We start from the raw sequence: 112849 nt of genomic DNA on the forward strand, positions 1-112849 counted from the left end.
CCACGTGCGGCTGGGCCGGGAAGCCGACCTGGTGATCGTGGCACCGGCGACGGCGGACCTGCTCGCCCGGGCCGCCACCGGGCGTGCCGATGACCTGCTCACCGCGACCTTGCTGACCGTGCACTGTCCGGTGCTGATCGCCCCAGCCATGCACACCGAGATGTGGCACCACCCCGCGACCCGGGACAACGTGGCCACCCTGCGCCGCCACGGCGCGCATGTGCTGGACCCGGACAGCGGGCGCCTCACCGGTGCCGACACCGGCCCCGGGCGGCTGCCCGAACCCGCCGTCATCGTGGCCGCGGCCCTTGCGCTGGTGCACCGGGACGAAACCCCCGGCGCCGCCGATCCACAGGCCGTGGCGCCGTCGGCGCCCCTGGCCGGGTGCACCGTGGCGATCAGCGCAGGCGGCACCCGCGAGCCCCTGGACCCGGTCCGCTTCCTGGGAAACCGGTCATCGGGCCGGCAGGGCCTGGCCCTGGCACGGCTCGCCGCGGACCGGGGTGCCACGGTTCACCTGGCCGCGGCGAATGTCGAGGCCGCCCTGCTGGCGGACCTGCCACCGCAGGTCCGGATCGAGCAGGTGGAGACCACCGCGGAGCTCCAGGCGGCGATGACCACCGCCGCAGCGAACGCCCACGCGGTCATCATGGCCGCCGCCGTGGCCGACTTCCGGCCGGCCAGCACCGTCGAGGCCAAGATCAAGACCCACGACGCCGAGGGTAACCGGCGGCAGACCCCGGCGATCGAGTTGGTCGCCAATCCGGACATCCTTGCTGCCCTGGTGGCCTCCCGGCCGCCCGGGCAGGTCGTGGTCGGCTTCGCCGCGGAGACCGGCGCCGATTCCGCCGAGGTGCTGGAGCACGGCCGCGCAAAGGCACGCCGCAAAGGGGCGGACTTGCTCGCCGTCAACCGGGTGGGTGCGGGCGCCGGATTCGGGGATGTCCCGAACGAGGTGGTCATCCTGGACTCCGACGGCGGCGAGATCGGCCGCGCCGGGGGCACCAAGACCGAGGTGGCGGCCGGAATCCTGGACGCGATCGCAGCCCGCCTGGGCTCGGCCGCGCACTCCTGAGCCAACGTCGCCAACGGCAAGGGCTGGAAGGGGTTGCACGGAACGCGGGCGTGCCCCGGTCCCGACGGGCTCGTGTGGGCGCGAACCACTAGGCTCGCGTCGTGAGTATTCGACTGTTTACCTCCGAGTCCGTCACCGAGGGGCATCCGGACAAGATCTGCGACCTGATCTCCGACTCCATCCTGGACGCCATGTTGAAGCAGGACCCGGCCTCCCGGGTCGCCGTGGAGACGATGGTCACCACGGGGCTGGTGCACGTAGCCGGTGAGGTCACCACCGACTCCTACGTGGAGATCCCGCAGCTGGTTCGTGATGTCATCACCGAGATCGGCTACACCTCTTCCGACATCGGCTTCGACGGTCGCTCGTGCGGCGTGTCGATCTCCATCGACCAGCAGTCCGCCGAGATCGCCGCCGGGGTGGACACCTCCCTGGAGACGCGCCAGGGCACCGCTGTCGACGACCAGGACCTGCAGGGCGCGGGGGACCAGGGCCTGATGTTCGGTTACGCCTGCTCCGACACCCCCGAGTTGATGCCGCTGCCGATCCTGATGTCGCATCGGATCACCCAGCGTCTGGCCGAGGTCCGCAAGCAGGGCATCGCAGCCGGCCTGCGACCCGATGCCAAGACACAGGTCACCATCGGCTACGAGGGCGAACGCCCGGTGACGGTGGACACCGTGGTGCTGTCCACGCAGCACGAGGCGCACCTGGACCCCGAACGCGACCTACCGCCGCTGCTGCGCGAACACGTGATCGACCACGTGCTGCGCGGGTTCGCCGCGGGCATGGACCTGGACGTCTCCGACGTCACCACGCTGATCAATCCCTCCGGTGCGTTCGTGCTGGGCGGGCCGATGGGCGATGCCGGGCTGACCGGCCGCAAGATCATCGTCGACACCTACGGCGGGATGGCCCGGCACGGAGGCGGGGCGTTCTCCGGAAAGGATCCCTCTAAAGTTGACCGTTCGGCCTCCTACGCGATGCGCTGGGTGGCCAAGAACGTGGTTGCCGCCGGTCTGGCCAGCCGTTGTGAGGTCCAGGTCTCCTACGCGATCGGTCGGGCCCACCCGGTGGCGGTGTACGTCGAGACGTTCGGGACCGAGACCGTTCCGGCGCAGTCGATCCAGAACGCCATCACCGAGGTGTTCGACCTACGTCCGCTGGCGATCATCGACCACCTCGACCTGATCCGGCCCATCTACGCCGCCACCAGCAACTACGGCCACTTCGGCCGGGAGGTACCCGAGTTCACCTGGGAGCGCACCGACAAGGTGGCGGACCTGCGAGCAGCCGCCGGCTGAGCACCGCCGCACCCGGACCGGCACCGCGGCGGGTTTCCCGCTGTGGGCGCTTCATGGTGGGATCGGAGCATGAGCACCCACCAACCCGCCCTGCTTCAGGTGGATGCTCCCGGCCCCGAATCCGACACTGGGCCCGGGCTCGTGGCCCAGGTGCTGGTGGTGACCCCGCTGGCGCACCTGGACCGCCCCTTCGACTACGCCGTGCCACCGGAGATGTCGGCCGCAGTGCGTCCCGGGGTCCGGGTCAAGGTCCGGTTCGCCGGTACCGAACGCGATGGCTTCGTCATCTCCCTCGGCCCACCGGCCACTGCCGGGCGTGCCCTGTCGCCGCTACGGCGGGTGGTCTCGGACCTGCCGGTGCTGACCGAGGAGGTGTTGGCCCTGTGCCGGGCGGTGGCCCGGCGGTACGCCGGCACCGTCACCGACGTGCTGCGCCTGGCCGTCCCGCCCCGGCACGCCGGCGCCGAGAAGGCGGCCCTGCAGCGCATCCTCGCCGCGAGCGGGCAGGGCCAATCGGACGCCGACGACGACGCCCCCGCCCAGCAGGCCACGTCCGGTGGCGACGGGGTCGGCCCGGGCTCGACCCGGGAGGTCCGCTGGGCCAAGGTCACGGCAGTCGCGGATGAGCAGGCGTGGTCGCCGTATCCCGGGGGTTCTGCGTTCCTGCGCCGGCTGGCGGCGGGGGAGTCGCCCCGCGCGGTCTGGTCGGCGCTTCCGCGCGCCATCCAGGGAGCCCACTGGGCCGAGGCGATCAGTCACGCCGTGCTGGCCACCTGCACCTCCGGGCGATCCGCCGTCGTGGTGCTGCCGGACACCACGGACGTGCACACCCTTGGCGCCGCCCTGACCCGCGCCGGCGTGGCGCACGAGGTCCTCGCCGCCGATCAGGGCCGCTCGGCCCGGTACCGCCGGTTCGTCCTCGCCCTGACCGGACAGGTGCAGGTGGTGATCGGGACCCGGTCGGCCGCCTTCGCGCCGGTGCCTGACCTGGGCCTGGTGGTGTGTTGGGACGACGGTGACGACTCCCTCGCGGAGATGCGCGCCCCGTACCCGCACGCCCGCACGGTGCTGGTCCAGCGTGCCACCGGTGCCGGCGCCGGTGCGCTGATCGGGGGGTACGTCCGCACGCCGGCGGCCCAGTTGCTGGTGCAGCAGGGCTGGGCCCGGTCACTGCACGCGACCGACCGGACCACCGTGCGTGCCGCGGCACCCCGGGTACAGGCGCCCGGCGAGGTGGAACTGGAAGCGGAGGGCCCGGCCGGGCGGGCTCGCATCCCCGGGGTGGCGTGGCGGTTGCTACGGAGCGGCTTGCAGTCCGGCCCGGTTCTGGTGCAGGTGCCGCGCAGGGGGTACGTGCCCGCGATCTCGTGCGCGGGCTGTCGCACCCCGGCCCGGTGCCGGGCGTGTCACGGCCGACTGCGCCTACCGGCCCGGGGCGCCACACCCGGGTGCGGGTGGTGCGGGCGAATCGCGACCGGCTGGCGGTGCGCTGAGTGCGGGCGCGCCGAACTGCGGTCCGCCCGCGTGGGTAGCGACCGAACAGCGGAGGAACTGGGCCGCGCCTTTCCCGGTGTGCCGGTGCTCGTCTCCGGCCGGGACGGGGGAGTGGTGCCCGGTGTCGATGACCGGCCCCGGCTGGTGGTGGCCACCCCCGGGGCCGAGCCGGTGGCCGAGGGCGGCTACTACGCCGCCGCGCTGCTCGATGCGGCGGTGACCACCGAACGTCCCGAACTGGACGCCGGGGTGGAGGCATTGCGGCGGTGGTTGCGGGCGGCGGCGCTGGTGCGATCGGCCGCGGACGGGGGCGGGGTGATCCTGCTCGGTCACGGTGCACCGGTGCCGTCTCAGGCCCTGGTGCGGTGGGACCCCATCGGGCTGGCGCAGCGCGAACTCGATGAGCGGGCCGAGCTGGGCTTCCCCCCGCAGGCCCACATGGCCGCGCTGTCCGGCCCGGCTTCCGCGGTGCGCTCCTTCCTGCGTGCCCTCCAACTGCCCCCCGGTGCGGAGGTGCTCGGGCCGGTCGACCTGCCCGGCGACCCGCACGCCGAGGGCCCCGGCTCCGGGCCGCAGGGGGAGGAGACGATGGTGCGCGCCCTGGTGCGCGGGCCCCTGGGCCAGCGCGAGCCGATCAACATCGCACTGCTGCACACCCAGGCCCACCGCAGTGCGCGCAAGGAGCGGTACCGTCCGCGTCCAGGTGGACCCGGTGCAATTGTGGTGAGGGCCAGCACCTAGACTCGGGAGGCCGCCACCGGGTGCGGTCGTGGACGAGGGAGAGGCGAGATCGATGCGCGTGCTGTTCTGCGGGACTCCCGTCGTGGCGGTGCCGACGCTGCGTGCCCTGCTGGACAGCGACCACGACGTGGTCGGCGTCCTGACCCGCCCTCCCGCGCCGGTGGGGCGGCGACGCCGGTTGACCCCCAGCCCGGTACACCAGGCAGCATCGGAGCACGGTCTACCGGTCGTCACCACCGACCGGCCCCACGGCGAGGATGAACTCGCACAGATCACCGCCCTGGAACCCCAGGTCAGTGCCGTGGTCGCCTACGGCGCGCTGCTGCGCGAGCCCGCCCTGTCCGCGCTGCCCCACGGATGGGTCAACCTGCACTTCTCCCTGCTGCCGGCCTGGCGCGGTGCTGCTCCCGTCCAGCACGCGATCCGGGCCGGGGACACCCGGACCGGAGTGAGCACCTTCCGGATCGAGGCCGGGCTGGACACCGGCCCGGTGTATCTCACCCAGGACCACCCGATCCGCCCCTGGGACACGGCGGGAGACCTGCTGACCGAACTGGCCGATGTGGGTGCGCCGGTGCTGGTGCGCACCCTGGATGAGATCGAAGCCGGCACCATTTCGCCGGTTCCGCAGGCGGAGACCGGGGTCAGTCACGCCCCACGACTCAGTGCCGCCGACGGTCACGTCAACTGGCGCGCGCCGGCACAGGTGGTGGACCGGCAGATCCGGGCCGCCACACCGGCACCCGGGGCCTGGACGACCTATGATGGCCGCCGGATGAAGATCGGGCCGGTCCGTCCCGATGCGGAGGCCGCTGCCCTGGCGCCCGGGGTGCTCGAGGCCGGTGCGCAGGCCGTGCTGGTGGGCACCGGCTCCACCCCGGTGCGCCTGACCGATCTGGCGCCGGCCGGTAAGGGATGGATGGATGCCACCGACTGGGCCCGCCCGCGGAGCCAGGTTGCCCAGCGACGCCCGGTTCGAGGGGACCGATGATGACTGAGGAGCACCGCGGGCGCCGGGGCGCCGGCCGGCCCGGGTCCCGAAGAGGGCCGGACGGCGCGCGAGGTGGACCCAGGCGTGCGGACCGGCGGCAGACCTCGGGCCGGCCCAGCCGCGGGGACGCGTCCGGTACGCCCGGGGCCCGCACGGGCACCAGGAGCCCGCGCGCCCAGGCTTCCCCCGCACGTGTGGTGGCACTGGAGGTGCTCACCGCGGTCGCCGAGTCCGACGCCTACGCCAACCTGGTGCTGCCACCGTTACTACGCGAACGCGGGATCAGCGGGCGTGATGCGGCGTTCGCCACCGAACTCACCTACGGCACCTTGCGACTGCAGGGCCGTTATGACGCCATCATCGGCCTGGTCTCGGACCGGGCGGCCAGGGACCTGGACCCGGCGGTGGCCCGGGTGCTGCGGCTGGGCGCCCATCAGATCCTGGCGATGCGCGTGCCCGACCACGCCGCCGTCTCGGAGTCCGTCGCCCTGGCACGAGGCACCATCGGGGCCGGCCCGGGCAACTTCGTCAACGCGATCCTGCGCCGGATCAGCGAACATGCACTGGAGCACTGGCTCACACAACTGCCCAGGCCGGTCACCGACACCGGACTGGACGTGGACGCCGCCGCCATGGTCCACTCCCACCCGGCATGGGTGGTCCGGGCAATCCGGGCCGCACTGGGACCGGAGGCCGGCGCGGACCAGGTCGAGGCGGCGCTGGCGGCCAACAACACCGCGCCGGCGGTTTCGTTGTGCCTGCGTCCCGGCCTGGCCGTTCCCGGGGACCTGCCCGCCGACACCGCCACACCGGGCCGGTGGGCGCCGACGGCGCAGATGCTGACCTCCGGGGACCCCGGCGCCTTGGCCGCCGTGCGCGCCGGCACCGTCGGCGTACAGGACGAGGGGAGCCAACTGGTCACCCTGGCTCTGGCGGACACCGATCTGGAGGGCACCGCTCCACCTGGCTGGACCTGTGCGCCGGCCCGGGCGGCAAATCCGCACTCCTGGGCGCCCTGCTCGCCGAACGCGCGCCCGAAGGCGTGCTCACCGCGAACGAACTGGCCCCGCACCGGGCGGCGCTGGTGGCCGACTCGGTGCGGGCGGTGCGAGGCGTACTGCCGGGACTGGAGGTGCGCACCGGTGATGGTCGCGACGTGGGCACCGCCGAGCCGGGTCGGTACGACCGCGTCCTGGTCGATGCGCCGTGCACCGGCCTGGGGGCGCTGCGCCGTCGGCCCGAATCCCGGTGGCGTCGCACCCTGCAGGACCTGGCCGCACTGACCACCCTGCAGCGGGAACTGCTCACCTCGGCCCTGCGCGCCGTCCGTCCCGGGGGAGTGGTGGCCTACGTCACCTGCTCCCCGCACATGGCCGAGACCAGTGTGGTGGTCACCGACGTGCTGCGAGACTTCCCCGGCGCCACGCTGCTGGGCGCCGCTGCCGCGCTCGGCCGGGTCTCGGTCACCCCGCCCGATGACCTCACCGGGCCGATGGCGCAACTGTGGCCGCACCGGCACGGCACCGACGCGATGTTCCTGGCACTGATCCGGCGGTGACGGCCGCGGCCATGAGGTGCCGGTCGAGGAAGTAGGCTGGCGAGCCATGGCGATCCTCATCTCACCGAGTGTGCTGAACGCGGACCTGTCCCGGCTCACCGAGGAGGTCGAACGGATCAGCGACGCCGACTTCGTGCATCTGGACGTGATGGACAGCCACTTCGTCCCGAACCTGACGTTCGGGTTACCGGTGGTACGGGCACTGTTGGAGCACGTCTCCACCCCGGCCGATGTTCATCTGATGATTGAGGACCCGGACACCTGGGCGCCGCAGTTCGCCGAGGCGGGTGCGGCCTCGGTCACCTTCCATGCCGAGGCGTCCGTCGCCCCGATCCGGCTGGCCCGGCGGCTGCGTGAAGCAGGTGCGCGCGCCGGGATCGCGCTGAAACCCGACACCCCGGTGGAGCCCTACCTGGACCTGCTCGGCGAGTTCGACATGGTCCTGGTGATGACGGTGGAACCGGGGTTCGGCGGCCAGCCGTTCCTGACCTCAATGCTGCCGAAGATCACCCGGGCCCGACGCGCGATCGAGCAAGCCGGCCTGGACGTGTGGGTGCAGGTGGACGGCGGGGTCTCCCGTGACACGATCGCCCAGGCCGCCGGCGCCGGTGCGAACATGTTCGTCGCCGGATCCGCGGTGTACCGGGCCGCGGACCCGAACGCGGAAATCGCCGCCCTGCGCGACCTCGCCACCGCCGCCTACCCGGCCTGACGGGCCTCCCGGGGAAAGGGCCGTGCGGGCACGACCGGACCCGGATGTGGCACAATAAGGTCAGCAAGAGACGTGCTCCGGGGTCGGTGAAAGTCCGAACCGGCGGTGATAGTCCGCGACCCGGCCTACGCATTCGTGCGGCGGGCGGTTGACCTGGTGGAATTCCGGGACCGACGGTGAAAGTCCGGATGGGGGAGGATGCACGCGGCGCCGATACGTATCGGCGCCGGCCGAGGTTGCGCCGCGCAACCCAGGCGGACCCCGGGTCACGCCTGGGAAGGAGAGGCCGCCGTGGCCCGCAGCACCGTCACCTTGGTGGCGCCCCGAGCAGGACCCGCGCTGAGCGTCCTGGCCCCGGTGGTGGCCGGCATCTCGGTGCTGCTGGGCTGGGAACTCCTCGCGTGGTCGTTGGACTCCCGTTCCCTGCCAGCGCCCAGCGCCCTGGGCCCGCGGCTGCTCACCGAGTGGCGTGAGGGTGGCCTGGCCGGATACGCCACCACCACCATGGCCGAGGCACTGCTGGGCTGTCTCATCGGGTTCATGGTCGCGGTGCCGCTGGGTTACCTGATCGCCCGCTCGGCGGCTGTCTCCGCCGCCCTGGGACCCTACGTGGCCGCGACCCAGGCGATCCCCGCCGTGGCGCTGGCGCCGTTGCTGGTGCTGTGGATCGGGTACGGCCTGGTGCCGATCGCGCTGTTATGTGCCCTGCTGGTCTTCTTCCCGATCCTGATCAACACGACCCTCGGCCTGACCACGCTGGACCCCGATGTCATCGATGCGGCCCGGGTGGACGGAGCCGGCCGGGGCCGGTTGCTCTGGCACATCGAGGCACCGCTGGCGCTGCCGTCCCTGCTCGCCGGGGTACGTAACGGCTTCGTCCTGTCCGTCACCGGCGCTGTGGTCGGGGAGTTCGTGATGGGCGGTCAGGGCCTGGGGATGCTGCTCACGGTTTACCGGGACCGGCAGGACACCGCCGGCCTGTTCGCCGTCCTCATCGCACTGTCGGTGTTGGCGATGACCTTCTTCTTCGCGATCCGCTACCTGGAACGACGACTGCGTTGGTAAGGAGAACCATGAACGCACCCGCCGCCCTCCGCCGCTCCCGCCCCCGCATCCGCGGCCACCGGGGCCGACGGCGTACCACCCGCGCCCGGGGGACGATCGCTGCGGCCGCACTCGCCGTCGTGCTGGCGGGCTGCGCCGGACAGTCCGGGCCGGGGGACGAGGAGGGAGCCGGCGCCGGGCAGCAACCCGACGCCGCGGAGTCGACCGAGGTGACCATCGGCCTGACCTACATCCCCGACGTGCAGTTCGCGCCGTTCTACCTGGCGCAGGACGCCGGATACTTCGAGGCCGAGGGTCTGGAGGTGGACCTGCGCCACCACGGCGCCTCGGAGTCGCTGTTCGGCGCTCTGGAAGCGGGGGAGGAGGACGTGGTGATCGCCGGGAACGATGAGATCCTGCAGGCGGTCAGCCACGGCACCGACGTGGTGTCGCTGGCCACCATCTACCAGGACTACCCCGTGCAGATCTTCGTGCCGGCCGACTCCGAACTGACCGAGGTCGCTGATCTGGCCGGGCGCAACCTCGGGGTTCCCGGGCCCTTCGGACAGAGTTGGTTCGGGCTCCTGGGCTACCTGGACCGCGCCGGTCTGAGCGAGGATGAGGTGAACATCGAGCACGTGGGTTTCACACCTTGTTCAACGCGCTGTCCGAGGGTCACGTGGACGCCGTGGTCGGCTTCGTCACCGCCGACGCCGCTGCCTTTGCCACCGCCGACTTCCCGGTGCGCACGATCGCTGATCCCGACGTGCTCCCTCTGGTGAGCGTCGGACTGGGTGCCTCGCAGGAGTGGCTCAACGACCACTCCGAGGCCGTACCCGGTCTGATCCGGGCTGTGGAACGAGCGGTGGATGACATCCGCGCCGATCCGCAGGTCGCCGTGGACGCTGCCAGCGCGCACATCCCCGGGACCATGACCGACCAGGATGAGGCAGCGGCGCTGCTCACCGCGGAGGCGATGGTCGAGCTCTACGGCACCGGAGAGTTCGGCGCGCAGGACCCGGAGGCGTGGGAGGAGATGGCCGAGTTCATGGACCAGGTGGGACTGCTCGACGAGCCCGTCCCAGCAGATGAGGCCTACACCACGCAGTGGCGCTGAGCGCAGTAGGCTGGGCTTCCGTGAAGACGTTCGAGGAGCTGTTCGATCAACTGCAGCAACGTGCTACCGACCGCCCGGCAGGTTCGGGCACGGTGGCGGCCCTGGATGCCGGTGTGCATTCGATCGGGAAGAAGGTCATCGAGGAGGCTGCCGAGGCCTGGATGGCGGCCGAGCACGAGAGTGCCGAACGCACCGCGGAGGAGATCTCCCAGTTGCTCTACCACCTTCAGGTGCTGATGCTCGCCCGCGGGCTGACCCTGTCCGACATCTACCGCCATCTGTGACCACCCGGCGCTGACCAAGGAGAGACGCGTGCTGCGAATCGCCCTCCCGAACAAGGGATCTCTCGCCGAGCCCGCGAGCCACATGCTGCGTGAGGCCGGCTACCGCCAGCGTCGCGACGGACGCGAACTGGTGCTGCCCGACCCCGACAACAACGTGGAGTTCTACTTCCTCCGGCCCCGCGACATCGCGGTTTACGTAGGGGCCGGAACCGTGGACGCGGGCATCACGGGCCGGGACCTGCTGCTGGACTCCGGGGTGGACGCGGTGGAACATCGTGCGCTGGGCTTCGCCGGCTCCACGTTCCGGTTCGCCGCCCCGGCCGACCAGATCGCAACCGTGGCCGACCTCGCCGGTAAGCGCGTCGCCACCTCCTACGCAACCCTGGTCGATGACCACCTGAGAGCCCGGGGCATCGAGGCCGAGGTGGTCCGGCTGGACGGGGCGATCGAGTCGACGGTGCGCCTCGGGGTGGCCGATGCGGTGGCCGATGTGGTCGAGACCGGGGCCACGCTCCGAGCCGCGGGACTGGAGGTCTTCGGCGAGCCGATCCTGCAGTCCGAGGCGGTTCTGATCCGCCCGGCCGGGCCGGAGGCTCCCGGGCTGGTGGTCCTGGATCGCCGCGTGCACGGGGTGCAGGTGGCCCAGCGGTACGTCCTGATGGACTATGACTGCCCGGTCAGCGTGGTCGAGCGTGCGGTCTCGGTGACACCCGGTTTCGAATCACCCACGGTTTCGCCGCTGCACGACAAGGGGTGGGTGGCGGTCCGGGCGATGGTGGAGCGGGACCGCACCAACCAGATCATGGATCAGCTCTACGAGGTGGGCGCCCGGGCCATCATCGTGACCTCCATCCACGCCAGCAGGATCTAGCGGCGCCACCCCGCCCGGGCTGCGCACGAGCAGGTGGCCGCTGCGGATGCGTCCCAGCAGCCACGGATGCACGATGGAGCAGGAGGTCTCACCGCACCATGTCCCGCCAGGACGATCCGTACCGGCCCTTCCGGCCCCGCGCCACGCGCGTGATCATCCCCATCCTGTTGGTGGCCTGCATCGCCGGATCCGCAGCAATCATCGTGCGTCTGGTGCAGTTCTCCAGTGACTACTCCGCCCAGATCCTCTCGGTCGTCCTGGTGCTGGCCCTGGTGGTGAGTTTCCTGCTCCGGGTGCTGGCGATCCGCGCCGTCCCCGACACCGAGGGGCTGCGGGTGTACAACATCGTGCTGCGCCACCACCTGCCCTGGCAGCGGATCGTCTCGGTGCACTTCGGGGACCGGTCCTGGGTCCAACTGGACATCGCTGACGGCACCACGTTGTCGGTGATGGCGGTCCAGCGCGCCGATGGGACCTACGCCCGCCAGGAGGCCGCCCGGTTATCGGCCCTGGTCACCGCCGCTGAGGGTGTGGGCGAGGACCCCGGCCACCGCCGCGGTCAGGAATGAGGCCGGGTCCTGGTCCAACCCACGTCCCATGGTGGACAGCGGTACCGGGCTCTGCGCCAGCGCCTCGGTGAGCCCGTCGGTGCCGACCGAACACAGGCGGTGCCCCGCCGCGGTCAGCGCACCGGACTGCTCCTGGATTCGATCGGCCACCTCGGCCAACGCGGCCGGCAGTACCGGAACCGGGATGTCCACCGGACGCAGGGCCACCTTGGTCAGCGCGGTCAGGGAGTGGTGCGAGATGCCGTAGTGACGGGTGCGCCGGTCGGCGCCGGAGACCCGCAATACCGCCACCGGGGCACCACCGAGAGCCGCGGCGGCGTTCAGGGCCTCGCCCACGGCCACGCCGGAGAAGCCCCAGGCGGTCCCGGTACCCACGTTCCCGGGACCCTGGGCCACGACCACCAGATCTGCGCCCAGCACGTGCCGGGCCACCAGGAGGCCGGTGTGGACGTTCACCGCTTCGTGGTCTCCGCCGAAGGCCTGCCCCACCGAGATGGTCCCGATCAGCCAGTCTGCCTCGCGCAAACCTGCCACGGCGCGGGAGAACCACACCGGCAGCGCGGCGTCGTCGGTCATCAGATAGGCGACCCTGGGCCTGGCTGCACCGGCCTGTCCGGCCGCCCACCGGGCGCCGGCCAGCACCGCCGGGAGCGCCGAGTGCAGGTCCGCCACCACCACCGGCAGACCGTCCAGGTCAGCCGCGTCGGCCAATTGGGAATGGAACGGGGACTCCTGCTCATCGGCCGCCAGCACCATGGTCTGCAGCGGGGTGTAGCGGGACTTGATGATGTGGCCGGGTCCGGGCGGTGGATCCGGGGGCAACCGATCCGGGAGCGCCACCACGAAGGCGTATCCGCCGGTACCCAGGCCGCGGGCCAGGGCGGTGGTGTTCAGCAGCACCCGGTCGCCCGGGCGCGGATGTCCCACCAGATCGGGATAGGCGAGGGCGCGCATCGTCTCATCGCCCACGCTCACCTGCACCTCGATCGACCCGGTCCAGGCCCGACCGAGTTCGGTCACCACACCCTCGCGCCACGTGATCACCTGGGCAACCTACCCGCTTCCTGGCGCTCCCGGGCTGCGATGACCGGCGGAGCGGCGCCTCACGGCCCCGGTCTCGAGCCAGGGCTGCGGTGCTCCACCGGGAGGTTCGGCATTAGCCTGGGGGTATGAGTGCACGCCTGGACGCCGCCGAACGGCTGCTGGCGCTGGTGATTGCGCTGTCCCACACCACCCACCGGATGACGAAGGGGCAGATCCGTGCGGGCGTGGCCGGGTACGCCGATGCCCGCTCGGATGAGTCGTTCGAGCGCATGTTCGAGCGGGACAAGGACACCCTGCGCAGCCTGGGCGTGCCCCTGGTCACGCTGACGGACCCGACCCACGAGGATGATGTCGGCTATCGCATCGACACCACCGCCTACGCACTGCCGGCGGTCGACTTCACCCCGGCGGAAGTGGGGGTGCTCTCGCTCGCGGCCCGGGTGTGGCAGGACTCGCGACTATCGGCCCAGGCCCAGCGCGGCCTGACGAAACTGCGGGCCACCAGCGCCAGCGCCCAGGCACTGGAGCCCGCCCTGGCGCTCCGGGTACGGGGCCCCGATGCTGCCTTCGACGAACTTCTGGAGGCGATCATGGCCCGCCAGGCCGTGCAGTTCGACTACCGGGCGGCCAACACCGGGACCGTGGCCCGGCGCACCGTGGAGCCGTGGCGACTGTTCGCCAAGGACCGGGGTTGGTACCTGGTCGGATTCGACCGGGACCGGGACGCCCAGCGCCGTTTCCGGCTCTCCCGTATTGCCGGGGCGCGTGCACCGGGAAGGGCCGGCCGGTGTCGTCGTCATCCCCGGCCCGGAGGCTGGTGGGGACCAGACCCCGCGCACCCGGGTCCGGGTGGCGGTACTGCCCGAGCGAGCCGCGGCGCTGCGGGTCAGGGCCACCGCCCCCGCGCAGCCGGACCCGGAGGGGAGTCGTGAGGTGCTGGAGGTCGAGGCTGCCGACCCCGAACTGATCGCGGAGGAGCTCGCCGGGTACGGCGAGGCCGTGGTGGTGCTGGATCCGCCGCAGGTGCGCGAGGCGGTGTTGCGACGGCTCCGGGCGATCGCGCACGTCCACCCCGGCCAGGACGGAGGACCCCGTGCGGGCTGAGAACTCCGCGGATCGGGTGGTGCGCCTGCTGGCTCTGGTGAGCTATCTGGACGATCACCCCGGGGTGAGGGTGGCCCAGGTCGCCGAGCACTTCGGCGTCAGCGAGGCCCAGGTGCTCAAGGATGTGGACACGTTGTGGGTCTCCGGTACTCCGGGGTATCAGCACAACGACCTGATCGACTTCGCCGCCGATGATCATGAGCGCAACATCCTCACCCTGATCGAGCCCCAGGGGATGGAGACCCCGTTGCGACTCGGTGCCGTCGAGGCGGTTTCGCTGCTGGTGGCGTTGCGCTCCCTGGCCGAGACCGCGGGGGCGGGGGAGCAGGAGGTGGTCGCCTCGGCGCTTGAGAAGCTCACCGCCGCTGCCGGGAGCGCCGCGCACGCGGCCAGGTCTATCGATGTAGGCACGGGTCGGTCCGGAACCGACGGGATCGATGATCGGCTGGACCAGGTGCGTACCGCGATCGAACAGGGCCGCCAGCTTCACCTGCGATATGTCTCGGCTGCCGACGTGGTCTCGCATCGCACGGTGGACCCCTTGCGCTTGCTGACCGACTCCCAGCGCTACTTCCTGCACGCGTGGTGCCACCGCGCACAGGACCTGCGCCAGTTCCGGGTGGACCGCATCCTGGACCTGGAGGTCCTGGAGGTATCGGCTCGGCTGCCGACCACTCCGACCTGCACACCGCCGACACACCCGATCCGGAACTGGCCAGCGCGCGCTGGCGGGTCCGCCTGGAACTGGCGTCCCGGGCCCGGTGGGTAACCGAACAGTTCGAGGTGGCCGGGGTGACCGAACTCGGCGAGGGCCGCTTCGCCGTACAGATCGATGTGGTGGACCCGTCCTGGTTGCGCAACCTGGTAGTTTCCCTCGGCCCCGACGTCTTGGCGGTGAGCCCGCCCGAGGTCGCCGCGGAACTGTCCGACTTCGCTCGCCAGGCGCTCAGAGCCTACGACGAGGACGCGGCAGCCACCGGTCAGTAGCGGGGGGACCCGCGCGAGGCCGGGGGCGCCTAGACTGTGGGGTATGTGGTTCGCGATCTGGACGCTGCTCATCCTGGGCGCGCTGGCCTTCCTCGCCTACCTGGGATGGCGGTTGTGGCGGGGCTCGATCCAGCCGCTACTGGTCGAGTTCGGCCGGGCCGCAGAGGTCACCGGTCGCCTGGCGGAGCAGGTGGCGCAGTTGCAGCAGGCCCACCCGGACCCGGTGTTCACCCCGGACGTGTTCGCCGATGCCGCCCAGCGCGAGGGATTCGCGCGGCTGCGTCATGAGGTCAGGCAGATCCGGCGAGATCGCAAGGCCGAGCGCAGAGCCCGCACCTACGCCCGATGGCGGGAACTGGGTCAGCCGTTCTGAGGCCGGCGTTGCCGGTGCGGTCCGGGTAGGGGCGGATCCGGGGTGTTCACGACGTGTTCGTTCAGCGAACCTGACGGCACCGGTCAACGGGGGATACACTCGGCAGGTAGACTGGGTGGAAATGCGCCTCGTCGTGGAGGGATCTTTTATGTTGCGCAATCCGGCCTTCTGGGTCGTCCTGTTCCTGGTCATCGTGCTGCTCTTCGGGGCGAACAAGCTCCCAGCCCTGGCCGGCAGCGTGGGCAAGTCGCTGAAGATCTTCAAGAAGGAGGTCAACGAACTCCAGGAAGATGGTGAGGCCAAGTCCGAGCAAGACTCCGGTACCGCCACCATCTCCTACGACCAGCCCACGGCGAGCACGCACCAGCCACCGCAGGCGACCCGGCACACCGGTTCACCCGCTGAGCCTCCGAAGTAGGAGTGCCGCAGCGCAACACCCGGCGCCGCGACCCTGAGGGACGGATGTCCCTGTCCGCCCACCTGAGGGAGTTGCGGCGGCGGTTCATTCTGGGTGCAGTGGGCGTCCTCGTCGGCGCCATCGCGGGCTGGTTCCTGTCCGATCAGGTGCTGGTAATCATGCAGGAGCCGATCGAGCGGCTCCAGGCCGAGGGCCTGAGCGCGCAACTGAACTTCCAGGACGTCACCTCCGCACTGGATGTGAAGGTGCGGGTCTCCTTGACGCTTGGCCTGATCCTGTCCAGCCCGTGGTGGATGTACCAGGTCTGGGCCTTCATCAACCCGGGCCTGACCACCAAGGAGAAGCGCTACACGGTCGGCTTCGTGGGCGCCGGTGTCCCGCTGTTCGTCGGCGGGGTGGCGATGGCGTGGATCGCCCTACCCAACACGGTCCGGCTGCTCACCCAGTTCACCCCTTCGGGCGATACCGCCTCGAACTTCATCAACGCCACCGTCTACCTGAAGTTCGTCATGCAGTTCGTGCTGATCTTCGGGTTCGCCTTCCTGCTGCCGCTGATCATGGTGGCACTGACGTTCCTCGGTGTGGTGCGTGGCGTCACGTGGCTGCGGGGGTGGCGCTGGGCAGTCATCCTGATCTTCGTCATCGCCGCACTGGCCACCCCCACGGCTGACCCGGTCACCTTCATCCTGATGGCTATCCCGGTGATCATCCTGTACTTCATCGCGGTGGGCGTGTGCGTGCTGCGCGACCGCAGCAGGGACAAGAAGGCCGCCGCGGACGACGACGACTCAGCGGCCGAGGGGCCGGGGGACGAGGGACCAGCACAAGGCGGAACAGGCGACGACGACGGCGCACCAGGCGGCGGCGGCACCGTGGGTGAGGGGTCGGTCGAACCGGCCGGCCAGATCGCCGGGGGCGGTGCAGCAGAGACCGCCCCGGACGACCCGGTTGAGGAACTTCCGCGCGGGACCGGCTCGGGCACCGCCCCGGCGTGAGCCGTCCCCAGCCCAGTGGGCCCGTTCCCGGCTGCAGGGCACCCGTGTGACCACCGTCGGTGTGGTCATCAACCCGACCGCCGGGAACGGGCGAGCGCAGGGACGGGGCCTTGAGGTGATGGCGGCGCTGCGCGCCAACGGCGTCCGCACGGTGGACCTGAGCGGACAGGACGCCGAGCACGCCCTGGCCCTGGCCCGCGCCGCCCTGGACACCCTCGACGCACTGGTGGTGGTCGGTGGTGATGGGATGGCGCACCTGGGCGTGAACGCGATCGCCGGCACCGGTGTCGCGCTCGGACTGGTGCCGGCCGGTTCGGGCAACGACCTGGCCCGCGCGCTGGGCGTCCCGGTCGGTGACGTACCCGGCGCAGTGCGGATGATCCTGCAGGCCGTGGCCGAGGGGCCCCGGTACATCGACGCGATCGCGACCAACTCCACCGTCGCTCCGGCCCGGGTTCCGCGCTGGACGGCCTGTGTGCTCTCCGCGGGCCTGGATGCGGCCGTGAACGCCCGGGCGAACACCTACCGCTGGCCCGGTGGTGCGGCGCGGTACCTGCGCGGAGTGGTGGCGGAACTGGCGACCTTCACGCCGTACCACTACCGGATCACCATCGATGGACAGGTGCGCACCCAGTCCGCCACCTTGGTGGCACTGGCCAACGGGCCCACCTTCGGTGGCGGCCTGAAGATCGCCCCGAACGCCGAGTTCGACGACGGCTTGATGGAGGTGGTCATCGCCGACGCGCTGAACCGGCGCCAGATCCTTCGGATCTTCCCGCGGCTGTACAACGGTACGCACCTGTCTCACCCGGCCGTACACGTGATGCGGGCGCGGGAGGTGACCCTCGAGCCCGGGGGAGAGGTCCCCCCGCCACGAGCATTCGGCGACGGAGAGGACCTGTTCGCATTGCCGCTGACGGCGAAGGTGCTGCCTCGGGCGGTTCCGTTGCTGGCACCCAGCCCGGAATCGTCGCCACGGCGCCCGGCACACCGGCGTTGAAGCCGCTCGGGCGCTGCGGGCACGGCAGCGGGGTGCCACGGCACTTAGGGTGGTGAGTATGGCCAGTCCTGCCGAACGATATGCCGCCGCACGGGCGAGGGCCCGGATCGAACGTAGCCAGTTCGGAACCTTCGAGGCTCGGATGGAGTTCGAACTGGATGACTTCCAGCGCGAGGCGTGCCTGGCGGTCCAGGACGGACACGGAGTCCTGGTGGCTGCCCCCACCGGGGCGGGCAAGACGGTGGTGGGGGAGTTCGCGGTCGACCTGGCACTGGCCACCGGTCGCAAGGCCTTCTACACCACCCCCATCAAAGCGCTGTCGAACCAGAAGTACCTGGATCTGGCCCGCGAGTACGGCACCGAACGGGTCGGACTTCTCACCGGGGACACCTCGATCAACTCCGAGGCACCGGTGGTGGTGATGACCACCGAGGTGCTGCGGAACATGCTCTACGGTTCCTCACCCACCCTGGCCGGCCTGGGGTTCGTGGTGATGGACGAGGTGCACTATCTCGCGGACAAGTTCCGCGGCCCGGTCTGGGAGGAGGTGATCCTGCACCTGGCCGGCGACGTGCAAGTGGTCTCGCTGTCCGCGACGGTCTCCAACGCCGAGGAGTTCGGCGAGTGGCTCACCGCTGTGCGGGGCGATACCGCCGTTATCGTGGCCGAGCGTCGTCCGGTCCCCTTGTGGCAGCACGTCATGGTCGGCTCACGCATGCACGACCTGTACGCCCACGACGTCGATCCCACGGACCCGGGGGTGGACCCGCCTATCAGCCCCGATCTGATCGAGGCGATCCGCACCGCCGAACGGCCTCGGGACAACCGTTCCCGCGGCCGCAACCGCCACTCGGGCCGTCGTCCCCGGGGCCCGGTGGTGCGCCCCGCGCCGCGCTCGGTGGTGGTGGAGCAACTGGACCGCGCCGGACTGCTGCCGGCCATCGTGTTCGTCTTCTCCCGGGCCGGCTGTGAGGGTGCGGTGGCCCAGCTCCAGGCCAGTGGGATCAGATTGACCACCGTGGCGGAGGAGAAGCGGATCGCGGCGATCATCGAGGAACGCTGCGCCGACCTTCCTCCCGAGGACCTGCAGGTGTTGAACTTCTGGTCCTGGTCCCAGGCGCTGCGCAACGGGATCGCCGCGCACCACGCCGGCATGCTGCCGGTGTTCAAGGAGACCGTGGAGGCGCTGTTCACCGCCGGGTTGGTCAAGGTGGTGTTCGCGACCGAGACCCTGGCACTGGGGATCAATATGCCGGCCCGCAGCGTGGTGCTGGAACGGCTGACCAAGTGGGACGGGCAGACCCACGCCGAAGTCACTCCGGGGGAGTACACCCAGTTGACCGGCCGAGCGGGGCGACGCGGTATCGACACCGAGGGACACGCCGTCGTCCTGTACTCATCCGGCTTGGACCCGGTGGCGCTGGCCGGCCTCGCCTCCCGGCGCACCTACCCGCTGCGCTCCAGTTTCCGGCCCACCTACAACATGGCCGTCAACCTGATCGCCCGCGCCGGCTACGCCCAGGCGCGGGAGGTCCTGGAGACCTCCTTCGCCCAGTTCCAGGCTGACCGCGGCGTGGTAGGCCTGGCCCGCCGGGCCCGTCGGCTCACCGAGGCGATGGACGGTTACGCCGAGTCCATGCGCTGCCACCTAGGGGACTTCGCCGAGTACATGGACCTGCGTCGGTCGATCTCCGACCGCGAGTCCGAGTTGTCCCGGGCGCGTTCGCGCGCCCAGCGCCAGGCGGTCTCCAATCTAGCCGCCACACTGCGGCGCGGAGATGTGATCCAGGTGCCCTCCGGGCGCCGCTCCGGGCACGTGGTGGTGCTGGAGGCCCCCTCGGCTCCGGGCCTGGACGGACCGGTGGTGTCGGTGATCACCGCCGATGCACGACTGCGCAAGCTCTCCGGGGCGGACCTGCCCTACGGGACCACTGCGGTGACCCGGGTCCGCATCCCGAAGGGATTCAACCCGCGCAAGCCCGCGGAACGGCGGGATGTGAGCTCGGCGATGCGCACCGCACTGGGTGCACTGGCCCATGATGACCCGGCGACGATGAAGAAGGCCCGCGCCAAGGTTCCTTCCACCGCTGCCACCGATGACACCCTCGGATCGCTGAAGAAGCAGTTGCGTGCCCACCCCTGCCACGGGTGCTCGGACCGGGAGGAACACGCCCGGTGGTTCGAACGCTGGCACAAACTGCGCCGCGAGCGCGAGGGTGTGATGAAGCGGATCGAGGGTCGCACCTCCTCCATCGCCCGCGACTTCGACCGCGTCTGTGACGTCCTGCTCTCGCTGGGCTATCTGCGGCACAAGGACGATGAGTGGAGCCTGACGGGTCAGGGGTCGTGGTTGCGCCGGCTGTACTCGGAGAAGGACCTGGTGCTGGCTGAGTGCCTGCGCTCGGGACTGTGGGACGGGCTGAACCCGGCGGAACTGGCTGCGGTGGTCTCGGGCGTGCTCTTCCAGTCCCGCTCGGATGAACCTGCCGTACCACCGATCCCGGGCCCACCCGACGGTGTGCTGGCGCTGGCTGCCACCGGTACCGCGCGCATCGCCCGGCAGATCGCCGCAGCCGAGGCGGATCGCGGCCTCAGCCCTACCGAGCCGGTGGACCTGGGCATGGTCCGGGCCATGTACCGGTGGGCCTCCGGCCGCGGCTTGGAGGATGTGCTGGAAGCCGACGAACTCGCTGCCGGTGACTTCGTGCGGTGGGCGAAGCAGGTCCTGGACGTGCTCGACCAGTTGACCCATGCTGCCCCGCAAGAGGATCTGAGGACCAACGCTCGCGAGGCGATCCGGACGGTTCGACGGGGCATCGTGGCCCACGGCACCTGGTGACATCCCGCCCGCCCGGGGCACCGGGCCACGCCATCCGGCGACACGCCGACAGATCACGATTCCTGCGCCCGCCTGACCTGCGTGGACATTGTTGACCTGCACAAACACCAGGTTGGCGGAACCGGGCCGGGCAGGTATCTTCTCTCTCGTACTGCTGGGGAGCCATTGAGGCAGGCAGTGACCGACCAGGCCCGTACGTTCCATAGAAAACGTGAACCCTCCTGCGGTTCCGGACCGAAGGATGTGCGGGCCGGTCGGTGCCCCTTCACCGGCGCGCTGCTGCCGGCCGTCCCCCCGGTGCGCACCGACGACGTATCCTCAGGTGGTGCCCCACACGACCTCCCGCCGACTCCCGGCGTCGCTGCTGGCCGCCCTTGGCGGCGTGCTCACCGACACGGCTTTCCCGGACCGTTCCCTCTGGCCGTTGGCCTTCGTCGGCGTCGCGCTGTTGGTGCTGTCCATCCGGAGGGACTCGGCCCGGTGGGCCTTCGCGATGGGCACCGTGTGGGGCCTGGGGTTCTTCTTGCCGCACCTGTGGTGGGCCAACTACGCCCGTCGGGGCGGTGCCGTGGGTGGCGCTGGCGCTGTCACAGTCGTTGATCACCGGCGCGGGGCTGGCGATCTGGGTGTGGGTCCGGCGTGGCTCGCACATGCAACGCCTGCACCTGATGGCCGCGATCCCGTTCGCGCTGGTGTGGGTGATCACCGAGCAGGTGCGCCAGGTCTGGCCCTTCGGTGGCTTCCCCTGGGGCCGCCTCGGCTTCTCCCAGACAGACGGCCCACTGCTCGCGCTGGCCTCGGTAGCGGGTGCGCCGCTGGTCTCGGCCGCGGTGGTCGGCATCGGGTACCTGTTGGCCAGTGCGGTCGTGCGGCTGGCGCGGATGGACCTGGTGCGCGGGCCGGGGGCATTGGTCGCCGCCTTCGCCCTGGTGGGTGTCTCGGCGCTGATCCCGCTGCCCACCCAGGCCGAGGAGGGCACCCTGCGGATCGGGGCGGTGCAGGGGAACGTGGCCACCCCGGGCCTGGACGCTTTCGCCCAGGCCCGGGAGGTGCTGGACAACCACGTCTCCGGCACCCACAACCTCCTCGCCGAGCACGGAGAGGGACTGGACCTGATCGTGTGGCCGGAGAACTCCTCCGACTACAACCCGCGTGTTGACGAGATCGCCGGTGCCGGCGTCGAGGAGGTCCTCCGGGCCGCAGACGTTCCGTTGCTGATGGGAACCGACCGGCACGCCGGGGACGCCAGGTTCAACGAGATGGTGCTGTGGGAGCCCGGGCAGGGCGATACCTTCGCCTACGCCAAGCAGATCCCGGCTGCCTTCGCCGAGTACATCCCGATGCGCGATGTCGCCCGGTTGTTCTCCCCGGCCGTGGACCTGGTACGCACCGACATGGTGGGCGGCACCGCTCCTGCCGTCGTGCCCGTACCGGCGCCCGCCCTGGACCGGCAGGTGCTGGTGGGCACCCCGATCTGCTTCGAAGTGGCCTACGACGCGTTGAACCGTGAGGCGGTGCTCGCCGGCGCGGAGGTGCTGCTGGTGCCCACCAACAACGCCTCCTTCGGGTTCACCGCCGAATCCACCCAGCAACTGGCCATGTCCAGGCTCCGGGCGGTCGAACACGGGCGGGCCACCATCCAGATCTCCACCGTGGGCGTCAGCGGCGTGATCACGCCCAACGGGGTGCTCACCCGGACCACCGAGCTGTTCACCCCGGACCACTTCGCGACCACGGTGCCGTTGCGCTCCACCCTGACGATTGCCGACCGGATCGGGGATTGGCCGATCATCGCCTCCACCGTGGCGGTTCTGTTGTTGTTCGGGGCCGGCATCGTCACCGGGCGGTCGAGCCGACGTGCGGCCGCCGGATCAGGGACAGGACGACCCCGTCAGGGCTCCGCACCCCGACGGGGGACGTCGGAGGGGTCCAGGGCCGGCGCTCCGAGGCGGGCGGTGGCTACGAAAGGGACACGGTGACCGCGAGTGCCGCCAGGGTGGTGGTGGTCATCCCCACCTACAACGAGCGTACCTCGCTCCCGGTGACTCTGTCCCAGTTACGTCGGGAGGTACCGGGCGCGGACGTCCTCGTCGTCGATGACGCCAGCCCGGACGGCACCGGGGCCTGGGTGGAGGCTGCGGCGGCGGACGACCCACAGGTGCACGTCCTCCACCGCGCCGGCAAGGAGGGCCTCGGCCCGGCCTACCTGGCCGGGTTCGCCTGGGCCTTGGACCGCGAGTACGACGTGGTGGTGGAGATGGACGCCGACGGATCTCACCGTGCCGAGGATCTGCCCGCGCTCCTGACGGCGCTCACCCCGGGGGTGGACCTGGTCATCGGGTCACGCTGGACCCCTGGGGGAGCGGTGCAGAACTGGCCCGCGCACCGGCGGTGGCTGAGCAGGAGTGCGAATCGGTACGCCAAGGTGGCCCTGGGCCTGGGTGTTCGCGACGCTACAGCCGGCTTCCGGGCTTATCCCGCCGACGCCCTGCGAGGCCTCGACCTCGCCGGGGTGGCCTCCCAGGGGTACTGCTTCCAGGTCGATCTGACCTGGAGAGTGCACCGCGGCGGGGGACCGATCGTGGAGGTCCCGATCATCTTCGTGGAGCGTGAACAGGGCACCTCCAAGATGGACCGGGCCATCGTCGTGGAAGCGTTGTGGCGGGTGACCGCGTGGGGCGTGCAGGCCCGCGCCACGCGGTTACGTGCCTGGGCTCAGGCGCTCTGGCGGCGCAACTGACCGCTGCGTAACAGGGCCAGGCGCTCGTCCAGCAGTTCCTGCAGTTCAGCCTCGGTACGCCGTTCCAGCAGCATGTCCCAGTGTGTCCGCACCGGTTTCGTCTGTTTCGGCTCGGGCCGGGAGGCATCACGCAGTAGGGCTTCGCCCCCACCGGGTGCCTCCCACACGGGTGGGATATCGGCATCGGCGGCGAAGGGGATCACCAGGGTGCGCCCGTCCGGGCAGTCGTAGACCGCCTCGATCCGGGGGGCAAGTTCCACGCCCTCCTCGGTCTCCAGACTGTTCGCGCCGATCAGCATGCCTCGTAGTGCTCGTTCAGCCATCGCCCTCTCCTTCCGGGATAGATGGTGCGTCCACCTACTACAACCAGTAAGCATGGCCCGGTGTTCCGGGTCGCGGGTGAAGGTGCTGTGAAATTCACGCGCGGGGTACGTGCGTTGCCGGTAGGCCTAGGCTGTGGGGTATGAGCGAGATCACGATGAAGTACCGGCAACTCGGCCCTTCCGGTTTGACTGTCTCAGTGGTGGGGCTGGGCTGCAACTCGTTCGGGGTAACGGTGCCCACAGAACGGGTCACGGATGTGGTCCGGGCGGCACTGGACGCCGGGATCACGTTCTTCGACGTCTCCGACACCTACGGGTCCACAGCCGGGGAGTCGGAGGAACTGCTGGGAAAGGCGCTCGGCTCCCGGCGCGCCGATGCGGTGGTGGCGACGAAGTTCGGGATGGACACCGGCGGCTTGAACGGGCCGGACTGGGGTGTTCGTGGCTCCCGGCGGTATATCCGGAAGGCGGTGGAGGGCTCGCTGCGCCGTCTGGGCACCGATCACATCGACCTGTACCAGATGCACCGGCCCGACCCACACACCCCGGTTGCCGAGACCTTGGCAGCCTTGCACGAACTCGTCGCCGAGGGCAAGGTGCGCTACCTGGGCTCGTCGAACTTCACCGGATGGCAGATCATCGATGCGGACTGGACCGCGCACACCGCCGGAACGACGCCGTTCGTCTCGGCCCAGAACGAGTACAACCTACTCAGCCGGGGCCTGGAGGACGAGGTGATCCCGGCGCTGGAGCACATCGGCGGCGGGTTGCTGCCGTTCTTCCCGCTCGCCTCCGGTCTGCTCACCGGCAAGTACCGGCGCGGGCAGGACGCCCCGGAGGGCACCCGGCTGGCGCGGCGGCCGGACCGGCTTGCCGGCGCCGACTTCGACATGATCGAAGCCCTGCAGCACTTCGCCGAGGAACGGGACCTGTCCATGCTGCAGGTGGCAATCGGCTGGCTGGCGGCTCAACCCGGCGTTGCCTCGGTGATCTCTCCGGAGCCTCCAGGCCCGAGCAGGTGCGCTCCAACGCCGCGGCCCTGTGGCACCCCGAGCCGGACGATCTGGCCGAACTGGATCGCATCACCGACACGGCCACGTAATCGACGTCCGCGTCCGGAGCCGAGCACGGTCACTCCGGTCCGGGTGGACAGGAATTCCCCTTGGGGGCGTGGGTCGGAAGGAGTAATCTCCGAGACCTGCACCTCGGCGATCGGATGGAGCGGTATGACCACGGCGACAGCAACCACCGCTTCTGTCGAGAGGCACCCGGCAGACAGTCACGACCTGCTGCGGGTCCACGGGGCGCGGGAGAACAACCTGACCGGTGTGGACCTGACGATCCCCAAGCGCCGCTTGACCGTGTTCACCGGAGTGTCGGGGTCGGGCAAGAGTTCACTGGTCTTCAACACGATCGCCGCAGAGTCCCAGCGGATGATCAACGAAACCTACCCGGCGTTCGTGCAGGGCTTCATGCCCGCCATGCCCCGCCCGGACGTGGACCTGCTGGATGGTCTGACCACCGCGATCATCGTCGACCAGGAGCCGATGGGCGCCAACCCCCGCTCCACGGTCGGCACCGTGACCGACACCGGCACCATGCTGCGGATCCTGTTCGCACGCCTCGGGCAGCCCCAGATCGGCTCGGCACAGGCGTTCTCCTTCAACGTCGCCTCGATCAGCGGCGCCGGGGCGGTGGCGTTCGAACGCGGCGGACGCGAGGTCAAGGAACGGCGGGATTTCACCATCGTCGGCGGGATGTGCCAGCGCTGTGAGGGCCGGGGAACGGTCTCGGACTTCGATCTGGAGGCGTTGTATGACTCCTCCAAGTCCCTGGCGCAGGGGCCGTTCAGCATCCCGGGGTGGGGCCCGGACGGTTGGTACGGACGTATCTACCAGGGCACCGACTTCCTGGACGCCCACAAGCCGATCGCGGACTTCTCGGCCAAGGAACTCGATGCGTTGCTGTACAAACCGGCGACCAAGATCAGGGTCGACGGCGTCAACGTCACCTACGAAGGCGTGATCCCCAAGCTGCAGAAGACGATCTTGGCCAAGGACAAGGAGGCGATGCAACCGCACGTGCGGGCCTTCGTCGACCGGGTGATCACGTTCCGGACCTGCCCGGACTGCGAGGGCACCAGGCTCAACGAGACCGCCCGGTCCTCTCGGATCAACGGCCTCAACATCGCCGAGGTCTCCGCGATGCAGATCACCGATCTGGCGGGGTGGGTGCGCGACCTCGCCGACGAGGCTGACGGCGGCACGGGGGGTACCCACCAGGCGCATGGCAGCGCCGGGCCGTTGCTGGATACCCTGGCGGCCACGCTGGACAACTTCGTCCAGATCGGACTGGGCTATCTGTCGCTGGACCGCCCCTCCGGCACCTTGTCCGGGGGCGAGGCTCAGCGCACCCGCATGATCCGGCACCTCGGTTCGGCGCTGACCGATGTCACCTACGTCTTCGATGAGCCCACCATCGGGTTGCACCCCCACGACATCGAGCGAATGAACACCCTGCTGCTGCGGCTGCGTGACAAGGGAAACACCGTGCTCGTGGTCGAGCACAAGCCGGAGGTGATCGCGATCGCCGACCACATCGTGGACCTGGGCCCGGGCGCCGGGAGCGCCGGGGGGCAGGTGGTGTTCGAGGGGGGCCTCGCCGATCTTCGCACCAGCGGGACCATCACCGGCCAGCACCTCGATGACCGAGCCGCCCTGAAGGACCACGTGCGCACCGCCGCGGGCGCTCTGGAGGTCCGAGGCGCCGGCACGCACAACCTCAAGGACGTCGACATCGATATTCCGCTGGGAGTGTTGTGCGTGGTCACCGGGGTGGCCGGGTCGGGCAAGAGCTCGCTCATCGAGGACTCGGTGGCGGGCCGGGACGGCGTGGTCGTGATCGACCAGGGTGCGATCAAGGGCTCGCGGCGCTCCAACCCGGCCACCTACACCAGCGCGCTGGAGCCGATCCGCAAGGCGTTCGCCAAGGCCAACGGCGTCAAGCCCGCACTGTTCAGCGCCAACTCCGAGGGCGCCTGCCCGGCCTGCAAGGGCGCCGGGGTGATCTACACCGAACTGGGCTTCATGGAGACCGTGGAGTCGGTGTGCGTGGAATGTGAGGGCCGCCGGTTCCAGGCGGCGGTGCTGGAGTACACCCTGGATGGGCGCACGATCGCCGAGGTGTTGGCGATGTCGGTCGCCCAGGCCGCCGAGTTCGTCGCCGACGGTCCGGCGCGGACCCCGCCGGCGCACAAGATCCTGCGCCGGATGGTCGACGTAGGCCTTGGGTACCTCACCCTCGGCCAGCCGCTGACGACATTGTCCGGCGGCGAGCGACAGCGGCTGAAACTGGCGACCCGGATGGGCCAGAACGGCGGAGTGTACGTGCTGGATGAGCCCACCAACGGTTTGCACCTGGCCGACGTGGAGCAACTGCTGGAGTTGCTGGACTCCCTGGTGGAGCAGGGCACCTCGGTGATCGTGATCGAACATCACCAGGCGGTGATGGCACACGCGGATTGGATCATCGACCTGGGGCCGGGCGCCGGGCATGAAGGCGGGCAGGTCGTCTTCGAGGGAACCCCCGCCGACCTGGTGGCCACCCGGGCCACCCTGACCGGCCGGCACCTGGCCGACTACCTCAGAACCCGGTGACGCCGTCGTTGCGCCGCCGCTTCGCCGACGTGGCTGACGGAGGCACCGGTCGGCGAACGCCCGACAGCGGGTCTCAGCGGGGAGCGGTGGCCTCGTAGATGCGTTGATCGTCGCGCACGCCGGCGAAGCGGAACGGGCCGCGCGTCTCGTGCCGGTTGCTGTAGTTCGACGGGTCACTGCGCGGCATGATGCGCTGACGCGCGAGGTAGGTGTTGTCATCGATCCGGGGACGATCGGCCAGGATCTGTTCGTTGGTGCCGTTGCGGATCTGTGCCCGGTAGCCGCTCATGACAGTGCCGGTGAGGAACTCCGCGACCGCGCCGGACCCGTAGCTGGCGATCGCCACCCGCTCACCGGTGAGATCCGCGGGATCATCCAGCAGGGCCAGCAGCGCCAGGTAGACCGAGGCGGTGTAACTGTTCCCGATCCGGCGGTTGTAACCCATCGTCGGCGCGACCTGGGCGGTGAGCGTCTCGGTGGGCACATCCGCGCCGGCGTGCTTCGCCAGGTACTGGTGGGCCTTGGCGGCCATCTTGGTGAACGGCTGGTGGTAGCAGAACCGGTTGATCGCCTCGAATGCCGATCCACCCTGGGCGCGGTAGTCATCGAAGGCACCGGCGACGGCGTCGAGGTAGGCGCTGATCGAACTGTGCCCGTCCACGATGGCGGTCACCCGGTGGTTGGGGCGCCAGAAGTCCATCACGTCCTCGGTGAACACCCCGGCGGCCGGCTCCAGGGCGAGCAACGCCGGATCGGCGGACACGGTGAACGCGGCCGCCCCGGCACCCTGGGTGGGCTCGGCGGTCGAGCCCAGTTCGTAGCGGGCGATATCGCTGGCGATGACCAGCACCTTCTCGGCCGGGTTACGGGCCACGAGCGCGGCGGCGAACTGCATGGCAGCGGTAGCGGAGTAACAGGCCTGTTTGAGTTCGACCACCCGAACGTTCGGAGGCAGGCCGAGCAGCCGGTGGGCGTAGACACCGGCCGACTTCGACTGGTCGATCCCGGTTTCGGTGGCGAACAACAGGGTGCGGATTCGCTCGCGACCGGCCCGCTCCACCACCGGTAGAGCCGCCGCCGCCCCGAGGGTGACGATGTCCTCGTCCTCGGCCACGACGCTCATCTCGGTCTGGCCGAGGCCCCGGTAGTACTTCGCCGGGTCGGCCCCGAGCCGTTCGGCGATGTCCGCCAGGTCGATGCGGAAGCCGCCGGTGGACATCGCGAGGTCGTCGATACCGATCACGGAACTGCTCACTCCTGGTTCGAGGGGTTGGATGTCTGGGTGCTGCGTTCTTTGCGTTCGATCGCCACGTGTGCCGCCATGAGTTCACCGGGTTGGTCTGGGCTGCGAGCAGGGACAACTCCCCGCACCACACCGCGGCGGCACACAATCCGGCGAGCCTACGCGCGTTCTCCCCCGGTGCGCGATCGGCGCGCAGCCCGAGGCGGGTGAGGTTGTCCTCCACGAACGTCAGACCCTTGCCGCTACCGACCGTTCCCACGATCAGATTCGGCAGGGTGCAGGAGAAGTAGAGGTCACCACCGTCGACCTCGGCCTGGGTGATGCCCTGCGAGCCCTCCACGATGTTGGCCGCGTCCTGTCCGGTGGCCAGGTAGAAGGCCAGCAGCATGTTGGCGTAGTGGGCGTTCGCCGACCGGATACCACCGGCCAGGATGGTGCCCACGAGGTTCTTGCGGGTGTTCAGCTCCGCGATCTTCTCCGGGGTGCTGCGCAGCCACTTCTGCACCACCTCGCGGGGGATATGTGCCTCGGTGACCACGTGCTTGCCTCGGCCCAGGATTCCGTTGACCGCCGTCGCCTTCTTGTCCGAGGCAGTAGTTGCCCGAGATCGAGCCGTAGCGCAGCTGCGGCCACTGCGCCATCAAGTGCGTCATCAACCGCTCGCTGGCCAGGGTCACCATGTTGTGGCCCGAGGCGTCCCCGGAGAGGATCTCGAAGCGCAGGAACAGCAGCCGCCCGGCGATCTCACTGTGCATGTCGATCAGTTCGGCGAACCGGCTGCTCGCCGACACCACCTGCTGCAACTCGGCGAATCGGCTGCGGATCTCGCTGAGCACCTGCACCGCGACGCCTGCGCCGTCGAGTTCGAAGTAGACCGAACGGCTCATCCGCTCGGTCACCAGAGTGGTGCCGATACCGTCCTCGATCAGCCGGGAGATCCGGGCCCCGCGGCCCACCGAGGGCCACAGCGGGGCTTCATAGGTAGCCAGCGGGACCTCGTGCTCGCCGGTGATGACGTTCCCGCTCAGTCGTATCGGCCCGACCCACCTCAGGGGTACGGGCGCCGCCTGTTCGCTCATCGCTCTATCATCCTCACTGCGCCGTCACGGCGCTCGTGCGTGGGGCCGCGGCCAGCGGCAGCCGGCGCACACCGGACCGTTCCCAGTCCCGCAACATCGGCTCGAGGTCGCTGCCGCAGGGGGCGAGCACGATCCCGCAGTCACCCCCGCCGGCCCCGGAGGCCTTGCCGGCAGCCCCGATGCGCTCGGCGGAGGTCACCAGGTGAGCAAGCGCCGGTGTCTCGATTTCTATTCCCAGTCCTGCGCCCAGACCGATCAGCAGGTTCCGCGCTTCCCGCACCGCCGCGAGCACGGCCGCACTATCGTGCTGTTGCAAGCCCGTGATCAGGTCCTGCACCCGGGCGCGGCTACCCGCCAGGAACGTCTCGTAGCGCACATCCTGGGACCGACCTCGCTCCCGCACCTCAGCGACCAGCGACGTCGTCGAGGCCGCCGCGCCGGTCCAGCCCACGATCAGGTCCAGGCCACTCGGTGCGGGCAGCGGGGTGACCTGCAGCAGCGGCCACGACGCACGCATCGCGGCGAGCACACCCACCCGGTGGCGAAGAGCCGCGACCACGGCCCGGTCGGGGGAGTGGTAGGCGAGCCACCCGCCGAAGGTGCTCGCCGCGACGTCGCCCCCGGAGGCCGAGGGCGCCACCTCGACCGTGGCGAGCAGCGCCACCTTGAACTGTTCGAACGCGGTCAGGCCCAGTCCGTAGAACTGATCGAGCGCCCGCACCACGGCGACCGTCACCGCCGCGCTGGAGCCGAGCCCGTACTTGCGGCCGTCGGCGTCGTCGAGTTCGCTGGTGATGTCCAGGCTGTGCCAGCGGGGCTCGATTCCCAGATCGGCCACGAGTGCCTCGACCGTGCGGACCGCCGACAGCACGTGGTCCAGCGGACGGTGCCGCGGTTCGGGCACCACCCGGGCACGTTCGTCCCGCTCCCAGCGCAGTGGCTGCGGCCCGTAGTGCGCCGAGCGGACGGTGCCGTGCCGCTGCGCGGGGGCCACGCGCACGCTCACGTACGGTCGACGGCCACGAGCACAGCGCTGCCGCCGGGTTCGACGACTGCGTACTCACCGGCGATGAAGAGTTTGCCCGGCGCGTGGATCATCGGGTGCTCTCGACGCGCACGCCGGGCCCGGGGCCGGCGATGAGAAGGTCTACACCCTCGAACGCCCCGGCGAACCGTTCGGTCACGGCTGCCGTGTCCGATGGGCGGCACAGCACCTTGACATTGGGTCCGGCGTCCATGGTGGCGTAGGCCGGCACGCCGTCGGCGCGCAACTGCGCGACCAGGTCGAGCGCGGCGACCGTGTCGGCGTTCCAGTACCGCACCGGCGGTGCGGCGCCGAGCATGGTGGCGTGCATCCGCAGCGCGTTGGCCTCGGCCAGTTCCCCGACCGCCCCGAAATCGGCGTCCGCGATCGCCCGGCGCATGGCCTCCAGTTCGGCTGGTACCGAGGCCACCCAAGCCGGGAAGAACGGGGAGGTCGCCGCGGTGCGGCGCATCGCCTCCCGGCTGCCCACGGGCTTGCGCCCGGGGGACAGGACTGCGACGACGAGCGCCAGCTCGAGCGCTGACGCGGGGAGGGGCTCGGCGTAGGAGGAGGCGTCGTCGCGGCCGACGTGCCACTGGACCAGGGCGCCGAAGACGGATCGGGCCGCCGAGCCGGAACCGCGGCGTGCCAGGCGGGACAGGTCCCGCTCGCTCAGGTCCAGTCCGTAGGCGCCGCTCGCCGCAGCGGCAAGTGCGGCGAAGCCCGAGGCGGACGATGCCAATCCGGCGCCGGTGGGCATCTCGTTGGCGGTCTCGACGACGGCCCGAACCCGGCTTCCGGCCAGTTCGCGCACCAGATCGAGGAAGGAGCGCACCCGGGTGAGGTCATCGCCACTCATGGCCTCTCCGCGCCAGGTCGCGACGTCGTCGTCGGCCCCGGGCGCCAGCGTGACGGTGGTTCGGGTGGGGGCCACGTCGAGAGTCATCGACAGGCTTCCGGTGGCCGGTAGGTTGAACGTCTCATCGCGCTTGCCCCAGTACTTGATCAGCGCGATGTTCGGATATGCCACGGCGGTGATGCTCATGTCGCCCCCAGCGTGACGATCCACCCGGCGACGGCACCCGCGGCCGTCATCGCCGACTGCACCACCTGCCCACTGGCGGCGTCCGGCGTCACGGCGATCACGCAGCCTCCGCGTCCGGCGCCGGTGAGTTTGGCTCCCGCTGCGCCGGCGTCCAGGGCTGCCGTGACCAGGCGGTCGATCGCCGGGTGCCCGACGCCCAGGTCGGTGAGCGCGTCCTGCGCTTCGGTGAGCCGCCGGCCGAACGCGGTCAGGTGCGCCTGCTCCAGATCCAGCACCGCGGCTCGGGTCAGATCCCCGAGACGGGCCAGCAGCGAGCGGCCCAGGGCCGGGTCGGCGTCCACGATCTGGCGCACGCCGGCGACGGCATCATCGGTGGAGGCCCGCACGCCGGTATCAGCGACCACGAAGCACACCGGGGCGCCCAGGGTCAGAGGGGGGTGGCGACGTGGTCGGCGAACAGCAGCGGTTCCCGGGCCCGGGTGGCGTGCGCATCGATGCCGCTGGGGTTCCCGTGGGCCACCCGCTCGGCGGTCTGCACGAGTGCGAAGCGGCTCGCATCGTCCAGTGCTACCCCCGCATACGCCCGCACGGCCTCGACGATCGCGTTCGCGGCAGCCGCGCTGGCCCCCAGGCCCGCCTGAGGTGGGATTCCGCTGCGTACGACGATCTCGACATCCTCGGCCGGCAATCCGAAGAACGTCAGCGACTCGACCGCGGCGACGCCCACCGAGGCGAACTGCTGGGGTAACTCGGTCACCGGCAGGCTCGCGTCGCCCGTGCTCAGCCGGAGCGGACCGGGGCAGTGGTGTACCTCGGCAACTGTGCGCAGCGGGGTGATCGGCAGTGCGATGGCCGGGTGGCCATAGACGGCGGCGTGCTCACCGACCAGGATCGCCTTGGCGTGCGCCGAGCCCGTGGGCAGGACGGCGGGTGGGGGCATCCAACGGCTTTCGGCAAGGCGGACGTGAACGGAGACCATCCTAATGACTCAGCGGGCGCTGAAACCCCACTCGGGGAGCCGGGGACGAGCGATCTGCCACACATGGTCGAACCAGGCCGTGAACGGCTCCGCGGCGCGCAACCGGGCCAGGTCGTCCCCGGTGACGAAGACCACCTCGTCGACCTCGCCCGGCGCGGGCACGAGCGAGGCCGGGTCGACCCGCCCGGCGAATACGTGATTGTACTCGTGTTCGTACAAGCCGCTGGCGCTGTCATGTACGTGGTACCGGACGGTGCCCAGTTCCACCAGGTCGGTGACCGGGGCGCCGAGTTCGTCCTGATGGCGCCGCGCGACGGCGTCGGCCGGCGGTTCACCGGGGAAGGGGTGCCCGCAGGTGCTGTTGGTCAACATCAGGGGGGAGTGATACTTCACCGCGGCCCGCCGCTGCAGCAGCAGCCGGCCGTCGTCGTCGAAAGCGAACAACGAGAACGCGCGGTGCAGCGTGCCGGGTTCGCGGTGGACCTCGAGCTTCTCCGCCACCCCGATCGCCCGGCCGTCCTCGCTGACCGTCTCCACGAAAATCCTCTCGTCGCCTGCCATCCGTACCACCTTTGCTGTCCAGGTCATCCGGCTGTGATGACTGATCCACTTTACCCGGCGGGCACACGCATCAGATGTAGCGCTGCACACGCGTGGGGCCGGACGAGGTGCTCCTGGTGTCCGCCGAATATTCGGTTGTCCGGGAGCACCTCTCGTGGTGGAGTCATGCCTTGTGTCCTCCCGATCGCCCCGACAGATCCGCGCGAACGGCCGCGAAGCCCTGTCTCTGACCACGACGTTGCTGCAGCGGGCCCGCCTGCAGGATCCCCGGGCGGGGGTGTGGGAAGCGGCCGATGTGCAGTGGTCCTGGCGGTTGCCGCGTAGTTCCGACGGAGTCGACACACTCTTCTGGGTCGACGATGACGGACCGGTCGCCGGGGTGTGGCTCACCAGTGACAACCCCGGCTGGCAATGCGATCCGATCCTCGTCCCGGGGGCCTTCGGCCTCGAGCCCGCTGACGTGTGGCACCGGGCACTCCAACACGCCGGCGAGCATGCGGGGGAGGGGTTCGAGGTCCCGGTGGGTGACCACGACCCGGTTTTCGCCGCCCTCGCCAGACAGTCCGGGCTGATAGCCGGAGAGGGGGACGGGACCGCGTGGATGGAGGCCTCCGCGCGGCCGCAGGTTCCTGGGCTTCCGGAGGGCTTTGTGCTGGTCGATCGCACGCAACGGCGCGGCACTCCGCATCCGATGCGCCACCGGAACGGCGACGACGTCGAGACCCGACTGGGGGAGTGCTCGCTGTATGACCCGACGCTCGATCTGGCGGTGGAGACCGATGACGGCCGTCCGGCCGGGTACTCGTTGTACTGGTTCGACCCGCTCACCAGGGTGGGTTTGGTGGAACCGGTACGCGTCGAGGCCGAGTTCGCCCGGCGTGGGCTCGCCAGGGCGATGGTGGGCACCGGTATCGATCGCCTGGCCAGGGCCGGGGCACGGCGGGTGAAGGTCTCCTATGAGTCCGGCGCCGCAGCCGCGCTCTACCACGGCCTCGGTTTCCGGCAGGCGTCCACGACGACGTGGTACCGAAACGCCGGTACGAGGCAGCAAGGCTCCCTCGTGACCGAACTCCGCTAGCGCAGCCGGGTGAGCTTGTCCGGGTTGCCCAGGACATAGGCCCTGGTGACCACACCGTCACCGATGTCGATTCTGAAGACGCGCTCCACGCCGTCGGAGATCAGTCGGAACGCCGGACATCCGTTGACGCCGATGAGGACGGATCGGCTCGGTGGTGTCCTGGTTGTCACGCCCACCAGGAACCGGACCACACGATCGGGGCCGTAGATCGGGCGCAGCGCGGCGCGTGTTCTGCCGCCGGCGTCGCTGAGCAGCACCACATCGGGGGAGACCAGCGACATCGCCTCGCTCACGTCGCCGGCCATGATCGCCGTGCCGAGCCGATTCAGGAGGCTCCGGTGCCGGTCGAGGTCGGCCTCCTGGGGGAGGGGACCGAGTTTGGCCCCGGCGCGGTGACCGAGTTGGCGGCAACTGGTCGGGGTGCGGCCCAACATCGGGGCGATCTCGGTGTAGGGGTAGTCGAAGGCGTGGCGCAGCACGTACACCGCGCGTTCCTCCGGACCCAGCCGGTCCATGAGGTGCAACAGGGCGAAGTCCAGGCTCTGGCGCTGCTCCGCGCTCTCATGCGGCAGCAGCGCGGTGTCGATCGGTTCCGGTAGCCAGGAGCCCACGTAGTCCTCCCGGCGACGTTGCATGGTGCGCAGCCGATCCAGACTCAGCCGGGTGGCCACGGTGGTCAGCCATGCCTGGACCTCGCGCACGTGCTCCGGGCGTCGGGTCTGCCAACGGATCCAGGCCTCGGCCGCGACGTCCTCGGCATCGGCCCAGCTGCCGAGGATCCGGTAGGCCACGCCGAGCATCCGCCCATTGAGCCGCTCGAACTCCTCCTTGGTCAGTCCGAGCGGCTCGGCCGGGGCCGAGGTCACAGATCCTGCGCCTCCATACCTGTGGCGATCGCGATCCGGTTCCATACGTTGATGGTCGCGATCGCGATGATGAGATGTCCAGTGCCTTTCTCCCCCCAGCGCCGCACCGCCTCGTCCCAGACCGCATCACTGACTCCGTGTTCGCCGAGTCTGGTGACCTCATCGGTCAGGGCGAGCGCGGCTTCCTCGGCGGGGGACCACAGGTCCAGCCCGCTCCATCCGGCCTCCAACGCGGCGATGCGCTCATCGGACTCACCGAGTTTGCGGGCGTCGCGGGTGTGCATGGCCAGGCAGTAACTGCACCCGTTGATGGCCGAGGCCCTGATCTTGACCAGTTCGTAGGTGCGCTTGTCATTGACCTTGCGGGCGTAACTCTCCAGCGCCAGCACGGGGGCGTAGGCGAGCGGAATGACCTTCTGTAGGTGCATGCGGGGCATCGTGTCCTCCTGGCATTCGGGATCGGGTGTCATCCCAGAGGACGCCTGCGCCGCCGCGAGTGTGACACCGGATTCGCACCCCCGGTCACCGATACCGTTCGCGCTCCTTGGCTCAGGCGGCGTCGAGAAGCGCGATCTCCTCGGCGGTCAGCGCCAGATCCGCCGCAGCGGCGGAGTCGGCGATCGAGGCTGGGCGCTTCGCCCCAGGAATCGGGATGACCACCTCGCTCTGGGCGAGTTCCCAGGCGAGGGCCACCTGCTGCGGGCTCACTCCGCGGTCCTGCGCCACCTGCGCGAATGCCGGGTGCTTCGCCGCCAGTTCCTTGGCATCGGTCAGCCCACCGAGGGGACTCCAGGCCAGGAACGCCAGGCCGAGTTCGGCGCAGACAGCGACCTCGGGCAGGCTGCTGCGGAACTTCGGGCTGAACTGGTTCTGCACACTCACCAGAGAGTCACCGAGGACGGCGTGCGCGGACCGAATCTGGGCTGGGTCGACGTTGGACAGACCGACCATGCGGACCTTACCGGTGTCGACGATCTCCTTCAGGATCCCGATCGTCTCGTCATAGTCACGGGCCGAATCAGGACGGTGGTGCTGCCAGAGCCAAATCTGGTCAACGCCGAGCCGGGACAGGCTCGCGTCGACCGCGGCGTGCAGGTGTTCCGGTGAACTGTCCTGGGACCAGGAACCGCCGTCGCCGCGCACACTGCCGCCTTTGGTGGCCAGGTACACCTGGTCCCGGACCCCGAGTTCGTCGAGCAGTCCAGCGACCAGTTTCTCGTTCTCGCCCTGTGCCGCCGCACCCAGCTGCTCACCGGGCCCGTAGGCATCGGCAGTGTCGAACAGTGTCACTCCGGCAGCGAGTGCGGTCCGGATCGTCTCGGCGAGTTGCTCCCGTGGCTGCTCGCCGGTCTGGTCGAAGGTCATCAGGCCCAGGCCGATCGCACCGACCTCGACGCGCCCGACTGTGCCGTTACCGATTGTTCGTTGCTTCATGGCGTTCACTCTACGGTGACATCCAGAGCCGGTGAAGGACCCGACGGAAGTGGTGCGGTGCGGGTCGCTCAGACTCTCGCTAAGTGAGGGGTTGCCACGTAGGCTCGCACGTATGGAGTTGTCCCCGGCGTGGCAGTCCGGCGCCGCGGACTCACCGCCGCCGGTCCTGCACTGTTCGTAGGAACCGGTGGACTCCGTCGATCGCGACCTCCGGGTCTGCCGGGTGCTGGATGCCCCGGAGACGCTGAAGAACTCATCGGCCGACGTGATTGACGGGAGGCCGGGCGAGACTCCCGGCCCCGGGAACGGAGGATCGCGATGGTCGTCGACGAGGGCATAGTGCGCAAGGACGTCCAGGAGTGGACGGGGCTTGTGGTCACCGGGGCGTGGGTGACGCTGGCCAGCGTGGTGCTGATCGTGGTGCAGATCGCGATCTACCTCGTCTGGCCGCCGCCAGAGACTACGGTGCAGTACTTCGAGGTGCTCCTGAACAACCCGTTCCGGGGCGTGATCGCTCTGGACGTGCTCTACATCGTGAGCAACCTCCTGGCGTTCCTGCTGTACTTCGCCCTTGCCGTCGTTCTATGGCGAGTCAGCCGGTCCGCGGTGGTGGTGGCACTCTCCTTCGGCGTGCTCGGTATGGCCGCGTACATGGCCTCGCCACGAGCAGTGGAGATGCTGAGGCTCGCCCAAGCCTACGGCGAGGCCGACGCCGCCGAGCGGGTCGCACTCGTCGCCACCGGCGACGGGATGCTCGCGACGTGGATGGGCACGGCGTTCGACATCTACTACTTCTTCAACCTGGTCACGCTACTCATCCTGGCCGTCCTGATGTACCGCAGCACGGTGTTCAGCCGCGCCACCGCGCTCTGGGGCCTCGTTGCGGCGGTACTCATGGCGGTCCCGTCGAATTTCGGCACAGTCGGCCTCGTCTTCGCGTTGGCATCGCTCGTGCCGTGGTCGGTGTTCGCCGTGCTCGTGGCGCGCCGGCTGCTGCAACTAGCGACTGGGCCTGGGCCTGGGCCTGGGCCAGGGCGGTAGTCCTGCGATGTTCGGTGACGCACGACGAGTCCCGATAGCCGATAATGCACATTATGTCATTCCACCTGGAGGGGTGCACACCTGCGTGCGCGTCGCCACTGTCCGGTCTCACTCAACCTGTCCTCTGTCGCAGTAGACATGTCCTCTTACGGATCGTATAATCAGTCTGACTAGAACTATCCAACGCGAGGCGGAACCATGCCTGCTCGGCTGCGCTCCCTCCCGGCGAACGTCACTGACACGACGCTGGCCCTGTGGTCCTCCGACGAGGCCGCCGACTGGCAGACACAGTCGGTGGGCCCTGACCTTGCGGGCGTCCGCCTTGAGCGCGCCCGGCCTGCTCGTGAGTTCGTGTCCTGGCCGGGCAAGCGGAACTACGAGGGCTTGTGGTGGTCCTCCACGACCAGGGCGCACATCGGGTTCGAGAGCCTCCTGGAGCGTGACGCGCTCCTGTGGCTCGACTGGGACACCGACGCCGTCGCGCGTATCAGCAGCCAGCCGCTGGCGTTCCTGTGGCCGAAGGGCACGCCTGGTCACAAGTCGCACGTCCCGGACTACTTTGTCCGGCTCGCCGACGGCGACGGCAAGCTCGTGGACGTCCGCTCTGAGGCTCACCAGTCCAAGAAGGCGCTCGCTCAGTTCGCTCTGACCCGCGAGGTGTGCAACCTGGTGGGCTGGCAGTACGAGGTCTGGCCCGCCCTGCCCGCTGGGATGGCCGAGTCGTTGCGGTGGCTCGCCGGGTACCGGCAGGACCGGTGTGCCCCCTCCCCTGAGACGCACGACCGGATCCTGGCAGCGTTCGCGGACGGGGCCAGGCTCGGCGACGGCGTGGAGCAGGTGGTGCGGTTCGCTGCCGTCCCGGCCGAGATCGTGCTGGCGAACGTGTACCACCTGTTGTGGGACCGGACGTTGACCGTTGACCTGACGCGGCCGTTGTCGATGAGCACGAAGGCCGTGGTGTCGTGAAGTCGGTTCGGTTGTGGGATTTCATCCAGTTCGACGGTGACTCGTGGCAGGTCGTCGCCCAGGACGGGCCGACGTTGGCGTTGAAGTCGTTGACGACTGGCCGGATCCGCAAGGTCGCGGTCGGCGTTCTCCTGGATGACGACTCCTACCTGCATGATTCCCCCGCTTCTCTGCCGGACATGACTGGGTTGTCCGTGTACGAGACGCTCGAGCCTGCTGCTGCGGCCCGGGTGAGGTTCCTGCACGGGCACGTGCACGAACTGCTGTACGGGGCCCAGCTCCCGGACCACGACGGGGCTGGACCAGACGACGTGCCAGATGCGCAGCCACGTGCGGAGTACGACCCTGGGGTGCCGTTCATGGAGCGCGTCCGCGTGAAGGTGGCTGAGCTCGCCAATCTCGGCTCCCCTATGACGGAACGGACCCTGCGGCGGCACGTGTACGCGTACCGAGACAAGGGCGTCGCCGGCCTCGTGGATGGCCGATCCACCCGGGCGTCCGGGACGACCGGGCGCGTGGACCGCGCGTCGTGTCTCTCATTGAAGCCGAGCTGCACGGCCAGACGGACAAGTCCACGGGCACCCGTGGCCGGGTCATCCACAACGTCACCCTCGCAGCGAAGCAGCAGGGCCTGCCGATCCCTTCACGCGCGACCATGTACCGGACCGTCGGGGTGCTCGAAGGGAACCGGCACCCGTTCGGGGACGCGACCACTCGCCGGTCCCTCGCGAACAGGCCAGACCGCACATTCGGGCGGCGCGCACCGTCTCGGCCCGGTGAGCTCATGGAGATCGACTCCACCCCGCTCGACCTGATGGTCCTCTACCCCGACGGGACGACCGGCCGGCCCGACCTGACGATCCTGTTCGACATCGCCACCCGCACCCTGTCCGCGACGATGCTGCGTGCTGACGCGACGAAGTCCGTGGACGTGGCCGCGTTCCTGCTCGCGAAGGCGCTCACCCCGTTGCCGATGCAACCCGGGTGGGACGCGTCGTTGGCGTTCTCCCGCAGCATCCTCGCCGCCGGGTGTCCTTATGGAGGCTGACGAGCTGACGGAGAAGATCGCTGCCCGGCCCATCATCCAGCCGGAGTCGATCACGATCGACCGGGGCAAGGTGTACGTGGGGCGCACGTTCACGGCCGCCTGCGAACGGCTGCAGATTTCCGTGGTGAAGTCCGCACCCCGCACACCGACAGACAAGCCTCACATCGAACGGTTGTTCTCCGCGGTCAACACGTTGTTCGTCCAGTACCTGACGGGCTACACCGGACGGTCCGTCACCCGCCGCGGGAAAGACCCTGCAGCGGAGGCTGTCTGGCCGTTGCAGGAGGTGCAGAACCTACTCGACCAGTGGGTCGTCGCGGAGTGGCAGAACCGACCGCACCCTGGCCTGCGTCACCCTGCCATGCCGCAGAAGGACCTGACCCCGAACGAGATGTACGCCGCCCTGGCAGGGGTCGCACCACCGGTCCACGTCGCGTTCGAGGCGGCGGACTACCTGGAGCTGCTCCCGGTCTCGTGGCGGGGCGTGCAACCGTACGGGATCAACTTCGCCGGGCTCCGGTACGACTCCCCCGACCTGCACCACCTGCGCGGACGCAAGTCCGGGCTCAAAGGCGCGGCCGCAGGCAAGTGGGAGGTGAGGTACGACCCTGGCCGGCTGAACACGATCTGGGTGCGTGACCACATCGCCGGAACCTGGATCGAGGTGCCGTGGACGCTCGCGAACCAGGCCCCGCCGTTCTCCCTCGACGTGCTGAAGGTGGCCCGCTCCGGGCTGGACGAGCGCGACACGAACAACCCGGTGAAGATCCTCGAAGCCGTCTACCGCATCCAGACACTCGACCAGGGCCTGACTGCCAAGGAACAGCGGGCTGCACGCCGCTCCGCGCTGGGCCACCCACTCTTGCCCGACGAACACGTCACGGAAGACGAGCAGCCCGGCGACGAGGCCGGAGCGGACGACAAGCACTCCCCTCCCCCGCCCGACACGGAGGGACCCGACAACCCGGCGCCACGCAAGCGTCGCACCCGACGGTTGAACTAGGAGACACGCATGGCGATCCCCGACACCCTGACCGCGTGGCGTGAGTACGTGGCCGACGCACCCGTCGAACCTGACACCCTCACCCCCGCCACCCTCGGACGCCTGTCACCGCAGGAGAAGACCGCCCATGACGAGGCGAGGGTCGCGTTCCTCGACGGGAACATCGTCCTGTCCACCCCAGACACCGACGCGATCGACCTGAACGCTCGCTTGCTCGTCGGGTCCCTCGCGTCGAAGAAGTTCACCGCACGGCCCGGCCTGGCCGTGTCCGGGCAGTCCACCCTCGGCAAGTCCACCGCGACCATGTGGGTCGCGAAGCAGCACGAACAACGGATGCGCGAGAAGACCGGACGGGGGGACGACCCCGAGTACGCACCAGTCGTGTACGTGCCCACCCCCGCCGGGACGACCACGAAGGGGATGATGACCGCGTTCTGCCAGTGGCTCGGCCTGCCCATCCACCGGCAGGCGACCGCACAGGACCTGACCGAACAGGTCGTGACCGTGCTCCGCACGATGGGCACGTCCATGGTCCTGCTCGATGAGATCCACAACTTGAAGACCCGCTCCAGCACCGGCGCGGACGCCGCGTCCGCACTGAAGGGGTTCGCTGAACGGCTCGACGCCGTTTTCGTGTACACCGGGATCGACCTGCCGTCCTCCGACCTGTTCACCGGCACCATCGGTGCCCAGCTCGCCGGGCGGGTCACCATGTACGAGATGCAGTCTTTCGGGGCGTCCACTCAGCAGCAAAGGGACGACTGGGCCGACCTGGTCGCCGCCATCGAAGACCTCATCCCCCTCGCGAAGCACAAGACCGGCACGCTCGAGGGCCTGGCCGGGTACCTGTTCGACAGGACCGGCGGGTCCATCGGGTCACTGCGTCTCCTCGTGTCCAAGGCAGCCCAGCTCGCCATGGACGACGGGACCGAGAAGGTCGACCGGGCCAAGCTCGACAGGGTCCGCATCGACCAGAACGCCGAAGGCCAGCTCCGCGCGACCACGACCACGCCCCCACGTTCTGGACGCGCAAAGCTGAAACGCGCCCAATGACCTTGACCCCGCTACCGGTCCCGACCCGTGTGTACGGCGGGGAGGGCGTGGACACGTACGCGCGACGCGCGGCGACCCGCAACGGCACGCAGGCACGGTGGATCGACAAGATGCTCTGGGAGACCGGGACCGCCCGGACGCTCTCACCCCACCACCCGGCACGCCTGCAGGCGTGGCGTGAACTCGGCGGGCTGCACGAGTCCGCGTTCACGACCCCGGACACCATCAACGGGGAATGGGTGACCGACCGGGACCTGTGCATCCAGTGCACGCGCGGCAACCCGGCGCACGGCCAGCTCCCCCGGGTGGGTCTCGTGTGCGTCCGTCACCGTCGCTGGCTCGGCGCACCAGGACAACCACGTCTCCACGCCCACCCAGAGCTGCTCACCGCGGAACGGCACTACCGGGCCCGGCTCGCGACTAGGGACGTCATGTTCGATTCACCACCCATGCTCGTCGGCGCCGAGTGCGCCCGGGTCGCCCTCTCCCCCAGCACCATCACTGCCCGACAGGACCGGGCCGGGCTGTCCCTGGACGCGGTCATCTACCCCGAACACGTCGCGTTCGCCCGCCTCGTCACCAGTCCCGGCCTGCTCACCTGGGTCACCGACCCGGGTACGGACCCCGCAGCCGTGCGGCGCCTCCTCGACGCTCGCGCTCGTCACGTCGTCCCCGAAGAAGGGAACAACGAGCCATGGCGCGCGTCCACCCGCTTGCAGACCATCCTGTTCCGCGTCCGCTCCTTCGCCCGCAACGCACCCCCAGGCGCCCCGGTCACTGATCCGTGGGGTCTGCTCCGCCACACAACCCTTGACACAGGCCCCGCGACCGACGGTCAGGCCCAGCGTTTGTGCGTCACGGCCGGGGCATCAACGACAGTCCCGACCAAGGACGCCCGCAACGCCGCCAGTTTGGGTGTCTCCACCGCGTAGTAGTCCCCACGTTCCCGGGCGTCCCCGAACCTGCCTCGGATCTCCCACAGGCCGAGCACAAACCCTGTCGGGATCATGTGCGGACCCAGGCGAGGGCCTGCGACAGCGAGCAGAAACGCCGGATGGTCCTCCGACGCCGTCCGGAAGGACGCAGTCACATCCGGGCCGAGCTGGGTACGCAACCGGGCGAACTGATTCACCGGCGGGGACCCCAGCATCTCCTCGACCGACCCCAACCCGTCCGGTCGCTGCACCTGAAACACCAGGATCCGAGTCCAGTCTGGCAGGACACCACGACGCGCTAGCACGACCCGATCCAGGGTGTTCCCCGAGTAGCGGAACCCAGGACGGCCACGAAACGCCAGCCCCTCCAATGCGTCGATCCCCTCGACCTCCGCGACCAAGCCTTCACCCAACGCCTCAGCGTCGGTCCCCCACGTGCCGTGGTCGGAGATCACATGAACTGTCGGCGGCTCACCGCGGTTCCACAGTTCCTGCACCCGCTCGTACGTGCCCGGGTTCGTGACCCGGAAGTCCTCCCCCGACGCAAGCCAAGACGAGTCCAGCACAGCGGGGACCGGACGGGCCGCCAACGCCGGGTGCGCGCCCACATGCAACATCCCCGGGATCGACGACGCCGAATCCGTGAGCGTGTACACGAGCCAGCGCGGATCAGGGACAACCACCACACCAGTTCACACGCAAACAGGATCCGGGACCAGCCGACTCGCCGTGCGCAGCCCCTACATTGCGGAGCCCGCCGGGTGCTCCGGTGGGACCGGGGCCTCATCCTCACGGAAGATGGCGGCCTGGGCTGCCAGGTAGGGGCGAAGGTCGATGATGGTTGCCCCATCCCCACCCGACAGTGCGGGCAGCTCACCTAGATCGCGGTCATTGGCCTGGGCGAGCCGGTGCGTGTGGTCTGCGACGAGCTGGACGAGGGTGCGAGCATCCTCCGGCGTCACCTCAATGCGAATGGCACCGTTCTCGGACTCAGCTTCGATCGCGTCCAGGTCTGCGACGAGGCGGTCGATCACATCAGCATCCAGGTTGCCGTCTCGCGCCGCCTCTAGGTACCGCGTGAGTGATGCGCTGTAGCGCTCAAAGCTGGGCGGGACCTCCACCGCGACCGCTGGACGGTGTGGTGACTTCCTGCGTTTCGCCCAGTACGCCACTCCTCCCGCCGCGGCCACTAAGGTGACGACCCCAACGCCGATGACGACGAGCCTCTGATCCTTCACCGCGGCGGACAGCCTCTCGGCCAGCTCCTGAGGAGCATCCTCAGGGACCCTCTCCTTGAGATGCTTCACGATCTGCCCACCGTGGTCGCGCACCACGCCACCCCACCGGACAAGCTCCCCTGACGCCAGCCGGTCCGCGATGTCTGTCGGAATGTCGAACTGGGGTTGGATCGTCGGCATCGGCCCTCCTGATGGATCCGGGGTCGGCCTCAGCTCAGCTGGCGAGGCTGACGCTGATGCTACTGCCCTCGCCGTATGCCAAGCGGGCGCGTCCGGGACGGGCGGTTGATCCTAGGTCTGTCAGAGGGCCCGGCCACCATGTCACTGAGGAGACAGGTGCGCCGATTACTCCAGGTGTGCGCCAACGAAGCAGGTCGGCGTGGCCAGGCAAGAAGCCACTTGGACGGACGGATAGGGTCACAACGTGAACGATGGCGTAACGAGCACACAGACGAAGTCGATGTTTGACGCGCTCACCGTGGGGGCGACCGTCACCGGGCTCGCCGGTCCGCAGCCCGTGCAACTGATCGCGGTTGAACGCCTCACCGACGACTCCGCGAACGTGGCCTACCGCACGGATACGGGCATCGTGGAGAAGATCGTCTTCGCCGACAACCTGAACCACGTCCGGTCGGTCAGCGCGGGGCTGGCGTTCACGTTCGACGCTGACCCGAACGCGTTCCTCCTGGCAGCCGAGGCACGAAGGATGAGCCTTGCGCACCTGTTCGATCCCCTCGCTGCACTCGGCACCAGCGATGTGCAACCGTTGCCGCACCAGCTCCGTGCCGTCTACAAGACGATGCTGGACAAACAACCGTTGCGCTACGTCCTCGCGGACGACCCCGGTGCGGGCAAGACCGTCATGGCCGGCCTACTCATCAAAGAGCTTCTCCTGCGCGGCGACGCGGCGAACGTCATGGTCGTCGCCCCCGGTGTCCTGGCGGACCAGTGGGATGAGGAGATGCGGACCAAGTTTGGGCTTCAGTTCGAGGTCCTCACCCGGGACAAGGTCACCCACGAGGGAAACCCGTTCGCGAGGGGCGGGTTGTGGTTGGCCCGCCTGGATGTGCTCTCCCGGAACAGCGAGGGGATCCTGGACAAGGCGTGCGACGTGGACTGGGACCTGATCATCTTTGACGAGGCCCACAAGCTGTCCGCGTCCGTGTGGGGCACTGCGGTCAACAAGACCAAGCGGTACCAGATGGCGGAGGAACTGGGGAAGCACACCCGCAACTTGCTTCTCATGACTGCGACGCCGCACTCCGGCAAGGAGGACCAGTTCCAGTTGTTCATGGCACTGCTGGACTCCGACCGGTTCGAGGGAGTCGCCAGGGAGGGCACCCGCAAGGTAGACGTCTCCGACCTGATGCGACGACTCATCAAGGAAGACCTGCGCACCTTCGATGGGAAACGCCTCTTCCCGCGGCGATTCGCATCCACCGTCGAATATGAGTTGACGCAGCCGGAGAAGGACCTGTACACCGCAGTCACGGACTACGTGCGGGAAGAGATGAATCGGGTCGATGAGACCAACACCGACGGTCGCCGCCGCAACGCGGTCGGGTTCGCCCTCACCACGCTGCAACGTCGCCTCGCGTCCTCCCCGGCAGCGATCCACCGGTCCCTCGAACGTCGCCGCAACAGGCTGAAGTCCGAACTGGGGGAAGCCCGGCTCCGGCCCAAGACGATCAGCGACGACGTGGACATCCCGGACTGGGACGACCTGGAAGACCTCACGGACGAGGAGCAGCAGGCGCTCGAAGAACGTGCGGTCGCCGGCGCCACAGCATCCCGAACCCCGGAGGAGCTGGAGACTGAGATCGCCGTCCTGGACCAGCTCATCGTGAAGTCCACCACGGTGAAGACCTCGCCCACGTACGCCAAGTGGGACGCGCTGCGGGACACCCTCGACGACACCGAGGAGATGCGTGACGACACCGGGGCCCGCCGCAAGGTCATCATCTTCACCGAACACAAGGACACCCTCGATGACCTCGTGACCCGCCTGACCCAGTACCTAGGACGTGACGACGCCGTCGCCACGATCCACGGTGGGACCAGGCGGGAGGACCGGAAGAAGGCCAAGGAGACGTTCGAGCAGGACGAGCAGTGCATCTTCCTCATCGCGACCGACGCTGCAGGTGAGGGCGTGAACCTGCATCGCAACGCGCACCTGCTCATCAACTACGACCTGCCGTGGAACCCGAACCGGATCGAACAACGGTTCGGCCGGATCCACCGCATCGGTCAACCGAACCCCTGCTTCATGTGGTCCCTTGTCGCTCAGGACACCCGCGAGGGCGACGTGTACATCCGGCTCCTGGAGAAGATGGAGACCCAACGTGCAGCGCTCAACAACGACCGTGTCTACGACGTCCTCGGCCAGCTGTTCCAGGGCAACGCCCTGCGCGACCTCATGGTTGCCGCGATCCGGGAAGCGAACGGCCCCGAACGGCAACGCTACCTAGAGGAAGTCATTGACCCCAAGATCGCCGAAGGGATCCCCGAGCTGTTACAGGCGAACCAGCTCGTTCCTTCCAGCCTTGACCAGGGCGAGATCGACGAGATTCGGCGCGACATGGAACGCGCCGAGGCTGCTCGTCTGCAACCACACCACGTGGAAGCGTTCTTCCACCGGGCGTTCGCGGACGTCGGCGGACAACTGCGGATGCGGGAGAGCCACCGGTTCGAGATCCGAACCGTCCCTGCGGTGATCAAGGAACGAGACAGGATCACCGGCTACGGGCAACCCGTCGTGAACTCCTACCACCGCGTTGCGTTCGACCCGAAGTACGTGAAGGCTCCTGGGAACAACCACGTCGCCACGCTCCTGCACCCCGGTCACCCATTGCTGGCTGCAACCCTGAGCGTCACCACCGACCGGCACCACGACGCGCTCCGCCGCGGCGCGGTCCTAGTGGACCGGGCCGACCTCAACACTCAACCGTACGTCGTCTGCCTGCTCGAGCATGACGTCACCGACGGACGCACTGGACGTGACGGCCAACCGTGGGTGCTCTCCAGACGCGCCCAGTACGTACGGGTGGACCCGGACGGGACGATCAGCCCACTGGACGGCTCACCCATCCCGAACTACGACCCCACCAGTGACGACGAACGTGAAGCGGCGCAGCAGATCCTCACAGAGTCGTGGGCCAACGCGGCCGACTTGAACACCCGGGTCGTCCGCGAAGCGTCCGTCACGCTCGCCCGCCAGCACGCAGAGACGGTCACCCAGCGCACGATCGCCCAGGTGGATAAGACCGAACGACTCGTCCGGGACCGGCTCACCCGGGAGATCAACTACTGGGACCAGCGTGCGTTCGAGCTCGCGGAACGGGAACGCGCAGGCAAGAAGACTCGACTGCCTGCCTCTCAGATGCGTCAACGGGCCGAGGCTCTCTCCCGCCGGCTCGACCGGCGCCTGGCCGACCTCGACAAGGAACGTGACATCTCCGTCCGCCCACCCCGCGTGACCGGCGCCTGCCTCGTCATCACCCAAGGCTGGCTCGACGCCCAGGTCGACCCCGAAGCCGCAGAGCACCGCGCGAAAGAGACCATCCGTATCGAACGGCTCGCCGTCGACGCAGTCCTGCGGGTCGAGAACACCCTCCGTCACGACCCAACGGAAATGCCGCACAAAAACCCCGGGTACGACATCGAGTCCCAGACCCCGGACGGGTTGGACTTCATCGAGGTGAAGGGACGGGTCAGCGGTGGCACCACCTTCGTGTTGACTAGGCAGGAAGCCGTCACCGCGCTCAACAAGGGCGACAGATCCGTGCTCGCGCTCGTGCGCGTCGGTGACGACGACACGACCACCGTCCGATACCTCCGACACCCCATCACCCAACCCATCGACCCCCGAGCAGCCCGCGTCGAGTTCGACTGGGACCCATTCTGGAACGACGCCACAGAGATGAGCCAGCAGTGACCGACAGCACCCCTCGCAAGAGAAAACTCATCGAAGTCGCCCTACCGCTCGAGGAGATCAATGCCGCGTGCAAGGCCGACAAGGAGCGCGGCGTCGGCACTCTCCGCAACATCCACAAGTGGTTCGCCCCCATGCCTCTCCCCGCTTGGCGTGCGCTGCTGTTTGCCGCATTGGTCGATGACCCCGAGGACGACAACCAGCGCGTGTACCTGCTCGACCTGATCAAGCGGCTGGTGGCAAAACGGGCCGACCTTCCTGCCTCAGCGGACCTGGATGAAGCGAAGGCGCTCGTGGCCCGGGCCTACCCACAAGGGACCCCGACAGTATTCGACCCGTTCTGTGGTGGGGGTTCGACGCTCGTCGAGGCACAGCGGCTCGGGCTGGAGACGTTTGGTAGCGATCTGAACCCGATTCCGACGCTCATCTCGCGCACCCTCACCCAGTTGCTGCCCCCGGCCTACGGGCGTCAACCCCTTCATGGGGAGGCGCACACGGCCACGAAGGTGCGGGGGAAGTCCAGCGCCCCGGAGACCCTTGCGTTGGGCGACTCAACGACCGTGCGTCGAACCTATGTCGGTTACGAGGGCATCGTTCGCGACGTGTCGCACTACGCAGAGGAGGTGATGCTCGCTGCTTGGGATCGAGTCGCTCCGCACTACCCGATGGCGGCCGGAGAGAAGCCGCTCGCGTGGCTTTGGGCTCGTACGGCCACGTGCCCCAACCCCACATGCGGGGTTGAGACAGTCTTGACCACGTCCTGGTGGTTGTCCAAGAAGAAGGGTGACCTCGCATGGATCGAACCCTCAGTGGATGAGGGTGTCGTGGCCATTAAGGTCGTCAGTAATCAACGGTCTGGTGGCCCAACGGAGGCCACAAAGTCGGCGCGTGGCGCAACGTTCCGGTGCCTGGGATGCAGCAATCCTGTGAAGGACACGGACCTGGACAAGCAGGTACGTGCTGGTGGCCTCGGATTGCGCATGACGGCCGTGGTCGCGGAGGCAGCCGGCCGCCGCTACTACCGGGAACCGACGCAGGAGGAGGTAGTCGCCGCCCAGTCGGTAGACCTCTCAGGCGTTGACGTACCCGATTCAGTTCCTGCATCCGATGGGGGCAGCCGGAATCGGTTTGGTCTCGCCACACAAGCGGATCTCTACCTCCCACGCCAGATGCTCACCTTATCCGTGATGAGCGACCTCATCCGCAGCACGCGTTCGCGCGTCATGGACGACGGTGGAGACGAGCAGTGGGCCGACCTCATCACGACGATGCTCGGACTTGCTCTCGGAGGGCTGGCAATCACGGGCTCGACCCAGACGCGCTGGCGCGATCGCGTCACAGGCCCATCAAAGGCAGAGCCTGCGTTCGGGCGGAACGACCTACCCGTGACATGGGACTTTGCTGAGACCTTCTTCATGGGCGGCGCCGTCGGAGATTGGCTCAACATCGTGCGGCGCGTCACGGCAGCCACGAAGTACACCGCACATGGGGCCGGAATCGTCGTCCGTGCGGATGCCCGGACGAGCGCTCTCCCAAGTCCTGGCCTGGTGGCGACAGATCCCCCCTACTTCGACGCCATCGCGTACGCAGACCTGTCTGACTACTTTTACGTGTGGCACCGACGGGCGCTACGGGACATCCACCCAGACCTCTACCAGACGGTCGCAACGCCCAAGACGGGCGAGCTCACAGCCCTACCGAGCCAGCATGGGAGCAAGCGTGATGCTGCTCGCACGTACTTCATCGACGGGTTCACGGAAACCTTCGAGAACTTGAAGAAGTCTGCACACCCAGACCTCCCGATGCTCGTTGTGTATGCCTCGAAAGAACAAAAGGGAGGGCGCGACGAGGAAACCCGTTGGTCCTCCATCCTGACGGCCATGATGCGCGCAGACCTGGAGATCGTGGGCACCTGGCCTATCCATGGCACTGGCTCCACACGCATGATCGGACTCGGGGCTAATGCGGTTGCAAGCTACATCGTGATGGTCTGCCGCCCTCGCGACCTTGCCGCAAATACGTCGAGCGTGACCGATTTCAATCGGGCTCTCCGCCGTGAACTCGGTCCTGCCATCCGGGACCTCCAGGCGGCCTCGATCTTGCCCGTTGATCTTGCACAGGCGGCCATGGGACCAGGCATGCAGATCTTCTCGCGCTACCGCGCGGTGCTAGATCAGTCTGGTCGTGCGGTTCCGGTCGAGCAGGCCCTGCACCTGATCAACGCCGCGCTGTCCGAGGTTCTGGACGAGCAGGAGGGTGAGTTGGATCCTGAGTCACGCTTCGCCGTCCGCTGGTGGGAGTCGCACGCGTGGAGCAGCGCCTCGTTTGGGGAGGCGGACAAGACCGCTCGACCTTTGGGAATCAGCGTCGATGACGTGGTGCGGGCTCAGGTTGCTAGTAGTCATGCCAACCGGGTCCAGTTGAACGGCGATGGTGCGCTCGACCGAGCTTGGACGCCGGGCAGGGACAGTGCCCCGACTGCCTGGGAGGCTGTGCATCACTTGGCCGATCGTTTGATCGACGGTGGTGGCGAGTTGGAGGCAGCCAAGCTGATGGCCCGGCTCGGTCCGTTGCAGGACTCAACGATGGCGCTCACATACCGACTGCACGACATTGCGGCAAAGAAGGGCCGCACGGTCGATCAGGAGAGGTACAACGCCCTGATCAACTCATGGGCCGAGCTGGTGAGGCTCAGCGGCGACGGTGCCACGACGATGGAGGAGCTGTTCTGACATGGCTGGGTTGACGAACAAGGAACGGGTCGGGCGCGCCATTGACCTGGTCGCCGAGGGGCTTGGTCCCTGGATGGTCACGTTGCTCGAAGGGAAGTACGGGAATGACTGGGCGACCGTCGTGGGTCAGACCGCTGGGTTGACTGGTCGTGACTCCACGCCGAAGGTCGCTGACCCGGCGTACTTGTTCTGGGCGTTCGACAAGCAGTGGCATGCCGTGTTTAAGGATGTCCTGTCGTACGAGGACAAGCGTGCGGCGTCGGCGTTGTGGGACGCCCGGAAGGAGTGGGCGCACGGAGAGAGGATCAGCTCGGAGAGGACCGAGCGGGTTCTCATGGACGGTGAGCACCTGCTGCGGTCGATCGGTGCGGTGGAGCAGGCGGACAAGGCTGATGAGATGCGCCGGGAGTACCGGCGGATCATTTTTGAGGAGGACCAGAAGCGCCTACAGCGTGCCCGTGAGAAGGCGCTTTCGGTGCAGGTGGACTCGGCGGGTCTGCCGGCGTGGCGGGACGTGGTCGAACCTCATGACGATGTCGCTCTTGGCACGTTCGAGCTGGCTCAGTTCGCGGCTGACCTGCGGCAGGTGCACCAGGGGATCGCGTCTGCGGAGTATGGCGACCCTGCGGAGTTCTTCGGTCGCACGTACCTGACGCGTGGTCTGCGGTATCTGTTGGAGCAGGCCGTGAAGCGTTTGACGGGGACTGGTGGGGAACCGGTCTTGGACCTGATGACGACGTTCGGTGGCGGCAAGACACACTCCCTGCTGGCGGTGTACCACGCCGCTTCGGGGGCGTCTGCGGACGACCTGCCGGGTATGCGCGACATCCTGGACGGGTTGGGGGTGGCTGAGCTGCCGACCGGTGTGAACCGTGCGGTGCTGGTCGGGAACGACATTTCCGTTCTAGGGTCCGAGAAGGCTGACGGGACCGTCGTGAACACGATGTGGGGTGAGCTCGCGTACCAGCTTGGTGGCCGTGAGGGCTACCAGATGTTGGCGCGGTACGACGAGAAATCCGTCCCGCCGACGACCACTGACCTCGCGAAGGTGCTGTCGACGTTCGGTCCGTGCATCGTCCTGGTGGATGAGTGGGTCGCGTACCTGCGCCAGTTGTGGTCGTTGGAGCAGACCCCACCTGGTGGGACGTTCGATGCGCACATGACGTTCGTCCAGTCGTTGACCGAGGCGGTGAAGTCGGTCCCGAACGCGCTCTTGGTGGTGTCCCTGCCTGCGTCGGACGTGGTGCGGGACATGCCGGCTGCGGAGACTCCGATCGAGAACGAGCACGAGATCGGCGGCACTGCCGGTTTGGAGGCGTTGCGGCACCTGCGGTCGGTGATCCACCGGCTCGAGTCCGCGTGGCAGCCAGCCACGATCGAGGAGTCGTTGGAGATCGTCCGACGACGCATCTTCAAGCCGTTCGGTCGGGAGCAGGACGCCGCCCGTGACCTGGTGGTGCAGAAGTTCATGGACCACTACCTGCGGTATGCGTCCGACGTTCCGAGCGAGGTCATGCAGCCGGGATACCGATCCGTGATGCGAACCGCTTACCCGATCCACCCCGAGCTGTTCGACCGCCTCTACAAGGACTGGTCCACCCTCGAGCGGTTCCAGCGGACCCGTGGCGTGCTGCGGCTCATGGCGACCGTCGTGGCCGCTCTTTGGAGCAGCGGTGACAAGTCCCCGATGATCCTGCCCGCGCTCGTCCCGTTGGACAACGCCAAGGTCATCGACGAGCTCACGAACCACCTCGACGATGCCTGGAAGCCGATCGTCGACGCGGACATTGCTGGTGAGACCTCGACCGCGAACCTCATCGACAGCGAGATCAAGATCCTCGGCAAGACCATGGCGACGAAACGCGCCGCCAGGTGCGTGTTCATCGGGTCAGCCCCGATGGCGAACCTGCGGCAACGGGACGGCAGCAACGCCCCCGTACGCGGCATCGAGCAGAAGCGAGTCGTGCTCGGGTCCACCTACCCGGGAGACAACCCGGCCCACGTCACCGACGGGCTACGCCGGCTCGGGGATCAGGGCAAGTACATGAACCGAGACCAGGACCGGTACTGGCTCTCGCTGCAGCAGACCGTCGCCCAGATCGTCCAGGAACGAGCAGACTCCTACCACGACGAGCAGGTCTTCGACGAGCTCGCCGCCGTGGTACGGCAGGAAACCGACAAGGGCCTGTTCCAACGGGTTCACCGGTTCCCACCCACCAGTGGTGACGTGGAGGACGATCCAGGGATCGGACTTGTCATCTTCGGGCCCGACCGGGCGTTCTCAAAGCGCGCGAAGTCCACCGCCGAAGGAGAAGCCCTCGCGTTCCTGAACAAGCGCGGCACGAACGCGAGGATCCACAAGAACAGCCTCGTCTTCCTGGCCCCCGAGGTGGACCGGGTCGACGTGCTCCTGAACGCCGTCCGCCAACGCATGGCGTGGGAGTCGATCCTGGCGAACAAGGACTCGCTCAACCTGGACCAGCACAACATCAAGGTCGCTGAGTCCCGGGTCGCCCAGTCCAAACAGACTGTCGCGGGCTCCATCCGTGAGGCATACCGGTGGATCCTCGTTCCGACACAGGAGCCTGGCTCCGCCGAGATCGACATCGAACCGATCCTCATGAACGGGGACGGGACCCTGGCCGAGCGTGTGACGAAGAAGGCCGACAGCGGCGAGTTCGTCGTCCGCTCCTTCTCACCCTCACTCCTGCGGTTGCAGATCGACCGGTTGAACCTGTGGAAGGACAAGCCATACGTCCCGATCGACGTGCTCACCGGGTACTTCAGCCAGTACGTCTACATGCCCAAGGTCACCCAACCCAGAGTCGTCATTGACTGCGTCTGGCACCTGGACGAGGTCCTCAGCATCGACCTTGACGGGTTCGCCTACGCAGACGCGTACGACGACGGACGGTTCACCGGGCTCACGACTACCAAGCCGGCCGCTGTCCGGCAGGGCGGCCTTCTCGTCGCCCCCGACGCTGCGGCGCAGCAGATCGAGCAGGACACGAAGCCTGACGACACACCCCCGACCGACGAGGATGACCCGAAGGACCCGACCCCACCGGGCGGTGGAGGCACCAGTCCCACTCCGGGACCTGGCGGCGGTGCAACATCGCCCGCACCAGTGCCCACGCGGTTCCACGCCACGAAGAGCCTTACCAGTGATCGCGTCGTGCGCGACGTCGCCCAGATCTACGAAGAGATCGTGTCCCACTTCGTCTCCAGCGGCGTCGAGGTGAGCGTCACCATCGACGTTGAGTCGGACCAGCTCGACAAACTGTCGGCCGACCAGCGAACCGCGATCCGGGAGAATCTCAACACTCTCGGGTTTAGCGACGACGACTGGTCCATGGGCTAGGCGGCAACGAGATGCTATCCAAGCGCCGCAAGGCCCCAACGCAGTCAGTCGTGCCGCCATACGACCGAGCCGCCGAAGAGGCGGTATCGCGCGAGATTCTGGAGCAGGCGCGGTGGATGTTCGACCAAGACGAGAAACGGCATGACAACGCGCAGGCCAGGGCCGCGGTGGTCCTCACGCTGACAGCAACTGCGGTCGGCCTGCTCATCCAGATCATCCCGGAGACCCTGTCCTGTCCCGACAAGGCCGGGCTTGGTCTCGTCCTGCTCGCGGCAGTCACAACGGTGATCTGCTGCGTCATGGTTCTTCGTCCCCTGAACAGGAAGGACGGGATGCCGTCGGTCGATCAGCTCCGCAAGTTCGCTGCTCGACACAACGCCCAAGACCGAATGCCCGTGCCCGCGACCCAGTTCGCGGTTGACCTTCTCCGAGCGGGTGAGCTGACTAAGCCTTCACCGCTTAACGTCTCACGGGACCATGCGAACGATCGGATGGAGTGGCTAGGTCGAGCGTACGTGTCCTTTGGTCTCATGTTTGGGGCCGCTGTCATCATGCTCGGGCTACAAGAGTTCATCTAGAAGCGGAGGTCGCGACGTGCCTGATGAAGAGAAGAAGAAGGATGAGCCCAAGGCGAAGACCGCCGGCTCGGACGAACGCGTGGAGCCGTGGGAGTCGAAGTACGAGTCCATTCGAGGGAGCGGTGCTCCAGATGGCCGGAACGAACAGAAGGAGAGACAGCAAGATGAGTGACCAACGCGACAACAAGCGGTGGCGCCGAGCAGACGGCGAGCAGGACGAGCCACCCCAGAGAGTCGAGACCCAGGACTCCGAGTACGACACGATCCGTAAGGACCGTGACGGGAACCAGCGCGACGGCGACGACCAGCGCAAGTAGTCCTGCGGACGACCAGAACCTCGCGTTGCTGCACCTACGAAGTGGACAGGTTGAGTGAGACGCCACACCGCCAGTGCGTCCCGCTCAATCTGTCCACTGGCAGGTCAGATAGGTCATCTTGAGTGAGACCGGACAGCCACTCCCCTCATGGGGACGGGTATCAGCGACCCGGCTTCCGCAGCAACCGGCGCGGGAGCGGCCAGCGCGGGATCTGCTCGGTGAAACGAACGTAGTCATCGCCGAAGCGTCGATGCAGCCGCGGCTCCTCATAGAGATGCACGGTCAGGTTGAAACATGTCGCGACGATGGCGCCGTATGCCAGGATCCGCGGACTGCGCCATAGCACTGCCTGCCCGGCGATGACCGACAACACCCCCACGTACTGCGGGTTCCGCGTATACCGGTACAACCCGGTGGCCACCAGGTCCTCGGTCTCGGCGACGGGCGCGGGTGTCCCCCGTGCGCGGACGAACCGGACGAAGCAGTCCGTCACGATCGCGCTACCGCCGAGAACAAGCCCCGAACCGAGGATCCGTGACAGCGGGCCGCTCGGAAGGTGTGGCGAGGCCTCCCCTCGCACCTGCCACGGCAGCACGCCGGCCACCATCCCGGGCGCGGCGAACGCGAAGACTGTGGTGGTGATCGCCGCTGTGCGCTTCTGCACCGCTGGTCCCTCCGGCCGGAGGGGTAGGTTAGCACGGCATCAGCGGGGTTCGGCGGTCCTGCTGCGCCGGGTTCGCCCCGCTCCCCCGGATGACGTCAGCGGTCTCCAGCGTCGCGCCCAGGTAGTCTCGATCAATGGATCACCTCACCCCGAACCCGGATCTGTACAACGTCGCTTACCAGGCCGAGGACTTCCAGGGCATGCCCTACCGCTACGTGGGTTCCTCCGGCCTGCGCTCCCCCGCGATCGGCCTGGGCACGTGGAAATTCGGCTTCCCCGACACCGGAGACGGTGCCCGCTCCGATGAGCAGACCGCCCTGCAGATTCTGGACCGCGCACACGAGCTGGGCGTGCTGTTCTGGGACACGGCGAACCGTTACAACGCCGCCTCGGGCAACTCCGAGCGGATCATCGGCCGGTGGCTCAGCGCAAACCCCGGCCGCCGGCGGGACGTGGTGCTGGCCACCAAGACCCATGGCGGTATGGACGGGTACACCCCGAACCACTCCGGGCTGTCCCGGCTGCAGATCACCGAGTCGGTCAAGGCCTCCTTGGCGCGCTTGCAGACCGACTGGATCGACGTGCTCTGGTTCCACCGGTTCGACCCGGTGGTCCCCATCCAGGAGAGCCTGGAAACGGTCGCCGACCTCGTCAGCCAGGGCAAGGTGCACTACCTGGCGGTCTCGAACTTCACCGCCGATCAAGTGCGCGCCTACCTGGAGGTCAGCGAAGGCATCTCCCGGCGAACCCGGCCGATCGCGGTGCAGAACCGCTTCGACCCGTTGAACGGTGAGGTGCTGCCCGGGGTTCTCCAGGTGTGCGCCGACCAGGGCCTGGCATTCGTGCCGTACTCCCCCTTGGCCCAAGGGCTGCTCACCGACCGCTACCTCGATGCCGACGCGGTCGGCCCCGGAGACCGGCTGCACGATGAGGGTATCGAGATCGACCCCGCTCAGATCGCGGTGGTGCGCCAACTCGGCGAACTCGCACAATCCTGGGACCTGCAGGTCAGCCAACTCACCCTGGCCTACCTCCTCACGTTGCCGGGAATGGGCACCCAGATCCCGAGCAGTTCGACCCCGGCCCAGTTGGAGACCAACGCGTCCGCCGGCCGGGTGCACCTGTCCGAGCGGCAATGTGACGCCGTCGCCCGGGTTCTGGGCCGGGAGGACTAGAACCCGCGACGGCGATCGGGGCATTCGTAGGCACCATCAGGAGCCCCGTACCGGCAAAGCAGTTCCGCGCCAAACCGGGCGAGTTCGGCCCGCACCGACTCCGGTTCGAGGACCTCGACGGTCGCGCCCCATCCGGCGAGGCGCTCGGCGATCGACAGCGGCAGGTGGGCCGCCAAGCGGACGCGCACGCGCCCGTCCCCGGAGGTCTCGAGCAGTTCGCAGTGCCGGCCGAACTGGCGCTCGAGGACGGGGAGCGCGCGGGCCGGCGCGAGCACCGTCGCGGCGACGCCCGAGCGCAGGTGCTCCACCTCCTCGACCACCTGCTCCCACTCCCGGCCCAGATCCAGGCCCGCCGGCCGGGCCGCCGCCTCCGTCAGCATGGTCGCCTCGCGGATCCGGTCCACCCGGAAGGTGCGCCGGCCATGTTGGGTTCCGGCGACGAGGTACCCGACGCCGCCCTTGTCGACGAGCCCCCACGGGTCCACCGTGCGCGTGGCCGCCGCGTGGGTGCGGCCCTCGTACTCGAGCAAGAGTCGGCGGCGGCCGACGACAGCCTCTTGCAGCGTCTCCAGGACTGGCGGCCGTGCCCGGCCGTCCGCGCCCCATCCGGCGGTGTCGGCGGTCACGGCGTCGGCGGCGGCCGCGGAGTCCGCACGGAAGGTTCCGGAAGGGCGCGCCACGCCTTGGCGAGGTCGTCGGCGTAGAAACTGATCGTGGCGAATCCCCGGAACATCGGTCTGTTGGCCGCAAACGGGGACACGTCCAAGAAGTGGGGCAGGCCGGACCGAGCGGTCCCTTACGCGGGCTGGTTGCTGACCGCAGGAGGGCTCGTGATCATTCCGATCGCCCTCGTGGTCGAGGGGCCTCCCCCAACCCTGGACGCCCCGGCAGTCGCTGGTTATCTATGGCTGTCCCTGATGGGCGCACTCATCGCCTACGTGCTCTGGTTCCGCGGCGTCGGGCGCCTCCGCGCCGGTGCGGTGTCATTCCTGCCACTCATCTCGCCGCTCGTCGCGGCCTTCCTCGGCTGGGCCCTCCTGGGCGAGAAACTCACCCAGGTTCAACTTGTCGGCTTCGCGATCGCCTTGATCGCCGTCTCGGCCGCGCAGCGGACCTCCCCACGCCCTGCCCGCCACGAAGAACTCGCCCCCAGAATGGAGCTGCAGCGATAAAGATCCTCATCATCGGTGGCACCGGCAGCGCCGGCTCCCGGATCGCCCGTGAGGCGCTCGAGCGCGGACATGGCCTGACCATCGCGTCCAGGAGCGGCCGACCCGGTGAGTTCGGCGGGCACGAGCGCGTGGAGACCGTCCGACTTGACTCCGCCGACGTGGATGCGGTGGCCTCCCGCGCCGAAGGTCATGACGTCGTCGTCGGTGCGACCCGCCCTGCTGCGGGCATGGAGGGCGACATCATCGACCTCACCCATGGACTGGCGACCGGGATTCGCCACGCCGGCAGCCGGCTGCTCGTGGTCGGTGGTGCCGCGCCCCTGCGCCTACCGGGATCAGGGCGCCGGGTGCTCGACGACCCGCACTGGGTGTCGTCGGAGTTTCGGGCCGTCGCGATCGCGAGCAACCGCCAGCTGGAGGTCCTGAGTGAGTACACCGACGTCACCTGGACCTACCTCGCGCCCGCGGCACACTTCGCACCTGGTAGCCGCACCGGTCGGTACACCCTGGCCGAGGCGGAACTCGTCATCGCACCCGATGGGGCCTCGGTGATCTCGATGGAGGACTACGCCCTCGCACTGGTCGATCTGGCCGAGCGCCCCACCGACCTGCACAAGGTTCTGGCCGTCGGCCCGGGCTAGCCACCAGCGGCGAGCGCCCAGCCGCCAGCGGTGCTCAGTTGCGCCAGTAGTTGTTCGCCGCCGCCACCGTGGCGAACTCCACCGCCACCACGTGCGCGGCGGCAGTCAGCGAGTCCGGGTTGGTGGCGTAGCCAGGACGAAGCAGTTGACGGACGCCGGCGTCGGGCTGCATGGCACCGACGGTCTTGCGGGCCAGCATGATCGCCAACTCGCGGCCCTGCTCGGGCGTATCGGTGATGAGTGTGTTGTCCGGTACCAGGGCCACAGCCGCCTCCATGTGTGCATCGATGGGTCGAGGACCGTTGAAATGGCCCCGGTTTCGCAGCCTAGTGCTGGTCACGGCATTCTTCTAGGTCAACTTGTGAAAACTCCGGGCGTGGCGCTCGGAGGTAAGCCGGCCGCGGACCTCCAGGGGGTGGCCGGACCGTCTCAGGTTCCGTCGTCGCCGGCTTCCTCATGCAGTGCCTGCAGCCACTCGCCCCAGAACGCTTTCCAATGCGCCACAGCGGCCGGACCGGGCAGGTTGCTGTGCGTGACGCTCACCCGGACCTGGCCGTCCGGGCGCGGGTCGAAGGTGAACAGCACCACACCCTCGTCCACCCCGAGCCGTACTGCCTTCGAGGTCGGTTTGGATCGCAGTGCGGAGGCCAACCCGCCGAGCAGATCGGCGCGGTCGGACTCATCGAGCAGGCCCGCGCGCAGTGCGGTGCCGTCCAACGGCAGGGTGCGTGAGACGCCCGCCTCGAAGGAGCCATCAGCGCGTTGATGAGCCGCTCGTATCCCGGTGATCCGTTCATACCCGACCGTCACCGCTTGCGCCCACCAGCCGCTGATCTCGTGATCCTGCTCCAGGAACGTGGCGATCGCGGCGTGTGCCGCGCCACGGCCCGGACCGGCGTCGATCACCTCGCGCCACTGGTTCCAGGTGCGGCCGGTGCGTTCCACGACCTGCTCGTCGCTGTGCTGGGGCTGGTGTACCCAGCCGGGTTCGCCGGCGGCCGGCGGCAACCTCCGGCGGGCGGCGCCGTGCTTCTGCCCGGTCTTGGCCATCCGTTCGCGGACACGCCGTGGGAAAGGTTCCTGCTTGGTCATGATGAGCCCCTTTCGCGGATACCGGGGCGGTGCCGCGTTCAGCGTGCGCAGGGGCTAGGCAGGTACTGAGCGCGGGCAGGTGCACCAGTCGGCGTCGGCGACCTGGGCACGGACCTCGGCTACGTGATCTCCGCAGCCCTCCCACGTGGTCTTGCGACAACGCGCGCACTGGACCGGCTTGCACATGAACATCGGCTCCTTACCTCGGGTCCACCCAGCCTAGTAGCGCCTGCGGGATGGGTCCTGCGGTGCGGCCACTACTCCCCCACCTGGCCGTCGGCGTCGCCCAGGTGAGCCGCGGGACGCTCGAAGGCCCCGGTGCCGCCACGCTGCCAGGGCTGCAGGCCGCCCAGGGGCCGGTAGTTCACGCCCACGGCGTCCAGACGCTCCAGGTGCCCGATCAAACGGGGTGTGAATTCGTCCCAGGTGCGCCCGGCCGGGTCGGACCAGGCGACCTCGGCGTGGGCGCAGGCGCGCGGGAACAGGTGGTACTGCGCCCGGCGCATCGTGGGGATGTACTCGGTCCACACGTTGGCCTGCGTGCCCAGGATCTTTTCACTGTGCTCCGGTGGCACACCCTCGAGGGGGTCGAAGGCATAGACCTTCTCGACCGGCAGGTGTCCGCCGATGCTGTACGGCTCGTCCGGATCGTTGCTCTGGTAGTAGTCCAGGTACAGGTGGGAGGTCGGGACCATGACCACCTCTCCCCCGGCGCGGGCGGCCTCGACCCCGTACCCGGCGCCTCGCCAGGCCATCGTGACCGCACCGTCGAGGTGACCCTCGTCGTTGATCTCGTCCCACCCCACCAACACCCGGCCACGCTCGGCCAACCAGTCCCGCACCTGCCGGGTGAACCAGTTCTGCAGATGGGAGGCATCGGGCAGTCCGCGGCGTTCGGCGAGCGCGGCGGCGGCCCGGCTGGCCAGCCACTCGGTGCGGGGGGCCTCATCGCCGCCGGCGTGGATGTAGCGGGAGGGGAAGACGTCCAGCAATTCGGTGAACACCGAGAAGACGAACTCCATCGCCTCATCGGACAGGTTCAGCACCTCATCGAAGATGCCGAAGGTGTCGGCGACGGTGTGCCCTTCCCCGGGGTTGTTGCTCAGTTCGGGGTAGGCGGCCAGGACGGCGCGCACATGGCCCGGGAAGTCCAGTTCGGGCACGATCTCGATGCCGCGCTGGGCGGCGTAGGACACCAGTGAGCGGAGTTGGTCCTGGGTGTAGTAGCCGCCGTGCGGGGTTCCGTCGCCGTCCTCAGCCCCAGGTCTGCGAGTCTGGTGCCGGGTGCTGCCTACCTCATGCAACCGGGGGTGGGACTTCGACTCCATCCGCCACCCCTGGTCCTCGCTCAGGTGCAGGTGGAAGACGTTGTACTTGTGCATCGCCAGGAGGTCGATGAAGGAGTACAGGTCCGCGAGTGGCATGAAGTGCCGGCCCACATCGAGCATCAGTCCGCGCCAGGCGAATCGCGGGGCATCCGTGATCGTCACCGCGGGGACCTGCCACTGGGCGCCGACGGGCGCGGGCCGGTACACCGCCGCCGGCAGCAGTTGTCGCAACGTCTGGACCGCCCAGGTCAGGCCCGGTGATCTCCGGCGTGCACGTCGATCCCGTCGCCGGTCACCTCCAGCCGGTAACCCTCGTCCGGCAGCGACTCGTCCCGGTGCAAGCGAAGCGCGCCATCATCCCTGCCGGGCAGGTCCAGGCCGGTCCCGGGCGCCAGCAGGCGGCGGACGACGGCGGCCCACTCCCTGGGGCCGGTGATCGCCAGATCCTCGGCGAAGGTGAAGGACCCCTGCCCAACCTCGGTGGACCGGGGTTGCGGGAGCAGGGTGAAGGAGCCGGGCATGCGTGACCTCTCTCGTAGGGGTCGGACCAGCCTAGTTGGTGCCGATGCGCCCCGGTGGGGTGTGAGTCATGGACGTGTCGGTCCCGGTGTTTGTGCTGGTCAACTCGTAGTCTGATTATTGCTGCAATAATCAGATTGAGGAGGGCGTGATGACCAGGGACTATTCGGCGATGTCGATCCGTGAGTTGGAGGGGTTGCGGTCGGTGGCGTTGGACCGGATCGGGTCGGTGCCGGCGTTTCGACGGGGATCGTTGCAGGTGGGGTATCGCAAGTGCGGCAAGAAGACGTGCCGGTGCGCGCGCCCGGGTGAGCGGGGCCATGGGCCGCGGGGGTTGTGGACGCGGACGGCCAAGGGCGCCGGTTCGCGGGGTCAGTACATCCCGGTGGAGCAGGTCGATCAGGTCCGGGAGGAACTGGAGAACTACGCCCAGTTCGCTGAGTTGATCGAGGACTATGTGGAGATTAACGAGGCGCTGTGCAAGGCGCGGGTGGGGCCACCGGGCCGGCCAAGGGAGCGCAGGACCGACCCGGCCTTAGGCGGGGAAAAAGGGGGCTCTGCGGCCAGGGCGGGAGCCAAGTAGACTCCGGCGGGCTGTACGCGCTGGCCGATGCGGTCGCGGAACTGGCCGCCACCGAGGCCCGGGCGTTGGTGCACGCCGCGGCGCAGTTGACCCACAGCGGCCGGGGTGGGGTGCTGGAGGCGATCGAACGTGCCGCCCAACGGTCTGCTGCGGCAATTGGGCTGGCCGCCGTTGCCGGTGTGGTCAACTGGGCCGCTGAGCAGCAGGCGGGTGCCGGCACCGTGTGCAAGGGTGGGAGCGGCCATACCGTGCGATTGGTGGCCACCCGGCCTAAAACGGTGCGCACTCTGCTGGGGCCCATTGAGGTGATCCGTGGCTACTATCACTGCCGGGCATGTGCCCGGGGGTTTGCGCCTCTGGATGAGCGTCTGGGCATCACCGGCACCAGCCTGTCCCCGGGCCTTTCCCGGGCATGCGCGTTGGCCGGGGCCGAGATGGCCTATGCCAAGGGCTTTGACTTCATCACCACAGTGACAGGCCTGGATCTGGCCTCCACCTCCACCCTGGGCCGGGTCACCCGCGCCCAAGGGGCCCGCGCCCGGGCGGTGATCGCTCAGGTTGAGGCTGCCGCGATGGCCGAACCCAGCATCGGTCCGGCCCCGGCCCCACCACAGGGCGATATGAGCCTGTGTTACCTGGTCCTCGATGGCACCGGCGCGCCGATGCTGCCCTCTGAAACCAACGGGCGAGCGGGCAAAGACGGCGTGCGCGCCAGGACCCGGGAGGTCAAGATCGCCTGTCTATTCACCCAATCGGGCCTGGATGGCGCCACCGGTGAACCGGTCCAGGACCCCGGATCGGCCAGTTACATCTCCACCTTCGAACCGGCCGCCACCTTCGCCACCCACCTGATGGGCGAATACCGCCGGCGCGGCTTTCACCAGATCCGCCAGCCCATCATCATCGGCGATGGCGCCAAGTGGATCTGGACCATCGCAGGTGAACGATTCCCAGCCGCTACCCAGATCGTGGACTACTTCCACGCCCGCGAGCACCTGGCCGACCTGACCAAACTCCTCACCCCCATCCTGGGCGATGCGACTGTGTTCGAGCGAGACCTGATCACCCACCTGGACCTGGGCCACACCGACCAGATCGCCGCCGCCGTGGCCAACCTGGACCTACCCCACCGGGCACCGGACCTAGTCGCACCGCCGCCATCGAGGTCGGCTACTTCACCGGCAACCACCAGCGCATGCAATACACCGACTTCAAAGCCAACGGCTACTACATCGGCTCCGGACCAGTGGAATCAGCCTGCAACACCATCGTCAAACAACGCGCTAAACGAGCCGGCATGCACTGGACCATCCAAGGCCTCGACCCCGTCCTGGCCATCCGCACCCTGCAACAATCCCACCGCACTCACATCCTCTGGCCCACCCCGGCACCACAAACCTGACTCACACCCGCCCCGGTGGCCCCGGCACCGGATGTCGGTGGCCTGGGGCACACTGTCCAAGGTGACCAATCGCCCCACCGTGCCGCGCGCCTGGGTCGACCGGATCGATGAGATCCTGGCCGCCTTGCCGCAGTGTGAGATCGAGGACGCCTGGACCGGTGTGCGCTGGCGGGTCGCCAACGCCACCGTGGCGCACGTGTTCGGGGGTGAGGACCAACTCTTCCGCATCATGTTCCGCGCCGAGCCGCCGAGGTGATGGCGTTCGAGCACCTGGGTGAACCGTACTTCCGGGCCGAGTGGGGTGAGAACGTGGTCGGGCTCGTCCTCGATGGGCGGACCGACTGGGGCGAGTTGGCCGAACTCCTCATCGACTCCTACTGCGTCCAGGCACCGGGGCACCTGGCTGCCGCGATCGACCGCCCTGGTTGAGTCACTGGAAGGGCGCGGGGTCGCCAGCCCCGACGCGGACCACCTCGGCGTCGCCTTCGGACAGGTCCACCACCGTGGTCGGCATGCTGCCGGACTCACCGGAGTCCAGGATCGCGTCCAGGGCGTGATCCAACTCCTCCTTGATCTGCCACCCCTCGGTGAGAGGTTCGGACTCCCCAGGCAGCAGTAGCGTGGAGGACAGGAGTGGCTCGCCCAACTCCTCCAGCAGCGCCTGGACCACCGTGTGGTCCGGGATCCGCACGCCCACCGTCTTGCGTTTGGGCTGCAGCAACCGGCGCGGCACCTCCTTGGTGGCGGGCAGGATGAACGTGTACTGACCGGGAGTCGTAGCCTTCACGGCCCGGAACACGGCGTTCTCCACGTGCACGAACTGCCCGAGTTGGGCGAAGTTGCGGCACACCAGCGTGAAGTGGTGGCGGTGGTCGAGTTGTCGCAAGGCCACGATGCGGTCCTTCGCCTCCTGGTTCCCCAGGGCCGCTCCCAGGGCATACCCGGAATCGGTCGGGTAGGCGATCAGGCCCCCCGCACGCAGGATCTCCACCACCTGACGGATCGAGCGGGCTTGCGGGTTGACCGGGTGTAGATCGAAGTAGCGCGCCATGGTTCACCCTAACCAGATGGCTCGAGCCTCACCCACCTCCGCGCAGGGTTCCCGGCGGGTGAGCCGCAGGCGGGTCGAATCGGCTGCGTCAGCCGGTGCGACGAGCCGCGCGCCGTCGCGCGAGTTCATCGCCGCGGATATCCGCCGGTTCATCGCTGGCCCGCTCGGTCGGGAACTCGGCCAGGCTGCCCTCAACCTCGCGCCACACCCTGCCCACAGCGATACCGAACACTCCCTGGCCGCCCTGGACCAGGTCGAAGACCTCATCGGCGGAGGTGCACTCGTACACGCTGGCACCATCGCTCATCAGGGTGATCTGTGCGAGATCCTCGACACCGCGCTCGTGCAGGTGATTGACCGCCGAGCGGATCTGCTGCAAGGACACCCCGGTGTCGAGGAGGCGCTTGACCACCTTCAGCACCAGGATGTCGCGGAAACTGTACAGCCGCTGCGTTCCGGATCCGCTGCCGGGACGGATGCTCGGCTCCACCAGCCCGGTTCGGGCCCAGTAGTCCAGTTGCCGATAGGTGATGCCTGCGGCGCGACAGGCCGTGGGGCCCCGGTAGCCGGTGTCGGCGTCCAGGTCCGGGAGGGTGTCCCCGAACAACATCCCCTGCGTGCGTTGCAGGGTGTTCTCGGCGGCGTCCGCCTGTGCATCCATGCCGCTGCCACCCATCGTCCGTCCTCACGTTCGCTTGTGAACACTCTACGCCCCGGCGTCGTGATCTGCCCATCACCACGCCCGGATGTCATGAACGCTATTGCCCACGGCGGGACAGGTCAACGACATGCGCCCTTCGTGCGGTTCGGCGTGTCGCGACGGCGTGTCTTACCCTCAACCTGAGGTTGAGATTTATCGCTACTCCTCGCGAGGGTCGGCGAAGTCTTCCGCCGCCACCGAATCGAGGAACTCACGAAAATGTGCCACCTCGGCCTCTGCTTCGTCGATACCGACTGGCTCGCTCACCCGCATATTGCCGTCCGCGTCGGTCTCCAGCACCACCGCTGCCTCATCGAGCACGTCCTCCGCGCACCACACATCCACCTGAGCCCGCAGAGCCAGCGCAATGGCGTCGGAGGCCCGGGAGTCCACCCGCGCGCCGTTGGAGAGCACCAGTTCGGCGATGAAGGTGCCTGCGCGCAGTTCGACGATGTTCACCTGGGTCAGTGCCACACCACAGGACTTCAGCACACTGACCATCAGATCGTGGGGGCCGGGCCGGGGCGGCTGCATCCCGGCGTGGGCGGTGGCGATCGCCACGCCCTCATGGGGCCCGATCACGATCGGCAGGGAGCGCTCGCCCTCGGCCTCCCCCAGAAGCACGAGCACGTCCTGCTCGGGTGCCTGCATACGCACCCGGACTCCGGTGACGCCCATCTTTCGCACACCTCCAAACTACGCCGCCGCGTGCGAAGTGGACAGCCCAACCGGCCACCGTGATCCAGTTGTGAGGATCAGGTCAGCCGGTCCGCCCCTGCCCGCAGTATCGCGGTGTGCACCTGGGCCAGAGTTTCGGCCAGGTCCGCCGCCATCGACTCAGCCCGGGCGCGTGCCCCCGCCGAGGATGGACCGCTGCGCACCGAGCGTACCGGTGCGATCACCTGTTCGATCAGGTCCACCTGACGCTCCGCCGCGATGCGGATCGCACGCAGGTGGCGTTCGTCGATGCCCTGCTCTGCCAGTTCACCGGCGAACTTGGCTACCGGCACCAGTGCACCGGGGAACTTCCCTCCGGCGTCGGCCACCAGGACTCCGGCGTTGACCAGCGCCTCGATATCGGCCTCGGTCCGCCCGCTCGCTTCTGCCAGTTGAGCGGTCGTGTAGCGAGCCCGACCCGCGGCCACCACCAGGTCGCCGTCCTCAGTCACCACCCGGGCCCCGGGAGGTGACACTGCCGCCAGACCGGCATCGAGTTCGGCCAACCGGTCCCGGATCACTTTCAGCGGCAGGAAGGAGTCACGCTGGGCGGCCAGCACGAATCGCAGGCGCTCCACGTCCGATTGGCTGTAACTGCGGTAGCCCGACGGGGTGCGACGCGGCGAGACGAGCCCCTGCTCCTCAAGGAAGCGGATCTTGGAGACACTGGCCGCAGGGAACTCCCGTTGCAGGATGCCCAGTGCCGACCCGATGGACATCGTGGGCACCCGGGACACCCCGGGCGGCCATGACTCGCCGTCCCCGTCCCCGGTCTGCTCCTGCGCCCGGGCGGTGTTGGAACTCACCTGCCCGGCTCACCTGCGTCGTCGGCTCCGGTGGAGCGGTTCGGTGAGGGGTGGAAGGTCAGGCGGTACTTCCCGATCTGGACCTCATCGCCCATCTGCAGCACGCCTTCGTCTACCCTGGTCCGGTTCACGTAGGTGCCGTTCAGACTGCCCACGTCGCGGACCACGAAGTTGCCGCTCTCCTTCAGGAACTCGCAGTGCTTGCGCGAGACGGTCACATCATCGAGGAAGATGTCGGCCCTAGTGTCACGGCCGGCGGTGGCCCGGTCGGCGTCCAACAGGAACCGGGCGCCTGCGTTGGGTCCGTGCTGGACGATCAGCAGTGCGGATTCCGGGGGCAGTGCCTCCACGGCTGCACGGGCGTCAGTGTCGATCGGGCCGTAAGCACGCTCCTCGGGCTCCCCGGGCGTGACCTTGCCCAGATGCGCGGTCGTGTGCACCGCCGAAGGGCCGTCCTGGGCCCCTGGATCGTCCTGACCCGTGCTCATCGCAACTCCTCCTATGACCTCGATCCACCCGAGGGTGCCGGTCGTCCCCACTCTAGGCCCCATGAGCCGACCAGGGGAACGTCTTGTCAGGACCCGGCGCCGGTTCAGCCAACCGGTACCGGGCGCCTCGAACTCAGTCCTCCGCCTCCACAGGGACCGCGTAGCGGGGCGCGTCGACCTCCCGGATCGCGGTGATCTGGACCAGGTCGCGCTGCTCGACCTCCACGACCGCCCCCACGTTGCGGAATCCGGCCAGCGCACCGCCAGGAATGTTCAGCGCGACCGAAATCGTCTGGGGGTCCCCGATCGCACGCCACTCCATCTGCTCGCCGAGGGCCCGGCCGTCCGCGAGTACCCCCTCCTCGGAGTCCACGAACGCGGAGGAGGCGATGAGGCGCTGCCCGGAGACCTCTACGGCCTCGGCTCCGGCGTTGCGCAGTTCTTCGAGCATGTGCACCATCGTTTGCGCGCTTACGTCGTGGGCACCACCCACCGTCACCACGACCCCGGGGCCCTCCACCGGCTCCGTCCCGGCGAGCACCCCGTGCACTACCTGGTACTCCTCAGCCAGGCGCTGGGTATCCGACCCGCTGCGCAGGGTGCTGCGGTCGCGCAGCAGTTGCTCACGTTCTGCGGTCAGATCCTCGTTCCGCTGGGTCACCTCATCGAGTAACCGGACCAGGTCGTCCTGCCGCAGGGCCGCGAACTCATCGCCCTGGGTCTGGCGCACCTGTACCACGATGCCGAACCCGAGCAGCGCGCACATCAGTGCGATCAGGAGCTGGGACCGAAGCGCAACGGGCTTTCGTCTGCGTTGCGGGTCGGTCCGGCCGGTGCGCGGCTGCTCTGCCACGGGGGGCTCATCGCCGCCCGAGCGGTCTGCCTCGGGCAGGTCGGTGGCGCCTGCGTCCCGGTACGCATCGCTGCCGGGCATCGCATCGTCCGCATTCCTACGCATGGCTCAGGCCTTGAAGACGTGGCGACGGATGGCGGCCGCATTGGAGAAGATCCGGATCCCCAACACCACCACCACGGCGGTGGACAACTGCGAACCCACACCGAGCTGGTCGCCGAGGAAGACGAGGAACGCGGCGATGAGCACGTTGAACAGGAAGGAGGTGATGAACACCCGGTCGTCGAAGACGTCCTCCAGCCGGGCCCGCAGCGCACCCAGGAGCGCGTCCAGTGCCGCCACTACCGCGATCGGTAGGTACGGCTGGAGTTCGGAGGGCACACTGGGCTGCAGGAGCAGCCCGAGGAGAATGCCGAGGATCAGGCCGATCACCGCGACCATGGCATCCCTCCCTCCGACCGGCTTCTACCTGCGCTCCCGGGCTCGCTGCGGGCCTGAAGCGCTCCGCACTGGGCCAAGTCTCGCACGTCAGGCTACCGGTCTGCTGGGCCATCGATGCTGATCTCAGGCCTCGTCCACCACCTCTGCGTGCCGCAGGGAGGAGTACCCGGCCCCCGGTAGACGCAGGCGCTCCTCCTGGGTGAGCGAACTAGGAATCGAGAACGCCGCGGACAACGCGGTCAGATGCGACTGGGCGCTGGATCGAGCGAACGCGGTCCGCATCGATTCGGGATCCCCGATCGCCTCGATCCGGTAGGGCGAGACCAGCGGTTGCAGGTCCACCAGGATCGCCGCGCCGGCCGAACGGATCGCGGTCATGCTCGTCAGCCGGTGCCCGTTCACCGCCACCGCCTCGGCTCCGGAGGCCCAAAGCCCGTTGGCCACGACCTGCAGGTCGAAATCCTGCACGCGTTCATCTTCGGAACCCGGTTCGTCCGCCGCCGCCCGCACCGAATCCTCCAGGGTGATCACCAGGCCCGGCCCCTGCACCGCCACCGTTCCGACCACGGCCTCCAACTCGGCGGTGCGGGCCAGGAAGGCCTCGTCCTCATCCCCCAACGCCTGGCTTTGCAGTTCGGCGATCTCATCGCGCAACTCGGAGTTCCCGGTCCGGAGATCCTCCCCGGTCGCGCTGCGTTCTCGGATCTGCTCCACGATCAGGGTTCGCGCGCTGCTCGCGGCCGGCTGCGGCGCGCGTAGCGCCTGGGTCGCCACCACGGTCCCCATCCCGATCAGCACGGCGAGTACCAGAACCACCAGACGCCGCCGCAACGTCGTCGGTGTGTCGATCCCGGCCGCCCGGGCCCGCGCCACGGCGGCGTACCCGGGGTCCAGCGGCTTCTCCATCACCGCGGTCAGCAAGGTCATCGAGGCATCCTTGCGGCGATGCCGGCTCTGCTGCTGTGCCATTGCCTACGGCCCTGGTGTTGACCGCGGACCGCGCTGGTGCGTGGACGCGCGCGCATCCGAGACCACGATGGCACGGAACTGGTTCAGATAGGCCAAGCCGGCGCACCAGTACAGGTAGACCCCCCACAGCGCCGACGCCCAGCCGAATGCCCAGGCGATATCGGCCGCCAGGTGCCCGGTGAGTTGGTCCACCTGGGTCAGCAACAGCACCGGGAAGGCGTACATGAGCGCGAAGGTGCCGGCCTTGCCGATGTCGTGCACCGGGAATCCGGGGAAACCGCGTGCGACCAGGAAGGGCACGCACAGCCCCACCACCAGGTCGCGGGCGAACACCGCCACCAGCAGCCACCAGGGCACCACCTGTTGGACCGCCAGGCCGATGATCACCACCGCGATGAAGAGTCGATCCGCGGCAGGATCGAGCAACCGGCCCAGCCGGGAGGTCTGGTCCAGTGCGCGTGCGATCACCCCGTCCACCCAGTCGCTGATTCCCGCCAGCGCCAGAACCACCACCGCAGCCAGGTACTGCTCGCTGAGGATGAGCACCGCCACTACCGGCACCATCAGCAATCGCAATGCCGAGATCACGTTGGGTACGGTCAGAATCCGGTCACTCGCCGCATCGGTGGCCCCCGCCCCCGGCGCCGTGAGTTCGGTGTCCCCACCTCGGGCACCGAACTCCCCGTCGCGGGCAGCCCCGGGCCGGCCGGCCCCGGGGGCGCCGGAGCAGAGCCGGCCGGGGGGTCTGCTCGCTGTCTCACCCGCTCAGACTACCCAGTGGGGAGTCGGGAGTGGGTGCAGCCGGCACACTCCCGACCCGCTCCGCTCCGCACAGGTTCCCACCGCCGCCGCGACCCTTCCAGGCAGCGGCGGCCCACCGCCGTCGTCTCCTGCCCTGGACTCACCCGACCGAGATCACCCGGAGCTCCCGGCAGCGTCCTACTCTGGTGCTCACACCAACCCGACGACGCCGCTTCGGAGTTTCCCGGGATGGTGCGGAAAGGGGTCGGAGCAGCCGTGATCGAGATCCTCACCGGGCTCGGGTTGGCAATGTCCGCGGGACTCTCTGCCTACATCCCGCTGCTGGCCCTGGGCCTGCTCGGTCGCTACACCGGCATCGTGGAGTTGCCCGCGCAGTGGGCCTGGCTGGGCAATGGGTGGGTGCTGCTCGTGCTCGGGGTTCTCCTGGTGCTGGAGGTCTTCGCCGACAAGATCCCCGCGCTGGACCACATCAACGACCTGATCCAGACCCTGATCCGACCTGTCGCCGGCGGGGTCGCCTTCACCGCCGGGTCCAGTTCCCTGACCACCGGCAACACCGAACCCGGTCAGGTCTTCAGCGAGGGCGCTCTGCTGCCGTTCCTCATCGGCCTGACGCTGGCGCTGGCCGTGCACGTGGCCAAGGCGACGCTGCGTTCGGTGGTCAATCTGTCCACCGCGGGCGTTGGCGCACCGGTGGTGTCCACGGTGGAGGACATCTCGGCGGTTTCGATGACGATCATCGCGATCCTGCTCCCGGTGCTCGTCCTGGTCTTCCTGGTCAGCGCCGCGGTGATGGGCCTCTGGATGATGCGTCGCCGGCACGCACGCGCACTGCGGGCTGCCGACGCGTGAGCGTTACCCGTAACCTGTTCCTATGCAGATCGGTTACTTCCTCCCGCAAGGCTGGCGCTTCGACCTCGTCGGCATCGATCCCTCCCGGCACTGGGAGGTGATCAACGGCCTGGCTGCTGCCCGTGCCGACGCGGGTCCGTGGGACTCGGTCTGGGTCTACGACCACTTCCACACCACTCCGGTACCGAGCCAGGAAGCCACCCACGAGGCGTGGACCCTGATGGCCGCCCTGGCCGCCAGCACCAGCAAGGTCAAGCTCGGGCAGATGTGCAGTTGCATGGGCTACCGGAACCCGGCCTACCTCGCGAAGGTCGCCGCCACCGTCGACATCATCTCCGGTGGGCGCGCTCAGATGGGTATTGGTGGGGGCTGGTACGAGCACGAGTGGCGGGCCTACGGGTACGGCTTCCCACGAGCGGGCATCCGGCTCGCGATGCTCGACGAGGGTGTGCAGATCATGCGGCAGGCCTGGCGTGAGGGACAGGCCACCTTGGACGGCAAGCACTACCAGGTCGACGGCGCGATCGTGCAGCCGCAGCCACTGCAGTCCGGCGGTCCGCCGTTGTGGATCGCCGGCGGCGGGGAGAAGGTGACGCTGCGGATCGCCGCGAAGTTCGCGGACTACACCAACTTCGATGGCACGCCCGAGGGCTTCGCGCACAAGAGCGCGATCCTGGCGGAGCACTGCCGCAACGAGGGTACCGACTTCGAGGCGATCACCCGATCCGCCAGTTACAACGTGCTCCTGGGACGCGACCAGGCCGAGGTCGAGGCGAAGATCGCCGCCCTGCGTGATCGCCTGCTCCCGCACCTGGGCCGGGACAGAACCACGGAGGCGCTGGGGGCCTACACCTCCGAGGCCGCGCTCGGCGTGGGTACCCCGGAGCAGGTTGCCGAACGTCTCGGCGCGATGCGGGACGCGGGCGTGGGGTACGGAATCTTCTATTTCGGCGACGCCGCCTACGACACCTCCAGCATCGAACTGTTCGAAGAGCAGGTGGCGCCCGCGCTGCTGTCCTGACCGGCCACCCCAAAGGGAGCGACATGACCCGCCCGGACCAATCTCACCCACCAGATCCCGGGGATGACCTCCCGCCGCGCCCTGAGGAGGAGATCGCCGATGCCGGCCGGGCGGCCCCAACCGGGCCGGACGGCGACGTGCGTGCTCCGGGCGCGTCCGATCCGGTCCCGGAGCGACCGGGCAGGATGCCGGCCTATCCGCCCAGCCCACGGCCCCAGGACGGTTCGATCACCTCTCCCAGCCCCGAGATCGCCGATCCGGGTTATCGTCCCCCGGATTATCCCACCGAGGACGCCGGGCCGGAGGAGGCGGAGCAGAACTGAGCCGGATCGACATGGCGATGGCCACGGCCGCCGACGCCGGGGGCATCGTGGCCCTGCGCGACCACCTCGCCAGGTGGCAGATCAGCAGGGGGATCCAGCAGTGGCGGCCCGGTGAGGTCGACCCCGCGGTGATCGCCGACCAGGCCTCCGGTGGCCAGTGGTTCGTACTCCGGGACCTCTCCGGATCCGGTGGTGCTGCCGGTGTCATCGCTACCGCCCGGGTGCTCAACGCGGACCCCCACGCCTGGGGGTCTGACCTGGGTAACGACGGAACTGCGGGCTACCTGCACGCACTGATGGTCCATCGCGACCACGCGGGCCAGGGCCTGGGCGCCGCGGTGCTGTGCTGGTTCGAGCGCTTCACGCTCGCCTGCGGGCGCAGGCTGGCCCGGCTGGACTGCGTGGCCGGTAACGCGGTCCTGCGTGCCTACTACACCGGCCACGGCTACCACGAGCACGGCATCACCGAGTTCGGCCCGGACCGGCAGTGGAGGCCGGTGATGCGCCTGCAGAAGGTCCTTGACGGTTCCGACGCCGGATTCCGATAGGTTCGGGAACCATGAGCGATCACGGCATCGACGCCACCTTTACCGACCTACCCGCCCGGGCCCTGGCCGACGCCGCCCTGCAACGGGCCAAGGACCTTGGTGCCACCCACGCGGACTTCCGGTTGGAGCGCATCCGAAACCAGTACCTCGTGGTCCGCGATGGCCGGTTGCAGACAGCCACGGATACCGAGGACCTGGGTCTGGCGGTGCGGGTGGTGTACCGCGGTGCGTGGGGCTTCGCCGCCGGAGTGGTCCTCACCGTCGCCGAGGCCGTGCGTCTGGCCGAGCAGGCGGTACAGGTGGCGACCGTGGCTGCTCCGATGACGGCCGACCCGGTGCAACTGGCCCCCGAACCCGTTTACCGGGACGTCACGTGGTCCAGTTCCTACCGGGTGAACCCCTTCGGGGTGGCCACAGCGGACAAGTCCGAGGTCCTCATCGACTGGACCCGGCAACTGCTCCGGTCCGGCGCTGTCGACCATGCCACCGCATCGTTGCTTGCGGTCCAGGAGAACAAGTTCTACGCCGACCTCGCCGGCACCGTCACCACCCAGCAGCGCATCCGCATGCACCCGGAGTTCGAGGCGATGGGCGCCGATGAACGCACCGGAGTTTTCGACTCGATGCGCTCCATCGCCCCACCAGCCGGGCGCGGCTGGGAGTACGTGGCTGAGGCCGGCTACGACTGGGACACCGAATTGGCCCGGACCCCGGAACTGCTCGCCGAGAAACTCACCGCTCCCAGTGTGCAGGCCGGAGACTACGACCTCGTCATCGACCCGTCCAACCTATGGCTGACCATCCACGAATCGATCGGGCACGCCACCGAACTGGACCGGGCCCTGGGCTATGAGGCCAACTACGCCGGGACCTCCTTCGCCACCCTGGATCAACTCGGCACCCTGCAGTACGGCTCCTCGGCGATGAACGTCACCGGCGACCGCACCACCGAGCACGGCCTGGCCTCGATCGGGTACGACGACGAGGGCGTGGCCACCCAGTCCTGGGACATCATTTCCGACGGAGTCCTGGTGGGTTACCAGCTCGACCGCTCGATGGGTGCGGCCCATCCCGAGCTCAACGACGGACGCTCCAACGGTTGCGCCTACGCCGACTCCCCCGGCCACATCCCGATCCAGCGGATGGCCAACGTCTCCCTCCAGCCGGCGTCGTCCGGGCCGGACACCGACGGCTTGATCTCCCAGGTCGAGCGGGGGCTGTACATCGTCGGTGACAAGTCGTGGTCGATCGATATGCAGCGCTTCAACTTCCAGTTCACCGGCCAGCGCTTCCACCAGATCATCGACGGCGAACTGGGGCCGCAGGTGCGCGATGCCGCGTACCAGGCCACCACCACCGATTTCTGGGGCTCGATGGAGGCTGTCGGCGGCCCCCAGACCTACGTCCTCGGAGGCGCCTTCAACTGCGGCAAGGCGCAACCGGGTCAGGTCGCCTCCGTCTCCCACGGGTGCCCCTCGGCACTGTTCCGCAGCGTCCGGATCCTCAACACCACAGCAGAGGCAGGCAAGTGAGCATGCGTACCGCCACGCCCCAGCAACTCATCGAGCATGCCCTGGCCGGATCCTCGGCCGAGCACACCATCGCCCTGGCCCGTGTCGGTTCCAGTGCGAACCTGCGCTGGGCGAACAACACCCTGACCACGAACGGGGCCATGCGCGACGTGCAGGTTACCGTGATCTCCTTCCGCGGCACCTCCGATGGCGTCGCCACCGGAGCCATCACCGGCACGGCCGCCACACTCGAGCAGGTCGAGTCGCTGGTCACGGCCGCCGATGCCGCTGCCGAGGTTGCCGACCCGGCCCAGGACGCTACCGAGTTGCTCACCGCCGCCGAAGCCACGGCTCCGAGCGAGCCCTGGGACGATCCTGCCGAGCAGACCTCCATCGAGGTCTACCGGGACTTCGCAGCCGAGTTGGGTGAGATCTTCACCCGCGCCCGGGACCGTCGGCAGGTTCTCTACGGGTTCGTCGACCACGAGGTGGTCACCACCTACCTCGCCTCCTCCACGGGCGTGCGGCTTCGGCACACCCAGCCCAGTGGGCACTACGGCATCACCGGGAAGAACGAGGCGTTGACCTCCTCGGCGTGGGTGGGCGGCGCGACGCGGCAGTTCACCGATGTTGACCCGGCCGTGCTGGAAATGGACCTGATCCAGCGCCTGGAGTGGTCCGAGCGGACTGTCTCCCTGCCCGCCGAGCGGTACCAGACCGTCCTGCCGCCCACCGCGGTCGCCGACCTGCTGATCTACGCCTACTGGTCCGCCGGTGCGCGAGTGGCTCACGAGGGGCAGTCGGTCTTCTCCAAGCGTGGCGGAGGCACCCGCATCGGGGAACAGATCGTCGCGCCGCAGGTGCGGCTGTACTCCGACCCGACCTACCCCGGTCTGGAGTGCGCCCCCTTCGTGCAGGCAGCGGCGTCCTCCAACGTGTCCAGCGTGTTCGACAATGCCCTGCCGCTACGCAGCACCGACTGGATCGCCGACGGCAGGCTCACCTCTCTCCTGCAGACCCGGCACTCTGCCGGGCTGACCGGTCAGGAGGTGACCCCCGCGATCTCCAACCTGGTGCTGGACGTCGAGGGTGGCTCCGGGACCACCCAGGACCTGGTCGCTGGGATGGACCGGGGCCTGCTGGTGACGTGCCTGTGGTACATCCGTGAGGTGGATCCTCAGAACCTGCTGCTGACGGGTCTGACCCGGGACGGGGTGTACCTGGTGGAGGGCGGTGAAGTGGTCGGTGCGGTGAACAACTTCCGCTTCAACGAGTCCCCGGTGGATCTACTGAGCCGCTTCGACACGGCCTCGGCCACCCAGGCCAGTTTCTCCCGCGAGTGGGGCGACTACTTCCCGCGCACGGCCACCCCGGCGTTGCGGATCGGTGACTTCAACATGTCCTCGGTCTCTCAGGCCCAGTAGCCCGCCGGGCCGGACACGACCCTCAGGCGAACCGCACCTGCGCGGTGAACTCCTTCCCGGCGTCCATCCTCAGGTCCACCAGGCGCAGACCCGGGGGCATCCGGTCGTTCAGGTCGATCGTGGTGTCGGTGTACCGGGCCAATTTCTTGCGCACCACCACGAGCACGAGCGAGACCAGGGGGTTGCCCGAACGCGCCTGGATCTCCCCGATCCGGGCGACCATCCCGGAATCGACCTCGGCCTCGAGCCGGATCTGTGCCGATGCCGAGAGCAGGCCCTTGCGGACTCGGGCGGTCACGTCCAGGTGGAGACGGCGCGCGGAGGGTGTCTTGACCTCCACCTGGAGGGAGGTCAGGGTCAGCCCCGAGTTCGCCAGTTCCGCCGCCACGAGATCCTTGGCGCGTTCGACGGCTTCCTTGATCGGAACCGAGACCTGTCCGTGACCGCGCGACTGGGCGGTCGCGGCGCCGGGGTCCATCAACGCCCACAGGTTCTCACGGCCGTCGTAGGCCACACCGGCGGGGATGTCCTCCACCTCGACGTGGGCCGTCACCGGGATGCCCTCCACATGGATCGGCTGGGCGAGCACCTCGAGGTGGTGCACCGTGACTGGCTCGGCGGAGGCGACGGGAGGCACCTCGGTCAAGTCCGCACTGTCGAGCCTCAGCGAGCGGTGATGCTCCTCCAGGCGCATTCCGGTCAGGTCGACACGGACGTCCCCCAGGTCGGTCCCGGCCGGCACCACCTGTACCCGCACCTGCTCCCAGAGGCGGGCTGCGTCGCCGTCGCCGTCCTCGTCGTCGATGAGGCTGAGCACGCCCTGTCGGATCCGGTGTTCCCAGTCCGGCCCCGATTGCGGGACCGGTCCGGTCCCGAGGTTCAGGCCGGCGACTTCGGGGGTGGTGGAGACGCTTGATCGCGCAGCTTCAGTCATGGGCTCACGGTACAGCCGGGGTACGCGATCGTCCCAGCGGCGGCCGGCGGGTGAGGGATCAGGTGTCGCGCAGCGCCTCGATCAGGAGTTGCGCAGGGCCTCGATCAACTCATCCTTGCTCATCTTGGACCGCCCGTCGATGTCGAGTTCGGCCGCACGGTCGTTGAGCTCGTCCACGGTCCACTCCTCATAGGCAGGCGAGGAGCCACCTGACTCGCCCACATCGGACCGGGAGGTGTTGGCTGCGGCGTTGGCGATCCGCGCCGACTTCTGCTTGGACTCGCCCTCCTCACGCAGCCGCTCGTACAATTCCGGATCCTTCACGCTCGGGCCGGGGTCCTCGCTACCGCCTTGCTTTGCCATCGTGATCTCCTTCCGGGATGACGCGTCACGATCAGCACGCCGCACCTCTCGCATCAGCACCTCGATCGTGTCACTCATGGAACCGATCTGCATCCCGGATATCCGGCGCCAGGCCGCCGGGTGCAGCGGTGGCGGCGGGTGCGGATGCGCACCGGCACCGAACCGGCGACCATTGTCGACATGGTTACCGATGAGAACGCACTGACCGACTTGCCCCAGCAGCACCAGGACTGGCCCGGCCGGACAGCGGCCCTGGATCCGGTGCCCGATCACGGCGAAGCCAGTTACACGGGCCGGGACCGGCTGGTGGGCAAGCGTGCCCTGATCACCGGAGGGGACTCCGGTATCGGCCGTGCCACCGCGATCGCCTTCGCCAAGGAGGGGGCCGAGGTGGCCATCTCCTATCTGCCCGAGGAGGCCGAGGACGCCGAAGAGACCCGGCAGGAGGTGGAGAGCACCGGTCGTTCCTGTCATCTGCTACCCGCTGACCTGCGCACCGAGCAGGCCAACCTCGAGGTGGCCCGGGACGCTGTCCGGGCGCTGGGTGGCGTTGACGTGGTGGTGGCGAACGCTGCCTACCAGATGGCGGCCGGATCCCTGGCCGACTTCCCCCCGGAGCAGATCGAGCGCACCTTCGCCACCAACGTGTTCTCCACGTTCTGGCTGATCAAGGCCCTCGACGACCACCTGGACGCAGGCGCCAGCATCATCATCACCACCTCGATCCAGGCCTTCGAACCGTCCGAACCGTTGCTGGACTACGCCGCTTCCAAGGCGGCCCTGAACAACCTGGCGGTGAACCTGGCCGGTGAACTGGGCCCGCGGGGCATCCGCGTGAACGCCGTCGCACCCGGACCGATCTGGACACCGCTGATCCCCAGCACGATGCCACCGGAGAAGGTGGACGGGTTCGGATCGGACACTCCCCTGGGCCGGGCCGGTCAACCTGTGGAGGTGGCGACCGCCTTCGTTTACCTTGCCTCGGATGAGGCAAGTTACGTCTCCGGGACGGTCCTGGGCGTGACCGGCGGACGCGGAGTGTTCTGACACGGCAGAATGCCAAGCGGAGCCAGGACCGAAGGAGGGTGCTCAACACGATGGAACTGACCCGCGAACAACTGGATGCGCTGTATGACCTGACGGTGGTGTCCGATGACGGGCAGACCATGGGGCCGGTCGGGCACATCTACCTGGACGATCAGACTCAGCAGGCCACCTGGATCACCGCCAAGACCGGGCTCTTCGGTCTGCGAGAGGTGTTCATCCCGTTCCAGGGTGCCAGGGTGGAACCGGAGGCCATCAAGGTCCGCTACACCAGGGACTACATCATGGACGCCCCCCGGTTCGACTCCGACGGACACATCAGTGACGCCGAGCAGGACGAACTCTTCCGCTACTTCCGGGTGAGCCGTCCCCGAGCCTCAGACCCAACGATCGACGGTCCCGTGCCGGCCGAGCCGGCAGATCCGCCGGTGGGCGACGAGGCGGGTCCACTCTCGGACCGTGAACCCGACCTCCCGGCGGATGACGGGCTCGACCGGAACGGCGGTGAACCGCCCGTGGCCGTCGATCCGGAACCGGCACCGGTGGAGCAGGCGGTCACCCCGGACACGGAGGGTCCGGACCCGGGCGCCGGGGCGCCGGAAGGGCAGGATCCGGCCCACCCCCACAGCCAGACCCCGGAGGCGGAGCCGGGGACCACCGACGACCGTGCCTGAGGCTCCCGATCTGCACGTGGCATCCGATGGGCTCGCACGTCCCGCGTGGGCGGCACGGAGTGAGTTGCTACGCCACTACTACGACAATGAGTGGGGCATGCCGGTGCGTGATGAGCGTGGCATGTACGAGCGCCTCACCCTCGAGACCTTCCAGTCCGGCCTGTCCTGGGCAGTGATCCTGCGTAAACGGCCGGGTTTCCGGGACGCGTTCGGCGGCTTCGCCCCCGACGTCGTGGCCGCCTACACCGGTGCCGACGTGGACCGGCTGTCGCGGATGCGCGGATCGTGCGCAACCGGGCGAAGATCCTGGCCGCGGTCACCAACGCCCGCGCCACCATCGACCTTCGCGCCGAGGGCGGGCTGGCCGACTTCGTCTGGTCCTTCCAGCCTGCGACCACCCCGCGCCCACGACGGATGTCCGAAGTACCCACCCGGTCGGTTGAGTCGGAGGCGCTGGCCAAGGCGCTGCGCAGCCGCGGGTTCACTTTCGTGGGGCCCACCACGATGTTCGCCCTGATGGAGGCGGTCGGGATGGTCGACACCCACCTCGTGGGCTCCCATCGCAGGGGCTCCTCCGGAGTCTGGCCCGCCTGACGGCGCTGGAGATCGCCGCCGGGGTTTGCCAGGATGGCTGGCGATGTCTTCCTACGTACTCGCGATCCGAAACCATCCTGAATCCGGTCCCGGCCGGTACCCCGCCTGGCTCAGGGCTGCCGGCCTCGAGGTGGAGGTGCGTCCCGGAGAAGACGGACTGCCCGGTGACCTGAAGGGCATCAACGGGCTGATCATGCTCGGGGGTGGGCTCATGCCCGACGACGACGCCGCCGCACCCTGGCTCGCCGAGGAGCGCACCCTGGTGGCCCGGGCTCTGGATGAGCACGTGCCCATCCTGGGGATCTGCCTGGGCGGGCAATTGCTCGCCCACGTCGGCGGTGGGCGGGTGCGCTCCGATCACGGTGTGATCGAGCGGGGCGCTACGCGCATCCGATTGACTCCGGCGGCAGCCGAGGACGGTCTGCTCGGCCGGTTGCCGGCGAGTTTCTACGCGATCGAGAATCACCGGGACGCGATCACCGAGCTACCTCCGGGGTCGGTGCATCTGGCCTACTCCGAGGACTGCCCGAACCAGGCGTTCCGCCTCGGCGACGTGGCATGGGGCCTGCAGTTCCACCCCGAGGCCAGTTCCGCCAATGTGGCCCGCTGGGACCCGGCGAAAGTCCGGGCCGACGGGTTCGACCACGACGAACTCATCCGTCTCGCGCAATCGTGGAACCCGAGAGTGAGCGCGCCTGCCGCCAGATCGCCGAGGCGTTCGCCACCGTGGTGCACCAGCACGCCGCAACCTGATGGTTCAGCGTTCGGGTGCCGGATCCGCGGGTAGGTCGCCGCAAAACGCCCGGTAGGCGCCATCGTTATCGGCCAGCACCCGAAGCACGTTCTGGTGGCCGAGTTTACCCAACTCCTCCTCGGACCAACCGCGGCTGCGCAGTTCGTCCATCAGGTTGGGATAGCCGGCGACGTCCTGCAGGCCCGCGGGCATCGTTCCGGCGCCGTCGTAGTCCCCGCCCAGGCCTACGTGGTCGATGCCGGCGACCTCGCGGACGTGCTCGATGTGGTCGGCCACGGTGGCCACGCCCACCTGCGGCGCCGGTCCGCCCTGCTCGCTGCGTCGCCAGTCCCAGTAGGCCGCGGAGAGGAATGACGGCACGAACGTGACCATCTGGACTCCCCCGTTCCCGGGTAGGGCCGCGATCACCTCATCGGGCACGTTCCGCGGGTGCGGGTTGAGCGCGGCGCAAGAGGAGTGGGTGAACAGCACCGGGGCTGCTGTGCGCTCCAGCGCCTGCCGCATGGTGCTGGGCGCCACGTGGGACAGGTCCACGACCATCCCGATCCTGTTCATCTCGGCGACGACCTCGTGGCCCCTCGCGGCGAGCCCGCCGTGTTCGGGAGTGTCCGTCGCCGAGTCCGCCCAGGTGGTGTTGTGGTTCCAGGTGAGTGTCATGTACCGCACCCCCAGACGCGCGTACTGGCGAAGCGCAGGCAGGGAGTCGGCGATCTGGTGGCCACCCTCGATCCCGATGAGGCTGGCGATCCGGTCGGTGTGGAGCAGCGCCTGCACGTCCGCGGCGGTGCGTGCCAGGTGCAGGTCCTGGGGGTAGGCCGCCACCATTCGGTGGATCAGGTCGATCTGCTCCAGGGTGGCCTGCACCGCGGCAGCACCGCTGAACTCCGGCGGCAACCACGCCGACCAGAACTGCCCCCACTGCTCCGCGGTGCAGCCGGGGCAGATCGGTCTGCATCTCGTCCTGGTGGGTGTCCAACCCGGCCACGCTGCCGCCCCGGGCGGCACGGCATTTCCAGGGCAGGTCGTTGTGTCCGTCGATGATCGGGATGGGTGGTGCCGTCATGGTCCCACCCTGGCACGGATCCGGTGGCGAACAGGTCGACGTAGGCGATGCCCGGGTAGGGCCTTCAGGTACGGGGTTTGCCCACCACCGCAACCGGGCAGGGAGCGTGATGCAACACACCGTGGCTCACCGAGCCCAGGAGCACCGAGCGTGTCACGCCACGGCCCCGGTTGCCCACCACGAGTAGGTCGGCTCGCTGCGCGGCCAGCCGTAGCGCCCCGGCCGGGTGTCCCATCAGGGCTTTGCCGTCGACCTCCACGTCCGGGTATTCGTCGCGGAACGGTGCCAGTTCCTCGCGGATCATGCCCTCAGTGGCGCGGGTGGCGTGCATCATGTACTCCCCGTAGCCACCGGCGGGCCCGTACCAGTTCGGGTCGGGCATCACCCGCACCGCCGTGAGCCGGGCCTCCCGTCGCTGCGCCTCGCCGAAGGCGAACGCCAGCGCCTCCCTGGACGTGGCCGAACCATCGATGCCCACCACGACCTGGTCGTAACTGGTTTCGCTGGGCCCGGGAATCACGATCACCGGCGCCTGAGCGCGTGCGGTCAGCCGCATACTGCTGGAACCGAGCACCAGGCCGGAGAACCCGCCCCGGCCCCGGCTGCCGGTCACCAGTGCGTACGAGCCGGCGGACTCCTTGGCCAGGGTCTCCACCACCTCACCGGTGAAGTGCTGGGTGGAGATCTCCAGTTCGCTGAAGGCCTCCCGGGCGATCTCGGCGCCGGTCTGCAGGATCTCCGTGGCCATCTCCTTGTGCGCGGCACGCAACTCCGGGGTGATGCCGTAGGGGTCACCCCAGGGTTCCTGGACGGTGACGATCCGCAGTTCGGCGCCCATCCGGTCCGCCTCGCGGGCCGCCCAGCTGATCGCTTCCTCGGCGTGGGCGGAGCCGTCGGTGGCGACCACGATCGGTTTGATGGTGTTCACGGGGAAACTCCTTCAGTGGTCGGATACCTCTATCGGACCGCGGCACAGCACCGGAAACCAGGTCCGAAGGTCCTGCGGTCTCAACCCAACCGTATTGTGGTCAGGCAGGTCGGCGCTTGGACATCGGTGCTGATGTCCTGGGTGGCGCTGAGCCCGTCGACGGAGACCTCGAGTGTGGCCTCGACATCCTTGGGCAACCAGACGCCCATGAACCCGTTGTCGAAGGTGGTCATCTCCTCGTCCACGTAGACCTCGCCATCGGCACCGGTGATCATCACGTCCATCGCCGTGTTCGGCAACTCCGCCTGGCAGGTGGTCAGGGAGTGGTAGAAGCAGTCGTGGGTCTGGTTGAGGTACGGGGCGAAGGAAAGGTAGAACTCTTCACCTTCGATCGGCAACTCCTGCTCCGTCGTGCCGTCGCTGATCAGCAGGGTGTCGGCCCGCACCGAGGCGAGCAGGTCACTGGGGCGGTCCGGACCCCCGAGGCGGTCCATGTGGTCGATCAGGTCAGTGGTCTGCATGCCATCCAGACCGTGCGGGGCCAGCAACTGCTGTGCCGGGTCCTCCTGGTCGGCCGAGCATCCGACCAGGACCAGTCCCAGGGCAGCAGTAAGGGCGATCAGGGCTCGTCTCATGGGGAAACGGTAACGACCGCACCAGCCCTGGAACTAGGACCAAGGGCCCGGCGACCGGCTCCACGGGCTGTCCCGGTCCGCCGTGACCCACGAACGCAGGGCGGCCCGTCCCCGCCGCCCGAGGTGCGCAACTGCCACATTCGCGCCCATGATGGACCACGATGACCGAACGCCATGATGAATTCTGGAACGAGCGACTCGCTCAGGACTGGACGAGTTCCGGCGTGGGCTACCAGGCCCTGGGCCGCCCGTTCAACACCTGGATGTATCGCATCCGCCGACACGTCTTCGCCCGGGGCCCGGGAGGTCGCAGCCCTCGGTGTCGACTCACGGACCCGGGTGCTCGACGTCGGATCGGGTACCGGTCTGTACCTGGACTGGTGGCAGGCCGCCGGTGCCGGGCACGTCACCGGATCGGACCTGACCCCGGCTGCGGTGACCCGGCTGCGCGAACGTTTCGGGACGCTGCGGATCGAGGAGTTCGACGTGACCGCCGGACCGGGCCCGTTCGAGCCGGGCAGTTTTGATGTGATCTCCTGCATGGACGTGCTCTTCCACATCACCGACGACGAGTTGTACCGCAGCGCCCTGGCCAGTGTCGCGGCGCTGCTGCGTCCGGGCGGACGGTTCATCTTCACCGAGAACTTCCTCAACCGGGCACCGGACCGCTCCGAGCACCAGGTGAACCGGTCGCGGCAGTGGATCACCCGCGAACTGGCGCGCAATGGCCTCCGCCTGGAGCGTCGCACGCCGAGTCTGGTGCTGATGAACGCCCAGGTCGATGCGCCCTGGTGGTGGCGTAAGGCGTGGGGCGGGCTCCTGCGTGTGCTCACCCTGACCCCACCCACCGGATGGGCCACAGGTGCGCTGCTGTACCCGTTGGAACGGGTGCTCACCCGGGTGCTGTCGGAGAGCCCGACGACGGAACTGGCCGTGGCCGAGCGGGTCTGACCCATGCCGGGCCACCACCGAGCGGTTGGTGGCCCGGCTCGGGTCGGCGTGGGCTCAGCGTTCTGCGTCGAGGGCGCCGGCGGCGCGGTGTGCCAGCGGCATGATCATGGCGGCCAGGATCCACTTGATGATTCCACCGACGAGGAACGGGACCACACCGACGGACATCAACGTCCCGACGTCATGGGGCATCCCGAGCATCGACAGGACCACCCCGAGGTAGGGCACCCCGATGATGAACGGGATGAGGCTGGCACCGGCGAACCCGGCCAGCGCCAGCAGGGGACGCCGGTCCCAGTGCCTTTGGGCCAGCCAGCCGATGAAGGCCGCGGCCGGGATGAACCCGATGATGAAGCCGAAGGAGGGACCTGCCACGCTCGCCGGTCCCCCCATCGCACCGGCGAACACCGGCAACCCGGCCACCCCGGCCAGCAGATAGGTCGTCATCGCCGCAGCCGCCCGACGCGCGCCAAGGCTCGCCCCGACCACAAGCACCCCGAGGGTCTGCCCCGTCACCGGTACCGGCCACAGCGGCACCGCGACCTGGGCGAGCACGGCCACCAGCGCGGCACCGGCGATGACCAGCCCCACCTGCGCCGCGGTGCTGCGGGAGCGGATCAGCGCATCGGCAAGGACCGGACGGGCCACCCCCCAGCCCGGCGCGGGGATCGCCGCGCTCATCGGCGCAGCGACGCCAGCGCCGCGTTGAACGTCGCCGAGGGTCGCATCACCGCGTCGGCCTTGGCCGGGTCGGGGCGGTAGTACCCGCCCAGGTCCACCTCCTGGCCCTGTACGTCGAGGAGTTCTGCCACGATCGTCTCCTCCTGCGCACGCAGGGTCGCGGCCACCGGTCCGAACACCTCGGCCAGAGCCGCGTCGTCGGACTGGGCGGCCAGTTCCTCCGCCCAGAACAGCGCCAGGTAGAAGTGGCTGCCACGGTTGTCGATGCCGCCCAACCGGCGGGTCGGGGACTTGTTCTCCTCCAGGAAGGTCCCGGTAGCCCGGTCCAGGGTGTCCGCGAGCACCTGGGCCCGGGCGTTGCCCTGGGACTGTGCCAGGTGCTCGAAACTGACCGACAGGGCCAGGAACTCACCCAGGCTGTCCCAGCGCAGGTAGTTCTCCTTCTGTAGTTGCTGGACGTGCTTGGGCGCCGATCCTCCGGCACCGGTCTCGAACAGACCCCCGCCGTTGATCAGCGGGACCACCGAGAGCATCTTGGCGCTGGTACCCAGTTCCAGGATCGGGAACAGGTCGGTCAAGTAGTCGCGCAGTACATTGCCGGTCACCGAGATGGTGTCCGCTCCGGCACGCATCCGCTCCAGGGTGAAGAGGGTGGCAGCGACCGGGTCCATGATGTGCAGGTCCAGCCCGTCGGTGTCGTGCTCGGCCAGATAGGTGTTCACCTTCTCGATCAGCCTGGCATCGTGTGCCCGGTCTGCGTCGAGCCAGAACACCGCGGGGGTGCCGCTGGCCCGGGATCGGTTCACGGCCAGTTTGACCCAGTCCCGGATGGCCACGTCCTTGGTCTGGCAGGAGCGCCAGATGTCGCCGGCGGTCACGGTGTGCTCGGTGAGCACCGCTCCGGCCGAGGTGACCAGGCGGACCACCCCGTCGGTGGCGATCTCGAAGGTCTTGTCATGGCTGCCGTACTCCTCGGCAGCCTTGGCCATCAAGCCCACGTTCGGCACCGAACCGATGGTGGCCGGGTCCAGTGCGCCATGGGTGCGGCTGTCATCGATCGTGGCCTGGTAGACCCCGGCGTAGCTGGAGTCCGGGATCACCACCAGCGTGTCGGCCTCCTCCCCGTCCGGACCCCAGGCGCGCCCGCCGTTGCGGATCAGGGCCGGCAGCGAGGCGTCGATGATCACGTCGCTGGGCACGTGCAGGTTGGAGATCCCGCGGTCCGAATCCACCTGGAACAGGCGCGGACCCCGCTGGAGTTCGGCGGTGAAGGAGTCGCGGATCTCCTGCCCGGCGGGCAGGTCGTCCACGCCCGACAGGATCGATCCCAGACCGTCGTTGGGGCTCAGCCCGGCCTCGGCGAGCACCTGGCCGTACGTGGCGAACGTCTCCGGGAAGAAGGCCCGGACCGCGTGCCCGAAGATGATCGGGTCGGAGACCTTCATCATGGTCGCTTTCAGATGCACCGAGAACAGCACGTCGGCATCCTTGGCGGCCTGCACCTGTGCCTTGAGGAAGGCCTGTAGGGCATCGGCCCGCATCACGGTGGCATCGACGACTTCCCCTGCTTCGACCGGCACCTGCTCGCGCAGCACGGTGACCGTGCCGTCGGCGTCGACGTGCTCGATGCGTAGGGTGTCTGCCTCGGTCACCACCACGGACTTCTCATTGTTGCGGAAGTCGTCCGCGGCCATGGTGGCCACGGTGGTCCCGGAATCACTGGACCACTCCCCCATCCGGTGCGGGTGCGCCTTGGCGTAGTTCTTCACCGACGCCGGTGCCCGCCGGTCCGAGTTGCCCTGCCGCAGGACCGGGTTCACCGCACTGCCCATCACGCTGTCGTACCGTGCGCGCGCGTCCCGCTCGTCGTCGGTGGCGGGGTTGTCGGGGTAGGGCGGTAGGTCGAACCCCTGGGCACGCAACTCGGCGATGCCGGCCTTGAGCTGGGGCACCGAGGCGGAGATGTTCGGCAGCTTGATGATGTTGGCCTCTGGAGTCTCGGCCAGTTGACCGAGTTCGGCCAGCGCGTCCTCGGTGCGCTGCTCCGGCGGGAGCACGTCAGCGAATGCGGCGATGATGCGGCCCGCGAGCGAGATGTCCCGGGTCTGCACCTGCACGCCCGCGCTGGCGGCGAACGCCTCGATTACCGGCAGGAGTGAGTAGGTCGCCAGTGCCGGCGCCTCATCGGTCTGGGTATAGATAATCGTGGGAGTAGCCACAGGGTGCACTTCCGTCCGGGTCGACAGCGGTTGTTCGATATCAAGATATCGCCTTCCGCCCCGGTCGCGCCCGGTGCGCAGTCCTGACCGGCCGCGCCCGCCCACCGGCCCGGGTGAGCCGGCAGTACGGACGACGCCCACATCGTCACGGAAGCGTAACGATCGGGCGTGACCTTGGCCACGTGGTGCGGAGAGGGCCGGGCGGGGTGCGCGGGTGTCCCCGGTGGAGCCGGACAGGGGTCGTACGGGTACCGAGCCACGCCCCACCGAAACCCCAGCGTGCCGCATAGACCGCGGGATCGTGCGGGTTGGGCCGGGCCCCCGGGGCCCGTTGACGTGGGCAGGCACGGGTCCTCGCCGGAGTTCGACGCGTGCGCCGGCGCTGGCCGGTTCCCGCGTGCGCTGGCGCTGCCTCCCCTTCCGGAACAGCATCCAGCGGATCCTGGCATGTGCCCGCCGGGATCTTCTATGCCAGACTGACATGCGTTGTTTGCCAGTGGATGGTGATCGGGCGGGCTTCGGATATGTCGCTCCGCTCGGGTGTGCGCCTGCGTCACGTCCTGCGGAGTCATCCTCGCCACCAACCCTGGACCGCACCCTGTGCCGCATCCCGACGGCGGGACACCCCCGCCGAGAACTGGAGACATTCTCAGGTGCCAGTGATCGAAGCCCATGGCGTGTACAAGATCTTCGGGCGTCGGCCGGAGCGGGGCGTGGGGTGGCTCCAGTCCGGTGCAAGCCGGGAGGAGTTGCGCGAGCGTGGTCTGACCGCTGCCGTCATCGACGCGTCCTTCGACGCCAACGACGGGGAGATCTTCGTCGTGATGGGCTTGTCCGGTTCGGGCAAGTCCACGCTGATCCGGATGGTCAACGGACTGCTCGAGCCCACCGCCGGCGACATGATCGTCGCTGGTGACAACATCACCGGCTTGCGAGGCCGTGCGCTACGGGAGATGCGCCGGCAGAAGGTGTCCATGGTCTTCCAGCACTTCGCGCTGCTCCCCCACCGAACTGTCGGGGAGAACGCCGCGCAAGCCCTGGAAGTGCGCGGAGCCAACCGCGCCGACCGGCAACGGGCCGCCGAGGAGGCGCTGCGCATGGTCGGGCTGGACGGCTGGGGCGGGTCCTATCCCGATGAACTCTCCGGCGGGATGCGGCAGCGAGTGGGCCTGGCCCGGGCGCTGGCCTCCGGCACCGACGTCATGCTGATGGATGAAGCATTCTCCGCGCTGGACCCGTTGATCCGCAGGGAGATGCAGGATCAGTTGATCGACCTGCAGCACACCCTGGGAAAGACGATCCTGTTCATCACCCATGATCTGAACGAGGCGATGCGGCTGGGCGACCGGATCGCGATGATGCGTGACGGCCGGATCGAGCAGATCGGCACCTCCGAGCAGATCCTCAACGACCCCGCGAACAGTTATGTGGCCCAGTTCATCCAGGACGTCGACCGCACCCGGGTGCTCACCGCCGGGGCGATCATGGAACCACCGGTGGCGGTGATCGGAGCGGAGTCAGGTCCGCGCACCGCACACAAGTTGCTGCGCGAGCACCAGATGTCCGCGCTGATGGTGGTGGACCGAAGCCGACGGCTGCGTGGGGTCGTCTATGAGACGGACGTCGCGCAGGCAGTGCGCTCCGGAGCGAACAGCCTCGAGGGCGTGCTCCGCCAGGCGCACCAGGTGCACACCGACGACACCCTCGCGGAGTTCATCGCGACAGCAGCGCAAGCCAAGGTGGCGCTGGCCGTGCTGGACCGCGACGAGAGGCTGGTCGGCGTGATCCCCAGGGTGACGTTGCTCAACGCCTTGGCCGATCCGGAGGACCCTGAGATGACCGAGAACCTGAAAACCGGTCCGGTTGCAGGCCCGGCGAGCGCGGGAGCGGGGCGGCCCTCATGAACCTCTATGCGGATGAGACCGATGGCACTGGAATCCCACGGTTGGGACATCGGGGAGTGGATCGAGGCGGGGTTCCGGTGGATCCAGGACAACCTGAGCGTGGTCTTCGACGGAATTCAGAGCGTTATCAGTTGGGCGACCACCAACCTGGCCGGCCTGCTGAACACCCCCGATGCCCTGCTGCTGGCTGTCCTGTTCTCCGCCGTCGCCTGGTTGCTGCGGGACTGGAAGCTCGCGCTGCTGTCGCTGGGCATGTGGCTGTTCGTGATCAGTGTCGAGCAGTGGCAAGGCGCGATGCTCACCCTGGCCATGGTCATCATCGCCACGTTGGTGGCCCTGCTGCTGGCCATACCGATCGGCATCGCGGCGGCCAAATCGGACCGGGTCTCCCAGATCGTGCGCCCGGTGATGGACCTGATGCAGACGATGCCCGCCTTCGTCTGGCTGGTGCCGGTCATCACCCTCTTCAGCGTCGGGGTCGTCCCCGGGGTGATCGCCACAGTGATCTTCGCGCTTCCTCCGGGGGTGCGCCTGACCGAACTGGGCATCCGGCAAGTGGACGCCGAAGTCGTCGAGGCCGGGCAGGCTTTCGGCAGCACCGGTTCGCAGATCCTCGCGCGGATCCAATTGCCACTGGCGATGCCCACCATCATGGCTGGGGTCAACCAGGTGATCATGCTGGCCCTGTCGATGGCGGTGATCGCGGGACTGGTCGGTGCCGGGGGCCTGGGCGCCGAGGTCACCCGTGCGATCAGCACCATCGACATCGGGCTGGGTTTCGAAGCAGGTCTGTCCGTCGTCGTCCTTGCCATCTACCTCGACCGGGTGACCGCCGCTGTCGGCGGACGCAAACCCGGAACACCGAGAGCCGCGCGACTCAAGAAACTACTACGCGCCGGACGTGTGTCCACCATCGGCCCGGTGGGGACCGCGATCACCAGTCCACAACTGCATGAATCCGAAACGAGAGCCGACAATGGGTCCCGCTGAGCGCGGCGGCCCCGACATGGAAGGAAACCAGATGAGGACCACCTCCCCACGACGTACCCGGAGCCTGCTCGCCGTGACCGCTGCGAGCGCACTGCTACTGGCTGCCTGCAACGGCGACACCGACACCGACGATGACGGCGCTGCGACCGACAACGGCGCAGATACCGAGGAGAACGGCGACGAGAACGGCGCCGCCGGCGCCGAGGGTCCGGTCATCCTGGGCATCCTGCCCGACTGGACCGACGGCCTGAGCATGGGCTACCTGTGGCAGGAGATGCTGCAGGACCAGGGCTATGAGGTGCAGATCGAAGAGATCGGCCAGGCCGGGCCGCTGTACACCGCCGTGGCCGGCGGCGACTACCACGTCTACCCCTCCGCATGGCCGGAGGTCACGCACGCCGAGTACATGGACACCTACGGCGATGACCTGGAGGACCTGGGCCACTACTACGAGGGTGCGGTCCTGACGCTCGCCGTCCCGGAGTACACCGAGATCGACTCGATCCCGGAACTGGCCGAGAACCCGGACATGTTCGACGGCCAGGTCATCGGAATCGAGGCGGGCGCCGGACACATGGGCGTCACCGCCAACTCGGTGTTCCCGACCTACGGGCTGGATGAGAACTTCACCCTGGTCGAGTCCTCCACCGCGGCGATGCTCACCGAGTTGAGCAGCGCCATCGACGCCGAGGAGGATGTCGTGGTGACCTTGTGGCACCCCTTCTGGGCCAACGCCGAGTACCCGGTGAAGGACCTGGAGGACCCCGAGCAGGCGCTCGGTGAGCCTGAGTCCCTGAACTTCATCGCCAACTCCGAGTTCTCCAGTGAGTTCCCGGAAGTCGCCGAGGCGATGGGCAACTTCCCCGTCCTGGACAACGACCAGTTCGGTGAACTCGAGGATCTGATCGTGAACGTGCACGAGGGCGACCCGGCCGCCGGCGCGCGCGAGTGGATCGAGAACAACCAGGACATCGTGGACTCGGTCTTCAACTAAGGACCAGCGTTCCTGACGAACGTGGGGCCCGGCCGTCCGGCCGGGCCCCACGTTGTCTCTCCGGCCGAGCACGTGCAGCGACGGTACGCCCGGCTACGGCTGGGTCAGGGTCAGTTGCTGGGACCGGGGTGGATCTCATCCCCCGACGCGATCGGCTGCGCCATCCCCTCCACCAGCACTCCACCGTTGGTTCCCGGGGGCATCCGCTCCACCCGACGTCGGCCGACCTCCAGCCGCTGCACGGTGCCGGAGTCGTAGGACTCACCACCGCGCAGCACCCGCACGTGATCCCCTTCAGTCAGGTAGCCGCTGGCGAGCTTGCCCACGGCCATCGTCCCCCGGCCGGTCTGGGTGAAGGTCTGCTCGACGACGAACCGGGCAGGTTCGGCCGCCTGCACCGCATCGTCGGGGCCTGGTTTGGCCGTCGTGTCGACCTGACCGGGCTGCGCCGAACCGGCCGCCTGGGTCGGGCTGGAGACTTCGTAGTCCCGGCCAAACAATCGCTTGAGAAAGCTCATGGGGGCAGTCTAGGTGGGGGTCACCCGCTCCAGGCCCCGTCCATGCCCTCGAGACCATCGAGCCACCAGGAGTAACGCAGTCGCAGGGCTCGCTCGAGCAGCGCCAGCAGGCCGGCCACGGTGATGCTCGTGTTCAGCACCGATCCGAGATTCCAGGGGGAGGTGAAACTGAACTGCCCCAGGACCCCGACCAGACCGGAGAGGTTCTCGGGGAGTTCGGGGGCAACCTCGTCGCTGAGATCGGCCAGCCACTCCAGCCCCTGGGGCACCTGCAGCACGATCACCGCGAGTAGCACCACGAAGGAGGTCACGCTGATCGTGGTGCTCAGCCCCGGCCGTCGCCGCTCCAGGTCCGCGCGCCACCGTTCGGCGCTGCCGGGAACCGGGACGAGCTGCTGCTCCCTCCCTTCGGGGCTGACCAGGTGGGCCCGCCGGATGCCATAGGTGCTCGTGCGCACCTCGATCCTGGATCCGTCATCGAGGCCGAACCGGGCCGGCAACCTCTGGGTGCGGTCCTGGCGTCGGTCGCGGTAGAGCGCGACGCGCGTCCGTCCCAGTCCAGGAAGTCGACCTCGACGTGCCAGTGAGCGTCGTCGTGCTCGATGGCGAAGACGCTCCGCCACAGACCCTGCCACCAGTGGAAGGCCTTGAGCGGCCTGCCGTTGCCCGGCTTCTCCTTGCTCATCGGCACTGATCGTAGGGGCTGTGCTGGCTATCATGTGCACATCAGTCCCGGCGCTCCGGACCGGGCAGCGGTATGGGCGCGTGGAGGCAACCATGGAGATCACTCATCAGGTGGTGGTGTTCGACGCCGCCGACCTGAACTCCGAGAGTCGGTTCTGGGCCGGCGTGCTCGGCGGGACCGTGGACTTTGAGGACGACTGGCACACCGTGCTCGTGGACGGCAGCGCCAAGGTGGCGGTGCAGTTGGCCCCTGAGCACGTGCCGCCGCAGTGGCCCGACGGGAACCCGCAACAGATCCATCTGGACCTGTGGGTCGCGGACATCGAGGAGGCGCACGAGGAGGTACTCGCGCTCGGGGCCGTACTGCTCAAAGCCGTCGACGACGAAGCCCCCGGCGAGGGCTTCCGCGTCTACGCCGACCCGGCCGGGCACCCGTTCTGCCTGTGCTGGGTGAAGCGGTCCGACGCAGCCTGATCCGTGCCGACGGCGACGTCGAAAGCCTTGTGGTTCGTCGGCCCGAGGAGGATGCTTGATCGTGTGAAGCCGATCGAGTTCGAGCTCAAGCGCACGATATGGGCGCCGATCGAGCAGGTGTTCGCACGCCTGGTCGACATCGAGGGGCACAACGACTGGATGGCGGACACCGGAAGCATGCTGAAGCACACTCGGCAGACTTCTCCCGGCGAGCCCGGCGTCGGAACGACCTTCGTCGATGAAACGACTCAGGGCACCATGCCCGGGGAGATCGTCGAGATGACGGCGCCCCACACGGTCATCTTTCACTGGTGGGAGACGTCGAAGTCGGGCACGCTGAAGTTCGAAGGCTGGCCGAGTTACCGACTGGAACCCGCCGGTGACAACGAGACACGGGTCCGCCATCGCGGCAAGTTGATCTCCTACGGGCTGTGGCGCCTCGGCACGCCCATCTGGCGGCGCTTCGCAGTCAAGGAACGAACCATCACAGTCGACGCCCTGAAAGCCTCCTTCGAGCGGACTCCCACGCTCTAGGGAGTTTGTTCACGACCCCAAGACAGGGTTATCTCGCGGTCGCAGAAGAGTGGGAAGGCGTGGTCCCGAACCCGTTGAGGAATGGTGTTCTCGCCGGCGCTCCGCACGCCGGTACGGATTCGATCAATTCTCCGATCGGAGGCGAACAGTGAGCGCATCGAAGGTTGTCTTCCTGCCCGGAGCCGTACTTCCCGCGCCGCTGGCCTACTCCGGACTCGTTGACCTGTTGGGCGATGACGTCGAGGCGATAGTCAAGGACCTCGAGGTCTATCGCGGGGCCTCCCCGCCGGCGGACTACTCCCTGGACACGGAGGTCGACGGGGTTCTGCGTGAAACCGGGGCTCGCGGGTGGACTCGCTTTCACCTGGTGGGCTACTCCGGCGGTGGCGCCGCAGCCCTGGCGTGTGCGGCATCGGAGCCGTCGCGCCTGTTGACCTTGAGTCTGCTCGAACCGGCGTGGGGCGGCCACTGGGACTGGAGCCCGAGGCACGAGCGGTTGTGGTCCGAGTACGACGCGCTGGCTCAACTTTCGCACCAGGATTTCGTGGCGGCCTTCACGCGGTTACAGGTGCGGTCCGAGGTTCGGCTGCCTGAGCCGCGATCAGCGCCACCGCCGGTGTGGATGTCCCGAAGGCCCGCTGGGATCCGGGCCCTCGTGCGCACCTTCAAGACTTACGCTCTGGACCGCAATGCCTTGAGGCGGTTCGACCGTCCTGTCTACTTCGCGCTCGGCGGCTTGAGCAACCCCGACCAGTACGGCGAGATCGCAGAACGGCTCGGAGGCGTATTCCGTGACTTCACGCTCGAGGTCTTTCACCAGCGGCACCACTTCGACCCGCCACATCGTCAAGAGCCGAGCCGGCTCGCGGAATCGCTGCGCAGTGTCTGGTTGCGCGGTGATCTGCTGGCGTCAGCGGGCGCCGACTGATCGATCACGCCTGGCGTTCACGGGCGCGGGTCAGATCCTGGCGGTGCTCCGAGAACACCTGCCACGGGTCCTGTACCTGGGCCAGGCGCCGATTGATCGTGCGGATCGTGTGCCCAGCCGGCTCGATCCGGGAGAGTTCGTCCCACCTGATCGGCACCGCCACCGGGGCACCGGGCCGGGCCCGGACCGCGTACGGGGGCACCGCCGTCTGCCCGTAGCCGTTGCGCTGCACGTCCACCAGCACCCGATCGCCCCTCTTCTTCTTCCGCGACTGCAGGGTGAGCAGGTCCGGAGCGCGGCGCACCAGGACCTCCGCGACCGTGCGGGCGAAGGCACGTACGGTCCCGAAGTCCGCCTCGGGCCGCAGCGGTACTACCACGTGGTACCCGCGCGAGCCGGTGGTCTTGAGGAAGGTGCGCAGCCCCAGGTCGTCCAGCACCTCCCCCACCATCACGGTGGCTCGCCGCACCGCCCCGAGCCCGGGAACGGTGGGGTCAAGGTCGAAGATCAGTTGGTCCGGATGATCCAGGTCCGCAGCCGTGCTCAACCATGTGTGCGGGGTGAGGCACGCCTGCTGGGCCAGATAGACCAAGGTGGCCTCGTCCTCGATCATCACCTGACGTTGCGGACCGTCCGCGGTCCGCACCTGCACGGTGGCAACGAAGTCCGGGAAGTGTCGGGGCACCCGCTTCTCGTAGAACGAGGGCCCTTCGATCCGATCGGGGAATCGCTGCATGCTGATCGGACGGCCCCGCACGTGCGGCAGCATGATGGTGGCGATACCGGCGTAGTAGCGGGCCAGGTCCTCCTTCGTCACCTCCGGGGTCTCCGTTGCCGGGAACAGCACCTTCTGCGGTTTGCTGACGTCCACCCCGGCGATGGTCACACTCATGCCCGCCAGCGTGCGCGCCACGGACCGGCGCGGCAACTTGGGCGACGGCAGGATGCGCCGCCGGCCCGTGCTCTCGCTGGGGCCCCGGTTCTGCCCTACGGTGTGGGAACCAGCCGTAAGGAGGCAGTCGTGACCACCCCGATCAGCGCGCACGTGCTCCGCGAGCCGCGCGGCACCTTCCAGTTGGCCGACGGGATCGAACTCGGTGATCCCCGTCCGGACGAGGTGCTGGTCCGCTACCACTCCACCGGTTTATGCCATACGGACCTGTTCGCCCGCGATGTGTTCCATCAGGCGGAGTTTCCGGCGGCGGTCTACGGGCACGAGGGCATCGGCGTGGTCGAGGCGGTCGGTGCGGGCGTGACCGACTTCGCCGAGGGCGACCGGGTGATGGCCTCCTACGCATCGTGCGGACGTTGCCGGACCTGCCTGACGGGCCGCCCGTTCAATTGCGTGCAGTTCAACGACATCAACTTCGCCCTGGCCCGCGCCGACGGTCCTACAAGGCCACAGCGGACGGGCAGCCGGTCGGGTCGAGCTTCTTCGGTCAGTCCTCCTTCGGTACGCATGCGCTCGTCAGCGAGCGCGACCTGGCCAAGGTGCCCGAGTGGGTGGCGCCCGACGACGAGTACCTCCTGGGACCCTTGGGTTGCGGCGTGCAGACCGGCGCCGGTGCGATCCTCAACGTGCTGCGGCCCGGGCCCACCGACTCCCTCGTGATCTCCGGGACTGGCGCCGTGGGGCTGAGCGGGTTGCTCGCTGCCGCCGCGGCCGGTGTGGGCACCATCATCGCGGTCGACATCATTCCCGAGCGATTGGCACTGGCCCGCGACCTCGGCGCGACACACGTGATCGACGGCAACGAGGAGGACCAGGTCGAACAGATCCACGACCTGACCGGCGGAGGAGCCACCCATGCGTTCGACACCACCGGTGTGGCGCCGGTACTGACCCGACTGGTGGATGGTCTGGCCTGGGGCGGCAACCTCGGCATCGTCGGAGCCGCACCGGGAATGACACTGGACCTATTGCCCGTGATGCAGTTGGGCCGGCGGGTACAAGGGATTGTCGAGGGCAACTCGGTGCCGCGTGTGTTCATCCCCCAGTTGCTCGAACTGCGGCGGCAGGGACGCTTCCCGCTCGAGAAGTTGGTCACGACGTACCCGTTCGCCGAGTTGGAGCAGGCGATCGCCGCGACCAACGCGGGTGAAGCGGTCAAGGCCGTGCTGGTTCATTAGCGCCGACGCCCGAGCCGGCGTTCGGACAGCCTCGGGACCAAGGACCCTGGCCTGCCGTTCTGACCGTCGATAGCGTGAAGTCATGGGAGCACCGGCGATCTCCTGCCAGGGCCTCACCAAGCACTACGGTGGGGTCATCGCTCTCGATGGGCTCGATCTGGTGGTCCCCGAGCGGTCTCTGTTCGGGTTTCTCGGTCCGAACGGGGCGGGCAAGACCACCCTGATGCGGTTGCTCCTGGGCTTGGCCGCGCCCTCGGGTGGCACGGCGCAGGTACTCGGCTCCGACATCGTCAGCGCGCGAGCATGCAGGTGCGCAGGCAGGTCGGCTACCTCGCCCAGCAGCCACGGTTTCATGAGGACCTCACAGCCCGGCAGGTGCTGCGCTACGCTCGTGGGTTCTACCCCCTCGACCCCGACGCCCGCGTCGAGGACGACATCACTGAGACACTGGACCTGGTCGGTCTGACCGCGAAGACTGACGCCCGCTCCGGTGAACTCTCCGGTGGCCAACGGCAACGACTGGGGATTGCGCAGGCCCAGATCCACCGCCCCAGGCTTCTCATTCTCGACGAGCCCGCCGCGGCGCTGGACCCGCTGGGCCGACGCGATGTCCTGGACGTCATGCGCCGACTGAAGGAGACAACGACCGTCTTCTACTCCACCCACATCCTCGACGACGTCCAGCAGATCAGCGACGAGGTCGCAATCCTGCGGAACGGACGCCGTGTCCTCCAGTCCTCAATGGTCGATCTCCTCGACGAGGCCGACACCTTCGTCCTGACGTTGACCGGGGATGTCGGTCCCGCCGTGACCAGCATGCGGACTCAGCCCTGGGTAACCGAGATCCGCGAGGTCCCCGGCGACGACCGAGTCTCCCTCACGGTCCGGGTGAGTGACGAGGAGGTCGCCCAGGCTCAACTGCTGCGGCTGGTCCTGAGCCACGACGAGGTCCGGGTGGTCGAGTTCGGTCGCCGCAGGTCCGAACTCGAGGACGTGTTCATCAACGTCGTGGAGGGAGACGTTCGATGAGATCGCCATCGACCTTGTCCGGGCTGACCAACCAGTTCCGTCGGGAATCAGGTTCCTGGTGGAACACCCGGCGGTGGTGGACGCAGGCCCTCGTGTGGTCCGCTCTGACCAACGCGCTGCTCGTGTTGGTGCTCTGGGTCCTGCCCCGGCTCGACGTCGCCGCTGGCGCGAGCGACATGACCCCCACCGAGAGTGCGGTCCAATTCGCTGGCATGGCAGGCATTCTGGCCTCCATCGGCGTGGTCGTCACCGCCCAGGGCATCCTGCTCGATGAACGGCGCAGCGGCGTGCTGGAGTGGATGCTGTCCAAACCGCTGGCTCGTAGCGCATTGCTTGCGGCGAAGTTCCTCGGCCACGCCCTCGCCCTGTTCGTCGTGATCGTCCTCGTGCCATGGCTCGGCGTGCTGGCCCAACTCTCCCTTGCCGACGGAGCGCTGTGGCCGCTGGACCAGTGGCTCGGTGCCGTCGCACTCATCGGCTGCCTCGCGGTCTTCCACCTCGCCGTGGTGCTCATGCTCAGTGCGCTGACCTGGTCGCGCGCCCTGGTGGTCGCGCTGCCGCTGGCCGGCATATTCGGCACCGACCTCCTCGTCGCTACCGCGCCCCGCGCCTTCGAAATACTGCCTTGGAGTCTGGCACGCATAGCCGGGCCGGTCCTGTCCGACGGGATACTCATGACGATAGGCCCGCTCATCAGCACCGCCGTGCTCACCGTCATCAGCCTCGGCGTGGCATCCCTGGCGCTGAAGCGGACGGAACTGTGAACAGAGCAGGCGGGCGGCGACTATTCAGGTGGCCCGAATCGGGCGAGAATCACGGCTTGGTCGTCCCGTTCGTGAGTGGGGCTGCCCCGGCGCACCAGTCGCGCCAGTTCCCTCGCCCCGACCCGGGCCAGCGCTGCCGCCAACACCTCCGCGGTGCGCCGGTGCCGGGTCAAGGACACCTGATGCCCCATGCGGGCGTAGACCGGGCGCAGGTCCACCTCGCCGGAGCCGGCCTGGCTGGCCAGGAGTAGGTAGCCACCGGGACGGGTCACGCGGGCCACCTCGCTCAGGGCCCGCCCCAGCTCGTCATCACCCAGGTGGATCACCGAGTACCAGAGCAGCACGCCGTCGAAACTGCCGGCCGGGTAGGGCAGGTCCAACAGTGATCCGGTCTCGAAGCGCAGGTCGGGGTAGGTGCTCCTGGCCTGGGCGATCATGCCCGGGGACAGGTCCATCCCGCGGATGTCGGCTCCGCGTGCGGAAGCATAGCCGGTGAGCCGGCCGGCGCCGGCGCCCGCGTCCAGGATCGGCCCGGCGCCCACCTCGGCCAGGAAGACGGCGATCATCGCCACATCGAGCGGGTGCTCCTGGTTCGTGTCCTGGATCGCCCGCGCATAGTCGGCGGCGACCGTGTCGTAGGCGGTCCGCGTGGACCCCTCGCTGCCCGCCTGATCGGTCATACCGGCCGGCTCAGTCGGCGGTACGCATCGTGACGGGTGTGGGCAGCTCCACGGTCCGCGACACCGTGCACTCCCGGTCATGGCTGGCCTTGATAGCGGGCGCGATCCGGGCCCGCGCGGCATCGCCCTCGGCACCGGCCGGGAAGCGCAGGTGGAAGGTGACCTCGACGTCCTGCAGGTGGTTGCCGTCGTCGTCGGAGATCTTCGTGCCGCTGCACCGGACGGTAAACTCCTCGGGCTCGGCGCGGCGGCTGGTCATGTGATCCACATCGACGCTGGAGCACCCGGCGATCGCGGCCAGCAGCACCTCAACCGGTGTGAAGTCCGTGCCGGTCCCGTCCCCGAGGCTGATCACACCACCTCGGGCGTTGCGCACCTCGTAATGACCCAGGGAGGTGCGTTGCAATTCGACGCTGCGATGGCCGGGCGCGCCGCCGCGCTCATCGGGCTCGATTGACTGGCTGTGATCGGTCACTGCTACTCCCTGGTCCGAGTCGTGGGCTTGCCGGGCCGGCCGGATGAGTCCACGGCTCCTCGGAGGATCCGGTAGATATCCGGCCTGCACCGCTGTCTCGGGGATTCGCGGACTCCCCAGTATCGGCCAGCAGTCCCGGCGATTGGCGTGGACTGAGTGTAGTGGCCGGCGCACGAGGCCCCGATCGACGTGTTCGTCACGCAGACCCAACGCCTACGGCCATCGCATGAGCAGCAACTGTGCAGCGAGTGCGGGCATGACGACGGCGATGACGCCTGAGGTGAGCATGACGAAGGCCTCTGACCAACGTTCATGCTGGTCAGAGGCCCCCCTGCGTCGGGCTGGCGGGATTTGAACCCACGACCCCTTGACCCCCAGGTGCCAGGATCAGCGCTCGTAGCCCACCTGACCTGGGGTTTTGCTTTTCAGGGGCACGCTCTGCGCATCACATTTTGCAGAGTTTGCGGGCTGTTGGTCACCTCATTGGTCCACCTCGCCAGGTGCCGGAAAGGTCCGCCCGACGGCGGTGCCTATGCTGCTTGAGCCACTGCCGACGACGAGGTACTGACGCCGTGTCGTCGTTTGATGTCTCTGAGCATGTCGTAGCACGTCTTCAAGTCGGCGGGCTGAGGAGGGTCAGTGTCGTGATCGGAGTCGTTGAGGATTCGCGCGAGGGTCTGCCATTGACCGGGCTCGTTCGGTGCCTTGCAGCGTGCTACCACCAAGGGACGCAGATCACGCAGGTTTTTCCCCTCGTAGTCAGCCAATGAAGCTTGGGTGTCATCGTCGGATTGCCGCGCCGCGATGAGTATGTGTTTTGCCAAGCGCTCCGTGGCGATTCGTAGACTGTTTCCGGCCGAGCGGCGATTCTCGTGGAGTGGCGAACTCATCTGTCCTTGCGCGTTCAACATGAGTCGTTCGAAGTCGTCCCCCGTACGGAGCACAGTGGTACCTTGCCGTGGGTCGATGAGCGTAGCCGAATACTCGCCAGTGCCCAGATGCTGGTAGAGGGACTGAAGGGTTCTCGCGAGTTCCGCATCATGGGTCGTGACTACGAGTTGCACCCCGCTCGAAAGCAGCTCCGAGGTCACCTTGTCCGCGAACGTGTATCTGTGTTCCCGATCGCTTCCGGGCACCGGATCGTCAAGGAAGATCATCGCGCTCCCAAGCTGACGGCACCGGGCGAGGAATGTCGCCAGCCCGAGCGCGTTCAGCTGGCTGTTGCTCAAGACCGCCAATGCGTTACGCACCACGCCCGACGCATCAGCTTCAGGAACCAGCGAAGCCGTCAGATCCAGGTAGCGGCTGCCAGCCCCGCGTCGAGCCAAGCGATCAAAAGCAGTTAGCTCGTCGGGCCGCATCAATGACCACCACTTACGAATCTCGGCGGCCATGAGTTCTAGCTTCTGGTCAACGACCTCTTTAGCTGCGCTCGTGATCTTTCGCTGCGCGCTCTTCAGCCGACTCGTCGCTGCATCCCTGAGGCGCTGGCGTTCGAGCGCTTCCAGCAGCGCATCCTCAGCTCGGGCGAGCTCAAGCAGTTCGGTCCATCCGGTCGTGTTGCTCCTTGCGGCGAGCACGGGCTCCAGCACGCTGATGACAGGTTCCACATCGGCCGCTGCCTGTGACAAGAGAGACTTGTGAGTGGTCAACGCTTGTCGAAGCTCTTCCTCGGCACTCATTAGAGCCTCGAAATCCGCCCTGGTTGTTGCGGTGTTTCTGCTCACCTGCTCTCGGATGTGCTCGATCGCCGCCAGAGAGTCGTCGACATGTCCCTGAACCGTTTGTGCGCTGGCTTTCAGGGTTTGCGCAAGCTGCGCGACGGCGACGAAGGAGTCTGTTTCTCCTAAAAGTTCAGCGACAGCAGACTCGTGGGCCGCCCGACCGTCAGCTGTCCATCCGGCAGCTGCCGGAATGCTCGCGCTTGCCCAGCTCCCAGCGGCTTCGAGCTCATTCGAAAGCTGCGTGATCGCAGCACGAAGTTTGGTACTCGCGCCAGTCAGGCCCTCTTGATCTGCCAGCTGGTGCCGGATCACTTCTACCCTCTCGGCAGTCAGTGATGCAGGCGTCTGGCAGACCGGGCAGTCTACTGGACCATCGCCCGGATGTTGAGGAAGACCGTCAACGCCAAGAACCGCATGGAATAGCGGCAGAACCTTTGCTACTGAGGCGTCCACTCTCGACACGGCGTCGTTATAGCTATCAAGTTCCGCGGCAAATGATTGCTCGGTCGCTGATGAGCGACCGCCAGGCGTCGGCGACTGTGCATCGAAAAGTCGCATGCGTTGTGAAGGCATAGCAGCGGTCGACGGGCGGAGTTGGGTGAGTGGTAGCAGTGTGTTCGTGCGCGCGCGCAGTGAGCTCGTTCGTCACTCGTGCAACTGCGGTCGACAGCTCGCGTGCGGGCTGCGGCTCATTCTCGGCAGGAGGTACGAGAGTGTTTAGCGCAGAGACGAGCGACGTGGAGAGCTGAGCCGCGGTCCACGGTGAGGTGGACGCCACAAGCGGGCCGATTTGAGGATGTGAACGCAGACCCTCCAGCCTTGCTACCAAAAGTTCCCTAGGCTGCGCCTCTCGTTCACTGATCAGAGCTGCGAGTTCTGAGCGCAGCAGATCGAGGTCCGCGACCTCAAGCACCGCCTTGAAATAGTCGCTCCGCTCGCCCGGCTTCGCCGAAACGGCGTATCTCAGGGCATGTTCAAGTAGAACGGGAGCCGCAAGCGGTGGGTCGGACAGCTGCATTCCGGCTTCGGTAACTGAGCCGATGTCAATCCCATCCAACGACAGGACGCTGACGCAGTCGGCCGCCCCCTGGTAGTCGTCGATCAACTGGCGGCGGAGGATCTTGCGGCTGCCATCCTGGAGACATATCTCAGCCTCGATGTATACCTCAGCAGATGCCGGAAGATGAGCGTTGCGTAGGGCGCCCTCGAACTCGCCTGGGCTTCCACCACCGAGTTGACGTCGGGATGTGCTGCCGGTGTAAAGGAATTCGAAGGCCTCAGCGAGACTCGTCTTCCCTTGGCTGTTGTCGGCGTGGATCACCGTGATCGGGGTGTTCAACTCAACTCGTTGTGGCTGCGGTCCGTAGGAGCGAAAGCCACAGATCTCGATGTAGCTGATCCTCATCGAGGCGTCTCACCTCGGCTTGCAATCACTTCGGTGTCCGCCTCCGCGGTACGCCCCTCCCAAGCTTCGGTGATCCGCTGCAGGGAAGTGCGTGCTGCCTCGACTGTCTCCGCATCGAACGCTTCAGCGACAGCGCGGGCGTCGTTGCCGTCACCCAGCCGGGCGATCAGCTCTGGAAGATTGGGAACCAGGGCGCTCACCGCGATGCTCCTCCTTGCGTCACCGGGCCAAGAAATAGACGTTCAGCAGACGGCTCAGCCGAACGCGGCTATTCGAGCTGTGCCTTCTCGCCCTAGATAACCGAGCTGATCCATGAGCGCGCGAACTACGGATTTGCCAAGTTCGAGCGGGACGGCGTTGCCGAGCTGGCGTTGAACGTCGACTCGAGTGCCGTCGATCTTGAAGTCGTCCGGGAAGGACATCAGGCGCAGCATTTCGTTGACGCGGAGGCGTCGTGCTCGTTCTTCGCCAGAGGCTGTGCGGATGTTCTCCCAGTGGAACGGGCCGACCCACGGTCCGGGCTGCGCCTGGAGCGTGGTGGATGGCCGGTTGGGGTCGAGGCGGAGCAGGAAGGTCCAGTAGCGACTGCGCCATTCGAAGTGGTTGCGGCCGCCGTAGCGTTCGGTGTGCCAAAGGTAGTTCTGACCGGGCGGGATTTCCGCGGCAAGTTCTCCGTAGTTGCCATCGACGATCTCGTCCTCGGCCGCACGGACCAGTCGGGGCAGTCCGGCGAACGCCTGGGAGGAGGTGACGTGGGGGATCTTGTTCGCGTCGACGGTGCGGGTGTGCTCGCTCCAGCCGGAGTGGGTGGGCTCGGGGAACTCGAACTTCTCCCCGTCGCGGCGTCCGACGACGAACACGCGACGGCGCAGCTGAGGGACGCCGTAATCGGCGGCGAGCAGCACTTTCCACTGCGGGTTGTAGCCGAGCTCGCCGAGTCCCTTGAGGAGCCGATCGAACTGCGCCTTGTGGGTCTTGTACGTCAGGCCTTGCACGTTCTCCAGGATGAACGCCTCGGGGCGGGACTCGCGGACAACACGGACATACTCGTCCAGCAGCGAGGCGTTCGGGTCGCGGCTCTCGCGCTTCTGCTCCAGCCAGAACCCCGACTTGCTGAACGGAGTGCACGGCGGGCCGCCGACGACCAGCACAGGCTCTTTGGCCCGCAGCCCTGCGGTGGCGAGGATCTGCTCGGTGGAGACCTGTCGGATGTCGCCGGTGAGGGGTCGCGGCACCGTCGAAGTTCGCCTTCAACGTCTGCAACGCGGGCTCGTTGTAGTCCGTCGCGACCGACACACGAAGGAGGCCGCTGCCGGGGTCGCCGGCATCGAGGGGCTCGGCGTCGGCACGTTCGACGGCGAGGTCGAGTCCTCCTGCTCCGGAGAACAGGCTCACCACCGGGAGTTGCTCGCCCATCGGCCACCTCTTTCTATACGTGCACGCACGGCCCGGCCTCTGCGGGCAGTGCGTGTCTGACCAGTATCGTCGAGACGAGTCTGCCAACAGCCACCGACATGCCCAACGTGACCAAGGACATCGGTGGACAACGCAATCCGGAAGGGGTCCTGTGGAGGAAGAGCCGCTCGCCGGGCGAGCCTTCGGCGAGGTCTACCGTGTCCAGGGACGCAGCGACCTGCACGCGTTCCTCCTCGACGCCGTGCGTGCCTCCGGCGGCCGCGTGCTGTACGCGAGCGACCCGCACCGCGCGCCGGTCTACCTCGGGGTGCAGCTGAGCTCCGACGAGCGGATCGGGATGCTCGTCTACCCCTTCCGCGTCACCCGAAACTCGATCAAGAACCGCCCTGACGACGAGGTCCGCGGCCAGCTCCGCTACGGCGCTGAGGAGTCCTGGAAGAGAGAGCACCCCCTTGGACGCGACGTCGCCGGCGTGGACGTGACGATGATCCTCGGCGTCGACCTCGCCGACGGCGTCATCCTCGGCCTGGACGCCAACCTCTGGGACCCGCTGCCAATGGGCATCTCCTTCTACGCCAAAGACGCCGAGATCATGCAGGCCAAAGCATCCGGGTGGCACGTCTGGGAGAAGATCAACCGCACCGGCACCAAACGCTCGGAGCCCCGCTCACCCACGAATCTGGAGACGGTCGTCGCGTTCACTCCCGACCGCCTCATCGACTACGCGCGTCTCGAACGACGAGCGACCTCCCTGCGTCTGGACCCGCCGCTGCGGTACTCGGCTGCCGTAGCGCTTGCCGATGAGACGGCGGTCGATGAGCTGCCGCGCCGGCACGTGCTGGAGGAGCAGTTCGCGCTCACCAGCGAGCAGATCCTCGACATCATCGGCGGACGCAACCGGCTCTCTGTCGCCGTGCGCGGCGGGGTCGCCGAGTACCACCTGGAACACCTGCTCGAGAGCTCGCCCGACATCTCCGCGGTCGAGCGGCTCGACGTGGACGCGATGCACGACTTCAACGTGATCCTCGCGGACGGAAGGCTGATGAGGGTCGAGTGCAAGAACGCGAGCCCCAAGACCTCCGCCAGCGGCAGCTTCAAGGTCGAGGTGCAGAAGACCCGCGCCTCCAAGGGCGATCCCGCGTCGCGCTTCTACCCCGTCGACGGGTTCGACGTCGTCGCCGCCTGCCTCTTCTCGCCGACCGGACGGTGGGAGTTCCGTTACGGGCTCACCTCACGCATGTCGCGGCACAAGGATTTTCCCGACAGGCTCGCGCCGATCCAGACGATCACCGACGACTGGGCTGAGAGCCTGTCCGCTCTCAGTGAGTGACCTCTCGTCGATCGCGCACGACATCCACGATGCTCGCGGCGATAGAGGTGGGGGCTTCGTGTTCCCAGAACCGCAGAACCCTCCAACCGCGCCCCTCAAGCAACGCGGTGGTCTCGATGTCGCGGAGCCGGTTCCGGCCGATCTTGCCCTCCCAGTAGTCGCGGTTCGTCGACGGCATCTTGAAGTGCTCGGGACAGCCGTGCCAGTAGCAGCCATCGATGAGCACGGCGACACGGGCGCGAGTGAACAACAGATCTGCCGTCCTGCGCAGGTCGCGCTCCGGTCGCGCGTTGACCCGGTATCGCAGTCCCGTGGCGTGCACCAGGCGGCGCACCGCCAGCTCCGCCTGCGTGTCCCGGCTTCGGTTGCCCTGCATGGTCTTCCGAGCGGCAGCACTGGAAGCCCACGGCGTGTACATGCTTCGAGGTTACGGACTCGTCGTGAATGGTTCACTCCGTCGGGGCCGATTACGACGCCCCGGGGAAGGACGAGTCGCTCGGTCGCCGCCAGATGAGGAGGCCGCTAAAGTTGAAGGCCGTGTCTCCGCAACCAGTCGCCAGTAGCCAGCGTCGGACGAGGTCGGGCAAGGGTTGGCCACTTGGGTAGGCCGCGCACGCCGATCGGCACGTTCGGGAAGATCCGAGTCTTTCGCGTGGCGTCGGGCCGGGTCACGGCCAGCACGCGCTATCGCGACTGGGACGGTGCGTCTCGGCAGGTGTCAGCCACAGCAGACACGAAGGCCGCAGCGGAGCGCGCGCTGAAGTCGAAACTGTCACAGCGGTCACTGTTCCAGCCCGGCGCCGCCGACATCACGCCGGACAGCGGCTTCCCGGCTTTGGTGGACTACTGGCTTGAGGACATGGAGCTGGAAGACCGTCTGTCGTTGACGACTCAGCAGCTCTACGAGCGGAACATGCGGACTCTGGTGCTGCCCGCTTTCGAGCACCTGACATTGCGCGAGGTAGGCGTGGCCCGCTGCGACCGGTTTCTAAAGAGCCTTGCCCGCGAAAGTCCCAGCAAGCGAAACAGGGCGCGCGTTGCGCTCCGCCTCGCACTGGGCCTTACCGTGCGGCACGAGATCCTCCCGCGCAACCCGATGGATCATGTTGGAAGGCTCCACCGCGAGCGCATCCCACCATCGGCGCTGACTCCGGCAGAGGTTGATGCTGTGCGTGCTGCGGTGCGCTACTGGGAGACGGGTCTGAACGAGACCGGGCCTCGACCGGACGGACAACTCGGGGCAGTCATCGAGGTGATGCTCGGCACCTCCGCTCGCATCGGGGAAGTCCTGGCGTTGCGGCGGCGCGACATCGACCTGACTTCGGCGCCGGCCACGGTGAGGATCGCTGGGACAGTCGTCAGCCAGCGTGGGGTGGCGACCAGTCGTCAAGATCACCCGAAGACGGCGCGCTCCCGCCGTGTGGTCGCCCTGCCGTCCTTCGCGGCCGAGGCGCTTCGGACTCGCCTGGCGCATCGCTGTCGTATGAATGAGGACGATCTCGTGTTCTCCAGCCGGAACGGCACACCTCTGACGACCAACAACGTGCGTCGGCAGCTTCGTCATGTCCTCGATCTGGCCGGCATCGAGGGTGTGACGTCGCACATGTTCCGCCGTACGGCGGCCACTGCGATCAATGATCGCGCGAGTGTCGAGCTCGCGGCAGCGCTGCTTGGTCACACTGATCCGAGGACGACGCTGCGTCACTACATTCGTCGAAACGAGATGGTCGATCCGGTCACTGCCGTGCACTTGGACGAGGCATTCGCGAAGGACATACAACGGCGCCAGGGAACCTGACCCGGTGCGCTCAGGGGATGCTCTTGCTACTCACGTCGAGCCGTCAGCTGAGTTCGCCGCCGCTGAGAGAAGGCGCACGGTCGCGCGCGCGATGTCGGCTGGCCTGTGGCTGATTGTGAGGAGCCGCGAGAGCTCTTCGTCAAGGTGAGGGCCGGAGGCGGCACTGGCGTACGCGCGCATGCAGCGCATCCAGCGCGACTGCGACCTGTGCGTCCTGAGCATGAGCCGGGTACGCGCCGGGTGCCCAGCCATCGAAAGACTGCGGATATAGACGCTGCGCGACTGCCGCTGCTGCGCCACCGTACCCTCCGGCGACGAGGAGCAGGCGTCCGGACTGAATCGTCAGACGGGCCTCTTCGATCACGCCCGGTTCCGCGCCGACGTAGCCCGCGAGGCGCCCCCCAACAATCAGACGGGCTGTCGTTTCGCTCGCGACATGCTCGCGCATCGCGGTCAACGCGTTGCCGGCGTCTTGGGTCCAAGAGCCGTCCAGGGCACGCGAGATCGGCACCGTCTTACGCGACTCGGAAACCAACGTCAGTCTGCCGATGTCACCGAGATTCCTGTCTGCCGCGATCAGCTCGTCTGCCGTGAGCTTCCGGTACTCAGATTCGGCGAGCGTGATCTCAAGCGCGGATCTTCCGCTGCTGAAACGTTGGGCCTCTTCGATCAGGATCTCGGTGTAGCCACCGGGATTGAGGTGACCGCCGTATACGACGGTTCCTCCCGCGAGCATGATCGCTCTGCCTACTTCGGCGACGACCAGTCGGCAGTGTTGCTCAGTGAGACCAAGACGTGAGAGATCGGCGCTCTCAGAGACTGACAAGGTGACTTTCTGGCCCGAGAGAGCGTCTCGCGAGATGAGGGTGGGTTCGCTCATTTCTTGAGTGCTCCACCGCGCGCAGCGAACGTCCGGGGCGTCAAGATGTCGACGTCGACGTCGTAGCCTGCCACCGCGCACAACTGCAGCAGCACCTCTCGTTCCGCGGGCCCGAGGGGCGGATCGGGGTGAATGACCCAGAGGTGCTTGTCATCTGGCTGCGTCTCTTGATGTGAAGCGAGCCAGGGGGCGAGTGTGGTCGGCTCAGGCGATTGCGCAGGAAGCCAATCGAACCCGTCCTCCGAGAGATAGGACGTCTGCGCTTGCCAAAGAGTGTTCTTGAGCGTCTCGTCGACGAGCCTGTTGAGGGCAAGAGCAACCCCGGGAGCGGGATCGGCGAGGTCACAGACTACCGAGGGGACGTGGTCCATCAGGAAGGAGCCCCGCTCCTCCCCGGCAGTGAGCGCGTACATGCAGACGACCGGCATGCCGCTGTGCTTTGCGGCGTGGACCTCACGTTGGGTCCATTCTCGTGCGGCGTACACGTCGGTGCGGATCATCAGCAGCGCGCTGCTGCCAGCGGCGTCCTCAAGCGTCCTCTCCCAGTCGCCACCAGGTTGGATGTCTTGCGCGTCGAAGAACGCCGACAGGTGAGACTGCTGGATGTGGTCACGTACACGCTCGAACATCGCGGGGCCGGAACGCGAAGCTTCCTCGGAAGAACGGTGTTTCGTGTGACTCACGAACACCGTCAGCCGTGCGGGGAGGTTCGCCTCCTGCTGGATCTGCTGGGTGATCGCCTGCGCCAGCTCGCGCCCGAACAAGCCGCTATCCGTGTTCACGTCAGCTGGCAGGGGGCTGGATGATGCCGCCGAGGATCTGATTGACGATGCTGGTACCCCATTGCAGGCCTTCCGCCACGACAGGGTAGACGCCTACGCCATCCCTCAGGTTCAGTTCGACAATCTCGCGAAGATACTTGTTCCATGGATTGACCGCCTCGGCCGCTGCACGGAGCAAATTCGTGTCGATGATCGGCACGATCGCGTTGAACTGTGCGGCCGGGAGTCCCTCGCCGAGCGGCGTCGCAATGCCCAAGGGCCGTGGCGGAGCTCCGTCCTCCCAGGGATCGCTGCGCGCATACACCTCGACGGCACCGCCAGCCAGGCCCGAGAATGCCGGGCTATGGAAGTGCTCATGGAGTTCCGCGAATCGCTCGGCGCCGATCGCGTCGTCGGGGTGCCAGACGACGAACACGTCGAGGATCGGCGGGATCGGCACGCGCTCTCCTCTCGAAACGCCGCCTCATCGGGGCGATGTCGGTGGTCAAAAGTAGACTATCCCTGGAAGGGAGGAGCCCGACATGAGCGACCAGCACAACATCTTCATCAGCCACCGTCACGAGGACGACGCGCTGGTCGGAGATCTCAAGAAGATGCTCTCCGGCAGCGGAGCCGAGATCCGGGACTCGTCGATCACGAGCGAGACCCCGAACAACGCGAAGAGCCCCGACTACATCAGACAGATCCTGGCCGACCAGATCCGATGGGCGGGCAAGATCATCGTCATCATCTCCCCCGACACGAAGAGCCACGAGTGGGTCGACTGGGAGATCGAGTACGCCCGCAAGTTCCCCGACAAGCGGATCGTCGGGGTCTGGGCACCCGGCACCACGCACGACGACATGCCCGAGCCGCTCGAAGACTACGCGAACGCGATCGTCAACTGGGATGCCCAGGCGATCATCGACGCTCTTGACGGCAAGGACAACTGGACAGAACCCAGTGGTGCTCCCGCGCCTGTGCAGTCGATTCCGCGGGCTGCCTGCTGAATAAGGAGGTCGAGCGTGAAGGTGTTCAGCTACATCGTGCGCTACGACGTCGGGTTCGCGCCAAACCCCTTTCACGGGGTCTGCTCTCTTGCCACCTGCAAGCAGGACATCCGCCGGGTCGCCCAGGTCGACGACTGGATAGTCGGCACGGGCTCCCGACCGAACGGCAAAGCAGGCAACCTCGTCTACGCCATGCGCGTCTCAGAGATCGTGAGCTTCCAGGCGTATTGGGACGATGAACGCTTCGCTGAGAAACGGCCGAACCTTCGGGGCAGCCGCATGCAGCACTTCGGCGACAACATCTACCACCGCGATCTGGCCGATGAATGGATCCAGGAGAACTCCCGCCACAGTAAGGACGACGGTTCTCTAGAGGCGCGCCACATGCTGCGCGACACGAAGAGCGAGCGGGTGATGCTCGGAGACGAGTTCGTGTACTTCGGCGGAGACGGCCCAGTCATCCCCGAATCACTGCGCAACGACTATGGCTTCGACCTCGTGCACTCGGGACCTGCATACCGAAGCAACTTCACCAACGAGCACGTCGCAGCGATCATCGAATGGGTGCGATCGCTCGAGCCGGGGGTGCAAGGACGCCCGCACGACTGGCCACGTCGCCGGCAGCCAGCAGCAGCCGCGTGAACGTCAGCGCGCTCAACTAGAACATGGGCTCGAGGACGCGCGCACGCGCGAACTCACCTCCCAGCACCTCGTTCTGAGGCAGGTGACTGTTGATCCCCCACTTGGGAGGGAAGAAGAGCGTCATCGGCTCCGGCGTGGAGACGTAGCGCGATTTGATCCGGCTTCTCGCGCTAGCAAGCTCCGGAACCGCCTCACGGCAGTATTTGTCCGTCTCGCAGAAGAGATTCTGAGCGTCGATCGCCTGGATCGGCCGACCCCAGAGACCGCTGAAGTCAAGTTCCAGGCGGGCGAACTCAGCCTCCTGGTTGTCGACCATCCACATGATCACCTCTTGCGGCGTGAGACCACCGAGGTCGGAGAATACCTTCTTGATGCCACGTAGCGCGCCCGGACCAGGCTTCGTGAAGTCGTTCTCGGAGAAGTTCACGTGCTCCGAGTAGTTCAGGTCAATCGCCATCTGGTAAGACATGAAATCCCCCATCAAGGGGAAAGTGTGGAGCAGGTCATAGACCTCTTCCAGCGACTTGGCCTCAAGAATCCGCTCGCCAAGGCGCGACCGCACGAACATGTCCCGGAACAGCTCCACATGGTTCAGATGCTTGGTCTTGCGACCGTAAGCGTCCGTGGCGCAGAGGATGAACGCCCCCGTGTAGAGGCCGCCGTTGCGGTCCTTCGCCTCGGTGAGCGCGGCTTCGAACACACCGGTCTCCAGATCTGCAATCCGAGGCGACCGCCCAAGTATCTCGACGACGGTCTCCCACGTACTGACATTGCTGAAGTTTCGGAACGCGACGATCTGGAACAGACGATCGGCAGGGCTTGAGTCGTCATCGCGGTAAGCGACGTCACGGATGAGGTACTGGCTGACACGGTCAGCAGCCCGATAGACGTTGCAGAACTTGTACTCCTGAAGAATCCGGTCCTGCGTCCACGGCCCCGGGGCTCCAGCGACTCGCGCCTCAAACACGTGCTGTCGCTCAGCGGCGAACTTCCAGTAGAGGTCGTAGACCCCGTCCCGGGGAGTTGGTGCTCGCATAAACTGTGCCTGTCTCCGTTTTGTGCTGCCTATGGTCATCCGCTTCTCGTGGCGAGATGCAAGTCCGACCCGTCGGCCACTGGTTCGCTCCATCATCTCTCGCCGGACGCGTCGCAGCCCGCCAGAACCGCCGTCATGATCGTCCCGCGTCGCGGCGTAGCGTGTCGACTCCATCCGGGTCGGACAGCGCGACCGCAAGCACGAGGCGTAACGCGGTCGCCGTCAGGCGCTCTGCCAATGCGAGCTTCTCCATCCACTCGCCCTGCGGGTGGAGCTGGAGGAAAGCATTCAACTCGTCGAACACCGTCGAGGCCTCTGCGGCCTCGGCATGAACGGTCCCGACCTCGCCGACGACGTCACGCGCCTTCATGAGTTCCTCGAAACCATCCGGGCCGTCGCTGAACCGCTCACCGCCATTCGTGAAGAGTTGCTCGGCGACGTCGGTCGACTGGTCCGCGAGGAAGGTCTCATATTTGACTGCATACACGAGGAGATCGACCACAGTGTCCAGAAGTGCCTCTCTCCCCGCTGCCGCACCACCTGCCACCTGATCGATGCGATCGATCTTGCGGGCGAGGTTGGCGGCGATGCTGATCAGCTCCCCGCGCTTCTTCCACGAGTTGCCGTAGGCGGCGTCCTTCGACCGATGCAAGGCGATGACCGACTCGCGCAGGTCGACCCAATCCACCGTGGAGACGGACTGGGACAGTAGCTGGGCGGAGTCTCGAAACAGTTGCTCGTGGAGCGCGAAGGCGATGTCGCTGTGGCCGAGCTCGTCGACGAGTTCACGTTGCCGGGCGTCGTCAGCACCTGCGGCGATCTCCCACTTGATCGCGATCGCTTGAAGGAACTGACGCAGTAACGGGTCGGAGAAGCCAGCGATCTCCACGTGACAGTTCTCCCCGGACGCCAGTCGAGCTTCGATGTCGAACCAGCGATCGAGCACACCCGCGAAGTCCTCCCACCGAGTCCCGAACTGAGCGCCCGCCCACGCCTCCTCATAGCCGGTGGCGCCACCAAACCCGGCGAGGGCACGGTCAGCTTGCTCATTCCGCTCGTCGTAGAGATGAAGGGATGAGATGAAGAACGACGCGTGACCGAGTCGCGCACCGAGCCAGAAGGCCATCATCTCGTGCAGGACACTCCACTCGAACGTGTTGATGCCGGAGAATCCCCACAGGATGTCGTTGGAACGCACGGTCACGTTGAGGTGTACGCTGCCATCCCTGACGAGGAAGTGCAGCCAGTTGTTGCAGGGCACATCGAGCGTATCCGCGAAGTCGCGCGCCGGATCGAACAGGACGGCGACCGCCCGGCGAGACTCAGGGTCCGAACGGAGGAGCTTGCGGATCTCATCCACTTGATCGACTCCACCCCAGTCGCGCAACCGTGGCCCATAGCCACCACGCCATGTCACCTGGTCATCCGAGAACTGCAGCGCGCGGCCGAGGTAGCGGGCTAGATACTCCATGTCATTGCGCCCAGCGAGCACCCACATCGTCTCGGCGATGGTCGCGAACACATCGTTGCGACGACCCGGTACTGTGATGAAACGTTCCGTTGGCTGCGCCAAGGTCACAGTACGTGCGAGACGCTCGTGAGTCGGCAGTCCGCGAACCGTCACCGGTTGCCCACTCGAACGAATCTCGGCAAGCTCAGCGATGAAGGCCCGCGCAGCATTGCGATAGAGCATGCATACCCTCCCCGAGCCGCTTCGATCTTGAGATCGAGTATCCCGCGTGGCGCGAGGAATCCCGTGATCGAACAAGTCCGGTGCCGGTCGTGTCGTGGCATAGAGACTGCCGCGTCAGTTCTTCGGCGGCGGGGGCGTCAGTATGCGACGACAGGGTCGGGGTCGTGCCGGCGCGTTAGCGCGAGACCTCGTCATATCGCGGCCTGGCCCGATGAGCTCGGCGTCGAATGGCGATCTCGCACGTCCATGTGTGAAACAGGAGCAGCGCGGTGATCGGCCCATTGACGATGAGCTTCAGCATGTTCCAGGTGGCGAGGAGAACGAGCAGGTTCAGCCAACCCGAACCGCCGCTATCAATGGTGGTGATGCACCAGCTCGCGACGAACCCATAGGGCACTGCAACGAGCATGGCCGGGA

112 protein-coding genes, 9 pseudogenes and 1 riboswitch (2 of these 122 cut by a window edge) are annotated in these 112849 nt (G+C 68.0%); of the genes and pseudogenes, 68 read left to right on the forward strand and 53 right to left on the reverse strand.

What is annotated here, in order from left to right:
* From coaBC to ACRRRO_RS17685, 11 genes and pseudogenes are all read left to right on the forward strand, one after another.
* A protein-coding gene (gene coaBC / locus ACRRRO_RS17635; protein WP_424796152.1) for a bifunctional phosphopantothenoylcysteine decarboxylase/phosphopantothenate--cysteine ligase CoaBC crosses the window boundary here: on the forward strand, positions 1–1075 show its 3' portion. It extends 200 nt beyond the left edge of the window; the window shows 1075 of its 1275 coding nt (coding positions 201–1275); the start codon falls outside the window, past its left edge; the stop codon is at positions 1073–1075.
* A gap of 101 nt (positions 1076–1176) precedes the next feature.
* Positions 1177–2379, forward strand: a complete 1203-nt coding sequence (gene metK, locus ACRRRO_RS17640) for a methionine adenosyltransferase (RefSeq protein WP_424796153.1) — start codon at positions 1177–1179, stop codon at positions 2377–2379.
* 69 nt (positions 2380–2448) lie between these two features.
* Positions 2449–4614, forward strand: a complete 2166-nt coding sequence (locus tag ACRRRO_RS17645) for a primosomal protein N' (RefSeq protein ID WP_434080656.1) — start codon at positions 2449–2451, stop codon at positions 4612–4614.
* 52 nt (positions 4615–4666) lie between these two features.
* Positions 4667–5605, forward strand: coding sequence for a methionyl-tRNA formyltransferase (fmt, locus tag ACRRRO_RS17650; protein ID WP_434080657.1), 939 nt, complete (start codon positions 4667–4669; stop codon positions 5603–5605).
* Positions 5605–7163, forward strand: a pseudogene (locus ACRRRO_RS17655) (RsmB/NOP family class I SAM-dependent RNA methyltransferase). Before fmt ends, ACRRRO_RS17655 begins: the two are co-directional and overlap by 1 nt.
* 46 nt (positions 7164–7209) lie before the next feature.
* Positions 7210–7875, forward strand: coding sequence for a ribulose-phosphate 3-epimerase (rpe, locus tag ACRRRO_RS17660; protein ID WP_424785956.1), 666 nt, complete (start codon positions 7210–7212; stop codon positions 7873–7875).
* A gap of 68 nt (positions 7876–7943) precedes the next feature.
* Positions 7944–8079, forward strand: a riboswitch (FMN riboswitch).
* A gap of 87 nt (positions 8080–8166) precedes the next feature.
* Entirely contained in the window at positions 8167–8940 is a 774-nt protein-coding gene (locus ACRRRO_RS17665) for an ABC transporter permease (RefSeq protein ID WP_424785955.1), read from the forward strand.
* Positions 8941–8948: 8 nt separating this feature from the next.
* A pseudogene (locus ACRRRO_RS17670) lies at positions 8949–10036 on the forward strand (ABC transporter substrate-binding protein).
* Positions 10037–10056: 20 nt separating this feature from the next.
* Positions 10057–10320 carry a phosphoribosyl-ATP diphosphatase gene (locus tag ACRRRO_RS17675; protein ID WP_424785953.1) on the forward strand — a complete coding sequence of 88 codons (264 nt, stop codon included), beginning with the start codon at positions 10057–10059 and terminating at the stop codon, positions 10318–10320.
* 28 nt (positions 10321–10348) lie between these two features.
* The gene (gene hisG / locus ACRRRO_RS17680; protein ID WP_424796158.1) at positions 10349–11191 is read left to right on the forward strand and encodes an ATP phosphoribosyltransferase; all 843 of its coding nucleotides are present in this window, start codon (positions 10349–10351) and stop codon (positions 11189–11191) included.
* A 98-nt stretch (positions 11192–11289) separates the two neighbouring features.
* Entirely contained in the window at positions 11290–11760 is a 471-nt protein-coding gene (locus ACRRRO_RS17685) for a PH domain-containing protein (RefSeq protein WP_424796159.1), read from the forward strand.
* On the opposite strand, the gene ACRRRO_RS17690 is transcribed toward ACRRRO_RS17685, so the two are convergent.
* Complete coding sequence (locus ACRRRO_RS17690; protein ID WP_424796160.1) at positions 11692–12804, reverse strand: DUF3866 family protein; 1113 nt, start codon at positions 12802–12804, stop codon at positions 11692–11694. The genes ACRRRO_RS17685 and ACRRRO_RS17690 overlap by 69 nt on opposite strands.
* Before the next feature lie 125 nt (positions 12805–12929).
* On the opposite strand from ACRRRO_RS17690, the gene ACRRRO_RS17695 reads away from it, so the two are divergent.
* From ACRRRO_RS17695 to ACRRRO_RS17745, 11 genes and pseudogenes are all read left to right on the forward strand, one after another.
* The gene (locus tag ACRRRO_RS17695) at positions 12930–13736 is read left to right on the forward strand and encodes a helix-turn-helix transcriptional regulator (RefSeq protein WP_434080658.1); all 807 of its coding nucleotides are present in this window, start codon (positions 12930–12932) and stop codon (positions 13734–13736) included.
* Positions 13654–13908: a WYL domain-containing protein gene (locus ACRRRO_RS17700; RefSeq protein WP_434080659.1), complete on the forward strand. Its 255-nt coding sequence runs from the start codon at positions 13654–13656 to the stop codon at positions 13906–13908. Before ACRRRO_RS17695 ends, ACRRRO_RS17700 begins: the two co-directional genes overlap by 83 nt.
* Entirely contained in the window at positions 13898–14677 is a 780-nt protein-coding gene (locus ACRRRO_RS17705; protein WP_434080660.1) for a helix-turn-helix transcriptional regulator, read from the forward strand. The genes ACRRRO_RS17700 and ACRRRO_RS17705 overlap by 11 nt, the downstream gene beginning before the upstream one ends.
* The gene (locus tag ACRRRO_RS17710) at positions 14653–14895 is read left to right on the forward strand and encodes a WYL domain-containing protein (protein WP_434081603.1); all 243 of its coding nucleotides are present in this window, start codon (positions 14653–14655) and stop codon (positions 14893–14895) included. The genes ACRRRO_RS17705 and ACRRRO_RS17710 overlap by 25 nt, the downstream gene beginning before the upstream one ends.
* A 43-nt stretch (positions 14896–14938) precedes the next feature.
* The gene (locus ACRRRO_RS17715; RefSeq protein ID WP_424796163.1) at positions 14939–15268 is read left to right on the forward strand and encodes a hypothetical protein; all 330 of its coding nucleotides are present in this window, start codon (positions 14939–14941) and stop codon (positions 15266–15268) included.
* A gap of 148 nt (positions 15269–15416) precedes the next feature.
* Positions 15417–15686: a twin-arginine translocase TatA/TatE family subunit gene (tatA, locus tag ACRRRO_RS17720; protein WP_424796164.1), complete on the forward strand. Its 270-nt coding sequence runs from the start codon at positions 15417–15419 to the stop codon at positions 15684–15686.
* Positions 15687–15730: 44 nt separating this feature from the next.
* Positions 15731–16681 carry a twin-arginine translocase subunit TatC gene (gene tatC, locus ACRRRO_RS17725; protein WP_434080661.1) on the forward strand — a complete coding sequence of 317 codons (951 nt, stop codon included), beginning with the start codon at positions 15731–15733 and terminating at the stop codon, positions 16679–16681.
* 46 nt (positions 16682–16727) lie between these two features.
* Complete coding sequence (locus tag ACRRRO_RS17730; RefSeq protein WP_424796166.1) at positions 16728–17681, forward strand: diacylglycerol/lipid kinase family protein; 954 nt, start codon at positions 16728–16730, stop codon at positions 17679–17681.
* Positions 17682–17739: 58 nt separating this feature from the next.
* Positions 17740–20520 carry a DEAD/DEAH box helicase gene (locus ACRRRO_RS17735; RefSeq protein ID WP_424796167.1) on the forward strand — a complete coding sequence of 927 codons (2781 nt, stop codon included), beginning with the start codon at positions 17740–17742 and terminating at the stop codon, positions 20518–20520.
* A gap of 241 nt (positions 20521–20761) precedes the next feature.
* Positions 20762–22499 (forward strand): annotated as a pseudogene (gene lnt, locus ACRRRO_RS17740) (apolipoprotein N-acyltransferase).
* The gene (locus ACRRRO_RS17745) at positions 22496–23260 is read left to right on the forward strand and encodes a polyprenol monophosphomannose synthase (RefSeq protein WP_424796169.1); all 765 of its coding nucleotides are present in this window, start codon (positions 22496–22498) and stop codon (positions 23258–23260) included. The pseudogene lnt and the gene ACRRRO_RS17745 overlap by 4 nt, the downstream one beginning before the upstream one ends.
* On the opposite strand, the gene ACRRRO_RS17750 is transcribed toward ACRRRO_RS17745, so the two are convergent.
* Positions 23236–23583: an RNA polymerase-binding protein RbpA gene (locus tag ACRRRO_RS17750; RefSeq protein WP_424791026.1), complete on the reverse strand. Its 348-nt coding sequence runs from the start codon at positions 23581–23583 to the stop codon at positions 23236–23238. The genes ACRRRO_RS17745 and ACRRRO_RS17750 overlap by 25 nt on opposite strands.
* 155 nt (positions 23584–23738) lie before the next feature.
* On the opposite strand from ACRRRO_RS17750, the pseudogene ACRRRO_RS17755 reads away from it, so the two are divergent.
* Positions 23739–24515, forward strand: a pseudogene (locus tag ACRRRO_RS17755) (aldo/keto reductase); the annotation flags it as partial.
* A gap of 294 nt (positions 24516–24809) precedes the next feature.
* Complete coding sequence (locus ACRRRO_RS17760) at positions 24810–27239, forward strand: ATP-binding cassette domain-containing protein (RefSeq protein ID WP_434081604.1); 2430 nt, start codon at positions 24810–24812, stop codon at positions 27237–27239.
* Between the two features lie 73 nt (positions 27240–27312).
* Here ACRRRO_RS17760 and ACRRRO_RS17765 read toward each other — a convergent pair whose 3' ends face one another.
* The 8 genes and pseudogenes from ACRRRO_RS17765 to idi form a co-directional block, all read right to left on the reverse strand.
* The gene (locus ACRRRO_RS17765; RefSeq protein ID WP_424796172.1) at positions 27313–28494 is read right to left on the reverse strand and encodes a hydroxymethylglutaryl-CoA synthase; all 1182 of its coding nucleotides are present in this window, start codon (positions 28492–28494) and stop codon (positions 27313–27315) included.
* Between the two features lie 142 nt (positions 28495–28636).
* Positions 28637–29020 (reverse strand): annotated as a pseudogene (locus ACRRRO_RS17770) (hydroxymethylglutaryl-CoA reductase); the annotation flags it as partial.
* Between the two features lie 61 nt (positions 29021–29081).
* Positions 29082–29561 (reverse strand): annotated as a pseudogene (locus tag ACRRRO_RS17775) (hydroxymethylglutaryl-CoA reductase); the annotation flags it as partial.
* Between the two features lie 13 nt (positions 29562–29574).
* Positions 29575–30567 carry a phosphomevalonate kinase gene (locus ACRRRO_RS17780; protein ID WP_434080662.1) on the reverse strand — a complete coding sequence of 331 codons (993 nt, stop codon included), beginning with the start codon at positions 30565–30567 and terminating at the stop codon, positions 29575–29577.
* Positions 30568–30655: 88 nt separating this feature from the next.
* A complete protein-coding gene (gene mvaD / locus ACRRRO_RS17785; protein WP_424796175.1) occupies positions 30656–31630 on the reverse strand; it encodes a diphosphomevalonate decarboxylase in 975 nt (324 codons plus the stop codon).
* Positions 31627–32034 carry a mevalonate kinase family protein gene (locus ACRRRO_RS17790; RefSeq protein ID WP_434080663.1) on the reverse strand — a complete coding sequence of 136 codons (408 nt, stop codon included), beginning with the start codon at positions 32032–32034 and terminating at the stop codon, positions 31627–31629. Before ACRRRO_RS17790 ends, mvaD begins: the two co-directional genes overlap by 4 nt.
* Positions 32035–32057: 23 nt before the next feature.
* Positions 32058–32570 (reverse strand): mevalonate kinase family protein, encoded by a 513-nt coding sequence (locus tag ACRRRO_RS17795; protein ID WP_434080664.1) that lies wholly within the window; start codon positions 32568–32570, stop codon positions 32058–32060.
* Positions 32571–32618: 48 nt separating this feature from the next.
* A complete protein-coding gene (gene idi / locus ACRRRO_RS17800; RefSeq protein ID WP_424796177.1) occupies positions 32619–33170 on the reverse strand; it encodes an isopentenyl-diphosphate Delta-isomerase in 552 nt (183 codons plus the stop codon).
* A 172-nt stretch (positions 33171–33342) separates the two neighbouring features.
* Here idi and ACRRRO_RS17805 point away from each other — a divergent pair, with 172 nt between their 5' ends.
* A complete protein-coding gene (locus ACRRRO_RS17805) occupies positions 33343–34248 on the forward strand; it encodes a GNAT family N-acetyltransferase (protein WP_424796178.1) in 906 nt (301 codons plus the stop codon).
* Here ACRRRO_RS17805 and sigJ read toward each other — a convergent pair.
* From sigJ to ACRRRO_RS17820, 3 genes are all read right to left on the reverse strand, one after another.
* A complete protein-coding gene (sigJ, locus tag ACRRRO_RS17810) occupies positions 34245–35114 on the reverse strand; it encodes an RNA polymerase sigma factor SigJ (RefSeq protein ID WP_424796179.1) in 870 nt (289 codons plus the stop codon). The genes ACRRRO_RS17805 and sigJ overlap by 4 nt on opposite strands.
* A complete protein-coding gene (locus ACRRRO_RS17815; RefSeq protein WP_424785929.1) occupies positions 35111–35542 on the reverse strand; it encodes a carboxymuconolactone decarboxylase family protein in 432 nt (143 codons plus the stop codon). The genes sigJ and ACRRRO_RS17815 overlap by 4 nt, the downstream gene beginning before the upstream one ends.
* Positions 35543–35663: 121 nt before the next feature.
* Positions 35664–36548 (reverse strand): aldo/keto reductase, encoded by an 885-nt coding sequence (locus ACRRRO_RS17820; protein WP_424785928.1) that lies wholly within the window; start codon positions 36546–36548, stop codon positions 35664–35666.
* A gap of 318 nt (positions 36549–36866) precedes the next feature.
* Here ACRRRO_RS17820 and ACRRRO_RS17825 point away from each other — a divergent pair, with 318 nt between their 5' ends.
* The 6 genes from ACRRRO_RS17825 to ACRRRO_RS17850 all read left to right on the forward strand — a co-directional run bounded on the left by ACRRRO_RS17825 (position 36867) and on the right by ACRRRO_RS17850 (position 42591).
* Complete coding sequence (locus tag ACRRRO_RS17825) at positions 36867–37589, forward strand: DUF4386 family protein (protein ID WP_424796180.1); 723 nt, start codon at positions 36867–36869, stop codon at positions 37587–37589.
* 198 nt (positions 37590–37787) lie between these two features.
* Complete coding sequence (locus ACRRRO_RS17830; protein ID WP_434080665.1) at positions 37788–38555, forward strand: TnsA-like heteromeric transposase endonuclease subunit; 768 nt, start codon at positions 37788–37790, stop codon at positions 38553–38555.
* Positions 38556–39084: 529 nt separating this feature from the next.
* On the forward strand, positions 39085–39603 hold the full coding sequence (locus ACRRRO_RS17835) for a hypothetical protein (RefSeq protein WP_434080666.1): 519 nt from the start codon (positions 39085–39087) through the stop codon (positions 39601–39603).
* Complete coding sequence (locus ACRRRO_RS17840) at positions 39593–40606, forward strand: Mu transposase C-terminal domain-containing protein (RefSeq protein ID WP_434080667.1); 1014 nt, start codon at positions 39593–39595, stop codon at positions 40604–40606. Before ACRRRO_RS17835 ends, ACRRRO_RS17840 begins: the two co-directional genes overlap by 11 nt.
* A gap of 9 nt (positions 40607–40615) precedes the next feature.
* Positions 40616–41659, forward strand: coding sequence for a TniB family NTP-binding protein (locus ACRRRO_RS17845; protein WP_424796183.1), 1044 nt, complete (start codon positions 40616–40618; stop codon positions 41657–41659).
* 47 nt (positions 41660–41706) lie between these two features.
* The gene (locus ACRRRO_RS17850; protein ID WP_434080668.1) at positions 41707–42591 is read left to right on the forward strand and encodes a hypothetical protein; all 885 of its coding nucleotides are present in this window, start codon (positions 41707–41709) and stop codon (positions 42589–42591) included.
* On the opposite strand, the gene ACRRRO_RS17855 is transcribed toward ACRRRO_RS17850, so the two are convergent.
* Complete coding sequence (locus tag ACRRRO_RS17855) at positions 42495–43250, reverse strand: hypothetical protein (protein WP_434080669.1); 756 nt, start codon at positions 43248–43250, stop codon at positions 42495–42497. The genes ACRRRO_RS17850 and ACRRRO_RS17855 overlap by 97 nt on opposite strands.
* Positions 43251–43334: 84 nt before the next feature.
* The gene (locus ACRRRO_RS17860) at positions 43335–44012 is read right to left on the reverse strand and encodes a hypothetical protein (protein ID WP_424796186.1); all 678 of its coding nucleotides are present in this window, start codon (positions 44010–44012) and stop codon (positions 43335–43337) included.
* A 280-nt stretch (positions 44013–44292) separates the two neighbouring features.
* On the opposite strand from ACRRRO_RS17860, the gene ACRRRO_RS17865 reads away from it, so the two are divergent.
* Genes ACRRRO_RS17865 through ACRRRO_RS17890 form a run of 6 tightly spaced genes read left to right on the forward strand, consistent with a single transcriptional unit; the run spans position 44293 to position 54751 of the window.
* The gene (locus tag ACRRRO_RS17865; RefSeq protein WP_424796187.1) at positions 44293–47766 is read left to right on the forward strand and encodes a helicase-related protein; all 3474 of its coding nucleotides are present in this window, start codon (positions 44293–44295) and stop codon (positions 47764–47766) included.
* Positions 47763–50495 (forward strand): DUF1156 domain-containing protein, encoded by a 2733-nt coding sequence (locus ACRRRO_RS17870; protein WP_424796188.1) that lies wholly within the window; start codon positions 47763–47765, stop codon positions 50493–50495. The genes ACRRRO_RS17865 and ACRRRO_RS17870 overlap by 4 nt, the downstream gene beginning before the upstream one ends.
* Position 50496: 1 nt before the next feature.
* Positions 50497–53856, forward strand: a complete 3360-nt coding sequence (locus tag ACRRRO_RS17875) for a DUF499 domain-containing protein (protein WP_424796189.1) — start codon at positions 50497–50499, stop codon at positions 53854–53856.
* Between the two features lie 11 nt (positions 53857–53867).
* The gene (locus ACRRRO_RS17880) at positions 53868–54434 is read left to right on the forward strand and encodes a hypothetical protein (RefSeq protein WP_424796190.1); all 567 of its coding nucleotides are present in this window, start codon (positions 53868–53870) and stop codon (positions 54432–54434) included.
* A gap of 16 nt (positions 54435–54450) precedes the next feature.
* Positions 54451–54606, forward strand: a complete 156-nt coding sequence (locus ACRRRO_RS17885) for a hypothetical protein (RefSeq protein ID WP_424796191.1) — start codon at positions 54451–54453, stop codon at positions 54604–54606.
* Positions 54599–54751, forward strand: coding sequence for a hypothetical protein (locus ACRRRO_RS17890; protein WP_424796192.1), 153 nt, complete (start codon positions 54599–54601; stop codon positions 54749–54751). The genes ACRRRO_RS17885 and ACRRRO_RS17890 overlap by 8 nt, the downstream gene beginning before the upstream one ends.
* Before the next feature lie 160 nt (positions 54752–54911).
* On the opposite strand, the gene ACRRRO_RS17895 is transcribed toward ACRRRO_RS17890, so the two are convergent.
* On the reverse strand, positions 54912–55415 hold the full coding sequence (locus ACRRRO_RS17895) for a methyltransferase family protein (RefSeq protein ID WP_424796193.1): 504 nt from the start codon (positions 55413–55415) through the stop codon (positions 54912–54914).
* Between the two features lie 134 nt (positions 55416–55549).
* On the opposite strand from ACRRRO_RS17895, the gene ACRRRO_RS17900 reads away from it, so the two are divergent.
* On the forward strand, positions 55550–56590 hold the full coding sequence (locus tag ACRRRO_RS17900; protein ID WP_424796194.1) for an aldo/keto reductase: 1041 nt from the start codon (positions 55550–55552) through the stop codon (positions 56588–56590).
* Here ACRRRO_RS17900 and ACRRRO_RS17905 read toward each other — a convergent pair.
* A complete protein-coding gene (locus ACRRRO_RS17905) occupies positions 56587–57270 on the reverse strand; it encodes a WYL domain-containing protein (protein WP_424796195.1) in 684 nt (227 codons plus the stop codon). The genes ACRRRO_RS17900 and ACRRRO_RS17905 overlap by 4 nt on opposite strands.
* 33 nt (positions 57271–57303) lie before the next feature.
* Between ACRRRO_RS17905 and ACRRRO_RS17910 the strand changes: the two genes are divergently transcribed.
* Together ACRRRO_RS17910 and ACRRRO_RS17915 are read left to right on the forward strand one after the other, a co-directional pair.
* Positions 57304–57762, forward strand: coding sequence for a DMT family transporter (locus ACRRRO_RS17910; protein ID WP_424796196.1), 459 nt, complete (start codon positions 57304–57306; stop codon positions 57760–57762).
* An 11-nt stretch (positions 57763–57773) separates the two neighbouring features.
* A complete protein-coding gene (locus tag ACRRRO_RS17915; RefSeq protein ID WP_424796336.1) occupies positions 57774–58403 on the forward strand; it encodes an NAD(P)-dependent oxidoreductase in 630 nt (209 codons plus the stop codon).
* A 34-nt stretch (positions 58404–58437) separates the two neighbouring features.
* On the opposite strand, the gene ACRRRO_RS17920 is transcribed toward ACRRRO_RS17915, so the two are convergent.
* The 4 genes from ACRRRO_RS17920 to ACRRRO_RS17935 form a co-directional block, all read right to left on the reverse strand.
* Positions 58438–58668, reverse strand: a complete 231-nt coding sequence (locus ACRRRO_RS17920; RefSeq protein ID WP_424785922.1) for a hexameric tyrosine-coordinated heme protein — start codon at positions 58666–58668, stop codon at positions 58438–58440.
* Positions 58669–58832: 164 nt separating this feature from the next.
* Positions 58833–59495, reverse strand: a complete 663-nt coding sequence (locus ACRRRO_RS17925) for a DUF4287 domain-containing protein (protein ID WP_424796198.1) — start codon at positions 59493–59495, stop codon at positions 58833–58835.
* A gap of 257 nt (positions 59496–59752) precedes the next feature.
* Positions 59753–60985, reverse strand: coding sequence for a beta-N-acetylhexosaminidase (locus tag ACRRRO_RS17930; RefSeq protein ID WP_434080670.1), 1233 nt, complete (start codon positions 60983–60985; stop codon positions 59753–59755).
* Positions 60986–61071: 86 nt separating this feature from the next.
* Positions 61072–61344: a glycoside hydrolase family 20 zincin-like fold domain-containing protein gene (locus tag ACRRRO_RS17935; protein ID WP_434080671.1), complete on the reverse strand. Its 273-nt coding sequence runs from the start codon at positions 61342–61344 to the stop codon at positions 61072–61074.
* A 149-nt stretch (positions 61345–61493) separates the two neighbouring features.
* On the opposite strand from ACRRRO_RS17935, the gene ACRRRO_RS17940 reads away from it, so the two are divergent.
* The 3 genes from ACRRRO_RS17940 to ACRRRO_RS17950 are packed head-to-tail and all read left to right on the forward strand — an operon-like array spanning position 61494 to position 63756.
* Positions 61494–61925, forward strand: coding sequence for a DUF6788 family protein (locus ACRRRO_RS17940; protein WP_424796200.1), 432 nt, complete (start codon positions 61494–61496; stop codon positions 61923–61925).
* A complete protein-coding gene (locus tag ACRRRO_RS17945; RefSeq protein ID WP_434080672.1) occupies positions 61820–63583 on the forward strand; it encodes a hypothetical protein in 1764 nt (587 codons plus the stop codon). Before ACRRRO_RS17940 ends, ACRRRO_RS17945 begins: the two co-directional genes overlap by 106 nt.
* Positions 63583–63756 (forward strand): hypothetical protein, encoded by a 174-nt coding sequence (locus ACRRRO_RS17950; protein ID WP_434080673.1) that lies wholly within the window; start codon positions 63583–63585, stop codon positions 63754–63756. The genes ACRRRO_RS17945 and ACRRRO_RS17950 overlap by 1 nt, the downstream gene beginning before the upstream one ends.
* 1 nt (position 63757) lies before the next feature.
* Here ACRRRO_RS17950 and ACRRRO_RS17955 read toward each other — a convergent pair whose 3' ends face one another.
* The 9 genes from ACRRRO_RS17955 to ACRRRO_RS17995 form a co-directional block, all read right to left on the reverse strand.
* On the reverse strand, positions 63758–64378 hold the full coding sequence (locus ACRRRO_RS17955; RefSeq protein WP_424796203.1) for an L-threonylcarbamoyladenylate synthase: 621 nt from the start codon (positions 64376–64378) through the stop codon (positions 63758–63760).
* Positions 64379–64466: 88 nt separating this feature from the next.
* Positions 64467–65039, reverse strand: coding sequence for a MerR family transcriptional regulator (locus ACRRRO_RS17960; protein ID WP_424785917.1), 573 nt, complete (start codon positions 65037–65039; stop codon positions 64467–64469).
* 198 nt (positions 65040–65237) lie between these two features.
* Positions 65238–65756 (reverse strand): bifunctional nuclease family protein, encoded by a 519-nt coding sequence (locus ACRRRO_RS17965; RefSeq protein WP_424785916.1) that lies wholly within the window; start codon positions 65754–65756, stop codon positions 65238–65240.
* Between the two features lie 77 nt (positions 65757–65833).
* Positions 65834–66601 carry a transcriptional regulator FtsR gene (gene ftsR, locus ACRRRO_RS17970; protein ID WP_424796204.1) on the reverse strand — a complete coding sequence of 256 codons (768 nt, stop codon included), beginning with the start codon at positions 66599–66601 and terminating at the stop codon, positions 65834–65836.
* Positions 66598–67089, reverse strand: coding sequence for an FHA domain-containing protein (locus tag ACRRRO_RS17975; protein WP_424791001.1), 492 nt, complete (start codon positions 67087–67089; stop codon positions 66598–66600). Before ACRRRO_RS17975 ends, ftsR begins: the two co-directional genes overlap by 4 nt.
* Positions 67090–67222: 133 nt before the next feature.
* A complete protein-coding gene (locus ACRRRO_RS17980; RefSeq protein ID WP_424796205.1) occupies positions 67223–68047 on the reverse strand; it encodes a DUF881 domain-containing protein in 825 nt (274 codons plus the stop codon).
* A gap of 3 nt (positions 68048–68050) precedes the next feature.
* Positions 68051–68383, reverse strand: coding sequence for a small basic family protein (locus ACRRRO_RS17985; protein WP_424785912.1), 333 nt, complete (start codon positions 68381–68383; stop codon positions 68051–68053).
* Positions 68384–68506: 123 nt separating this feature from the next.
* On the reverse strand, positions 68507–69310 hold the full coding sequence (locus ACRRRO_RS17990) for a DUF881 domain-containing protein (RefSeq protein WP_424796206.1): 804 nt from the start codon (positions 69308–69310) through the stop codon (positions 68507–68509).
* Between the two features lie 45 nt (positions 69311–69355).
* On the reverse strand, positions 69356–69940 hold the full coding sequence (locus ACRRRO_RS17995) for a CDP-alcohol phosphatidyltransferase family protein (protein ID WP_434080674.1): 585 nt from the start codon (positions 69938–69940) through the stop codon (positions 69356–69358).
* A gap of 429 nt (positions 69941–70369) precedes the next feature.
* Here ACRRRO_RS17995 and ACRRRO_RS18000 point away from each other — a divergent pair, with 429 nt between their 5' ends.
* From ACRRRO_RS18000 to ACRRRO_RS18025, 6 genes are read left to right on the forward strand one after another with little or no spacing between them, the layout of a single operon-like run.
* Complete coding sequence (locus tag ACRRRO_RS18000; RefSeq protein ID WP_424796208.1) at positions 70370–70966, forward strand: DUF4126 domain-containing protein; 597 nt, start codon at positions 70370–70372, stop codon at positions 70964–70966.
* Between the two features lie 22 nt (positions 70967–70988).
* A complete protein-coding gene (locus ACRRRO_RS18005; protein WP_434080675.1) occupies positions 70989–71987 on the forward strand; it encodes an LLM class F420-dependent oxidoreductase in 999 nt (332 codons plus the stop codon).
* Between the two features lie 23 nt (positions 71988–72010).
* Positions 72011–72310 (forward strand): hypothetical protein, encoded by a 300-nt coding sequence (locus ACRRRO_RS18010; protein WP_424796210.1) that lies wholly within the window; start codon positions 72011–72013, stop codon positions 72308–72310.
* Positions 72311–72327: 17 nt separating this feature from the next.
* A complete protein-coding gene (locus ACRRRO_RS18015; RefSeq protein WP_434080676.1) occupies positions 72328–72858 on the forward strand; it encodes a GNAT family N-acetyltransferase in 531 nt (176 codons plus the stop codon).
* A gap of 11 nt (positions 72859–72869) precedes the next feature.
* Entirely contained in the window at positions 72870–74390 is a 1521-nt protein-coding gene (locus ACRRRO_RS18020; protein WP_424796212.1) for a TldD/PmbA family protein, read from the forward strand.
* Positions 74391–74392: 2 nt separating this feature from the next.
* Positions 74393–75793, forward strand: a complete 1401-nt coding sequence (locus ACRRRO_RS18025) for a metallopeptidase TldD-related protein (protein ID WP_424796213.1) — start codon at positions 74393–74395, stop codon at positions 75791–75793.
* A 22-nt stretch (positions 75794–75815) separates the two neighbouring features.
* Here the strand turns inward: ACRRRO_RS18025 and ACRRRO_RS18030 are convergent, their stop codons facing one another.
* Positions 75816–76727: a hypothetical protein gene (locus tag ACRRRO_RS18030; RefSeq protein WP_424796214.1), complete on the reverse strand. Its 912-nt coding sequence runs from the start codon at positions 76725–76727 to the stop codon at positions 75816–75818.
* Positions 76728–76808: 81 nt separating this feature from the next.
* Complete coding sequence (locus ACRRRO_RS18035; protein ID WP_424790990.1) at positions 76809–77090, reverse strand: DUF7218 family protein; 282 nt, start codon at positions 77088–77090, stop codon at positions 76809–76811.
* A 180-nt stretch (positions 77091–77270) separates the two neighbouring features.
* Between ACRRRO_RS18035 and ACRRRO_RS18040 the strand changes: the two genes are divergently transcribed.
* From ACRRRO_RS18040 to ACRRRO_RS18055, 4 genes and pseudogenes are all read left to right on the forward strand, one after another.
* On the forward strand, positions 77271–78137 hold the full coding sequence (locus tag ACRRRO_RS18040) for an SDR family oxidoreductase (RefSeq protein WP_424796215.1): 867 nt from the start codon (positions 77271–77273) through the stop codon (positions 78135–78137).
* A 50-nt stretch (positions 78138–78187) separates the two neighbouring features.
* Positions 78188–78808, forward strand: a complete 621-nt coding sequence (locus tag ACRRRO_RS18045) for a PRC-barrel domain-containing protein (protein ID WP_424796216.1) — start codon at positions 78188–78190, stop codon at positions 78806–78808.
* A pseudogene (locus ACRRRO_RS18050) lies at positions 78801–79402 on the forward strand (DNA-3-methyladenine glycosylase I). The gene ACRRRO_RS18045 and the pseudogene ACRRRO_RS18050 overlap by 8 nt, the downstream one beginning before the upstream one ends.
* A gap of 43 nt (positions 79403–79445) precedes the next feature.
* Positions 79446–80189: a type 1 glutamine amidotransferase gene (locus ACRRRO_RS18055; protein WP_434080677.1), complete on the forward strand. Its 744-nt coding sequence runs from the start codon at positions 79446–79448 to the stop codon at positions 80187–80189.
* Here ACRRRO_RS18055 and ACRRRO_RS18060 read toward each other — a convergent pair.
* The 3 genes from ACRRRO_RS18060 to ACRRRO_RS18070 all read right to left on the reverse strand — a co-directional run bounded on the left by ACRRRO_RS18060 (position 80160) and on the right by ACRRRO_RS18070 (position 82782).
* Positions 80160–81020 carry a dipeptidase gene (locus ACRRRO_RS18060; RefSeq protein ID WP_434080678.1) on the reverse strand — a complete coding sequence of 287 codons (861 nt, stop codon included), beginning with the start codon at positions 81018–81020 and terminating at the stop codon, positions 80160–80162. The two genes, ACRRRO_RS18055 and ACRRRO_RS18060, sit on opposite strands and share 30 nt — an antisense overlap.
* Positions 81021–81283: 263 nt before the next feature.
* Positions 81284–82147: a universal stress protein gene (locus ACRRRO_RS18065; protein WP_424796220.1), complete on the reverse strand. Its 864-nt coding sequence runs from the start codon at positions 82145–82147 to the stop codon at positions 81284–81286.
* 80 nt (positions 82148–82227) lie between these two features.
* On the reverse strand, positions 82228–82782 hold the full coding sequence (locus ACRRRO_RS18070) for a CueP family metal-binding protein (protein WP_424796221.1): 555 nt from the start codon (positions 82780–82782) through the stop codon (positions 82228–82230).
* 177 nt (positions 82783–82959) lie between these two features.
* On the opposite strand from ACRRRO_RS18070, the gene ACRRRO_RS18075 reads away from it, so the two are divergent.
* Complete coding sequence (locus tag ACRRRO_RS18075; protein WP_434081605.1) at positions 82960–83733, forward strand: class I SAM-dependent methyltransferase; 774 nt, start codon at positions 82960–82962, stop codon at positions 83731–83733.
* A 54-nt stretch (positions 83734–83787) separates the two neighbouring features.
* Here ACRRRO_RS18075 and ACRRRO_RS18080 read toward each other — a convergent pair whose 3' ends face one another.
* A complete protein-coding gene (locus tag ACRRRO_RS18080; RefSeq protein WP_424796223.1) occupies positions 83788–84414 on the reverse strand; it encodes a biotin transporter BioY in 627 nt (208 codons plus the stop codon).
* Complete coding sequence (locus ACRRRO_RS18085) at positions 84411–86633, reverse strand: NADP-dependent isocitrate dehydrogenase (RefSeq protein WP_424796224.1); 2223 nt, start codon at positions 86631–86633, stop codon at positions 84411–84413. Before ACRRRO_RS18085 ends, ACRRRO_RS18080 begins: the two co-directional genes overlap by 4 nt.
* Before the next feature lie 653 nt (positions 86634–87286).
* On the opposite strand from ACRRRO_RS18085, the gene ACRRRO_RS18090 reads away from it, so the two are divergent.
* The 3 genes from ACRRRO_RS18090 to ACRRRO_RS18100 are packed head-to-tail and all read left to right on the forward strand — an operon-like array spanning position 87287 to position 90521.
* Positions 87287–88537, forward strand: a complete 1251-nt coding sequence (locus ACRRRO_RS18090; protein WP_424796225.1) for a quaternary amine ABC transporter ATP-binding protein — start codon at positions 87287–87289, stop codon at positions 88535–88537.
* A gap of 21 nt (positions 88538–88558) precedes the next feature.
* Positions 88559–89527: an ABC transporter permease gene (locus ACRRRO_RS18095; RefSeq protein WP_434080679.1), complete on the forward strand. Its 969-nt coding sequence runs from the start codon at positions 88559–88561 to the stop codon at positions 89525–89527.
* 31 nt (positions 89528–89558) lie between these two features.
* Positions 89559–90521 carry a glycine betaine ABC transporter substrate-binding protein gene (locus ACRRRO_RS18100; protein WP_424785891.1) on the forward strand — a complete coding sequence of 321 codons (963 nt, stop codon included), beginning with the start codon at positions 89559–89561 and terminating at the stop codon, positions 90519–90521.
* Between the two features lie 110 nt (positions 90522–90631).
* On the opposite strand, the gene ACRRRO_RS18105 is transcribed toward ACRRRO_RS18100, so the two are convergent.
* Positions 90632–91039, reverse strand: a complete 408-nt coding sequence (locus ACRRRO_RS18105) for a hypothetical protein (RefSeq protein ID WP_424785890.1) — start codon at positions 91037–91039, stop codon at positions 90632–90634.
* Between the two features lie 20 nt (positions 91040–91059).
* Positions 91060–91497: a hypothetical protein gene (locus tag ACRRRO_RS18110; protein WP_434080680.1), complete on the reverse strand. Its 438-nt coding sequence runs from the start codon at positions 91495–91497 to the stop codon at positions 91060–91062.
* Positions 91498–91816: 319 nt separating this feature from the next.
* Here ACRRRO_RS18110 and ACRRRO_RS18115 point away from each other — a divergent pair, with 319 nt between their 5' ends.
* The 3 genes from ACRRRO_RS18115 (at position 91817) to ACRRRO_RS18125 (ending at position 93659) form a co-directional block, all read left to right on the forward strand.
* Complete coding sequence (locus tag ACRRRO_RS18115; RefSeq protein ID WP_424796227.1) at positions 91817–92197, forward strand: VOC family protein; 381 nt, start codon at positions 91817–91819, stop codon at positions 92195–92197.
* A gap of 63 nt (positions 92198–92260) precedes the next feature.
* Positions 92261–92731 carry an SRPBCC family protein gene (locus ACRRRO_RS18120; RefSeq protein ID WP_424785887.1) on the forward strand — a complete coding sequence of 157 codons (471 nt, stop codon included), beginning with the start codon at positions 92261–92263 and terminating at the stop codon, positions 92729–92731.
* A 148-nt stretch (positions 92732–92879) separates the two neighbouring features.
* Entirely contained in the window at positions 92880–93659 is a 780-nt protein-coding gene (locus tag ACRRRO_RS18125; RefSeq protein ID WP_424796228.1) for an alpha/beta fold hydrolase, read from the forward strand.
* Between the two features lie 4 nt (positions 93660–93663).
* Here the strand turns inward: ACRRRO_RS18125 and ligD are convergent, their stop codons facing one another.
* Positions 93664–94551, reverse strand: coding sequence for a non-homologous end-joining DNA ligase (gene ligD, locus ACRRRO_RS18130; protein WP_424796229.1), 888 nt, complete (start codon positions 94549–94551; stop codon positions 93664–93666).
* Between the two features lie 225 nt (positions 94552–94776).
* Between ligD and ACRRRO_RS18135 the strand changes: the two are divergent.
* The 4 genes and pseudogenes from ACRRRO_RS18135 to ACRRRO_RS18150 form a co-directional block, all read left to right on the forward strand.
* Positions 94777–94950, forward strand: a pseudogene (locus ACRRRO_RS18135) (alcohol dehydrogenase catalytic domain-containing protein); the annotation flags it as partial.
* Positions 94951–94958: 8 nt separating this feature from the next.
* Positions 94959–95789: a zinc-binding dehydrogenase gene (locus ACRRRO_RS18140; RefSeq protein WP_434080681.1), complete on the forward strand. Its 831-nt coding sequence runs from the start codon at positions 94959–94961 to the stop codon at positions 95787–95789.
* Positions 95790–95871: 82 nt separating this feature from the next.
* A pseudogene (locus tag ACRRRO_RS18145) lies at positions 95872–96818 on the forward strand (ATP-binding cassette domain-containing protein).
* Positions 96815–97582 carry an ABC transporter permease gene (locus tag ACRRRO_RS18150; RefSeq protein ID WP_424796232.1) on the forward strand — a complete coding sequence of 256 codons (768 nt, stop codon included), beginning with the start codon at positions 96815–96817 and terminating at the stop codon, positions 97580–97582. The pseudogene ACRRRO_RS18145 and the gene ACRRRO_RS18150 overlap by 4 nt, the downstream one beginning before the upstream one ends.
* Positions 97583–97602: 20 nt before the next feature.
* On the opposite strand, the gene ACRRRO_RS18155 is transcribed toward ACRRRO_RS18150, so the two are convergent.
* From ACRRRO_RS18155 to ACRRRO_RS18180, 6 genes are all read right to left on the reverse strand, one after another.
* Positions 97603–98262, reverse strand: a complete 660-nt coding sequence (locus ACRRRO_RS18155) for a class I SAM-dependent methyltransferase (protein ID WP_424785881.1) — start codon at positions 98260–98262, stop codon at positions 97603–97605.
* A gap of 10 nt (positions 98263–98272) precedes the next feature.
* Entirely contained in the window at positions 98273–98737 is a 465-nt protein-coding gene (locus ACRRRO_RS18160) for an OsmC family protein (protein WP_424796233.1), read from the reverse strand.
* Positions 98738–99267: 530 nt separating this feature from the next.
* Positions 99268–101019 carry a hypothetical protein gene (locus tag ACRRRO_RS18165; protein ID WP_434080682.1) on the reverse strand — a complete coding sequence of 584 codons (1752 nt, stop codon included), beginning with the start codon at positions 101017–101019 and terminating at the stop codon, positions 99268–99270.
* A complete protein-coding gene (locus tag ACRRRO_RS18170; protein WP_434080683.1) occupies positions 100940–101866 on the reverse strand; it encodes an AAA family ATPase in 927 nt (308 codons plus the stop codon). Before ACRRRO_RS18170 ends, ACRRRO_RS18165 begins: the two co-directional genes overlap by 80 nt.
* On the reverse strand, positions 101863–102066 hold the full coding sequence (locus ACRRRO_RS18175; RefSeq protein ID WP_424796235.1) for a hypothetical protein: 204 nt from the start codon (positions 102064–102066) through the stop codon (positions 101863–101865). The genes ACRRRO_RS18170 and ACRRRO_RS18175 overlap by 4 nt, the downstream gene beginning before the upstream one ends.
* A gap of 54 nt (positions 102067–102120) precedes the next feature.
* Positions 102121–103101 (reverse strand): DNA cytosine methyltransferase, encoded by a 981-nt coding sequence (locus ACRRRO_RS18180; RefSeq protein ID WP_434080684.1) that lies wholly within the window; start codon positions 103099–103101, stop codon positions 102121–102123.
* A 332-nt stretch (positions 103102–103433) separates the two neighbouring features.
* Between ACRRRO_RS18180 and ACRRRO_RS18185 the strand changes: the two genes are divergently transcribed.
* Positions 103434–104612 carry a hypothetical protein gene (locus ACRRRO_RS18185; RefSeq protein WP_424796237.1) on the forward strand — a complete coding sequence of 393 codons (1179 nt, stop codon included), beginning with the start codon at positions 103434–103436 and terminating at the stop codon, positions 104610–104612.
* Here the strand turns inward: ACRRRO_RS18185 and ACRRRO_RS18190 are convergent.
* Positions 104602–105030 carry a very short patch repair endonuclease gene (locus tag ACRRRO_RS18190; protein ID WP_424796238.1) on the reverse strand — a complete coding sequence of 143 codons (429 nt, stop codon included), beginning with the start codon at positions 105028–105030 and terminating at the stop codon, positions 104602–104604. The two genes, ACRRRO_RS18185 and ACRRRO_RS18190, sit on opposite strands and share 11 nt — an antisense overlap.
* Before the next feature lie 297 nt (positions 105031–105327).
* On the opposite strand from ACRRRO_RS18190, the gene ACRRRO_RS18195 reads away from it, so the two are divergent.
* Positions 105328–106410: a tyrosine-type recombinase/integrase gene (locus ACRRRO_RS18195; RefSeq protein ID WP_424796239.1), complete on the forward strand. Its 1083-nt coding sequence runs from the start codon at positions 105328–105330 to the stop codon at positions 106408–106410.
* A gap of 139 nt (positions 106411–106549) precedes the next feature.
* Here ACRRRO_RS18195 and ACRRRO_RS18200 read toward each other — a convergent pair whose 3' ends face one another.
* From ACRRRO_RS18200 to ACRRRO_RS18210, 3 genes are read right to left on the reverse strand one after another with little or no spacing between them, the layout of a single operon-like run.
* On the reverse strand, positions 106550–107290 hold the full coding sequence (locus ACRRRO_RS18200) for a hypothetical protein (protein ID WP_434080685.1): 741 nt from the start codon (positions 107288–107290) through the stop codon (positions 106550–106552).
* On the reverse strand, positions 107287–108072 hold the full coding sequence (locus ACRRRO_RS18205) for a toll/interleukin-1 receptor domain-containing protein (protein WP_434080686.1): 786 nt from the start codon (positions 108070–108072) through the stop codon (positions 107287–107289). Before ACRRRO_RS18205 ends, ACRRRO_RS18200 begins: the two co-directional genes overlap by 4 nt.
* Position 108073: 1 nt before the next feature.
* Positions 108074–108511 carry a hypothetical protein gene (locus ACRRRO_RS18210; RefSeq protein WP_434080687.1) on the reverse strand — a complete coding sequence of 146 codons (438 nt, stop codon included), beginning with the start codon at positions 108509–108511 and terminating at the stop codon, positions 108074–108076.
* A gap of 82 nt (positions 108512–108593) precedes the next feature.
* Here ACRRRO_RS18210 and ACRRRO_RS18215 point away from each other — a divergent pair, with 82 nt between their 5' ends.
* Both ACRRRO_RS18215 and ACRRRO_RS18220 read left to right on the forward strand, forming a co-directional pair.
* Positions 108594–109061, forward strand: coding sequence for a TIR domain-containing protein (locus tag ACRRRO_RS18215; protein WP_424796242.1), 468 nt, complete (start codon positions 108594–108596; stop codon positions 109059–109061).
* Between the two features lie 15 nt (positions 109062–109076).
* Positions 109077–109703, forward strand: a complete 627-nt coding sequence (locus ACRRRO_RS18220; RefSeq protein WP_424796243.1) for a hypothetical protein — start codon at positions 109077–109079, stop codon at positions 109701–109703.
* A gap of 16 nt (positions 109704–109719) precedes the next feature.
* On the opposite strand, the gene ACRRRO_RS18225 is transcribed toward ACRRRO_RS18220, so the two are convergent.
* The 3 genes from ACRRRO_RS18225 to ACRRRO_RS18235 all read right to left on the reverse strand — a co-directional run.
* Entirely contained in the window at positions 109720–110778 is a 1059-nt protein-coding gene (locus tag ACRRRO_RS18225; RefSeq protein ID WP_424796244.1) for a nucleotide kinase domain-containing protein, read from the reverse strand.
* Positions 110779–110872: 94 nt separating this feature from the next.
* Complete coding sequence (locus ACRRRO_RS18230; protein ID WP_424796245.1) at positions 110873–112432, reverse strand: thymidylate synthase; 1560 nt, start codon at positions 112430–112432, stop codon at positions 110873–110875.
* Between the two features lie 175 nt (positions 112433–112607).
* Positions 112608–112849 carry the 3' portion of a sulfate permease gene (locus ACRRRO_RS18235; RefSeq protein WP_424796246.1) on the reverse strand. It continues 112 nt past the right edge of the window, so only the last 242 of its 354 coding nucleotides appear in the window; the start codon falls outside the window, past its right edge — the gene reads right to left on this strand; the stop codon is at positions 112608–112610.

Origin of the sequence: Sanguibacter sp. Z1732 (assembly GCF_051020515.1) — a bacterium.
Classification (GTDB): Bacteria; Actinomycetota; Actinomycetes; order Actinomycetales; family Beutenbergiaceae; genus CALKWS01.

What these genes read in the sequence shown, in the direction of transcription:
- ACRRRO_RS17900 (WP_424796194.1), top strand. Translation starts at nt 55,550, where the DNA reads ATGGATCACCTCACCCCGAACCCGGATCTGTACAACGTCGCTTACCAG.
- ACRRRO_RS17950 (WP_434080673.1), top strand. Translation starts at nt 63,583, where the DNA reads ATGGCGTTCGAGCACCTGGGTGAACCGTACTTCCGGGCCGAGTGGGGT.
- ACRRRO_RS18005 (WP_434080675.1), top strand. Translation starts at nt 70,989, where the DNA reads ATGCAGATCGGTTACTTCCTCCCGCAAGGCTGGCGCTTCGACCTCGTC.
- ACRRRO_RS18070 (WP_424796221.1), bottom strand. Translation starts at nt 82,782, where the DNA reads ATGAGACGAGCCCTGATCGCCCTTACTGCTGCCCTGGGACTGGTCCTG.
- ACRRRO_RS18080 (WP_424796223.1), bottom strand. Translation starts at nt 84,414, where the DNA reads ATGAGCGCGGCGATCCCCGCGCCGGGCTGGGGGGTGGCCCGTCCGGTC.
- ACRRRO_RS17735 (WP_424796167.1), top strand. Translation starts at nt 17,740, where the DNA reads ATGGCCAGTCCTGCCGAACGATATGCCGCCGCACGGGCGAGGGCCCGG.
- ACRRRO_RS17935 (WP_434080671.1), bottom strand. Translation starts at nt 61,344, where the DNA reads ATGCCCGGCTCCTTCACCCTGCTCCCGCAACCCCGGTCCACCGAGGTT.
- ACRRRO_RS18010 (WP_424796210.1), top strand. Translation starts at nt 72,011, where the DNA reads ATGACCCGCCCGGACCAATCTCACCCACCAGATCCCGGGGATGACCTC.
- ACRRRO_RS18115 (WP_424796227.1), top strand. Translation starts at nt 91,817, where the DNA reads ATGGAGATCACTCATCAGGTGGTGGTGTTCGACGCCGCCGACCTGAAC.
- ACRRRO_RS17645 (WP_434080656.1), top strand. Translation starts at nt 2,449, where the DNA reads ATGAGCACCCACCAACCCGCCCTGCTTCAGGTGGATGCTCCCGGCCCC.
- ACRRRO_RS17890 (WP_424796192.1), top strand. Translation starts at nt 54,599, where the DNA reads ATGAGTGACCAACGCGACAACAAGCGGTGGCGCCGAGCAGACGGCGAG.
- ACRRRO_RS17840 (WP_434080667.1), top strand. Translation starts at nt 39,593, where the DNA reads ATGGAGGCTGACGAGCTGACGGAGAAGATCGCTGCCCGGCCCATCATC.
- ACRRRO_RS18190 (WP_424796238.1), bottom strand. Translation starts at nt 105,030, where the DNA reads ATGTACACGCCGTGGGCTTCCAGTGCTGCCGCTCGGAAGACCATGCAG.
- ACRRRO_RS17880 (WP_424796190.1), top strand. Translation starts at nt 53,868, where the DNA reads ATGCTATCCAAGCGCCGCAAGGCCCCAACGCAGTCAGTCGTGCCGCCA.
- ACRRRO_RS17955 (WP_424796203.1), bottom strand. Translation starts at nt 64,378, where the DNA reads ATGGCGCGCTACTTCGATCTACACCCGGTCAACCCGCAAGCCCGCTCG.
- ACRRRO_RS17760 (WP_434081604.1), top strand. Translation starts at nt 24,810, where the DNA reads ATGACCACGGCGACAGCAACCACCGCTTCTGTCGAGAGGCACCCGGCA.
- ACRRRO_RS18150 (WP_424796232.1), top strand. Translation starts at nt 96,815, where the DNA reads ATGAGATCGCCATCGACCTTGTCCGGGCTGACCAACCAGTTCCGTCGG.
- ACRRRO_RS17925 (WP_424796198.1), bottom strand. Translation starts at nt 59,495, where the DNA reads ATGACCAAGCAGGAACCTTTCCCACGGCGTGTCCGCGAACGGATGGCC.
- ACRRRO_RS18170 (WP_434080683.1), bottom strand. Translation starts at nt 101,866, where the DNA reads ATGAGGATCAGCTACATCGAGATCTGTGGCTTTCGCTCCTACGGACCG.
- ACRRRO_RS18105 (WP_424785890.1), bottom strand. Translation starts at nt 91,039, where the DNA reads ATGAGCTTTCTCAAGCGATTGTTTGGCCGGGACTACGAAGTCTCCAGC.
- ACRRRO_RS18045 (WP_424796216.1), top strand. Translation starts at nt 78,188, where the DNA reads ATGGAACTGACCCGCGAACAACTGGATGCGCTGTATGACCTGACGGTG.
- ACRRRO_RS18095 (WP_434080679.1), top strand. Translation starts at nt 88,559, where the DNA reads ATGGCACTGGAATCCCACGGTTGGGACATCGGGGAGTGGATCGAGGCG.
- ACRRRO_RS17795 (WP_434080664.1), bottom strand. Translation starts at nt 32,570, where the DNA reads ATGCCCCCACCCGCCGTCCTGCCCACGGGCTCGGCGCACGCCAAGGCG.
- ACRRRO_RS17985 (WP_424785912.1), bottom strand. Translation starts at nt 68,383, where the DNA reads ATGGTCGCGGTGATCGGCCTGATCCTCGGCATTCTCCTCGGGCTGCTC.
- mvaD (WP_424796175.1), bottom strand. Translation starts at nt 31,630, where the DNA reads ATGAGCATCACCGCCGTGGCATATCCGAACATCGCGCTGATCAAGTAC.
- ACRRRO_RS17825 (WP_424796180.1), top strand. Translation starts at nt 36,867, where the DNA reads ATGGTCGTCGACGAGGGCATAGTGCGCAAGGACGTCCAGGAGTGGACG.
- ACRRRO_RS18040 (WP_424796215.1), top strand. Translation starts at nt 77,271, where the DNA reads ATGGTTACCGATGAGAACGCACTGACCGACTTGCCCCAGCAGCACCAG.
- ACRRRO_RS17965 (WP_424785916.1), bottom strand. Translation starts at nt 65,756, where the DNA reads ATGGGCGTCACCGGAGTCCGGGTGCGTATGCAGGCACCCGAGCAGGAC.
- ACRRRO_RS18025 (WP_424796213.1), top strand. Translation starts at nt 74,393, where the DNA reads ATGCGTACCGCCACGCCCCAGCAACTCATCGAGCATGCCCTGGCCGGA.
- ACRRRO_RS17865 (WP_424796187.1), top strand. Translation starts at nt 44,293, where the DNA reads ATGTTTGACGCGCTCACCGTGGGGGCGACCGTCACCGGGCTCGCCGGT.
- ACRRRO_RS18215 (WP_424796242.1), top strand. Translation starts at nt 108,594, where the DNA reads ATGAGCGACCAGCACAACATCTTCATCAGCCACCGTCACGAGGACGAC.
- rpe (WP_424785956.1), top strand. Translation starts at nt 7,210, where the DNA reads ATGGCGATCCTCATCTCACCGAGTGTGCTGAACGCGGACCTGTCCCGG.
- ACRRRO_RS18020 (WP_424796212.1), top strand. Translation starts at nt 72,870, where the DNA reads ATGAGCGATCACGGCATCGACGCCACCTTTACCGACCTACCCGCCCGG.
- ACRRRO_RS18030 (WP_424796214.1), bottom strand. Translation starts at nt 76,727, where the DNA reads ATGACTGAAGCTGCGCGATCAAGCGTCTCCACCACCCCCGAAGTCGCC.
- fmt (WP_434080657.1), top strand. Translation starts at nt 4,667, where the DNA reads ATGCGCGTGCTGTTCTGCGGGACTCCCGTCGTGGCGGTGCCGACGCTG.
- ACRRRO_RS17875 (WP_424796189.1), top strand. Translation starts at nt 50,497, where the DNA reads ATGGCTGGGTTGACGAACAAGGAACGGGTCGGGCGCGCCATTGACCTG.
- ACRRRO_RS17695 (WP_434080658.1), top strand. Translation starts at nt 12,930, where the DNA reads ATGAGTGCACGCCTGGACGCCGCCGAACGGCTGCTGGCGCTGGTGATT.
- ACRRRO_RS18225 (WP_424796244.1), bottom strand. Translation starts at nt 110,778, where the DNA reads ATGACCATAGGCAGCACAAAACGGAGACAGGCACAGTTTATGCGAGCA.
- ACRRRO_RS17990 (WP_424796206.1), bottom strand. Translation starts at nt 69,310, where the DNA reads ATGACCTTGCTGACCGCGGTGATGGAGAAGCCGCTGGACCCCGGGTAC.
- ACRRRO_RS17820 (WP_424785928.1), bottom strand. Translation starts at nt 36,548, where the DNA reads ATGAAGCAACGAACAATCGGTAACGGCACAGTCGGGCGCGTCGAGGTC.
- ACRRRO_RS17980 (WP_424796205.1), bottom strand. Translation starts at nt 68,047, where the DNA reads ATGCGTAGGAATGCGGACGATGCGATGCCCGGCAGCGATGCGTACCGG.
- ligD (WP_424796229.1), bottom strand. Translation starts at nt 94,551, where the DNA reads ATGAGTGTGACCATCGCCGGGGTGGACGTCAGCAAACCGCAGAAGGTG.
- ACRRRO_RS18155 (WP_424785881.1), bottom strand. Translation starts at nt 98,262, where the DNA reads ATGACCGATCAGGCGGGCAGCGAGGGGTCCACGCGGACCGCCTACGAC.
- ACRRRO_RS18055 (WP_434080677.1), top strand. Translation starts at nt 79,446, where the DNA reads ATGTCTTCCTACGTACTCGCGATCCGAAACCATCCTGAATCCGGTCCC.
- ACRRRO_RS18200 (WP_434080685.1), bottom strand. Translation starts at nt 107,290, where the DNA reads ATGAGCGAACCCACCCTCATCTCGCGAGACGCTCTCTCGGGCCAGAAA.
- tatC (WP_434080661.1), top strand. Translation starts at nt 15,731, where the DNA reads ATGTCCCTGTCCGCCCACCTGAGGGAGTTGCGGCGGCGGTTCATTCTG.
- tatA (WP_424796164.1), top strand. Translation starts at nt 15,417, where the DNA reads ATGTTGCGCAATCCGGCCTTCTGGGTCGTCCTGTTCCTGGTCATCGTG.
- ACRRRO_RS17975 (WP_424791001.1), bottom strand. Translation starts at nt 67,089, where the DNA reads ATGAGCACGGGTCAGGACGATCCAGGGGCCCAGGACGGCCCTTCGGCG.
- ACRRRO_RS18015 (WP_434080676.1), top strand. Translation starts at nt 72,328, where the DNA reads ATGGCCACGGCCGCCGACGCCGGGGGCATCGTGGCCCTGCGCGACCAC.
- ACRRRO_RS17715 (WP_424796163.1), top strand. Translation starts at nt 14,939, where the DNA reads ATGTGGTTCGCGATCTGGACGCTGCTCATCCTGGGCGCGCTGGCCTTC.
- ACRRRO_RS18035 (WP_424790990.1), bottom strand. Translation starts at nt 77,090, where the DNA reads ATGGCAAAGCAAGGCGGTAGCGAGGACCCCGGCCCGAGCGTGAAGGAT.
- ACRRRO_RS17750 (WP_424791026.1), bottom strand. Translation starts at nt 23,583, where the DNA reads ATGGCTGAACGAGCACTACGAGGCATGCTGATCGGCGCGAACAGTCTG.
- ACRRRO_RS17830 (WP_434080665.1), top strand. Translation starts at nt 37,788, where the DNA reads ATGCCTGCTCGGCTGCGCTCCCTCCCGGCGAACGTCACTGACACGACG.
- ACRRRO_RS18165 (WP_434080682.1), bottom strand. Translation starts at nt 101,019, where the DNA reads ATGCGACTTTTCGATGCACAGTCGCCGACGCCTGGCGGTCGCTCATCA.
- ACRRRO_RS17815 (WP_424785929.1), bottom strand. Translation starts at nt 35,542, where the DNA reads ATGCACCTACAGAAGGTCATTCCGCTCGCCTACGCCCCCGTGCTGGCG.
- ACRRRO_RS18075 (WP_434081605.1), top strand. Translation starts at nt 82,960, where the DNA reads ATGAATTCTGGAACGAGCGACTCGCTCAGGACTGGACGAGTTCCGGCG.
- ACRRRO_RS17940 (WP_424796200.1), top strand. Translation starts at nt 61,494, where the DNA reads ATGACCAGGGACTATTCGGCGATGTCGATCCGTGAGTTGGAGGGGTTG.
- ACRRRO_RS17845 (WP_424796183.1), top strand. Translation starts at nt 40,616, where the DNA reads ATGGCGATCCCCGACACCCTGACCGCGTGGCGTGAGTACGTGGCCGAC.
- idi (WP_424796177.1), bottom strand. Translation starts at nt 33,170, where the DNA reads ATGGCAGGCGACGAGAGGATTTTCGTGGAGACGGTCAGCGAGGACGGC.
- ACRRRO_RS18230 (WP_424796245.1), bottom strand. Translation starts at nt 112,432, where the DNA reads ATGCTCTATCGCAATGCTGCGCGGGCCTTCATCGCTGAGCTTGCCGAG.
- ACRRRO_RS17685 (WP_424796159.1), top strand. Translation starts at nt 11,290, where the DNA reads ATGTCCCGCCAGGACGATCCGTACCGGCCCTTCCGGCCCCGCGCCACG.
- ACRRRO_RS18100 (WP_424785891.1), top strand. Translation starts at nt 89,559, where the DNA reads ATGAGGACCACCTCCCCACGACGTACCCGGAGCCTGCTCGCCGTGACC.
- ACRRRO_RS17860 (WP_424796186.1), bottom strand. Translation starts at nt 44,012, where the DNA reads ATGCCGACGATCCAACCCCAGTTCGACATTCCGACAGACATCGCGGAC.
- ACRRRO_RS17960 (WP_424785917.1), bottom strand. Translation starts at nt 65,039, where the DNA reads ATGGATGCACAGGCGGACGCCGCCGAGAACACCCTGCAACGCACGCAG.